The sequence below is a fragment of the Prochlorococcus marinus str. GP2 genome (assembly GCF_000759885.1).
Classification (GTDB): Bacteria; Cyanobacteriota; Cyanobacteriia; order PCC-6307; family Cyanobiaceae; genus Prochlorococcus_A; species Prochlorococcus_A marinus_J.
The window spans coordinates 170,710-286,052 of sequence record NZ_JNAH01000003.1 but is presented as its reverse complement, the minus strand read 5'-3'; the positions used below and the strand labels follow the sequence as shown (position 1 = coordinate 286,052).

Below are 115,343 nucleotides of genomic sequence, written 5' to 3'. Positions count from 1 at the left end.
CTACGACTACGTTGGAAACAGTCCTGCTAAAGGTGGATTATTTAGAGTTGGAGCTCTCGTTAATGGCGATGGATTACCAACTGGGTGGCAAGGTCACATTGCTTTTCAGGACAAAGAAGGTAATGAATTAGAAGTTAGAAGAATACCTAATTTCTTTGAAAACTTCCCAGTCATACTTGAAGATAAAGATGGCAACGTTAGGGCAGACATACCCTTTAGAAGAGCCGAAGCTAAGTATTCATTTGAACAAACAGGCATAACTGCAACTATCTATGGAGGAGATTTAAATGGACAAACATTTACAGACCCTGCTGTAGTTAAAAGATTAGCTAGAAAAGCGCAGCTTGGAGAAGCATTTAAGTTTGACAGAGAAACTTATAAATCTGACGGAGTATTCCGAAGTTCTCCAAGAGCATGGTTTACGTATGCTCATCTATGCTTCGGTCTGTTATTCTTGTTTGGCCACTGGTGGCATGCTTCAAGAACTCTTTACAGAAATTCCTTTGCTGGTATTGACGCTGAGATTGGTGACCAAGTTGAATTTGGTCTATTTAAGAAACTTGGTGACGAAACCACAAGAAGAATCCCAGGAAGGGTTTAAATTAAACTTTATTACTTAATCTTATGGAAGCCTTTGCTTACGTTCTTATTTTAACTCTCGCAGTTGTTACATTATTCTTTGCTGTCGCCTTTAGAGATCCCCCTAAATTTGATAGAAAATGAACTTTTCAAAAACCTCTTTAATTTAAGAGGTTTTTTTTTACTTTCCATTATTTACATATTAATCTACTATTAGAGTTAAAGTTCACTTTATTTCACCACATGCAGTGTCCAACCTGTCAAAATACAGATAGCAGAGTTTTGGAATCAAGATCTGCTGATAGTGGTAAAAGTGTTCGAAGAAGAAGAGAGTGCTTAAATTGCAGCTTTAGATTTACAACTTATGAGAGAGTCGAATCTATGCCAGTTTCAGTTATTAAAAAAGATGGTAGCAGAGAATTATTTGATAAACAAAAATTATTTACTGGTATATCAAGAGCTTGCGAAAAGACTAACTTCAGTAGTGAAGCAATTATTAATTTCGTAGATGGAATTGAATCACAAATTGTTCAAGATTCTAATAAAGATATAAAATCTTCACAAATCGGGGAATTAATACTTAAAAATCTTAGAAAAGAAAACGAAGTCGCTTATATAAGATATGCTTCAGTTTATAGAAAATTCAATGGGGTAAAAGATTTTATTTCTACTCTTGAATCTCTAAAAGGAAGTTCAAAAAACCAATTAGCTTCAATTTTTTAAAATTCAGCATCTTAAAGTGTAGAATACATAACACCAATCTTTTTGCTATTGGTTTGCAGGTCAATAGCATTCCTTTCTAACTACCTTAGGTAGTCTGCGATACAACAAATGAACGAAAATTCTTCCCCAACCATTAAAGAACTTTCTGAGGATCAAGAAATAAAAAATTCTTCTGAGTTAGATAATGATTCAGCATCCCAAAATGAGGAAGATTTATCATTCGAGAAGAGCGATATCCCTTCAGCAGATTCTTCCTCAAGCAGAACAAATACGGATTTTGACAACGCAGGATTCACACAAGAAGAATTTGCATCGCTTTTGGGTAAGTATGACTATAACTTTAAGCCTGGCGATCTAGTTAAAGGTACTGTTTTTGCTTTAGAGCCCAAAGGGGCAATGATAGATATAGGGGCAAAAACAGCTGCTTTTATGCCTGTTCAGGAGGTTTCAATAAATCGAGTTGAAGGACTTAATGATGTTTTACAACCTTCAGAAAGTAGAGAATTTTTCATAATGAGTGAAGAAAATGAAGATGGCCAGTTAGCCCTCTCCATTAGAAGAATTGAATATCAAAGAGCATGGGAAAGAGTTAGACAACTCCAAAAAGAAGATGCCACTATATACTCTGAAGTTTTTGCGACAAACAGAGGCGGAGCTCTTGTGAGGGTAGAAGGCTTGAGAGGGTTTATTCCAGGCTCTCATATAAGCGCTCGAAAAATTAAAGATGACTTAGAAGGTGAATATTTACCTTTAAAATTTCTTGAAGTTGATGAAGAGAGAAATAGATTAGTACTAAGTCATAGAAGAGCTTTGGTTGAGAAAAAAATGAATAGACTTGAGGTAGGTGAGGTTGTTGTTGGTTCTGTAAAAGGTATTAAGCCTTATGGCGCCTTTATTGATATTGGTGGAGTTAGTGGTTTATTACATATATCCGAGATCAGTCACGAACATATTGAGACGCCCCATAATATTTTAAATGTAAATGACCAAATGAAAGTAATGATAATTGACCTTGATTCGGAAAGAGGACGAATTTCACTTTCCACTAAAGCACTTGAACCTGAACCAGGCGATATGCTCACTGATCCTCAAAAAGTTTTTAGTAAAGCTGAAGAAATGGCTGCGAAATACAAGCAAATGTTATTTGAGCAAACTGACGACAATGAAGAAATTCCTTTAGCTTCCTCTTAAACAGTCTAAATTTACTTTTTTGATAAACAGACTTTATGGCAACCAATAAGTCTATTAATTCTTAAACAATTTTTTGTAAATTTACAATCAATTGATTAGTAACTATAGTCTAATTTAGGATAATTCTTATAATTCAAAATTCCATTTAAATGAGTGATTTCATCTTCACTTCTGAATCCGTAACTGAAGGTCATCCTGACAAAATATGTGATCAAATAAGTGACGCTGTTTTAGATGCTTTACTAACAGAAGATCCAGAAAGCAGAGTTGCATGTGAAACTGTTGTAAATACTGGTCTTTGCTTACTTACTGGAGAAATAACTTCAAAAGCAAAAGTCGATTATATAAAACTTGTAAGAAATATAATTAAAGAAATTGGATATGTAGGCCATAAAGCAGGTGGTTTTGACGCAAATAGTTGTGCTGTTTTAGTAGCACTTGACGAGCAATCACCAGATATTTCACAAGGAGTAAACGAAGCCGATGATATAAACGATGATTTAGACAACAATACTGGAGCTGGCGACCAAGGCATCATGTTTGGCTATTCATGCGATGAAACTCCTGAATTGATGCCCTTACCTATCAGCTTGGCTCATAGATTAGCCATTCAACTTGCCAAAGTTAGACATGAAAAGGTTCTGAGTTATCTCCTCCCCGATGGTAAAACTCAAGTAAGTATTGATTACGAAAATGGAGTACCAGTTTCAATTAACACAATTTTAATTTCAACTCAACATAATCCCGAGATTGATGGAATTAAAAATGAAGAAGAAATTCGTCAAAGAATAAAAGAAGATTTATGGAAGAATGTTGTAGTTCCTGCTACTAAAGATCTAGCAATCAAACCAAATATTCACAAAACAAGATTTCTAGTAAACCCCACGGGAAAATTTGTTGTTGGGGGCCCTCAGGGAGATGCCGGTCTTACTGGTAGAAAAATTATTGTAGATACTTATGGTGGATATGCAAGACACGGAGGTGGTGCATTTTCAGGCAAAGATCCTACAAAAGTGGACAGATCAGCTGCTTATGCAGCACGCTATGTAGCTAAAAGTATAGTTAAGGCAAAATTAGCAAAAAAAGCTGAAGTGCAGCTTAGTTATGCGATTGGCGTTGCAAAACCAATTTCCATACTCGTTGAAACTTTTGGCACTGGTGTTATTTCGCAAGCTAATTTGACTAACCTTATTCAAAAACACTTTGATTTAAGACCTGCAGCAATAATAAAAGAATTTGACTTAAAAAATCTACCCAAAAAAATGGGCGGTAAGTTTTTTAGAAAGACTGCATCTTACGGACATTTTGGTAGAAGAGATCTTGAGCTCCCTTGGGAAAATGTTGAAGAAAAAGCAGCCCAATTAGTTGAGGCATCCAAAATATTTTTATAAAACATTTAATCTATGCCTAATAATTTTTGTGGAGGTTTAGACTTTGGAACAAGTGGTGCAAGAATATCTATAATCAACTCTCATAAAGAATTAATATATTCAAATTCAGTTCCTTATCCATACAGCTTTAAGAATCCAAATTCTTGGATAATTTCCTGTGAAAAACTTTTAGATAATTTACCTATTAAGCTGAAAAGTAATCTCAATAAATTGGCTATATCTGGTACCTCAGGAACTTTGACAGCATTTAATTTTAACGGAGAACCGATAGGAGAAGCAATTCCTTATGACCAAGCATGTAATGAACAAAAGATCCTGCTTGAATCGTTAACCTCTGGAGAAAATCATTTACGAACTCCATACAGTAGTCTTGCAAAAGCATTAAGCCTAATAGATAAATATGGGACAAATATTCTTTTAAGACATCAATCAGACTGGATCACTGGTTGGTTTTTAAAAGATTGGACTCATGGAGAAGAAGGTAATAATATCAAGCTTGGTTGGGATCTTATAAAAGAATCATGGCCAAAAAGCTATTTCAATACTTCATTGCAAAAATGCTTGCCTCAAATAATAAAAAGTGGAAAAATTATTGGCCAAGTAAATTCTAATTTAGCCAAGAGATTTAACTTGAATAAGAATTTAATATTAATCTCAGGCACTACTGACTCTAATGCAAGTTTAATAGCTGCGGGTTTAGGTAAAGAGGATGGCGTCACAGTTTTAGGAACAACCATTGTGATTAAACAAATTATTGATAAGCCTGTAAAAGAAGAAGGAATTACAACCCATAGAGTCAATGGCAATTGGATCTGCGGAGGAGCATCAAATGCAGGATGCGGCATTTTATCTAAATTTTTTTCTGATTTAGAAATTAAGGAACTAAGTAGACAAATAAATACATCGAAAAACACTTCTTTGAATCTTTTACCTCTTAATAGTAGAGGTGAAAGATTTCCTATTAATGATTCTAATTTAGAGCCGATTCTTGGTCCTAGACCAGTAAGCGACTCACTTTATTTACATGCATTATTCGAGGGTCTAGCTAAAATTGAGTTAAAAGGATGGGAAAAGCTCTCTGAACTAACAGGCTCACTTCCCAAAAAAATTATTACTATTGGTGGAGGTTCAAAAAACCCTCAGTGGAGAAAAATAAGAGAAAAAATTATAAATATACCAATAGTTTCATGTAATAAAACCACTTCATTTGGTGCTGCATTATTAGCCATTAATTCAAACAAATAATTTTTAGATATTTAATGAAGATATAAATTATTAATGAAAAGGTTTCACAAACTACACATCGTAATTTAAAGTATATAGGTTAGAGCCGGGATAGCTCAGTTGGTAGAGCAGGCGACTGAAAATCGCCGTGTCCCCAGTTCAAATCTGGGTCCTGGCACCTTTAAGACCCTGTCCTAGGCAGGGTTTTATAATTTCAAATCATGGAAAACTCGTTATTTTTTCGCATTTTTTTACAACTTAAAATTTTTAGTTTTCGACTCTACAGACTTGACCAATAACACCCAAAATCAGTTTATCTCCATTTGGATCCTGCCAATTAGCTAAATCATTGAAATTACTATTTGCTTCATCTATTGAGACATCAACATCTCTAAATGATTTTTCAAAACAATTTATATCCATTGTGTAGAGAATATCCTTAGTAATTTCACTTTTTGTTTTGGGAATAAATTTACTCAATACTCTTACAGAACCATCCTCATTCCTTTTGATACTTTGCCTATCCCATAACTGCTCTCCGTATTCACTTTTAGGGACTCCAACCCATTCATGAGGCAAAGCTTCTGATTTTTTTATTGAAATGCAAAAGAAAACGATAATCGAAAGGACTAAATTAATGAAATTTCTAAAAAATATTGAATTAACTTTATTCTTAGAATGAATCATGACAACTTATGGAATACAAATATTTTTTATTTGGTAGGAAATATAAGATTAAAAATTTGTAAAAATTTTTATTGATTAGTATTTCTATTATAGATAGAATCAATTATTAAATTAAGAATTTACTTCCAATAAATTTATTAGAAAAATAATGAATAAAATACAGAAATTTCTCTCAGTAGTTTTTTTCATTGCAATATTTGTAATATTGATTTATTTGATCCAAAATTATGGGATTGAACCTTTAAGGAACAAAATAGAAAGTATGGGGATTTGGGCTCCTTTTGGAATATTTATCCTTAGAGGAGTAAGTATTATTTTACCTGCCCTTCCAAGTTCTGCTTATTCTCTGCTAGCTGGTTCATTACTAGGTTTTCAAAAAGGTTACATGACAATAATCTTTTCTGATATCGTTTTTTGCCAAGCTGCTTTCTTTATTGCGAGAAATTATGGTCGGGTTCCTGTACGTAAATTAGTAGGCCCAAAAGCAATGCAAAAGATTGAAAGTTTTAATCAAAACCAGCTAGAAGAAAATTTCTTTCTTATGACAGGTCTACTAATGACTGGCCTTTTTGATTTTCTAAGCTACGCAATTGGCATTGGAGGAACTCGCTGGAAAATATTTACTCCTGCATTATTAATAAGTCTTCTAATCAGTGACTCTATACTAGTAGCAGTAGGAGCTGGAGTTAGCCAGGGAGCAGGATTATTTCTAGGGATTGCTCTGTTGGGAATGTTTGCTTTAGCAACTATTTCAGGATTGGCAAAAAATAAAATGCCTAAATAACAAAACAGTTGATAATTCTGTAATCAAAGAAGAAAGATATGACATTTTCGCAAACAATAACTATATAAATAATGATTCATGCAAGAATAGAAAGCGATTAATTTTTAAAGTTATTAGATGACTCCATTTAGACCAACTTCATATGATCGCCCTGGAGAACAAATATCAACTACTCCTTCTGGATTAAAAGTAACTTCTGCAAAGAGATTAATGGTGGATTCAATGGTAAGAATGATACAAAAAGCACAAAATCATTCCGTAGAAGATCAACTTGACGAAGAATCTAACAATAATTAATCAATTCATTGATAAAAGTATAGGAGAGTGGAAATCTATTAGAAGTACTCACACTTTAGCTTTTCAGGAATTTGAAAACTCAACTAGTAAAATATATATAAAACATATCAACAAAAAAAATAAAAAAGTCGTTGATATTTTTAAAAATTATAAATTTAGTTTAAACCTAGAGAGCATAGCCATTTCTATAAACTGGCAAGCTATTAGTGATTGGGATAATGATGTTATCAGTGAGGGAGATGAAACTATTCTGATTTTTTTACCCAAAGATGAAAATTCAGGAATTGTTTTAAGAAATAAAGGTTATACAGAATCCTTTATTTCATCATCAAATTATTTTATTGATGAACAAAATAATTTACAAATTAAAAATATATATAAATCAACAGTTTCCGAAGAAAGAATTTCCTTTTTATCCACACATGTAAGATCCAGATTTTCTACTATTAGAAATCTGGTAAATAACTCAGTCATACAGACTTCCCATACTTCAGAGATAAGGAATTTAGCTAGTTTAAAAGATTAATTATCTTTTCAAATTGAAACTCTGTTTCAGATATTAATTTAGGAAGAAAGTCTTTGTTTCCACTCATATTATTAACTGTTGAATTCAAATCAGAGATAGTTGCATCTCGCATTAATAGAAAAACCCTTCTTGCATTTCTTAAAGGTACCCCAAGAGCAAGATAAGTATTTTTAAGATCCTTCAAACAACTTTTTTCTAAAACTGATTCGTCATTAGAAATTAAAAGATAAGCAACAATCCTTAGGATTATTTCTCCATCTCTTAAACAAACTGACATCTTGTTAGTTGTATTTAAAGATATTTTTGAATTAAGTGAATCATGATTTTCGCAAATCATTGCTGTTACAGCGTCTGCTGCGATTGCATGTGAATTATTGGTTATTGAGTTTATTGCATCTAATCTTGAGTTTGCAGTATTAATAAATTCTTTTATATTGCTTAAATCATTTAATTTCTTATCGGCTGAAAATAGTTGATTATTCTTTGAAGCTGACATTCCTGAATTAAAAAGTTAAAGACCGAACTTAAGAATAATACAAAGCTAGTTAAAACAATACAATTTCAAACTTAACGCAACGCTTCTTAATTAATTACTTCATTCCAAAGTGATAGTTGAAATAATTCAAATAAAAAATTTTTTTCCGCTAATATAAAGCTACATTTTTAATAAAGTTTTGGATCAACAGGATTTAAAATTATCAAAGAAACTTATTTCCTCATATAAAAAAAGATTGGAAAAAGAAATTCTAGACAGAAGTATGAAATTAAAGATGCCTCAAAATAAATTTGAAGAAATAATTAATAACAATAATGAACTTATAAATCTAAAAAAAGCGTTAGAAGATCTAGAAACGGAATCTGAATCTCATAGTAAAGTCTGATTTTTGAAAAATCCTTCCAAAAGTGTCTCAAACCAACAATTTCCTTTTTAAGTCCCTAAACAAACAACAACTTAAAGCAGTAAAACATGTTTATGGACCACTATTAGTTGTAGCAGGTGCAGGTAGCGGTAAAACAAAGGCTCTTACTCACAGAATTGCAAACCTTATTGAGGGTAACTCTATAGATCCCTATAACATTCTCGCAGTCACTTTCACTAACAAAGCTGCTAAAGAAATGAAAGCAAGATTAGAGGTTCTTTTAGCCCAAGAATTAGCTTTTAATCAATTTGGTCAGCCTTGGACAACTCTCAAAGAAATTGATCAAAATCAATTAAGAACAAACGTTCACCAAGAGAGGCTTGAGAACCTTTGGATCGGTACTTTCCATTCCTTATTTTCAAGACTTCTGAGATACGATATTGAAAAATATACTGATCCAGAAGGCCTAAAATGGACAAGGCAATTTTCAATTTATGATGAAACAGATTCTCAAACATTAGTAAAAGAAATTATCAGTCAAGATATGAATCTTGACCCAAAAAGATATGATCCCAAAAAGATTAAAAGATTAATAAGTAATGCTAAAAATCAATGCCTAACTTCTAATGATCTTTTAGAAAAAGCAGATAATAATTTTGATAAAACAGTTGCAGAAGCATACAAGAGATATAGAATTTCTCTTTCAAAAAATAATTCTTTAGACTTTGATGATCTCTTACTTTTGCCTGTTTTCTTATTGAGGCAAAATGATATGGTCAGAGATTACTGGCACAAAAGATTTAAACATATTTTAGTTGACGAATATCAAGATACAAATAAAACACAATATGAACTTATAAAATTAATTGCGGCTGGAAATACTGAACCAAAAAAATTCTTCAATTGGGAAGATCGGTCAATTTTTGTAGTTGGGGATGCTGATCAAAGTATTTATAGTTTCAGAGCAGCTGACTTCAGAATTTTAATTGGTTTTCAAGAAGATTTTAAAACTTCAATCAACGACGATACAAAATCATCTTTAATTAAATTAGAAGAAAATTATAGGTCATCTTCCAATATCCTTGATGCTGCAAACTCATTAATTGAAAACAACTCTGAAAGAATTGACAAAGTTTTAAAGGCTACTAAAGAAAAAGGGGAACTTTTAACGTTACTCAGTTGTGATGATGAAATTTCCGAGGCAGAAGCAATTACCAATAAAATAAAATCACTCAATAACTTTAATCAAACCCCAATTTGGAAAAATTTTGCAATTTTATATCGAACCAGAGCTCAGTCGAGAGTATTAGAAGAATCTCTTGTAAGGTGGCGCATTCCTTATACAATTTTTGGAGGATTGCGTTTTTATGATAGAAGAGAAATTAAAGATGCATTAGCATATTTGAAAGTTCTAGTTAATTCTTCAGATAACGTTAGTCTTTTACGAATCATAAATGTTCCTAGAAGAGGGATTGGTAAGACTACTATTCAAAAACTTAATGAACTATCTAATAGGTTAAATATCCCATTATGGGAGGTTCTTAATGATAAGCAAAGTCTTGAAGAAACAATAGGCCGATCATCAAAAGGAATTAATAAATTTACTGAAATTATGAATGATCTACTGTGTTACCTAGAAAACTCAGGTCCCGCTCAACTACTACAACTTATATTAGAAAAAAGTGGTTATTTAGGTGACTTGCTGTCTAGCGGGACTGAAGAATCTGAAGATAGAAGAAATAACTTACAAGAACTAATCAATGCAGCTACTCAATATGAAGAAGAAACAGAAAGTGGAGATGTAGAGGGATTTCTTTCTACAGCAGCCTTAACAACTGATAATGATACGAAGAAAAATAATCCTAACTCTGTAACTCTCATGACTCTGCATAATAGTAAAGGTTTAGAATTTCAAAATGTTTTTATCACTGGGCTAGAACAAGGTCTCTTCCCTAGCCATAGATCAATAGATACTCCCTCACTTCTTGAAGAGGAGAGAAGATTATGCTATGTAGGTATTACTAGAGCTAAAGAAAGAGTTTTCTTAAGTCATGCTAGAGAAAGAAGATTATGGGGTGGAATGCGTGAAGCAACAATTCCTTCAATATTTCTTTCAGAAATACCTGAAGATTTAATGGATGGCGAATTACCACAAACTGGTGGTGCTTCAATTAGAAGAGATTGGCATCTTGATCGTTTAACTAGAGTTGATCGAAACAATTCAAATGAATTTGTTAACAAACCAATAAATGCAGTAAGAAAATTATATTCAGGTCCCAGTAAAGGGAAAAGCTGGATAGTTGGAGATATGCTAATTCACTCAAAGTTTGGGAAAGGTGAAATCATACATATTTTTGGGAGTGGGGAAAAAATATCTTTAGCAGTAAAATTTGGTGATAAAGGAAGTAAAATTCTAGATCCCAGATTAGCTCCAATTCGTTATGTAAATTAAAACTTATGAATGATATCTCTGATTACATCGAAGGGGAATTAATCAAAACTCCATTTAATCTATATAACCTAATTGCTAAATACATAGAATCTAATAACAATACTAAAGTAGCTTTTGTTGGCGGTTATTTAAGAGATTTATTAATTAGTAAATTCCACAAAAAATCGTTTTCTAAACCTGTAGATATTGATCTTGTTATTGAAGGATCCTCTATTTCTCTAGCAAAATTTATAAAAAAAAATATTGTAAATGTAGATTTATGTTTAATCAAGGAATTTAATTTATATAACACTGTAGAAATAAATATTAATGACTATAAAATTGATATTGCTTCTGCAAGAAAAGAAATTTATTCTGCTCCAGGCTTAAATCCCACAGTAAATAAAAGTACTATTGAGGAGGATCTTAAGAGGAGAGATTTCACTATAAATTCAATAGCCTTCGAGGTCTCGACAAGGAAAATCTATGATCTTTATGGAGGAATTTCTGATATAAAAAGTAAAAGATTGAACTTACTTCACAGTAATAGCATTGCAGATGATCCAAGTAGATTAATTAGATGTGCAAAATATGCTTCAAGATTAGATTTCAATATTTCAAATAATTCCCTTAAACAATCTCAAGAAACAGTTAGACAATGGCCATGGAAAAGTTCAGAAACTCATCAGAAAATGATTTACCCTCCTGCACTAGGCATACGAATAAGGATGGAACTAGCTGAAATATGCAAACACGATAATTTGACTAATGTGATTTCGATAATTCATAAATGGGAAATTATCTCAATCTTAAATGAAAATATTAAAGTAGATAAAAGATTTTTAAGAGGACTAAATTGGATTAAGAAGTTAAAGGGAAATCATATGCTTTACTTATTAAAAGATTCAGAAGATTTAGAAAAAGCATGTCAGAGATTTTTAGTCAATAATAGGGAGATAAAAATATTAGAAGATTATATAAATATCAAAAAGATATTTAATACAAACCAAAAAAATTTCAATCATTTTTCTCCATCAAGTTGGACAGAATTTATTGAGGACAGAAACCTTAATGATGAGACAGTAAAACTATTAATTTGTGATGGAGGACGATACTGGCGTAAATTGTTTAAGTGGTTATTTATTTACAAATTCATAAAATCAAAAAAAGATGGAGAAACATTAAAAAAAGAAGGATGGAATCCAGGGAAGGAGATGGGAAAGGAAATCAAAAGATTAAGATATTTGGAAATTGACAAATTAAATAGAAATTAATTACATTTTTACAACCTCTCCAACCTTGTACCATTTATCCTTTAGAACATTTTCATATTTACGATTGCAACTAATCAACAAGGGGCCACATGTTTGAGGATCTAATAGTAATGATATTCTCTCGTTAAAAGTCTCTTGATCTAATGAATTTGCGTTTAAAAAATTAATTATTCTTTTTTGCTTGTTTACTTTATAAATTTTGTCAAAAATTTCTTTATTAGATTCAAAGAAAGTACTTTTAACATCTTTTCTTATTAAATCAAATACTCCAGGATAAGCTTTAAATGCAAATAAATCTAATAAAACTTTTAGTGGCTCAAGATTATTGCTTTGCCTATATAAATTAGATGATTCAACCATTTCTTTAAGGTGTCCAATAAATCCATATCCAGTAATATCAGTAGCAGCATTGACTAATGATTCTTTAAATTGATTTTGAAAAAGATAAATTTCATCAAGCAAATATTGCTGACTCTCTACTAAATTATTAATTACTTCAGAAGAACTACTTAGCATATTAATATTTTGCGTTTGACCAGCAAAGTAAATCCCAACGCCAAGAGGTCTAGACATCATGAGAATATCTCCAATATTCATTCCAGATTTAAGCCATGGTTTTGCTCCATTTTTTAAAATACCTTGAACTGTTAAAGAAATATCTATTCCTAATGAATAAGGTTTATTAACTAAACTTCTTGCCTCGAAAGTATGGCCTCCAAGTAATTCACTTCCATGATCCTCAACTGTTGATTTAATACCTTGAAGTGATTGAGAAAAGAGGTAAATCTGAAATTCCCTTTCAACTTTTGGTAATGAAATTAAAGCCTGCGCGGATGAAAGTTTTGCTCCGCTTGCCCACAAATCTGAGCAAGCATGCAAAGTAGTAATTTTTGCATTTAGCCAAGGATCACTTACCAAAGCAGGAAATCCATCTACACTTTGCAAGATAATATCTTGACCATTTTGATATATCTCAACTGAATCTTCAGGTGATGAGGCAAAAGAATTTAAATTAGAATTTATTAATGATTTATTCAAAACAAACTGAGGAATTTTAGCTGCACATCCTCTGCAATCATTCAATGAAATATTTTTTTCACTACTTTTCATAATTAGCCTTTTTGATCTGAACTTTTTCATAAAGTTGAGATCAATTTTATGCTTTAAAATCCAAAAAATAAAAGAAGGGCCAAAAACAAAATTGCGATAAATAGCAAAAGCCTTTGGTTGATGGCTTGGAAATATATTTACTATTTGCAATCCGATCTTTTGAGGAAACCACTTTTTTAATGATCTCCCTTCTATATCTTTTTTTAGATTTTGTACTAATGTGTTTACAACTTTTACGGCAAAAACTCCCGATGCTGGTCTTTTTGCTGAACCTACAACTGCGCAATCCCCGACAGCAAAGATTCCAGAGAAGCTTTTTATCTGTAAATTCTGATTTGTAATTATTCTGCCATAAGAATCCGAATCTAATAATTTTTTTTGTGCCCATAACGGAGATGTATTTCCAGTACATAAAAGAATCTTGCCATAATCAAAGTTAAGTTTTTCAACTAAATCAATATTGGAATTCCGTAAACTTTTTAGAATTTTTTTATTTATTTTTCTTGAATCACATAATAGTTTTAAAGGTCTATCTCCCCATCTTTTTCTCAAGGCATATGATACTTCAATTGCAGCAAGGCCACTCCCAACAACTACAAATGGAAGTTCATTAACTGAATCAAAAATGTCCTCTTTTAGTATTGATTCATAAGCGCTTAAAAAAGGTTTAATTAAAAAAGCATTTCGATTTTTCACTAGTGATTCAAATTCTTTTGGAATTATTGTTTGACTTCCATAATTAAGCACCAACTTCGAATAATTAACTGAAGGTCTATTACTTAAAACAATTTTCTTTAAATTGAAATCAATATCCTTTACTTCTTCTTCTATAAAAGATACTTTTGCATTTTTTGCTAAAGATTTTATATCAATTAAACTCTCTTCTAAAGTGATTGATTTTGAAATCACCGATGGGAACATAGCCGAATAAACCAAATGAGAATCTCTAGATATAATTGAAACAGGAATTTCTGGCATTAATTTCGGAAACATTAACCATTTCTTCAATAAAGAAACATTTGAGTGTCCTCCTCCAATTAGTACCAGATGATTAAAAGCCATTTACATCACTATGAATAAAGAACATTTATTGCCAATTGAAAAATCAAAATTAGGAGTGATTGGTGGAAGTGGATTTTATTCAATGGATCAACTAGAGTACTTAAGAGAATTAGAAATCAATACTCCCTATGGTAAACCTTCTGATTCAATAAAAGTATATAATCTTGGAAACCTAGAGATAGCATTTATTCCTAGACATGGCAGGTCACATAGTTTAAATCCTTCTGAAATCCCTTACAAAGCTAATATTTGGGCTCTAAGATCAATAGGAGTCAGATGGATTATTGCCCCATCAGCAGTTGGTTCATTACAAGAACAGATAAGGCCACTTGATATAGTGGTTCCAGATCAATTTATAGACCGAACAAAAAATAGACCCGCAACCTTCTTTAACGAGGGGGCTGTTGCTCACGTAACTATGGGAGATCCCTTCTGCACAAATTTATCACGTATATTAAGTGAAATCGGAGAAAAAAATATTCCTGGCGGTAGACAATTGCATAGAGGGGGTACCTATCTAGCAATGGAAGGTCCAGCTTTCTCAACTAGAGCAGAATCTAATTTATATAGGAGTTGGGGATGTTCAATAATTGGAATGACGAACCACACAGAAGCAAGATTAGCTAAAGAAGCTGAAATAGCTTACTCCTCCTTATCTATGGTTACTGATTATGATTGCTGGCATCAAACTCATCAAGAAGTTTCTGTAGAGATGGTTTTGGACAATCTTAGATCAAATACTGAAGTGGCTAATAAAATAATATTTGAAATAGCTAAATTAATTGAAAAAGAAAGACCAAAAAGTAAGTCTCATTTTTCATTAAAAGATGGATTGATAACCCAAAAAGAAAATATCCCAAGCTCCACAAAAGAGAAACTAAGAATATTTACTGATGCTTATTAGGCTTATTTGATATAAGTGATTATCAGGTCAAGGCAAGGATTTGTTAGCCTCCAGCTCCAACCCCTTGGTATGAACCATAGAAAAATATACCTAAAACGAAGATAACTGCAATTCCCCCTGCTGTAGCAACAAGCCATAAAGGAAGGGTTCCTTCTGTCCATCTTCTTTCCCATGCAACTGCTGGTCTACCGTCGGGAAGTCTATCTGGAATTCTTCCATCAGGTCCTTTTAATTTACTCATAGTTTTAATTTAATTGAAAAAGTAACTGGAAAATAAAATTCCCAATACAAAGACTGATAGTAAGCCTAAATAAAGGCTTGTACGATTAAGTTCAACTGGAACTTTGTTAGGATTTTCGTTTACTTGCATGATAGTTAAATTTATCGGGCTACGAATTGCATAGCAGCAATAGAACCTAGAAAGAAGACTGATGGGATAGCTAGAGCGTGAACTGCTAGCCAACGAACAGTAAAAATAGGATAAACGCGGACTTCCGCAGCCTGCATTGGAGCTTGAGAATTAGTCATTGTTATTTTGTTCTTAAATCTAGTTGAGATTTAGCTTCATATCTTTGTGTTACGACAGGTGCTTTAGATTCAGATGATTGGAAATAACTATCTGGACGAGGAGTTCCGAAAGCATCGTAGGCTAAGCCTGTATATACAAATAAGAAGCCTGCTATAAAGATAGCTGGTAATGTTACTGCGTGAATAATCCAGTATCTAATACTGGTGATTATTTCAAAGAATGGGCGTTCACCCGTTGAACCTGCGGCCATAATCACAAATGTTTACCCTATGATCTTACAGTGTAAAATCATAAGTTCGCGAAGAAATTAACAGGTTGGTTACAGACAGTTGCTAAATCTTTCAAAAATTAATTTTTTTTTTACTATTAACTCGAGTTATTTGAAATTAGCTACTCCATTTAAGGATATAACCTCGCTCGCCAAGAACAAATCCTTTTTGATTGTCCAAAGCCTCCTTATCAATAAAAACTATTTTAATAAAGTTTGTTGGTAATTCAGAAGCAATAGGATCTTTATTCCAAGTTTTACCTTGATCTTTACTTACTATTAAAGTCCCATTACCCCCGCCAGCCCATATATCACCATTTGGATCCCATCCCATGTCTAGATAATTGTATCCATTAAGAATTGGTATAATTGGCTTTGACCAATTTTCTAGATCATTTGTATCTTCATTAAATCTAATTTCTGCTCCTCTAGAAAGCATCCATAAACTTCCTTCTGGATTAAAACCTATACTTTGAACTCTTTTACTACTGGCTCTTTGATGAGCTATCCATGCATCGCTATCATTTTCCAAAGTAGAAAAGAAATTACCTAGACTACTTACACTGACATAATCTCCTTTATTAGTTCTTCTTAAATCTCTTACACCTCCAGAACCAGATGCATCTACAACTTTTGCATTCCATGATTCACCACTATCTGATGTTTCATAAATAGCACCTGCAGTGGTAGCCAATTCTGCAACACCAGCATCAACAGTTGTTATTAGGAATGGTTGGCCTGGTAATTTGTTACCTAAAGATAAACGTGTCCAATTCTTTCCTGCGTCAAGTGTATGCATAACTAATGAGGGTTGACCTATTAACCATCCCTCTTCCCCTTTAAAATCTATATCTAGAAGACGAAAGTTCTCTTCACTTGGTAAATCTAAATTTCTTTTTTCCCAAGTTTCTCCTCCATCATTAGATTCCTTAATAAGTCTATTAGAACCAACTAAAAAACCATGATTATCATCTATAAAATCAACATCTAAAGCATTAGCCTGATCCTCAAACTGAATTGTTTTCCAAGGGCTGCTTTCACTCATCTTGACACCTGTAGATGAACAACTGCTTAAAACAAAACAGAGAACTACAGATAAAAGAAGATTAGGAATACTGGTTAAAAAATTTTTCATTTAATTATATTAATGCAAAGAGTACAAAGAAAGGAACATAGCAGCAGCAAACGCCAACCCTCCAAAAATCAATATATTTTTTTGTCCTGGAGGTAAACTATTAAATCCAAATCCATAAACTAAATTCTCTTCAAAACCACTAGGTTTAGATTTAGGACCTATATCCTTATAAAAATTTTTACCGGCTCGACAAACAGGGCAGGCAAAAGTATTCCCATCCAACTCTGAAAAAGGCGTATTTTTAGCTATGTTTAGTTTCTTATTTCCTTCAGACGGATCATAAATGTATCCACAGCTTCTACATTCAAATCTATTATGTTCTAGATTAGGAAAAGATTGTTCAACATTTATTCTTGAGGAGTTTTCAGAAAGTTTTTCTTTCTCAAAGTCCTCAACTATTTTGTTTTCCTCAGAGGCTGGTTGAATGTTTTCACTCACGGTTTATTATTGTTCTTTAAGAACTTTAAAAGATTTTGCTTAATTAAGCGACTTTTATTCAAAATTAATTTTTAAGATGTTTTTACTAACTGGTTATGAATATTTTTTAGGTTTCCTCCTGATTGCCGCAGCTGTACCAGTCTTGGCTCTAGTTACTAATCTTATCGTTGCCCCAAAAGGCAGAAGTGGGGAAAGAAAACTCACATATGAATCTGGAATGGAGCCTATAGGAGGAGCATGGATTCAATTTAATATTCGCTATTACATGTTTGCCTTGGTTTTCGTTATATTTGATGTTGAGACAGTATTCCTTTATCCTTGGGCTGTTGCCTTCAATAGATTAGGCTTATTAGCTTTTATTGAGGCTTTAATTTTCATTGCAATTCTTGTTATTGCTCTGGCATACGCATGGAGAAAAGGTGCTTTAGAATGGAGTTAAAAAATTGAATCCACAATTATCGCCAAAAGCAATAAGAGAAATCCGAGAAGGAACTTGCAATCCTCTTGGTGCACCCCAAGTTACTACAGATTTAAGCGAAAATATTATATTGACAAGCTTAGACGATCTTCATAATTGGGCTAGATTAAGCAGCCTATGGCCCCTCTTATATGGAACAGCTTGTTGTTTTATAGAATTTGCTGCCTTAATCGGATCTAGATTTGATTTTGATAGATTCGGATTAGTACCAAGGAGCTCGCCAAGGCAAGCCGATTTACTAATAGTTGCAGGAACAGTAACAATGAAAATGGCTCCAGCCCTAGTAAGACTTTATGAACAAATGCCTGAACCAAAATATGTGATTGCCATGGGTGCCTGTACAATCACAGGGGGAATGTTCAGTGCAGATTCTACTACTGCTGTAAGAGGAGTTGATAAATTGATTCCAGTTGATTTATACCTTCCAGGATGTCCACCAAGACCAGAAGCAATTTTTGATGCTGTAATTAAATTGAGAAAAAAAGTTGGGAATGAATCAATTTTAGAGCGCACAAAAACAGAGCAAACTCATAGATACATAACATATGATCATGAAATGAATCTTGTTTTCTCAGAAAATACAGGTGAATATCTAAACAAAACTTCAGCTAACGTAATATCCCCCTCCAAGAAAGAAAAAATAACTGAATTACCTCAAAATACCAAAAAAAATGAAGTTATTTATTCTGAAGAAGATTAATGGAAAAAGACGGTATAGCCACACCCTCAGATAGTGCAATAGAAAAAGAAGGGTTTATAAGCCAGTCTTTGTCTAAAGATGGAATTCCAAATCAATCTTTACCTGATGATCACATAGGAATTGAAAACATTTCTGTTGAACCTAAAAAATTATATGAAGCAGTATCAGCCTTGAGAAATTACGGTTTCAACTATCTCCAATGTCAAGGAGGATATGACGAGGGACCAGGCAAAAATCTTGTAAGTTTTTACCATTTTATAACTGTCGATGATTTACAAAAAATCGAAAAAATTAAAGAAGTCAGATTAAAAGTTTTCTTAAAAAGAGATTCTGATTTATCAATACCTAGTTTGTATAAAATTTTCAAAGGAAGTGATTGGCAAGAAAGAGAAACTTTTGATATGTATGGAATAAATTTTATTGATCATCCCAATCCCAAAAGACTATTAATGCCTGAAGATTGGAGAGGATGGCCATTAAGAAAAGATTATATTCAGCCAGATTTCTATGAACTTCAAGATGCTTATTAGTTTAATTTTTTTAATTTGCGGTAAATAAACATAACTGCTCTTGCTAGTCTCCTTGGGTCATGTCTAAGAGTTGGAGTTATTCTTTTTGAATACAATGGTGCTTGCAAAACATAGTAACCTTCCGATAATAATTTTTCTTTATTACATTGGACAGGCTCTGCCCCTCTACTCTCGTAATAGTCTACTAATGGAGACTTTTCAAATGCAATCTGAGATAAGATTGAGTTAAAAATTCGAGTATTAACTCCAAAATTTGATAATTGTTTTTCTATCGCTTTGATATGTTGATAGACATCAAGTCCATCTGTTTCTCCAGGTTGAGTCATCAAATTACTTATGTAAATTTTAGGAGCATTACTCTGCAACAAGGCATCTACTATCTCTGGTACTAAAAGATTAGGCAATAAAGAAGTGTATAGACTACCTGGGCCAAGAACAATTAAATCAGCTTCTTTTATAGATTCAATAGCACTTGGAAGAGCTGAAGGATTTTCTGGTAGGTAACCAATCCTCGAAATAATTTTTTTAGATTTACTGATCTTGGTTTCACCAAAAATTTTTTCACCATCTTCTAATTCGGCCCATAACATCACATCAATATTTGTTGCAGGTAAAACTTGACCTTGGACCGCCAAAACCTTACTAGAGGCTTGAACTGCTTTTTCTAAACTGCCTGTAATTGTTGTTAAAGCAGACAAGAAGAGATTTCCAAAACTATGACCTTCCAGCCCACTTCCCCCTGAAAATCTGTACTGAAATAATCTAGTTAAAGTAGGTTCTTCGTTTGATAAGGCTGCCAAACAATTTCTAATATCTCCTGGAGGTTGTACACCTAATTGTTTTCTGAGAATTCCACTACTTCCACCATCATCGGATACAGTTACGATTGCTGTAATATTACTACTGTAATTTTTTAAGCCTTTCAATAAAGTAGATAAGCCTGTACCGCCCCCAATTGCAACAATATTTGGGCCTCTGTTTAATTTACTTTTAACTCTTAATGCATCAACTAAAAATGTATCTTTTTCTGGAACAAGCGCTTTTTGAATAGAATTAATACTTCTATTTTGTCCAATCCCTATTAATAATATTCCAATAACAAAAATTAATGGTCCTATGAATGAAACAGGAAAAATATTAGTTAAACCGGTGATTACAGAAAAAAAGATTTCAATAAGCCAATAGAGCGGTCTTAAATTTGTCCAAATTGCCAAGCCTAATAATGTTGTCAAAAAACCTAAAGCAGATGTAAACATCCATCTTTTTATTACCAATCCTGGCAAAAGCCAACTCAAAATTCTTAAGATTTTGTTTAACAAGGCAAAATTAGTCTTTTTAAAATTTTTATAGTACCTTCTTACCCTTTTTTTACGATTATTCATCAAAAAACCTCTTAAATTATTTTTCTCTAATTTAAAGATTATATAAAATCATTATAAATCAAATTCATACATGCTTTTTTTATTTCTAAAAATAGGCAAAATAAAATATATAGATGTTTTAATATAAGTTTTGAAAAAATCAAAGCATGCAGTTGAAACGAAAAACCTCTCAATAAGCTGGGGGGAAGTTAATGTGCTTAATCAAATAAATTTTGAACTTAATGATGGAGAGAAATTGGCGATTGTTGGGCCCTCAGGTTCTGGTAAATCAACCATATTAAAAATTTTAGCAGGACTAATTTTACCTACCAAAGGAGAATTAAGAATATTTGGTGAGAAGCAAAAATATTTGAGATTAGATCAAAATAATCCTCCTGATGTAAGACTAGTTTTTCAAAACCCTGCATTATTGGGATCTTTAACTATTGAGGAAAATGTAGGTTTCCTTCTTAAAAAAAATAAAAACTTATCTAAAGAGTTAATTCATGAAATCGTATCTGAATGTTTAGCTGAAGTAGGATTATTTGATGTTGAAAATAAGCTCCCAAATGAATTAAGCGGAGGAATGCAAAAAAGAGTAAGTTTTGCTAGAGCTTTAATTACAGATCAAACTCTTAATACGAAGACAAATCCTTTATTACTTTTTGATGAACCAACTGCAGGTCTTGACCCAATAGCCTCATCAAGAATTGAAGACTTAATTAATAAGACAAACGATAAAGCAAATGGATCATCTATTGTGGTTAGTCATGTTCTTAGTACTATAGAGAGGACATCAGATAAAGTATTAATGCTTTACGGAGGCAAATTTAGATGGTCAGGTACTATTGAAGAATTTAAAAAGAGTAAAGATCCCTATGTATATCAATTTAGACATGGGAAACTTGATGGCCCAATGCAACCCCAAGACATTTAAAAATTATGCGTAGAAGCTTACGAGATTCAATAGTTGGATTTTCCTTATTAGGAGGGATTTTAATATTCACATTTTTTTCTTTTTGGCTAAGAGGATTAAAATTATCTTCAAAAAATTGGCATCTATTTGCTGAATTTAATAACGCAAGCGGTTTATCAAAAAAATCTCCAGTTACTTACAGAGGAATTTTAGTTGGATCCATAGAAGATATTTTATTCACTAATGAATCAATTCAAGCAAAAATAGTTTTAAATAATAATATTATTCTCCCTAAGCCAGCATTTGCAAGAGTAGTAACGAATTCTTTCCTTGGAGGAGATGTACAAGTCTCTCTAGAAACTAGCGAAAAAACAATTCCTAAAAACATTGAGAAACCTACATCCGAAAAATGCGATGCCAAACTAATTGTTTGTCAAGGAGATGTTATCACAGGTAAACAACTATCAAGTCTTTCGAATATAACCAATAAAATAAGTCAACTTTTAAAAGTATCAAATCAAGAAAATTTAATTGAGAATATTGTGAAATCAATTGACCAATTTGATAAAACTCAAGAAAACCTTGATGAACTCATTTTTTTATCAAAACAAGAGATTCTAAGAGTTAAACCTTTAATAGAAGAAATTACAACTGCTGCTAACCATTTAAATAATATTTTGTCTACTATCGATGACCAAGAAACTCTTAATGACGTTAAATTGACGATTAATGCCGCAAAATCAATTTCCGGCAAATTAGTTGATATGAGCGACGATTTTGAAAAAATAACTAATGATAAAGAACTGACTAAATCTTTAAGAGATTTAACTATTGGACTTTCAAAATTCTTTAACGAAATTTATCCATAATTAATTTTAGATTTCATTTATGGCATCCAAAGCCATAGCTGCAATCGCTTTATCTGTAGCTTTTGGTAGTTGGACGTATTTACCTTTAGCTGCCTCTGCTAATTCTTTACCAAAGCCGCTTGCAATAAATTTTCTTTCTGTATCAATTATCAAGAGTTTTATTCCAAGCATGGGGTATTTTGCAGCGATATCAAGAACCTCTTGCTTTAAATTAGCATTTTCTTTATCTTTTTCTTCAACCTCACTTTGTCCAAGAGATAAGCCTAATGGTACATTTCCTCTTCCATCAGTAATTCCCACAACAATAACTTGACCTATATCTCCAGTTGAAAGAGCATTTTTTGCTACTTTTGCTGATTGTGTTAACCCATGAGCCAATGGGGATCCACCACCGCAAGGCATTGTTTCTAGTCTTCTTTTTGCTGCAGTTATAGATCTAGTTGGAGGTAGAAGAACTTCTGCCTGATTACCTCTAAATGGAATAAGAGCTACTTCATCTCTATTCTCATAAGCCTCTGTTAAGAGTCTTATTACTGCACCTTTGGCACTTTGCATTCTATTTAAAGCCATAGAACCACTTGCATCAACAAGAAAAATAACTAAAGCTCCCGCTTTCTTTTGAAGAAGCTTTGCCCTAAAGTCATTTTCTTCAATAACTATTTTTTTATTAGGGTTTCTTAATCTCCTTGATTTTTGATAAGGGGCCGCAGCTCGAAGAGTTGCATCTACCGCAATTCTTTTTACTTTGCCTCTTGGAATAATAGGTTTTACATATCTTCCTCTACTGTCACTAAATATTACTGATCTACTTCCACTATTTCCTGCTTTTGCTTTGGCTGATGAAAAGAGCAACAAATCTGGATCAACCATACATGCTTCAGGATCCAATATAAATTCTTCAGGTATTTCAGGAGTAGATTCTTCTTCTCCATCAGAATTATCTTCTTCTTGTTCTTGCTCTTGATTATCTTCATTTTCATTAGCCTCAGGTTCAGATTCATCATTATTTGATTGAGGTGGGGGTGGTGGGCTCTGATCTTCTGGAGGTGGTGGTTGAATATCATCATCTTCCTCAGGTGGTATTTGATTCGCCCTTGGAAGAATAACTAATCTTACTGCGACTTTTAGGTCTTCAGAATTTACATTCTCATCACCTCGAAGAGCTGCATTCGCCTTAGCTACTTTTACTGCAAACAATTCTGACCTATGCCCTTCTACTCCTCCTCTAAGAGCTTCATTCACTAAATAGGTTATTTGCTCTTTTGTTATCTTGACATCCTTTAACCATTGCCTTGCCAAAATTAATTGAGTAGATAAATTATCGGATTCTTCCGACCATTTTTCTGAAAATTTAATATTATTTTCTGCGTGTAATAATACAGATTTCGTAATCTCAACTCTTTGAGCATTATCAATAGATTGATCTGCGGAAAGCACAATAGCAAAACGATCTAAGACATGATCTCTTAAAGCACCTTCTTCAGGATTATAAGTTGCTATTAAAAGTGACTTACATGGATGAGAAAGGCTTAAACCATCTCTTTCAATATTATTTTTCTCTCTTCCTGTAGCTTCAAGAATTAAATTTACAATGCCATCATCCAATAAATTTATATCATCTACATAAAGAACACCTCTATGAGCCTCTGCCAAAATTCCAGGTTGAAAAACTTGTCCACCCGTACTTAATGAGGCAGCAACGTCAATTGATCCAACAAGTCTGTCTTCAGTTATGCCAATGGGAACTTGAATAAATGGAGCCTCTCTTACTTTTTTCGGGATTTCTTCAATTTGATTTAAATAATCACTTCCAATTACCTCCTCCAACAATTTATTAGTACTAAGATCCCATTCCTCTGGTTTATCTGGATCTAGGTTTCTACCAATAGGTCTTAATGAAGTTCCACTATTTTTCTCAATTAGCTTTTCAAGTATTAATTCATTATCTAATACCTCTATGGGAGGAAGTAAAGTATGTAAACCCCTTGCAAGTACTGACTTACCAGTACCTCTTCCGCCAGCAATAATCACTCCCCCTAAACTGGGATCAACTGCCGCCAAAAGTAAAGATAATTTCAATAAGCTATGACCTGTAATTGCGGCTAAAGGGAAAGCTCTAAAAGAATCCTTTGACTTCATTAAATTTTTTATTTCTTCTTTTTCTTTTAACTCGGGGTTCAAAATCACTTTAAAAATGCCTGATATAGAATTTATCCAATAACTTTGTTTTTTGTAGTGGAATTATCAAATCTTAATATCAAAAATGGACTATGTATATCCCTAGGAGCAAATATTGATAGTAAATTCGGAAGCCCTCTTGAGTCACTATTGATTTGCAAACCAAAAATAGAGGAAATAATAAATGAGTGGGGAGATAGTTCCAACGAAAAAAAAGAAGAGAAAAGCAAATTTCATGCAAACTTTTTTTGGTCTTCAATTTATGAGACATTACCTCATGGTGTTGATAATGAGCAGCCAAATTATTTAAATACTCTATTACTTATTAAAAGTAATTCTTTCCCAAAACCATCAAATAAAAACGCGAAATTACTTTTAAAAGAGCTAAAAAAGTTAGAGAGATTTTTCGGACGAGAAGAGACGCCAAAGGGTAAGAAATGGCTATCAAGATGTCTCGATTTAGATATTCTTTGGTGGGAAGATTTTCATACCTTTGACGAGGAATTAACACTACCTCACCCTAGATTCATGAATCGGAATTTCGTTATTACACCACTTTCTGAAATCTTAAGTAGAAGCCAAAAAATCACAAAGTTTGATGAACCAAAATGGTCTATATAATTGATTTACAAAACCAAAAAATAACTGTTAGGCTGTTTTTATTTAAGATTCATGGTCAACATAAACTTTTTAAAAAGATCCATTTTTAAAGAAAAAATATCTGAGTTAAAGTCAAAAAAATTTAGTTTCGAAATAAATAGAATTGAGCTTCCAAATGGACACGAAGGTGAATATGGATACATTAAGCATCCTGGGGCAGCATTAGCCGTACCTATTACAAAAGACAATAAAGTTATAATCCTTCGGCAATATAGATTTGCTGTTTCAAGGTATTTATTAGAATTTCCAGCAGGCACATTAGAAATAGGTGAAACACCTATTAATTCAATAAAAAGAGAAATACAAGAAGAAACTGGATTTAGTGCAAAAAAATGGGATGAACTAGGAACTCTTGTCCCTGCTCCTGGTTATGCAGATGAAGAAATTTATTTATTTTTAGCGCGTGATTTGAGCAAACTTAATTCCGAGGTTAAAGGAGATTTAGATGAAGATATAGAAGTATTAATTTTAGATCCGAACGAACTAGATAATCTTATTTCTAGTGGGGATGAGATTCTTGACGCAAAAACTGTAACAGCCTGGTTCAGAGCTAAACAATTTTTAGATAAATTATGAATAAACCTAGAATACTTTTTTGGCATAGAAAGGATTTAAGAATATTGGACAATCAAGCTTTAATCAAAGCATTTTCATTATCAAATGCTATTACTTCAACTTACATATTTGATAAAAATTACCCACACGATTTCAATGCAAGTTCAAGAGCTTGGTTTCTAGGAAATTCGCTTCAAGAATTAGGAAATAATTGGAAAAAAATGGGTAGTAGATTAATCATGAAAGAAGGAGATCCGGTATTAATAATTCCTCAATTAGCAAAAAAAATAGATGCTAAATTTGTTTTTTGGAATAGATCAATTGAACCATATGAGATTAATCGCGATTTAAAAATAAAAAAAATTTTAAAAGAACTAAATATTCAAGTTATTGAAACTTGGGATCACTTATTAGTAGAACCTTTAAAAATATTTTCCGGAAATAATAAACCTTATTCAGTTTATGGGCCTTTTTATAAAAACCTTAAATCAAAAATGAATTTATTAGGTCCATATGAAGAAGATAACGTTGTTTTCCAGTTTAAAGATATAGATAATAAACTCAAAGAAAATATGACAATAAATTCATCTGATTCGGTTCTAGAGAAATTTATCAAAAATACCAAATTTCCTGGTTCGAATATTTGTCCATGTAGACCTGGAGAAAATGCTGCAGAAACATTATTAGAAAACTTCATTAACGAAAAAAAAATATATTCTTATAATTCTTCACGAGATTTTCCTTCCCATAATGGGACATCTTTTCTAAGTGCATCTCTCAGATTCGGCACTATTAGCATTAGAAAAATTTGGAACACAACATTAAATTTAAATTCAGATTTTGCAAATCAAGGAAATTATCTATCAATTGAAACTTGGCAAAAAGAACTTGTTTGGCGTGAATTTTATCAACATTGCTTGTTCCATTTCCCTGAGCTAGAGAAAGGTCCATATAGAAAAAAATGGGATCACTTTCCATGGCAAAACAATAATGAACGATTTCAGCATTGGAGCAACGGAGAGACCGGAGTACCTATAGTTGATGCTGCAATGCGTCAACTAAATAGTACTGGCTGGATGCATAACAGATGTAGGATGATAGTCGCTTCATTTCTGGTAAAAGATCTTATATGCAATTGGCAAATGGGCGAGAAAAAATTTATGGAGACTTTGGTTGATGGAGACTTAGCTGCAAATAATGGGGGATGGCAGTGGAGCGCTAGTAGCGGCATGGATCCAAAACCACTTAGAATTTTTAATCCATATACCCAAGCAAAAAAATTTGATCCTATTTGCGAATATATAAAATATTGGATTCCTGAATTATCTAAAGTGTCAAATTCAGAATTATTAAATGGGGAGATATCTAATTTAGAAAAAAATAATTATTCAATCCCTATTGTCAATCACAACATACAACAAAAATTATTTAAATCACTTTATGCTGAAATTTGAATTTCCTCTATACAATTCTTTAAAACTTGAAAAAACTAACTATTAATTTCACAGTCAATTTCTTGGTACTTCCTATTTAAAGTAAATGAAGGTATCCGCATAGTGAATAATATTAAATCTAATCCATATCCATATAAGTAGAAAAACATTTTAATTCAATTAAACCAACTCGGTTCTTTACCAGGAGTCCATTTAATATTGCAACCTAAAGACGGCATCTGATTTGAAGGATAAGAATTATCTTGATTCAAATCTCTTACAGCAGAGCGCAAATCTTCACCAGAAAGAAGAATATCATTACCTGGTCTACTATCATCTAATTGGCCATGATAATACAATGAAAAATTATTATCTCCTTCATTTGAAAAAAGATAAAAATCTGGGGTGCAAGCCGCTTTCAACTCCTTAGCAAAATTTTGATTTTCATCATATAGATAAGGAAAACTCCATCCCTGTGTTTGTGCTTGTAATCTCAAATTTTTAGGGGAATCTGAAGGATGAGTGACAATATCATTACTAGAAATTGCAACTGTTTGAACTGTATTTTCAATTTCTTTACTTAAGGTGAAAATTTGATTCTCAATATATTTAACAAATGGGCAATGGGCACAAATAAACATTAAAAGTAAATGCCGACTATCTAGATTATGAGAATTAAAATATTCATTTTTTGAAGAATTAGCATTTAACATTTCGAAATTCGGTAATTGGAAACCTAATTCCAAAACCATAGAGTTTGTTCTTACCATGTTCAAGTTAAAAATTCTTTGATATTTGAAAATTATTGTATATTTTGCAGTAATCCGTAAAGATAGGTACTTTTATATAGGAGAATAATAGAAATAATAAACAAAATGCTTCTAAATCTAACTGGCAAAAAAATTCTTGTTACGGGAATTGCCAACAATCGTTCAATAGCATGGGGTATCGCTCAACAACTTTCAAAAGCTGGCGCAGAACTTGGAATCACATATTTGCCTGATGATAAGGGAAGATTCGAGTCTAAAGTTAGAGAACTAACTGAACCTTTAAACCCATCGTTATTTTTGCCTCTTGATGTTCAAAATCCAGCTCAAATTGAAGAAATCTTTAAAAATATAAAAGACAATTGGGGGCAAATTGACGGATTAGTTCACTGCCTAGCATTTGCAGGACGCGATGAATTGATTGGAGATTATAGTGCTACCACTTCAGACGGTTTTGATAGGGCTCTTAATATAAGTGCGTATTCGTTAGCACCTTTATGTAAAGCAGCAAAACCACTTTTTAGTGATGGTGCTGGAGTTGTCTCATTAACTTATTTAGGTTCAGAAAGGGCGATTCCTAACTATAACGTGATGGGAGTTGCTAAAGCAGCTTTAGAAGCTTCAGTAAGATATCTTTCTGCAGAACTGGGTCCCGAAAAACAAGTCAGAGTTAACGCAATAAGTGCTGGGCCTATAAGAACACTTGCGAGTTCTGCTATAGGTGGCATTTTAGATATGATTCACAATGTTGAAGAAAAGGCTCCTTTACGCAGAACAGTCACTCAAACAGAAGTAGGTAATACAGCTGCTTTTTTATTAAGTGATCTCTCTAGCGGCATTTCAGGCCAAACAATTTACGTTGATGCGGGTTACTGCATTAATGGAATGTAAACTAAGTTTTTTGAATAAAAATGTCATCTCTAAGGCAATCTGAAATAAAAAGAAAAACGAATGAAACAGATATTTCTGTATTTATAAACTTAGATGGAAATGGAATTTCTGAGATTGATACCGGGATACCATTCTTAGATCATATGCTTAATCAAATATCCAGTCATGGTTTGTTCGATCTAAAAATAAAAGCAATTGGAGATACCCATATTGATGATCATCATACAAATGAAGATGTAGGAATTGCATTAGGCAAAGCATTTTCAAAAGCCTTGGGAGAAAGAAAAGGAATAAGCAGATTTGGACATTTCTTTGCACCATTAGATGAAGCATTAGTTCAAGTCACTTTAGACTGCTCTGGTAGACCGCATCTATCTTATGATCTTCAATTAAAAGCCCCTAGAATAGGAAATTATGATACTGAACTAGTAAGAGAGTTTTTTATTGCCTTTGTAAATAACAGCGGAATTACTCTGCATATTAATCAAATACGAGGGAGTAATTCACATCACATTGTTGAGGCGTGCTTTAAGGCTTTTTCAAGAGCAATGAGAATGGCTACCGAGATAGATCCAAGAAGATCTGATTCAATTCCAAGCAGTAAAGGAATGTTAGAAAAACAATAACATAGGAATTTTTTCGAATCAGCCACAATTCAATTGATTTTTGGCGAAGATAGATAAAGCGATTATTTTGTTGTGACTAATTTACAAGATAAAAAAATTGATAAATTTAATATTTTTAAAAAAGAAGATTGGTCAAGTGCTTATCAAAATGTAAAAAAGGAGCTAACTAAAGAGCCTCTAAAAATTAGCAAAGGTAATAATATTAAAAACTTGAATGGTACATTATTAAGAAATGGGCCAGGAATATTAGAGAGAGGTGGACAATGGGTTCACCATCCATTTGATGGCGATGGGATGATAACATCCATAAAATTCGAAAATGGCCAGCCATTCTTAACAAATAGATTTGTTAAAACTAAAGGCTATTTGGAAGAAGAAAAAATAGATAAATTTATTTATAGAGGTGTTTTTGGAACACAAAAAAATGGAGGAATTTTAAATAATGCATTAGATTTAAAATTCAAGAATATCGCTAATACACATGTCATTAAATTAGGAGATGAAATTCTCGCATTATGGGAAGCAGCAGGTCCACATGCAATGGATCCTGATAGTCTTGAAACTATTGGTTTAACGACATTAAAAGGAGTACTCAAGCCGAACGAAGCATTCAGTGCTCATCCCAAAACAGACCTAAACTCAAATGCATCTTCAGAACTTTTAGTCACTTTTGGAGTACAAACCGGGCCAAAAAGTACCATTAGATTAATGGAATTTGATAATGCTGGTACAAATTCTGGAGAGCTCATTTTTGACAGAAAAGATACCTTTAATGGCTTTGCATTCCTTCATGATTTCGCAATTACAACTAATTGGGCAATATTTTTACAGAATGCTATTGATTTCAATCCTCTTCCATTTGTAATGGGTCAAAGAGGAGCAGCACAATGTCTAAAGTCAAACCCAAATAAAAAGGCAAAGTTTTTTATCATCCCCAGAGAAAGTGGATTATTTAGAGGACAGCATCCTTTAACAATAGATGCTCCAGAAGGATTCGTTTTTCATCATGTAAACGCATTTGAAAAAGATTCCAAAATCGTATTAGATAGTATTTTTTATGATGATTTCCCATCAGTTGGTCCAGACGAGAATTTTAGGGATATTGACTTTGATAAATATCCAGAAGGAAAACTGAAAAGATCAATTATCGATCTAAAGACAAAAACTTGTGAACTTGAAACTTTCAGTGAACAATGTTGTGAATTTGCTGTTGTTAATCCTAAAAACTTAGGATTAAAATCAACTTTTAGTTGGATGGCAAGCACAGCTCAAAAGCTGGGGAACGCACCACTTCAAGCAATAAAAAAAATAAATTTAACTTCTAAGGAAGAGATTTTTTGGTCAGCAGGTCCAAGTGGATTTGTTAGTGAACCAATTATGGTTCCATCAGAAAACTCTTCAAAAGAAGATGAGGGATTTTTATTTATACTTTTATGGAACGGAGAAAGAAGAGGAAGCGATTTAGTGATATTAGATGCAAAAGACTTAAAAGAATTAGCTGTTTATGAATTACCCATTTCAATTCCTCATGGCCTTCATGGATCTTGGATTAATTGAATTTAAGAAAAAATTTCAATTAAATCTGGAATAATTTTTTTTAATGCTTTACCTCTATGGCTACAAGAGTCTTTAATATCATTATTCATTTCTGCGAAAGTTAATCTGGTAGAACTCTCCTCAAAAATTGGGTCATACCCAAAACCACTTTTGCCTCTGGGGTTAAAAATAATATTGCCATGACATTTGGCCTCAGATTCAATAATCACTTCACCATTTGGGGAACAAACACAAATATTAGCAATAAAGAAAGCACTTCTATTTTGAACTCCATCAAGTTCTCTTAAAACTCGTTCAATTCTCTTCTGATCATTTTCTGCATATCTAGATGAGTAAATGCCAGGCTTACCACCTAGTGCTTCAATACAAATTCCTGAATCATCTGCTATTGCAAAATTATTCGTTTCGCTTGAAACTTTACTCGCTTTTTTAATTGCATTATCTCTAAATGTCAGTCCATCCTCTTCAACTTCTAATGATTCTGGCTGGAGTAATAATTTACAATTAACTCCAGCAAGCAATTTCTTATATTCTTCAATTTTACCTTTATTCTTACTCGCTAATAATAAATTTTTCATCCTTATTTTCCTACCAAATTTATAAATACTTGACCCCATTCTAATAACTCATATAAATAAGATTCTTTTGGTGCTTCACAATATAACCTTAAAAGAGGTTCCGTTCCTGAAAACCTAAAAAGAAGCCAAAAATTTTTATCAATTCTCAACTTTATTCCATCGATCTTTGAGATACTTTTTAACTTGTGATTATTAATATTCTCAGGAATATTATCTATGATAAATTCTTTTACATTATTTTTTTCTGACTGATTTGGAAATTTAATATCAATTCTTTTATAAAAACTTGGCCCAAAATCTTCTTGAATTTCATCTAAGGTTTCATATAAATATTGAGATTTTTCAGCAATTCCATTTAATAAAACCATCGCTGCATATAGAGCATCTCTTTCAGGCATAAAGTCACCAAAACCAACTCCCCCAGATTCCTCTCCTCCAATAAATATTTTTTCTTTAATCATTTTTTCAGCAATATATTTAAAGCCAACTGGAAGTTCAAAAACATCTCTATTTTGACTCTCTGATATATTTTTAATAATATCTGAACCACTAACAGTCTTTATAACTGGATAAGAATTATTTTTAATTTCGCCCAAATAGCTTATAAAGTATGGGAGTAAATCTTGCGTACTAGAGTATCTTCCTTTTTCATCAATTGCCGCAATTCTATCCCCATCACCATCAAATATAATTCCTAAAGTTTTCACTTCATTTATTGAATTTTTCATTAGTGTTTGTTTTAGATCATCTGCATAATTAAAAAGAGGCTCAGGAGGTTTTCCTCCAAAAAAAGGATCAGCATCTTTCCTAATTTCTGAAATAACTTCTAAATCATTAGAAGCAAAAATCTCAGCCATACAATTTGCAGCTGAACCATGCATAGAATCTACAAAAATTCTCAATTTCATTTTTTTCAATCTTTTAGAAATAAAGTCAATATCGAAAAGGGATTTAATTCTATCTAAGTGAAATTTCTTAATATCTACCAATTGATTAAGACCATCTATTTTTTCAATTGAATTTCCAAGCATTAATCTTTTTTCAACTTCACTTGTAAAAGATTCGTCAACAGAACATCCATTAAAGCTCTTTATTTTTAGACCTAGCCAATTATATGGATTATGACTTGCTGTAATTACTAACGCTCCAAGACAACCAACTTCTTTTGCATAGAAACTACAAGAAGGTGTTGTAACAAAACCATCAGATAAGATCGGTTCGAAACCACATCCTCTTACAAAAGGTACTATTTGCTTCGCGAATTCACAAGCCATAAATCTACGATCATATCCAATAATAATTTTCTTTGAATTAACTTCTTTGTAGTATTGATAATGCAACTCCTGGCATGCAGCGACTACAACTCTTGAAAGATTGGATAAATTAAAATCAAATCCAATAATTCCTCTCCACCCGTCAGTTCCAAATTTTATCTTATCTAATTTATCAGCTGTCAAATTTAAAATTTCCTTGATTCATTTTAATTACCTATAATAATTTATATGAGTAAATTTTAAAACCGCCCTTAAAAAATAATTTGAATTCTCTTCATTTAAAAAGTTTTACAAGATGCAAAAGAAAAGCATGGCTAGATTTTAAGGGTGAAAAATCTTATCAAGTTTGGTCTGCTCATAAAGCCATAGATAAAGTTCGCCAATATCAAATTTTCTCTAAATTATGTAATGGTGAAATATACACAGGATTAAAAGCCTGTGAAAATGGTTATCAAGGGGTAATTGGTTTGAAAATCAAAGGGAATCTTTTCCCAAATATTAACGCAGAGATAAGTCCACAATTACTTATAAAGACTAAAGGTAAAAGTAAATGGGGACAATATAAATATTTACCTGCTGTTTATAAGTTAGGCCACAAAACCACTAAAGAACATTTATTCGACTTAGCTTTTAGTTCTATGCTATTGGAATCTTTTCAAGAATCACAAATTGAGAAAGGATTAGTAATTTCAAATTTTTATAAAAAAGTAAATGTTGAAGAAATTCGTTTAAATAAAAAATTAAGAAAAAAGGTTTTGAATGTTTTATTAAGTTTGAATGAATGCTTGGAGGGATTTATGCCAGAAATAACTCAAGATAGAAAAAAATGTACTATTTGTTCATGGCAAAAATTTTGCGACAAAGAAGCAAGAGAAAACGGATATCTAACAGATATAGATGGAATAGGATCCAAAACGGCATCATTACTCATAACAAATGGAATATCTGATACCCAAACATTAGCTTCGTATAGCGAAAAAAAACTTGGAGAGAAATTATCTATATTCAACGATCAAAAGTATCAAAAAGCGTCCTTATTTGTAAAGCAAACACAAGCTTATATTTCTGGGGAACCTTATCTTATTTCCAATAAAAATGATACTAATATTATACTAGAAAAAACACGCTCGGGATTTTATATATTTGATATTGAGTCAAGTCCAGATGAAAAGCATGACTTTTTATATGGTTTTTTAAAAGTAAATAATTTGTTTACAAAAAAAGAAGATCTTATTTATAAACCAATTTTTAATCTAAAAAAAAATAAAATTGAATCTTACACGAAAATTATTGAAATACTTTTTTCACATAAGGAATGGCCAGTATTACATTACGGAGAAACTGAAAAGATAGCAATAATTAATATTGCTAAAACCCTAAATTTTAGTTTTGAAGAAATTGATTCACTTACTTCAAGATTTATAGACTTACATACCTTAATACGAAAGTCTTGGATATTACCACTAAAAAACTACAGCTTAAAAACTGTTTCTAATTGGCTTGGATTTGAATGGATGCAGAAAAATGTTAGTGGCTCAAAAGCCCTTTATTGGTGGATTCAATATCAAATTACAGAAAACGAAATATTTTTAAAAAAAATTGTCCAATATAATAAAGATGATTGTTTAGCTACTCTTCAAATTGCAGAATATTTAATCAAAAATCAATTAAAGAAAAATTGAACCTACAGATTTATTAATAATAATTTTTCCAAAAATTTCTGAAAAAAAATAACTTCCTTCTTCTAAATATTTTCTTTTTATCATTGCTAAACCTTTTATCTGATTATCTGATTTGAAAAAACTAGTGATTTTGCCTACAGAAATATCCTTGGCAGAATTTATATATAAATTTTTATCTTCAAAATCTAAATTTAAATTAGGTTCAAATGATTTCCAAATTCTTATTTCCTGTTTTAAAGAAGAAACATTTTTTATTTTTGACATTGTTTCTTGCCCTAAATAACAACCTTTATTAAAATCTATAAGATCTTGTAATCCAAGCTCAAGAGGATTATTTTTTCCGTTTATTTCCATTTCTAAGGATGGTATCGCCTGATTAATCTTCCAAAGTTTTAAATCATTGGGATTTAGTAAATTTAGTTTATTTTTATATATTTCAAAGTCTTTATCTTCTGTTTTGAAGAAAATAGGCAGGTAAGATCTCCATGAAGTAGATTCATCAATTTCCTGAATTCTATTTATCAAGAAAGGTTCACTTAAAAGGACATCATCCGCTGGGAAAATAATTTGATTAAAGTAATTAATTATTTCATGAGTGTTACCCGCCAAGATAATTACTTCTAAGTTTCTTTCTAATAAATTAATTTCAATTAATGCCCTTAGAACTCCATTTGGAGTTAGCCAACAAGTTTTGATAACTTTATTTTCTGAATTAAGAATATTACTAGTTGTTATGCCATTCAAAAATTTCCTGGCATCTAATCCAGTAACAGAAAAACAATCAAATTTTTCAAGCCAAAACTTTTTTTTTATTTCTTGCATTTTAAAATAATCATAAAAAGTCTTTTATTGTAAAAAGACTTTTTAATTTGACATTTTCATCTTCAAGGGCTTCTAATCCCCCTTCTTGCCTATCAACTATAGACAAAACTTCCTCAACAACATAATTATTTTCGCGTAACTTTTTTATAGCTTTTATCACTGAACCAGCAGTAGTAACAACATCCTCTAAAACAGTTACCAAAGTTCCTTCTTCTAATGAGGGGCCCTCTATTCCAGCTTTGGTACCATATTTTTTGACTTCTTTACGAATTATTAACCCATCAAGGTCTAGCCCATGCAAAGCGGCTTTTAGAATTAATCCACTTACTATAGGGTCTGCACCTAATGTCAATCCTGCTACAGCTTTTGATCTTGAGTCCTTTAACTCTAAAAATAAATCACTTATTAAGTTTAAGCCTTCGCCATTTAATGAAACTGGTTTACAGTTCAAGTAATGAATGCTTTTTTTTCCTGAAGATAAAGTGAAGTTTCCTTTCTTATAAGATTTTTCAATTAACTGTTTTAACAATTTTGCTTTTTTTAAATCATACTTATCTGAAAATTTGCCCATTAGTAAAAGTTAAATTTATATCTAAAGATTAGAAGAAAAAAAGAAATCTCACAAAAACTTCCTAATGAGGTTTTTTTTGAAATATTATTTTTATATTGTATATTGAAATTCAATGTAATTTAAAATTACATAAATCCCATTGGGGGTGTAGCAATCTGGTGAATGCACCAAACTCATAATTTGGCTAAGGCGAGTTCGATCCTCGCCACCCCCATTATTCATTTGTCATTGAATGAAAATAACTCTTCTTTTAATAATATTATTTTTCCCAGCTTTTTTCGCAGCTAGTGAACTATCTTTTTTACTAATAAGGCCAAGCCAAGTTTTAAGGCTAATAGAAGAAAAAAAGAAAGGAGCATTTTCTATTCTAAAAATTCAAAAAAGATTTAGATCCTCCTTAATTGCATCTCAATTTGGAGTAACAATTTCATTGATTGCTATTGGGTGGCTCAGTAATAGCATGGCAAATGATTATTGGAAAAGAAATATTTTACAAAATAGATTTTATGATCTTATGCTTTTTTTATTTGTGGTTTTAGTAGTTACTCTGGTCTCTGGACTAATTCCTAAGGCCTTAGTAATTAATAATCCAGAATCTGCTGCACTAAGGTTAACCACCATATTCGATGCAGTAAGAAAAGGCATGCAACCAATAATTACAATAATCGAATTCTTTGTAAGCGCTTGTTTAGGCTTATTCAATTTAAATAACAAATGGGATTCTTTAAATTCGGCTTTATCCGCAAGCGAATTAGAAACTCTTATAGAGACAGATAACGTTACTGGTTTAAAACCAGATGAAAAGAATATTCTTGAAGGAGTTTTTGCTCTAAAAGATACGCAGGTAAAAGAAGTAATGATTCCAAGATCTGAAATGGTAACTTTGCCAAAAAACATAACCTTTTCAGAACTTATGAAACAAGTAGATAAAACTCGCCATGCACGCTTCTTTGTGATTGGTGAGTCTTTAGATGATGTATTAGGTGTATTAGATTTACGTTATTTAGCTAAGCCAATATCAAAGAGTGAAATGGAAGCTGATACATTGTTGGAGCCCTTCCTTTTACCAGTGACAAAAATAATAGAAACATGTTCATTAGCAGAAATATTTCCGATAGTAAGAGACTACAATCCTTTCTTACTTGTAGTTGATGAACACGGTGGAACAGAGGGGCTCATAACTGCAGCTGATTTAAATGGAGAAATAGTTGGAGAGGAAATGCTTAACAATAGAGTTTATTCAGATATGAGAATGTTAGATAATTTTTCTAAAAAATGGTCAATAGCTGGAAAATCAGAAATTATAGATATCAATAAAAAGTTAGGATGTTCTATTCCAGAGGGTGCAGACTATCATACCCTTGCTGGATTTCTTTTAGAAAAATTTCAAATGGTTCCAAAAATTGGCGACGTTTTAGAGTTTAATAAAACTAAATTTGAAGTTATTTCTATGTCAGGTCCGAAAATTGATCGTGTTAAAATAATTCTTCCCAAAAGCTAAATGTGGCGCCCCATAGAGGATAATAATAAATAATATTTAAATTTGGAATTATGCAACCAACCTCATCACCCGTAAAGGTTGGAGTCATAGGGATAGGGAATATGGGCTGGCATCATGCTCGTGTACTCAGTTTACTGAAAGATGCAAATCTCATTGGAGTCGCAGATCCAAATGAAGAGAGAGGAAAATTAGCTATTGAGCAGTTTAATTGCGAATGGTTCGAGGATTATAAGGACCTAATTCCAAAAGTTGATGCTATCTGTATCGCTGTACCTACACTACTTCATCAAAAAGTAGGACTAGATTGTCTAAAGGGAGGTACTAACGTTCTCATTGAAAAACCAATTGCAGCAAACGAGTTGGAAGCAAAATCTTTAATAGAGGCCGCTAATGCAAGTAATTGTCTATTACAAGTTGGGCATATTGAAAGATTTAATCCTGCTTTTAGAGAATTAAATAAAATAGTAAATAATGAAGAAATTGTTGTTTTGGAAGCAAGGAGGCACAGTCCTCATGCAGATAGAGCAAATGATGTTTCTGTAGTAATGGATTTAATGATTCATGACATTGATCTTATTTTAGAGCTTGCAAACTCAAAAATACAAAAATTAGCTGCTGTTGGAGGAAGAAATAGCGAAGGATTGATAGATTATGTCAATGCTACTTTAGTTTTTAAAAATAATGTAATTGCAAGCTTAACTGCCAGCAAAATGAGTCACAAAAAAATTAGAACTTTAAGTGCTCACTGCCAAAATGGTCTAGTAGAGACTGATTTCTTAAATCACTCTTTACAAATCCATCGAAAGTCTCATGAATCATACACAGCAGAGCATGGAGAATTAGTTTATAGAAATGATGGATATGTCGAAGAAGTTAGCACAACTTCCATTGAACCTCTTTATGCAGAACTGGAGCATTTTCTTAAATGCGTTCAGGGCAAAGAAAAGCCTGAGGTAGATGGGGAGCAAGCCTCAAGAGCATTAAAAATTGCTGATTTTATAGAGAGTGCTGTAGATAATTCTGGAGATGCGATTTTACTTGAAAATCCCTTCTAATAAAAACAATTTAAACTAAAAGAATTTTTATTTAAATCCAACTGCAGCTTGCCAAACAAATACCAATAAAAAGAAGAATAAAGGAATAAGTGGAAGAACATCAACAGTTGGGGCAAAGGCCTTGTAAGCCTCGGGCAATTCAGCGAATGTATTAAATAGAATGAGCACCTTTTTTGATAATTTAATTAATTATGATAAGACGTTACCACGTATAGTGAGCAATAGAGGATGTTTTCCAAGGAGCGAAATCATTTGTAAAACAATTATCTTTAATTGCAGTAGAAATTGCATTGGTAAATCTTATTAAGTGAGCAATATTATGCAAACTTATGAGGGTTAGGCCTAATATTTCGTCATTTCTAATTAGATGGTGCAAATATGCTCGAGAATACGACTTACATGTCTCGCATTTACAAGTTTTGTCAATTGGAGAAAAGTCATTTTTAAATCGCGCATTTCGCAAGTTCAATCTTTCATCATTAAAAATTGCAGTCCCATGTCTTCCTAGTCTTGTAGGCAAAACACAGTCAAATATATCGAATCCATTTGCAACAGCCAAAGAAATTTCTCTTAAAGAGCCAATTCCCATTAAATATCTTGGTTTATTTATTGGTAAGAATTTCGGGACGTAATTAATTACACTATGTATTTCTTCGACTGCCTCGCCAACACTTACACCTCCCACTGCTATTCCAGGCAGATCAAAAGAACTTGTATATTTTGCGCTATATTCTCTCAATCTTGGATACTTACCACCTTGAACTATACCGAATAATGCTTGATTAGATTTCTTATGAGTCTCGACACATTTTTGCAACCATGAATGAGTTCTTTGTAAAGAGTCCTCAATATCATTTTCGTTAGCTGTATGTGGAGGACAATGATCAAAAGCCATCGCAACATCCGATCCAAGATCCATTTGAATCTGCATTACTTTTTCAGGTGATAGAAAAACATGACTACCATCTCTTGGATTTTTAAATTCCACTCCTTTATTAGAAATATTGTTTAACTTAGCCAAACTAAAAACTTGATATCCCCCTGAATCAGTAAGAATAGGCTTAGGCCAATTCATGAACTTATGAATTCCGCCAGATTCTTTAATTAATTTTTCTCCAGGTTGTAAATGAAGATGAAAGGTATTCGAGAGAATCATTTCTGATCCTGTAGAGGTTAACTGCTTAGATGAAATTCCTTTAACCGTTGCCAAAGTACCCACAGGCATAAATTTTGGTGTATTTACCTCACCATTTGGTGTATGAAATATACCTGTTCTTGCTCCTGTATTACTGCAATTCGATGTTATTTCAAATTCAAACACGATAATTTATAAAATTTTTTGATCCTTTTTCATTAATCTAACCTATTATTTAATATTGAATCTATTTTTATCTCATCAAAAAATATTTAATAAACAATTTGGCAGGCTCTTGGATTTTCTATACGACATTTCCAAAGATACCTTTAATTAAACCGGAATTTAAAAATATTGCACAATTTGCCCCGCCTTTAGGATTTTTTATTGGAACAATACAGAGTTATATTTTTATTTTTCTAAGATCAAACTCTTGGTCAATTTATGCATCTGCATTAATTTGTTTGGCTTGTGGATATTTAATTACTGGTGGCCTACACCTTGATGGTTTAATGGATACTTTCGATGGTATTTTTGCAGGTAAAAAGAGACGTTTAAAAGCCATGAAAGACAGTAAAGTTGGTTCCTTTGGCGTTCAAGCTTTAGTTTTTATAACTTTAATTCAAATTGCTTGCATACTGAAAATTCAAAACCTAATAATTTTTGTTTTACCTATATGCTTATTTTGGGGTAGATTTTCAAATTTATTTTTTATAGAAAAGTTTAAATATATTAGTTATAAGAAAAAATCTATTAGTCACAAAAAGTTTTGGAATGGATTTAAAAAAGAATCTTTGATCTCCATTATTTTTCTTTTAATTTTCATTGCATACCAATTTGTTTCAATTACATCCCAAGCAATATTAATTAAATTTTTAATTCTTATTTTGATTGGCATTTTTCTAAGCTATTCTATCCCAAACATACTTGGTAAAAAAATTGGGGGCTTTAATGGAGATGCCTGCGGTGCAAGTGTTGTACTAGTTGAAACTGCAATGTTGTTCATGCATGCAATTCTTTTATAGGTAGTTCTAAATAAAAATTATTTTTCTTCTTAAGATTTTTTGATTTCTCAGTATTACCAATCGAGTTATTTTCCAGCAATCTCAAATCTCCTCCAATTTGTTTTGCTAATTTCCTCGCTAAGAAAAGTCCCACACCAGTGCCGTCCTTCTTTTTAGCGGCAGATCCTCTAAAACCTTTTTCAAAAATCTTCTCATTTTCATTTTTGCTTATTTTTTTACCATCATCAAATATACAAAGTCCATCGCTCGTAATTGCGAGTCCAATTTCAGCATCTTTTTGAGCATATTTAAACGCATTTTCTAATAAATTAGCCACAATTTCAGCAATAACAGCATATTTTGGCTTTAATGGCGAAATAGTCCAATCTGGCCAAAGAGAAGGTTCAGTCCAATCTCTATTCTCTAAGTCCGCATTAGCTTTACCCCTTTCTAATATTGGCCTCAATAAACTCTGAACAGTTATTACTTTTTTATTGTCTAAATTTGGTGGTAATAATAATCTTTCCTCTCCAATTTCCAGAGGAAGTTGAATAGGTGAATTTAATTGCGCAAAAGAATCCATATATTGATTAATTTGTTTTTGCTCTATTATCATGCGTTCGACTATTTCAATAGAATCATCATCTGAACCAAGTCTTTTTATAAGTAATTTTGCATATGTCCTTATAGCGGCCAATGGATTCCTTAATTGATGAATTATTACATTGACCTGATTTTTTAAATAATTGATTTCTTCATTTTTATTTTGACGTTCTAATTCGATAGAGACGCATTTAGCTAAAGATATTGAAAGCGCTTTTAATCTAGAGTCAAGAGATACTGGCCAATTCCCCCCTTTCAAATCAGTTTCTACCCTAAGGACGCCAAGTAAAATATCGTTTTCTTGAAGCGGGTACCATCTTCTATTAGGCGATGAAACTTTTAGTGAAGGATCATCTTCTATGGATGTAAGTAGCCTATCAATTTGTGGCCATTGACCAATCATTTCAAAAGATGCTTTAGTTCCTTGCTTAGCTGAAGCAAGATACATAACTAAATTAGTCACGCCCATTGAGCAACCAAAACTCTCTAGCTGTTTTATAATTAATTCTTCAAATTTTTTTGAAAGATTCATAATTAATGAAATTTAGAGAAATTTTTTTAAAAAAAACTTGAAAAAGGGCTTGTAAAATATGAAAAAAGTATTAAGATATATAAAGAGGTCTGACTTTAGCCAGCCTTAAATATGATTATTTAATCATATTTTAAGCTACATCAGGGGTTGATGGGTCCTCTATGTAATTTGAAGTGAATTTAAAATCACATATATAAGATTAGTAAATATAAATAAGACTAATCTCATTAATAATTTCAGGAGTACCAATCAATGTCAAAAAAAAGAAAAAGAATCAGCAGAAGAAGATTGGCTGGCCAAAGAGTAATGGCACATGTACCTATTTATCATATCGAAACTGGCAAACATAAACCAGTTACTGCTGCAAGAAGATTCATAGCTGAAAATGAATTATCTGCTCCTTCAGTTTTTAACGTTCGAAGAAATGAACATACTACTGATAGGTTTTTCTGGGGTGAAAAAGGCTTATTTAGTGCCCAATATGCTGAAGAAAATCATTTTTTATTTCCATCATTAAAAGTTGTAGTTGAAGGAATTGGAGAAGAAAAAATATTTGAAGGTCTTGAACTTACCGCAGATGATTGGGAAGAGATTGAAGAATACGAATATGCTTTTGTTTAAAAAATATTACTTATATTTGAACTAATAAGATTAATTAAATTGGAATCGATTTGATGAAATCCATGGAATTCTAATAATTCACATAATTCAGAAGACTTACTTTTTACCTTTTCATAAATAATCCTAGAAGCATCTATGGGCACGACGTCATCGAATAAACCATGACTAATGATTAATGGTGAGCATTTTTCTCCTGGGAACCAGTTGGGGTGAGGATAACCACTACAAGCAACAATTAATCCAAAATTTAATTTCAATCCTGCATCAATCGCCATTGCCGCCCCCTGAGAGAAACCCAACAAAATTGTTTTTTTTAATGGAATCTGATCAGTATCAAATTTTTTTAATGTAACTAAAAGTCTATTTACTTCCACCTCAGCTCCGTTCCAATCATGTGGGTATAATCCATACCACTGTCTTCCCTGACCACTTGGATGTAATCCAGGAGCCCTCAAAGAAATTACCTCAAAATCAAGATTTATTTTTTCTCTCAACTCCTTACCAAATATTAAAAGGTCATCTGAATCAGCTCCCCAACCATGCATCAAAATAATTCTATGAGTTGCAGTTTGAGAGCTAATCGAGACAAATTCATGATCGATGTCATATTTCATGTTTATATTCTTAAGTAAGTTAACTTTCCCATAATGTCACCATTAGCTTTAGTAAGTGTCTCTGATAAAAAAAATATAATCCAATTTTGTATGGAGTTGGTTGAAAAATTTGATTATAAAATTCTATCAAGTGGAGGAACTGCTAAACATCTAATAGAGGCAAAAGTTCCAGTTATTAAAGTTACAGAGTTCACTAATTCTCCTGAAATTCTTGGAGGAAGAGTAAAAACTTTGCACCCAAAAATACACGGAGGAATATTAGCCAAAAGAACTGATGAGGAACATAAAAGAGATATAGAAGCTAATGATCTTGAATTAATTGATTTAGTAGTTGTAAATTTATATCCTTTTAAAAAAACTGTAGAAAGCGGATCTAAATGGGAGGAAGCTATTGAAAACATCGATATCGGAGGACCATCAATGATTCGTTCAGCAGCTAAAAATCATAAAGACGTTTCAGTTTTAGTCGATCCAAGTCAGTATCAAAATTTTCTTGAAGAAAGTAAAAAAGGTAATTTAAAGGAGTCATACAAAGCAAAATTAGCCCTTGAAGCTTTCCAACATACAGCAGACTATGACACTGCAATATCTAATTGGATAAGAAAAGAAAAAGGTTTTGAATCCTCCAAATATATTGAATCTTATCCACTTATCAAAACCTTAAGATACGGGGAAAATCCTCATCAAAAGGCTTTTTGGTATGGTCTCAGTAATATTGGATGGAACTCAGCAGAACAATTACAAGGTAAAGAGTTAAGTTATAACAATTTATTGGATCTTGAATCTGCCGTCTCAACAGTTCTAGAATTCGGCTATGAAGAAAAAGTTAATCCCAAAGAAAACACTATTGCATCTGTTATTTTAAAGCACAACAATCCTTGTGGAGCATCTATAAGCGATTCTACCTCTAAAGCATTTTTGAACGCTTTAGAGTGTGATTCAGTTAGTGCATTTGGAGGAATAGTTGCTTTTAATTCAAATGTCGATACTGAAACCGCAATTAAACTTAAAGATATTTTCTTAGAGTGTGTAGTAGCTCCATCTTTTGATAAAGAAGCTCTAGAAATTTTAAAAATCAAAAAGAATTTAAGAATTCTAAAGTTATCAAAAAATATGCTTCCTAAAAAGAATCAAACTTCTAATAAATCCATTATGGGAGGATTACTTGTTCAGGATACTGATGATAGTGAAGACAAAAATGAAAATTGGATTTCAGTAACTAGAAATATTCCGAGTAATCAAATAAACTTTGATCTAAATTTTGCATGGAAAATTTGTAAACACGTGAAATCAAATGCAATTGTTATTGCAAAAGGCCAAAAAACCATTGGTATTGGAGCTGGACAAATGAATAGAGTTGGAGCCGCAAGAATTGCATTAAAAGCGGCGGGAAGTTTATGTTCTGATGCAGTCTTGGCGAGCGATGGATTTTTACCTTTTGCTGATACTGTCGAACTTGCACATGAGTATGGTATCAAAGCTATTATCCAACCTGGAGGTAGTCTCAGAGACCAAGAAAGTATTGATATGTGCGATTCGAAAGGAATTTCAATGGTATTTACGCAAAAAAGGCATTTTTTGCATTAAGTTAAGTTGATTTTGGATAATATGTAATTTTATTAGTCTTTCTAAATAAAGAAAGCCTACCAGGACCTGCACATAGAAAGTATAAAGAAATAGCCCCATATATGAAAGACAATTCGAAGGCATAATTATGTCCTTCAACTACTGCAAGGGGAAAACCTTCTAGACCAGTATCTAGGAGATGAAAATAAACAGCAAATGCCATAGTGGAGAAAAGACCTAGAGAAGAGAGCCTTGCAAATATCCCTAAAGCCAACCCTACTGGGCATACTAATTGAGTAATCGCCGCTCCAAAAGTCCAAATGACAGGATCTCCCGGTAAAAATGGGAAATACTTACCAACTACAAACTCAGCAAAACCCTGAGGATCTTGAAGTTTCTCTAAGCCATGATGAATCATCAAAGCACAAAAACCAATTCGTAAAACAAAAATTGAAAGCTCTCCAAGTATATTAACTTCTGAACCTGAAGATGAATTAGCAACTACAACTTCAACTTTTTGGGGAGCTTTAGTTCTATTCATACTTGCAGTTTGAACCTGATTAGTTTGTGAATTGTCTTCCATACTTTATAATTTTTTTATTATTCTAAATAATAATGTAGATATTTTGAATTATCTGACTAATAAATTAAAAAAAATAATTAAAGTTATAAATCAAATAAAAAATTTAAGAAGCAATATCAACTAACTTCTCAATAACATCTGCGACAACTTTATCAGGAGTTGATGCACCTGAGGTAATTCCAACATTAATTTTTCCACTGGGTAAAAAATTCTTTTTAAGTTCTAAATCTGATCCTAGGGGCTTATGTAATATTGAGTTTTCTTCAACTGATATCCTCTCTGGCGTATCTATATGAAAAGAGGAAATATTTTTAGTAATTGCTATTTCTTGTAAGTGAGTAGTATTAGAAGAATTGAAGCCTCCAATAACGACAAGAATATCAAGGTCTTCATCAACCAAAGAGAACATTGCATCTTGTCTTTCTTCAGTTGCATCACAAATAGTATTAAAAGCTAAGAAGTGGCTATTTAAGTTTTCTGGTCCGAATTTTTTTAACATCGTTCTTTCAAAAACTTTTCCAATTTCTTCAGTCTCACTTTTAAGCATAGTTGTCTGGTTAGCAACTCCCACTCTATCTAAATCTTGATCAGGATCGAATCCATTAGAACAAGCTTTAGCAAATTTGTTCATAAATTCTTTTCTATTACCTCTACCCATAATGTATTCAGATACATAATTTGCTTCTTCTAGATCAAGTACAACTAAATATTTATCTGCAAATGAACTAGTAGCAAGAGTCTCCTCATGCTTAAATTTTCCATGGATTATGGATGTGAAAACATGTTTTTTATGTTTCTCCACAGTATGCCAAACCTTAGAAACCCATGGACAAGTTGTATCTATGATATGACAACCTTTCTCATGAAGGAGTTTCATCTCTTGAACAGTAGCTCCGAAAGCAGGCAGAATAACTACATCACCATTAGAAACTAACGAAAAATCTTTAATTCCATTTTTAGCTGAAATGAATTTTACATTCATTTTCCTTAAATGATCGTTAACTGAGGGATTATGAATTATTTCGTTTGTTATCCAAATATTCTCATTAGGGTAATGTCTTCTAGTCTCATAAGCCATTGCTACAGCTCTTTCAACACCCCAACAAAACCCGAAGGCTTGAGCCAACTTAATGTTTAACCTGCCTTTAGTATAAGTAAAACCATTATCTCTTATAGAACTTATCAGATCACTTTGATAAGCTTCTTCTAAAGCTTGAGCTCTTTTTGTTGGAGAATCAAAGCCTCTTCTATTATATCTATCAGAATGATGAAGGGACCTTCTAAAAGCTTGTGTATCCATCTTTTGATATTACAACATTTCAAATAATTTTCGTAAAAAAAAAGAAACCTGACATAAGTCAGGTTTCTAAAGTAAATTTTAAATTTGATTATTTAGCAGATGCAAAGTCTGGATATGCTTCCATTCCGTGCTCTCCTATATCTAGGCCTTGAGTCTCTTCCTCTTCAGATACTCGGATTCCACCGAATAATCCTCCAATTACAGACCAAGCAATCCAACAAGTAACTAGTGTCCAAATAGCATATGCTGCTGCACCAAGAGCTTGAACAAGAAGAAGGTTAATACCTCCACCATTGAACAATCCCATACCAGCACCATCTCCTTGAACAGCTGTACCCCATAGACCGATAACTACAGTACCCCATACACCACAAACTCCGTGAACAGAGAATGCACCAACAGGGTCGTCTATCTCAGCAGCATCAAGAGCTGCAACAGAGAATACAACGATAATTCCACCAACTAGTCCTGCAAACCAGGCTCCAGCAAGTGTCATATCGCCACAACCAGCAGTGATACTAACTAAACCAGCAAGGATTCCGTTAATAATCATTGTAAGGTCAGGCTTACCAGAAGTTAATGTTGAAACAATAGTTGCTCCAATAGCTCCAGCTGCTGCTGCCAAAGTAGTTGTTACAGCAACATATGGAACCCATTGGTCCATAGCAAGTTGAGAACCGGGGTTAAATCCATACCAACCTATCCATAGAACTAATGCACCCAAAGTAGCTATGGCCATGTTGTGACCTGGCATAGCCTGTGGTTTTCCATCAGAGTATTTGCCAATTCTTGGTCCAAGAAGCATAGCTCCTACAAGACCTGCCCATGCTCCAACTGAGTGAACAATTGAAGAACCAGCAAAATCAACAAAACCTAAAGAATCAAGCCAACCACCATTCCATTTCCAGCTACCAGCAATTGGATATATAAATGCAGTTAATACAATAGCAAAAACAACAAATTCTCCAAATTTAACTCTTTCAGCAACAAGACCGGAAACGATAGTTGCCGCAGTTCCTGCAAATGCAGACTGGAACAAGAAATCAACAGTTGGAACTAACCCAGCATCAGTTACCATATCTGCAGTAACTGTTGGATCAAAAAATAGGCCTCCAAAATAAAGCCATCCGTCAGCAACACTTCCTCCGTACATTAATGAATAGCCGATAAACCAATAAGAAGTTACAGCTAGAGCGAATACAAAGAGGTTTTTAGCAAGGATGTTAACAGCGTTCTTAGAACGGCACATACCTGCCTCAACCATAGCGAAACCGGCGTTCATAAAGATCACTAGAATAGTAGCGATCAAAAGCCATAAATTGTTAGCAAGAAAAGCTGCATTCAACTCAGGTAAATCAGCTGCGTGAGCTGAAAGATTAAAAATACCTAAACCAAACAAAGCTAGGGGAACAGTTGCAAGCCACAACATAGAGCGGTTTGAACTAAATCCTCGAATACTCCTCAAAAGGAGCATAGGTCCATTAACAAGACTTGCATCTTGAAGTTTGGACCTAGAGCGCCTTTGAGGCGTTTGCAAAGCAGTGGTCATAAAAAAAAATTAGATCTGCAAAAAAACAGTTTGTGCTGTTTCCTTTCAAATTTAAATTTATTCAAAAAACTTATCCGTGTCTAGTAGTTGTTTATACCATTTTTATAGTTGCACCCTAAAAAATTATTTGTTAAATTGAAAAATTATTTTTTTTGGATTTCAAAATATCAAGTTTTTTATTTATTTCAAAGGTTTAATTCCATTCCATGATACGTGGTCTTTATGAAATTCAAAAGAACATGGGATTGTTATCATTCCTACACTTAAAGATTCTCTAAAAAGATTGCCATATAAGGGATCTGCTTCATCTCCAGGGGCAAAGAAACAAGCGTCTTTTCTCGTCATACATAGTATTAAAACACTTTTACTTTCAGGTATTAATTCCTTTAATTCCATAAGGTGTTTTTGCCCTCTTTTCGTTACTGTATCTGGGAAAAGAGCTATATTTTCTTTAATCCAAGTCGTATTTTTAACCTCGATGTAAATGTTACGTTTATCAGGATTTGAAGATTTTGGAGTTAAAAAAAAGTCAATTCTGCTTTTTTTATCTTTTCCATAGGGAACTTCAGATTTAATTGTCTCTATTTCTCCAATGAATTCTTTTAGAAAATTTTTCTCAATAACCTTTTTGATTAATTTATTTGCGAATAAAGTATTAATTCCCACCCAAACCTCATCATTTTTAGAATTGGAAACACATATCTGTTCCCAAGTAAAAGGTAATTTTCTTTTTGGAGAAGGGGAATAACTTATTCTTACTTTAGCTCCCTCACTCAAAAGTCCCTTCATTGGGCCTGTATTAGCACAATGAGCAGTTACTATATCTCCACTCTCTAATTTTATATCTGCAAGAAACCTTTTATACCTCTTAATTAAAACCCCTTCGATTAATGGATCAAATTCAATTATCCGATCATTCATAAATATGTCGTTAGTTAAAAATCAAATATAATTGAAACTTAAACTTCTTGAAAAATTTAGACAAATCCAAATGCATTCGTTTTTAAAAAATAATGTTTTTTCTATTTCGTTTGGTACTAGTCTTAGTAAATTAGCTGGATGCATAAGACAAATATCTATAGCCGCTGCTTTTGGAGTTGGGGTAACATACGACGCATTTAATTATGCCTATATAATTCCTGGTTTTTTGCTAATAATCGTTGGAGGGATTAATGGTCCCCTACATAACGCAGTCGTTGCAGTTCTAACTCCTCTTAACAAAAAAAATGGAGGGATTGTTTTAACTCAAGTAAGTATAAAACTTTCAATATTATTATTTGGTTTAGCTATATTGATTTATTTTAATTCCAGATTATTAATTGAATTACTAGCCCCCAATTTAAGTTATGAAGCTAAATCTATTGCAACTTATCAATTAAAAATACTTACGCCTTGTATTCCATTATCTGGCTTCATAGGTTTAAGCTTTGGCGCCTTAAATTCCCAAAAAAAATTCTTTTTATCAAGTATAAGTCCAGCAATAACTAGTCTAACCACTATTTTTTTTATTTTATTAAGTTGGATTTTCAACCAAGAAAATGAATATTCTCATTTCTTTACTTATACGGGATTACTTGCTTTTGCAACTTTGACAGGAACTTTAATTCAGTTTGTTATTCAAATTGCGGAAATAAATAAAATCGGTCTTTTGATACTAGAGTCAAACTTCCAATTATTTAATGATGAAGAAAAGAGGATTTTTAAACTAATTATTCCAGCATCTATCTCATCAGGTCTCAGTCAAATTAATGTTTTTATCGATATGTTTTTCGCTTCAAGTTTTCAAGGAGCAGCATCGGGACTAGCATACGGAAACTTTCTGATACAAGCCCCATTAGGCATATTATCTAACTCTTTGATTTTGCCATTACTTCCAAAATTCTCAAAATTTAGAAGTGAACAAGATAATAGAGGCCTCCAAAAACAATTGATATCTGGGGTAGAGTACTGTTTCTTGACAACTATTTTTTTAACCGGATTTTTCATAACATTTAATAATCAAATAGTAGAATTAATTTTTCAAAGAGGGGCTTTTGATTATTCAGCGAGTCTAAAAGTGAAGAATATATTAATTGCTTATGCCGTTGGCATACCTTTTTATCTTTGTAGGGATTTATTAGTAAGGACTTACTACTCAATAGAAAAAACAAAATTCCCTTTTAAAATCTCATTTGCTGGAATAATATTTAATATTTTTTTTGATTGGCTTTTAATTGGTGCACCGATTAAGAATTTTGAAAATCTTTCACCATACAATTTTGGAGTTGTAGGAATAATTTTATCTACTGTAATAGTAAACTTTTTAGTTTGTATTTTTCTTTCTTTCAATCTGCGAAATGAAAATATAAATTTGCCTAACTTAGATTTAGTAAGAAAAGTTATACTCATGTCACTAGCATCATTAATAGATAGCATGCTTTGTTTTAATATTTTTAAAACAACAAATAACTTTAATTCAAATTTCGGAGAAATTTTATTTTTAATATTTGGATCTCTAACTTTTTTTGCTATTTATTTTTTACTTACAAAATGCTTGAAAGTTAATAAATTTCAAGTTCATAAAAAAAAGATTTAGTTCTTAAAAAAAACTTTCCAAAATCTCTTCTAATTCTAGTATTTGGGAGGTGGTGATTAAATTAATAAGTGGAATACTGTTAACACCATCACCTACTTTTACATTTATTGCTTTCAAACTTATTTTTGCAGCCTCCAATGGGCCTTGATCATTATTGCTAATACATTCAATAGCAAGTAGTCTAGCCAGGCCAGCATCTCCAAGATATAGATTCCACTTTTCTATTTTTATAAAAATCTTTTCTGCAATAATATTTTCTAGATCACTTATTCGTATCTGAGAGTCCATAAAGAAAAAGATTGATTTAAGTTGTTTGTTTTGAAGTATCTTTAGGTTTTTTTATAATTACAAAAAGCAAATGGGAGATCAACAGAACTGACCAGAAAATTGCAAAATTATTAAAAAAAGCGATTTCATATTTAATTTCTTTTAAAAGCCAAGTGCCACTTAAAATCGCAGTAAATATCATGCAGTGAATAACAAAATTTACTATTCGAGAAAAATGTTTGTAGATTGGATCCTCTAAATCACCATTTCCGTACCACTTTATAGGCATAATAAAAATAAGATTGTTAATAATAGATATTTTACCCGACATCTAGTTGACTAAGAGACCCTGAAACAGAGATATTACATAATTATGCGCCTGTAGCTCAGTGGATTAGAGCACCTGACTACGGATCAGGGTGTCGGGAGTTCGAATCTCTCCAGGCGCGTTTAAAATTATGAAATATTCTTTTTATATTTTTACAAAAAATATCGTCTATATTATGGTTATTACTTAATCAAATTCAATGAATATTCTTCAAAATCTTAAAGAAAGTGATCCAGTAATATCTAATTTCATCAACTCTGAAAAAAACAGACAGGAAACCCATCTTGAGTTAATAGCAAGTGAAAATTTCACATCAATTGCTGTAATGCAGGCTCAAGGATCCGTCCTTACAAATAAATACGCTGAGGGATTACCTCAAAAAAGATATTATGGAGGATGCGAATTTGTTGATGAGATCGAAGAATTAGCTATCCAGAGAGCGAAAAAATTATTTAATGCAAATTGGGCTAATGTTCAACCCCATAGCGGAGCCCAGGCAAATGCTGCTGTTTTCCTAAGTTTACTCAAACCTGGAGACACAATTATGGGGATGGATTTATCTCATGGTGGGCATCTAACTCATGGATCTCCAGTAAATATGAGTGGCAAGTGGTTCAATGCAGTCCACTATGGTGTAAATAAAGAAACTAGTGAATTAAATTTTAATGAAATAAGAGAGATAGCAATAGAAACAAAACCAAAACTAATCATATGCGGATATTCTGCTTATCCAAGAACAATCGATTTTGAATCATTCAGGAATATTGCGGATGAAGTTGGTTCATTCTTAATGGCTGATATTGCACATATCGCTGGGCTCGTAGCAAGTAAACTTCACCCAAATCCAATACCTTATTGCGATGTAGTAACTACAACTACTCATAAAACATTAAGAGGGCCTAGAGGGGGACTTATCTTGTGTAAAGATGCAGAATTTGGAAAGAAATTTGATAAATCTGTTTTCCCTGGAACTCAGGGTGGCCCCCTAGAACATATTATTGCCGCTAAAGCAGTTGCATTTGGAGAAGCCTTGCAGCCAGATTTCGTTAATTACTCCCAACAAGTAATAAAAAATGCAAAAGTTCTAGCTTCAACTTTAATTAATAGAGGTATTGATATCGTTAGTGGAGGCACTGATAATCATATTGTTTTACTCGATTTAAGAAGTATCAATATGACTGGTAAAATTGCTGACTTGCTTGTAAGTGAGGTGAATATCACAGCAAATAAGAATACTGTTCCATTTGATCCTGAATCACCTTTTGTGACCAGCGGTCTAAGGTTAGGCACTGCTGCTTTAACTACCAGAGGCTTTAATGAGAATGCTTTTGCTGAAGTTGGCGAAATTATTGCTGATAGATTACTTAATCCAGACGATTCACTGATTGAAAGTCAATGTAAAGAGAGAGTATTAACCTTATGTAATCGTTTTCCTCTTTATGAAGGCAAACTCGAAGCATCAATAAAATGAGTCCTAATTCCAAGGGAGTTGAAATTCTTTCCATTGGAACAGAGCTACTTTTAGGAAATATTATAAATACAAATGCTCAATGGATTTCTGAACAGTTGTCCCAATTAGGTTTAGATCACTATAGGCAATCAACAGTGGGTGATAATAGCAATAGAATTATAAAAATAATTCAAGAAATATCCAAAAGAAGTAACCTTCTAATTACAACCGGTGGCTTGGGACCCACCCCAGATGACTTAACAACTGATGCAATAGCCAAATCATTTGATGTATCTCTTGTTGAAAGACCTGACTTATGGGATGAAATTAAAAAAAAACTTTCACACTCAAATCTCCAGGATGATTACTCTAGCTTAAGAAAACAATGTTTCTTCCCAAAAAATGCTCAAATAATTAATAACCCTAGGGGCACCGCCCCAGGAATGATATGGGAACCAATAAAAGGATTTACTATTCTTACTTTCCCTGGAGTACCAAGTGAAATGAAAACTATGTGGGAAGAGACGGCGTTTGAATTCATTAAAACCAATTTCTCAGATAGTTATTCTTTTTTTTCAAATACTCTTAAATTTGCGGGTATCGGAGAATCTAGCGTTGCAGAAAAAATTAATGATTTGTTAAATCTTAAAAACCCCACAGTTGCTCCATATGCAAACTTAGGAGAGGTTAAACTAAGAATCACAGCCAAAGCAAAGAATGGAGCGGAAGCAAAAAATATTATTAAACCTGTAAAAGAGAAGTTAAAAAAAGAGTTTTCAAACTTCATTTTTGGAGAGGATAATGAAACTCTCCCTATCGTTTTAATAAAAGAACTAATCAAGAGGAACCAAACTATTGTTTTTGCTGAATCATGTACTGGAGGTCTTCTATCTTCATCACTTACATCAATTTCAGGATCCTCTCAAGTTTTTCAGGGCAGTATTATTTCCTATAGTAATGAGCTAAAAAGTTCACTATTAAATATTTCGGAAGAAAAGCTTAATAAATATGGAGCTGTTTCTGAAGAAGTTTGTGAGACTATGGCAATTAATGTCAAAAATAAATTAGGAGCAGACTGGGCAATTGCTACCAGTGGAATTGCTGGTCCCAGTGGAGGCACTCAAGAAAAACCTGTTGGACTAGTTTATATTTCGATTGCAGGACCAAATAATCATATCACCAATATTAAAAAAATATTTAACACAACCCGAAATAGAATTGAAATTCAAACACTAAGTGTAAATGTGTGTTTGAACAGTCTCAGATTAATCTTATTATCAAATAGTAAGTAGTTATTTTTACAAATTGAGCCAAGATACCTTATTTGATAAAGTTTGGGATTTACACAAAGTTTCCAGTCTTCCTGGCGGCTCAGATCAAATTTTTATTGGTCTTCACCTTATCCATGAAGTAACAAGTCCTCAGGCATTTGGCGCGTTAAAAGACAAAAATTTAAAAGTAAAATTTCCTAATAGGACTATTGCTACAGTAGATCATATTGTGCCAACCGATAATCAAAGCAGACCTTTCAAAGATAATCTTGCAGAGCAAATGATTGAAACACTTGAAAAAAACTGCTTAGAACATAAAATAAGATTCTTTAATATTGGTAGTGGGAATCAAGGAATCGTACATGTAGTTGCCCCAGAATTGGGGTTAACACAGCCTGGTATGACAATCGCTTGTGGAGATTCTCATACTTCAACTCATGGGGCTTTTGGCTCAATTGCTTTTGGTATAGGTACAAGCCAAGTAAGAGATGTTCTTGCTACCCAAACCATAGCTATGAACAAATTGAAGGTAAGGCAAATTTGGTGTGAAAATAAATTACCTCATGGGGTTTATGCTAAGGATCTAGTGCTTCATATTATTAACGAACTTGGTGTAAAGGCTGGTGTAGGTTTCGCGTATGAATTCGCAGGGCCCGCGATCAATGAATTATCAATGGAAGAAAGAATGACAATATGCAATATGTCTATTGAAGGAGGAGCGAGATGTGGCTACATAAACCCTGATGAAAAGACTTTTAATTACATTAAAAATAAATTATGTGCGCCCAGAAACAAGAATTGGGATGAAGCGCTGTTATGGTGGAAATCATTAAAAAGCAATGCAAATTCTATTTATGATGATGTTATTAAATTTGATGCTTCAAAAGTAGAACCAACCGTAACCTGGGGAATTACACCAGGTCAAAGTGTGGGCATCGATCAAAAGATCCCTCTTTTAGAAGAATTATCTCCAAATGACCAATTAATTGCTGAAGAAGCTTATGAATATATGGGTTTCAAACCAGGTCAGTCAATTAAGAATACTCCAGTTGATGTCTGTTTCATAGGCAGTTGCACTAATGGAAGAATAAGTGACTTAAGAATTGCGGCTAAAGTATTAAAAGGCAAAAAAATATCAAGTAACATAAAAGCATTTGTAGTGCCAGGTTCAGAAAAAGTGGCCACTGAAGCACAACAAGAAGGGCTTGATAAGATTTTTAAGGATTCAGGATTTCAATGGAGAGAGCCAGGCTGCTCAATGTGTTTGGCAATGAATTCAGATAAGCTTATAGGTAATCAAGTAAGTGCAAGTTCTAGCAATAGAAATTTCAAAGGTAGGCAAGGATCTCCAAGCGGAAGAACACTTCTAATGAGTCCAGCAATGGTTGCTGCTGCTGCAATTAATGGCAAAGTCAGTGATGTTCGCGAATTAATCAACTAATGGAATCAGATTTTAGCCAACCAATTGGAAAAATCTTGCATATAAACGGGAAATGTATTTCCTTAAAAGGTAACGACATTGATACAGATCGAATAATTCCAGCACGTTTTTTAAAGTGCGTTAACTTTGATTCATTGGGCGAATCTGTTTTTGAAGACGATAGAAAGACTTTAAAGGGAAGGCATCCTTTTGATTTAGAGGAAAACCAAAATGCCTCTATATTAGTAGTTAACAGCAATTTTGGATGTGGATCCAGCAGAGAACATGCACCTCAGGCGCTTATGAGATGGGGTATAAAAGCGATAATAGGTGAGAGTTTTGCTGAAATTTTTTATAGCAATTGTATTGCAATTGGAATTCCATGTTTTACGCTCACGAAAAAATCAATACATGAGATTCAAGAATATAACGAAAATAAGAGTTTATTCTTAAAAATTGATCTAAAAAAATCGTTAGCTAAATCTGAACATTTAAATTTCGAACTCCAGATAAAAGAGAGTTCAAGAAATATGTTTTTATCTGGAGAGTGGGATGCTACAGCTACATTACTTAAAAACAATTCTTTAGTTGAAAAAAAGCTTGAAGAACTGCCTTATATTAAATTTAACTCTAGTAAGTAAACTTCTAGAAAAAAAAATTAAAAATAAAAAGGAATATATAATTCTTATAAATTAATTTTAATAAATTTAGCAATTTTTAAAAAATTAATCTTGAGGACTTTCTAAATCTTTTCTATTAGGTGTTCTAGTAGGGTCACTAGCCAAAAATCCGAAGAGAAAGATTCCAATAAAGAAAAAGACAATGGTGTATACAGAAATTTTAAGGGCAAGCATGGAATTACTAGTGCTGACAGATTTATATCCTATTAAATTTATATTTAAATTATGGTAAAAGGTTTACTTTTTGTATTTTTGGAAAATTTTGAAATACTTTAAAGACATTAATCATCATGATCATCCCAAGGATCAGTAAGCTTTTTCGCCTTAGGTCCAAAAGCAGTCCAAAGACCAAAACCAGTTAAAGCTAGAAGAATTACCAGAATTGTGACTGCTACGGAAACTGCAGGATCTGGAGCCGATGATAAAGTTTGCATCAATTTTGATAAGTTTGTAAACAATTTATGTATAAGTTCTTATACAATAGCGAAATAATATTCGATTTAGTGAATTCAACATGGGTCAAAAAACAGCTTTAGGAAGTCTTTTAAAGGCAATTGGTAATTCAGGTCAAGGAAAAGTTGTACCTGGTTGGGGTGCAGTTCCTATAATGACAGTTATAGGTTTACTACTACTTGTCTTTTTAGTTATCCTTCTTCAGATCTATAACCAATCCTTACTACTTCAAGGGTTCTCAGTTGATTGGAATGGAAACTAAAATCCTGAAACCGGTATCACGTTATTTATAAACTTGAATATTCTTTAAAAACTTTTTTGGAATATTGTTCACTTGGTTATAGTTTGCTTGTCTATTTATAATTTTTAAAGTAATAGATTTAGAAATACAACATGAAAGATATATATTTAATTGGATTGGGAAATCCAGGAAAAAAGTATTCAAAAAACAGACATAACATAGGTTTCATGCTGCTTCAAAATCTCTCGAAAAAATATAATTCAAATTTTTTATTAAAGGAAAAACTTAAAAGTTCCTGCTCTGAATTCAAGATCAAAGAATCCACTTACAGACTATTTTTACCTAATACATTTATGAATAATAGTGGTGATTCTGTCCGAGCAATAGTTGATTGGTACAAAATTAATTTAGATCAGATTTTCATCATTGTCGATGATAAAGATCTGCCCCTTGGAAAAATAAGATTTAGAAAAAAAGGGAGCTCAGGTGGACATAATGGTCTTAAAAGCATCATTGAACAATTGCAAACATCAAACTTTAATAGAATAAGAATTGGTATTGGGTCATCTCCACTAATTCAGGAAACAAACCAATTCAATACTATTTCTCATGTGTTAGGTAATATTTCGTCAGAAGAAAAATCAATATTAGATAAAGTCTTTAAGAAAGTCACAGAATCTCTTGAACAATTAAATACAAAAAAAGAGGAGCTTATAATAAATGAATTAAATTCCTTTGATAAAAACCAAAATTAACACATGCTGCAAAAACCTGAAACAATAGCCAATCTAAGTGTGAAAGAATATTGCTTCTCCAAAAAACAAATTAAGGGAGTTGTGGAAGCCAGTCAATTTAGATGGACTTTTACATGGTCTTTTAACAAAGGTTTATTAATAGTGCATCCTCCTTTGGGAAGAGCCTTAATTGAGGATGCCTTATTAAGATTTTTATTGAGAAAAGATTATGAACTAGAAGCGGGGAATCAATATAAATTTTCTATTTCAGCCAAGTTTTAAAATCTATATTTTGACTAAAAGTAAACTTAATTTTGCAATAATCTTCTAAAATTATTAGTGCTGAGATTGCATCAAGATTTTTATTAAGAATAAAAACCTCCCTTGGAATGAAAAACCTGAAAACGCTAATAGGGAAAAGCTCGAAGTATCTTGACTTGGCTCTATAAGTAGTATTTTTTTCTTCAAAAGTTATTATTTCTTTTTTTAAAAAATTTAGTTTTTTCTTAATTTCTTTACTGGTTGTGCCATTACCAATAATAATTTTTGATATGTCTTCAACGGTATTTAAATTTCTTACATAATCCTCTAGTAATTCACTTTTAATAATTACAGCTTTATAAACTTTTTTTTTACTTATTTCAGCTAGAACCAAACCACATTTACTTTTACCAGGATCAATTGATAAAAATTTACTCATAAATAGATTATTCTTCGGTAATAGTCAAATCAACTAATATAGGATCTGAAGTTTTACTATCCCTTAAAGATACCACCTCTAATTTGTATTTTATATTTCTATTAGTATCCAATGAATCTATAATTTTTTTAATAAAATCTCCCCTTGTAGTAATTTCATTAGTAATAGATCCCTTTGACTTAATTTGATCTCTTGTTTTTCTTAACAAAGTTCTAATTTTAAAATTTATATTTTTATAGTCGAGATCATTATTAATAAGAATTTCACTCGTAATAACCTCACCTTTTCTTACGATAATCTTATTTTGCAGCAACTCTGGGTATACAAAAACAAAATTATCTCCCTTCAGGACATTAGTAGCTGCTTTAATTAATATGATCCAATTACCTCCTTTTGTAGCAACTCTTTCAATTTCAGAAATATCAGTAGGTTTCCACAAAAGAATATTTTTTATTTCTTTTTTACTGGGAATTACAATTTTTTGAACATATTTATCTGCACTATTATAAATTTTCGCTAAATCAAATTTTACTTTTGGATTAGAATTAACTTGGGCGATAAATAAAGTTTGACCTTTTTTGATTACTACATTTCCACTCCTGAAATCTTTAACATCACTTTTTAGTTTATTTAATTCCTTTTCTTTAATATTAATCTTCTCTTCGAGAATCCTCCTTTCTTCCTGCAAAGGAATAAGCGCCTTTTTGCTTTCATCCAGAGTTTTTTGTAAAAAAGGGATGTCAACAAAAAGCCTTTGCCTAAATTCTTCACTAATTAAAAGCAATAATCCTATAGATATTGAACTAATAAAGCCTCCAGTTATTATCGTTATAATTGTCGCTGTTTTCTTTGGTCTTAATTTTAAGATACTGAATCTTGCTTTACCAATTTTGGTGCCAAGTAGATCCCCAAATGGTGCAATTAATCCTCCTAGTAAAATTAAAAAAACAATTAAAATCCAGGCCACAATATTTTATTTAGTCGATACATCATAATTAATGATGAATCAATTAAATCTTTTTGCAAGAGCTATTGGATCAAATACTGTAATCTTTTTTCTTTCAATAGTTAAAAGCCCGGAATCCTTTAAATCTCCCAATAATCTCGTAATCGTTACTCTTGTTGAACCAATAGCTTCAGCTATAGCTTGATGTGAAAGCCTCAGATCTACTGTAATACCTTTCTCACTTGCAACTCCAAAGTCTCTACAAAGGACCATTAAAAAGCTTACTAATCGAGAAGACATATCTCTATGAGTAAGAGTTTCAATCATAGTTTCTGTTTGTAAGATTCTACTAGAAAGACCCTGCAACAATAATAGTCCTACTGATGCATCTTCCTCTATTGCTCTTAAAACAGAATTTGCAGGTGCCGTTATCATCTCAACTCTTGTGAAAGCTATGGCGTGATAAAAACGATCAGATCTATGGCCTGTCAGTAGAGATAAAACACCAAAGAGGCTATTCTCTCTTAATAAAGCAACAGTAATTTCTTCACCTGACTCATAAACTCTAGACAACCTAACTGCTCCTCTTCTTATCAAATAAACTCTCTCAGCAGGATCTCCAGGGAAAAATATTGTTTTAGATCTCTCAACCATTTCTGTACTTGCGCCATCTAGACCTTTAATTACTTCCATTAAAGTTCTATTAATTGGAAAACGTTCTCCAACAGTATTAATTTTATTATTTCCGGACTGTTGCGAGCTAAAGTGGTTTAATCCTCGAGAAGAAGGTATCATAAATATCTTTATTATTAAAAAATTTAAGGAGACGCCTTAAAAGTTCTTGTATCAACAGTAACATTTTTCAATTTTTATTTATTCCTTTATAAATTTCTCTTATTTACTTTCAACTTTATCAAAGCTTTTTTAAGTAAAATTACACTATATGCAGTGCAATAAATTTCAAATTATACTGCATGTAGAAAAGATACCCTAACATAATGGTCATTAGTTCATCTAATAATTATTCCAAAAGTAATCTTGAAGTTGTAAAAATAAGAACTGCCGACGAAAAAAACTCACAAAGATTCACACAAAACGGGCAAATCCAAATCTATCAATCTTCTTATAGAGGAAGTTATACCTCAATAATTAGAGACTCATTAAGAAATGCTGCACTTGGGAGGAAAGTACTTTTAGTACAATTTATGAAAGGAGGGGTTCAACAAGGAATTGCTAATGCAGTAAAGCTTTGTGGTAATTTAACGTGGATAAGATCATCACATTCCTTTGATCAATATAATCAGGAAGAAATTGAAAATAATAAAAATTTAAAACAATCTATTCATGAATCTATTTTTAAATTATGGAACTTTTGCAAAAAAGAATTACTTTCTGGTGAAAATGATCAAATCATACTTGATGAAATTTCTCTTGCTATTGAGATGAAAATTATTGATAAGCATGATTTGATTTCAACACTTGAAAACCGATTTATATCAGGAGATGTAATCCTAACTGGAACAGGTATTCCTAAAGATTTACTATTAATGGCTAACCAAATCACAGAACTTCGCTCATAAAAATGCTTAAAAATGATCTCTGGATAAATCAAAAAGCGGCTGAAGGAATGATAAGCCCCTTCCAATCAAATTTGGTTCGTCATCTTGAGCCAAATAATCAACAAAAACCAGTTTTGAGTTACGGATGTTCCTCGTATGGTTATGATTTGAGACTTTCATCTAAAGAATTCCTAATTTTTAGACATATCCCCGGTACTGTGATGAATCCTAAGAAATTTAACCCTAATAATTTAGAAAAAACTGTTCTTCACCATGATGATGATGGAGACTTCTTTATTCTGCCTGCTCACTCCTATGGTTTAGGTGTAGCTCTAGAAAAGATGAAAGTGCCAGAAAATATAACCGTAATTTGCATAGGTAAAAGTACATACGCAAGACTAGGAATCATTGTTAATACAACCCCAGCAGAAGCAGGATGGGAAGGCCATCTAACCCTAGAGTTTAGTAATAGTTCAGGTGCAGATTGCAGAATTTATGCTAACGAGGGGATATGCCAACTACTATTTTTTGAAGGAGATCCTTGTTCTACAACATATGAAGACAGAAGAGGTAAATACCAAAATCAACCAGAAAAAGTAACTCTAGCCAAAATATAAAAATGAGTAAAGTTGAACTGATTTCGCTAACTCCCGATGCTGAAAAAACAATGGCTTACATTGCAAGAGTAAGTAATCCAAACAATCAGAAAAATGAAGACTATTCAAAATTATTGAGTTATTGTATAAAAAATGAACATTGGAGCGTCTTTGAACAGTCATTTATGACTTTACAAATAGAAACCAACAGAGGAATTGCAGCTCAAATTCTAAGACATAGATCATTTACGTTTCAGGAATTCTCACAGAGATATGCAGACAGTTCGCAATTAGGGAATATTCCGTTGCCTGATTTAAGAAGACAAGATTTCAAAAATAGACAAAATTCTATTCCTGATCTCCCTGATGAGTTAAAAAAAAGATTCAATACAAAAATTGCATCTCATTTTAAAGCTGCTTCAGAACTATATGAAGATTTACTTGCTGAAGGAATAGCTAAAGAGTGTGCGAGATTTGTTCTACCATTAGCAACTCCAACGAGAATCTACATGTCTGGATCATGCAGATCATGGATACATTACATTCATTTAAGATCAGCTAATGGTACGCAAGAAGAACATAAGTCTATTGCCCAAAATTGCAAATCTATTTTTAAAAAAAGCTTCCCAACTGTAGCCAAATCTCTAGATTGGTAAAAGTTATCCATGACTTCTAGGATTAATTTCATTATTTTTATTTACTTTGATTGTTGAAAATTCAGGATTAAAAATTTCTTCTTTAGATTCCACTTCTTTTTCCAAATCAGCAAGTGCTTTTCTTATTGTTGAATCATCTTGTTTGCCTATAAAGGTAGATTTTAAATTACTTTCTCTATCAAAAAGATTAACTTGAGGAATTCCATTGACACCAAATTTTAGGATATAATTTCCCCATTTTTGATTATCAACATTTAGAAAAACAAAATTGACATCTTTTTCGTATTTCTCTTTTAGAGCAGATACTTCTGGAGCCATTTCTTTGCATACTTCACACCACTCTGCATAAAATTCAAGGAAAGTAGGTTTATTATTTTTAAAAGCTAATTCAGGCTCCATAGATAATTCTCCAAAACTCTTAATAAGATAAGTCGATTTAAAAAAGAGATTTCGAAACAGAACCAAAGAAATAATTAAAACAGTAATAAGCAAAACAATTATTACTTTTAAATTTGTGTTTAAAAGTTGTTCTCTACCTTCAGATTGCACTAAAAAAACTACTAACTAAAAACATCTTAATTAAGTTAGACAAATAAAGAGAATTTGAATCGTTTACCTTTTAATCAACTGATAAGATAAACAATGAATAATGATCAAGATATCTTTGATTTCTGACACCTAATTATGCAATCAATCTTTGGAACTGATGGAATAAGAGGAATATTTAATAAAGAGATAACTTATTCTCTAGCATTCAAAGTTGGATATGCTCTAGGTTCGAATTTAAAAAGCAATAATCCAATATTAATTGGAAGAGATACAAGGATTAGCGGAAATATTCTGCTTCAGGCAATAACAAAGGGAATCAATGCGAGTGGCAAAAAATTTATAAATCTTGGAATCTGTCCTACACCAGCCATCCCATTTTTAATCCAACAAGAAATGTTTAGTAGTGGAATAATGATTTCTGCAAGTCATAATCCGCCCGAATATAACGGAATAAAAATCTTTGATCATAATGGTCAAAAAATTACCGAAAATTTTGAAAATAAAATTCAAAAATTTATTGAAGATGCAAATCAAAATATATCAGTTCCTACAAAAGAGACCACTTTAAAAGCTAATAAAGATCTTATGGATATTTATATGAAAAACCTAATCCAATCAATGGGCGGAGAAAATTTAAGCGGTATGAAAATAATATTAGACACATGCTATGGATCAGCGACAACCTGTGCAAAAACAATTTTTCAAAATCTTGGCGCTGATGTAAGAGTTATCAATAACACTAAAAATGGTGAAAAAATTAATATGAATTGTGGTTCGACTAACCTTGAACCATTAAAAAGAGCGCTAGAAGAGAGTCCCGCAGATATGGGCTTTAGCTTCGATGGAGATGCTGATAGAGTAATAGGAGTTGATTCTAAAGGAAATGTATTAGATGGAGATCATATTCTTTTTCTTTGGGGTAGAGAACTTATGGAACAAAATCTCCTTACAAAAAATTTACTAATTTCAACTCAAATGGCAAATCTAGGTTTTGAAAAAGCTTGGAACAAAATTGGCGGAATTTTGCATAGAACTGATGTAGGAGATAAATACGTTCATAAGGCAATTAAGGAAAAAAGAGCTGTATTAGGAGGTGAGCAATCAGGTCATATTCTCTCAAAAATTAATAACTTTTCGGGAGATGGAATTTTAACTGCGCTTCAAATTTCTAAATACTGTAAAAAGAAAAATATTACTTTAAATGATTGGCTTAATAGTAGTTTTAACCCTTTCCCTCAAAAATTAACCAATATTAATTTAGCTTTTAAAATTAATGAAATAAATCCAAAAACGAGGATCTTAATTGATCAAATTATAGAAAATTATCATTTAAACTACTCCGAAAATTGTAGAATCTACATTAGGCCTAGCGGCACAGAGCCGCTAATAAGAGTTCTCATAGAAGCCAAAAATAAAAATACAGCTGAATCTTTATCAAGTGAAATAACAAACAAGTTAAGGAATGAAATTAAAAAAATATTATTTTAATTATTGATCAAATTTTTTTATAAATACTTTCAAAAATTTCAAGTTCATTATCTATCACATATTTTTCCCTATTAGTTTGAACTTTATTTGGATTGAAACTATCGGAATAATTAAATTTCTTCTTATCTATTTTTTTAAAACTTATATTACTTGATATCGTGCACTCCATATAATCAAATAAATCTTCTACATCAGTCTTTATGAATATTAGAGATCCTTCTTGCATTGAATTTGAGAGAATATCAATAAACTCTGGTTGAATTATACGCCTCTTGAAATGTCTTTTTTTAAACCATGGATCTGGGAAATTAAAGGAGATACTTTTTACATTTTTTATAATAAATTGATTATTGGAAGCATTTAGTATTTTATAAGCATTGCCAAATGCAAAATATAAATTTTTGATTCCTATTCCTTTCGCTTTTGATTTAGCATTTCTAGCTAATCTCTCACGGATTTCAATTCCCAAATAGTTCCAATTTGCATTCACAAAAGCTAAATCAAATAAAAAATCACCTGAAGCACAACCTATATCCAAATGAATTGGCAATTTAGAATCCTCAAACAATTCAATCAAGGAAGGAATTCTCTCGATTTCATCAAAATTATTGCTCAAGGGATTTACATGCTGTCTCATGAAATTATCAATTTATTTTTTAGCACTAATATAAAAAATAAATAATATTCATAACTATGACAATAGTAAGTTAAAGAGTATCAGTTTGATGTTTAATTTATAATGTGAGTAAAAATTAAAAAGTTTTGAACTTTCCTAATCAAATTTCTATTTGGATAACTTTTCAAATCTCAATAATTTTCCTAATTGGTATTCCTTTTACGTTATTCTTGTGGTCAATTAAAAAAAGAAATAAAGTTGTTAATAAGCTTTTATCTATCTATTGGAAGATATCCATCTTGTTTTTTATAAGTCTTTTGCTTTTAGTAGGAGAATATAATTATGGGCTGTTAGTAACAAATATTTCAACATTGTTAATGACAATTTCAGTTTGGTTTTGGCATGATATCAATGATGAATTAAAAGAATATGATTTTTCATGCTCTATTATTACTACGACAAAAGTTTGGAGATGGTCACTAACTTTTATATCTCTTAATTTCTTAATTCAAAGTCTAAAAAATATAAGCTGTTTTTCTTTAATTAATTCACCCGCTTGTGAAATTTGGCTTCAACCCTCTTCAAATTTATACAGAGTTATTAAAAGCTTATTTAATTTTTTATTTGGTGCTAACTTTAGTCAGCCAATAGCAAAGTTTTTAGGACTATTTTCATTGTTAGTTTATGTTTTAGGGTTAATTCAATGGTCAATAATTAAATTTCCTAAAAATGGAAGAAACTCATGCTTCTCAGAAAGTGGCAGAAATTGATTAATTAAATTTCCTAAAAATGGAAGAAACTCATGCTTCTCAGAAAGTGGCAGAAATTGATTTATTAAATAATCTAGAAAAAATAAGTTCACTGATACTAAATAGGATTTTTAAATTAGAAGGTTAAATTTTCAAATAAAATCAAACATAACTGTTAGAAAAATTATTTTCAAAGGTTTCAGCAACTATACTAGCCATAGAATTTAAATAGATTTTTTTAAAAAGTTATAGAATTTTGATACGTACTTACGAACTTTAAGCTTTACAATGCCCCATTCAAAGAAACTAAAGATAAATTAATAAGAGAAAACAAAAACTCAGTTTTATTTTTGAATCAAAAAAACTGGATCTAAGTATCTTTCAGATTAATTATATTAAAACATCTCTTGCATAATTTTGTATTTTGGATTCCGCTAAAAGTTTCTTTTTGATAATGCCAACATCTATCGCATTTCTTACCATGAGCTTTTAATATTTGAATTTTTCCCAATTTATTATTATCTATAGTTAGTGAATTCTCTACCAAATCAGATACTACTTGAAAATTTGAAACTATAAGCCAATCTCTAAATAAATCTACTTCTTCATTGCCAAATTGTTTAAGCCAAGTTAGAGAATCTTTTATAACTTTATCTTCAGGTAAATAATTAACTTCAGTTTCTAAAGCTGCTCCAATTATTTGTTTGTTCCTACATCCTTCTATAGCTTTGTTAATCTCAACTCTCAAATTTCTTAAGTTTGCAATTTGGTCATTAAGAGTTTGATTTTTCCAAGACTGCGAAAATATTGGCCATCCTCTTTGAAATACTGATTTTTCTTTGGTTGAATATGGAATATTTTGCCAAATATCTTCCGCCATATGACAAAGCACTGGAGAAATGAGTACGGCTAAATTTTCAACAACTTTTGACATTACAAACTGACATGATCTTCTCCTGAATTGTGATTTAGAACTTACATATAACCTATCCTTTGCAATATCCAAATAAAAATTTGATAGATCTACAACGCAAAAACTTTGTAAGATTTGGAAAAATTTTGAAAATTCATAATTTTCATAAGCATTTGATATTTGATCTGTAACCTCAACTAATCTGCCTAACATCCATTGATCTAGAAGTGGCAATTGATCAAATTCAAAACTATCAATTTTAGGATCATAATCATGAATATTACCTAGAAGATATCTCGCAGTATTACGAACTTTTCTATAAACGTCTGAAAGTTGCTTTAGTATATTTGAACCAATTGGAACATCCACCGAATAATCTACAGAGCTTACCCATAGCCTTAAAACATCAGCACCATAAGCAGGTTCAGTCTTTTTATTATTACCTCCATTAATAATTATATTTGGATCAACAACGTTACCTAAAGATTTGCTCATTTTTCTTCCGTTTTCATCAAGTGCGAAGCCATGCGTTAAAACTTTCTTATAGGGAGGTTTATTATTAACTGCAACAGATGTAAGTAAAGAAGACTGGAACCATCCTCGATGTTGATCTGAGCCCTCTAAATAAAGATCAGCTGGATACTTTAATTCACTTCTTTGTTCACAAACTGCGGCCCAGCTAGAACCTGAATCAAACCAAACATCCATTGTATCTGTTCCTTTTTTCCATAAATCAGATTCTTTGACATAATTTTCTGGCAATAAATTTTTTACATCCCAATCCCACCAAATATCTGCTCCATGTTTACTAAAAAGTTCTTGAATATGATTAATGATCTCGCTATTAAGTAAAATTTCATTATCATTTTTTTTATAAAAAACTGGAATTGGCACCCCCCAAGACCTTTGTCTTGAAATACACCAATCACTTCTACCAACAACCATAGAATAAATTCTTTTCTTTCCAGTTTCTGGCATCCATTTAACATCTTCTATTGCCTTTAATGCAGATGTTCTAAAGCCATTAACCGATGCAAACCATTGTTCTGTTGCCCTAAAAATAGTTGGTTTTTTGGTTCTCCAATCGTAAGGATATTTATGCTTGTAGTTTTCTTTTAATAAAAGCAAATTGTTTCCCTTTAAATATTCAATAATTAAATCATTTGCGTCCTTAAGAACATTTGATCCTTTAAATTGACCTGAATATTCATTTAGATTCCCTTTTTCGTCAACAACACACGTTATGGGTAGATTATATTTTTTCCCCACATTAAAATCATCTATTCCATGTCCTGGCGCAGTATGAACGATTCCAGTACCTGATTCAGTAGTAATGTAATCTCCCCCAATCACAATTCTGCAATTTTTATTTTTAGTAGGGTGTTGATATTCAATATCTTCTAAAGTAGCTCCTTTAACTTCCAGAAGAGTCTTCAAATTTTTATTAAATTTCTTACTGATTTCATAAAATAATTCTTTTGCGAAAAGGTATATTCGTTTCTCTTCGTCAAGAGCAAAAACGTAGGTAATTTTAGGATTTACAGCAACTGCTTCATTTGCCGGTATGGTCCAGGGGGTAGTAGTCCAAATGGTTATGAAAGAATTATCTAGAAAAAAATCCTTTTTGATATGGGGATTTTCCTTACAGAGGTTCAGTAGGATTTCTTCAGATACTTTATTAATTTTTAAGGAAACATAAATACTTTTTGAATAATGTTCTTCAGGATATTCTAACTCTGCTTCTGCTAGTGCAGTCCTAGAACTTGGACTCCAATGAACAGGTTTAAGACCTCTATAAATATATCCATTTAGAAACATTTTCCCAAATACACCAATCTGAGCAGATTCATAACTTTTCTTCAGGGTTAAGTAAGGGTTGTCCCAATCTCCCCAGATCCCCCATCTTTTAAAGCCCTCCATTTGAGTATTTATTTGTTTATATGCATAATCTGTTGCTTTTTTTCTTAGATTTAAAGGATCAAGATTCTTTCTTTCATCAGATTTCAAATTCTGAAGTACTTTTAATTCAATAGGTAAGCCATGACAGTCCCAGCCTGGAACATAATGCACCTTATATCCTCTCAAGGTTTTGTATTTGTTAATTATATCTTTTAAAACTTTGTTAAGAGCATGGCCCATATGCAGCGCACCATTTGCATAAGGGGGGCCATCGTGTAACGTAAATGTGTTGCCTGAGTTGTTTGAACCTAATTCGAAATCAATATTATTTTTAGCCCAAAAAGTCTGAATCTCAGGTTCTCTTACAACTGAGTTTGCACGCATTGAAAAGTCAGTTGTAAGTAAATTTAAAGTTTCTTTGTAAGAAAAGTCTGATTTGTTTTCTTTTTTATTTTGAGATTTCATACAAAAATATAAAAATATTAGTGATCAATAGAATTGTTTAAATAAATCTAATTTATTATATTCTTTCTTAATTGACCTTTAGTTTTTTTGGGGATGTTGCAAATAACCAATTTATTTTAATTTGTTTTTAAACATTCATATTATCATTTTTATCGTTTCTTACCCACTTTTTTTTAGTTGTAATTTTATTTTTGCTGACAAAATTAAAAAAATTCAAAGGTTTCTTTAAATTACTTAATCCTAGGTTAATAGCTTCAAATATTTTAGAAAAATTATTTTTTAATTCTAAAAAGGTAGTTAATTTGCTCTTCTCTTGATCTGTTAGTTGATTCCATCTTGATAAAAAAAGTTCTACTACATAAAAAACAACTAATAATGTTAATAAAAGGAAAATAATTGAAAATGATTCATCGATAGTTTTATTTTTTACTATTAAAATAAAGCCAATTAATAAATTTAAAAAAGCTTTTATTAAGTCTTTTGGTCTCCCGAGCTCAAGATAAATTATAGGCACAAATAAAAAAATGGTCCCAATTAATATATAAAAAGTTCCTAAATAAAAGATAAAACTATTCATTAAATCATCTACTAAACAAATTATAAGAAGTTGATATAGATAAACAAACTATCTATTAGAATTCCCTTAAGTGCGGTCGGGGAGACTTGAACTCCCACACCCGAAGATACGAGTACCTAAAACTCGCGCGTCTACCAATTCCGCCACGACCGCTCAAATAAAATAATAATTGAAAGAGGTTTATTTTAAAAATTTTTTTTTCTTAAGATGATTAATTTGACACATTAAATTAAATTCAATATCTCTTAAAAGAAATTTTTTTCGGTAGGAACATACAATCATATAAAAATATCAGTTATATTATTTGAAGAATGTAAGGAACGATTTCAAACTTAACCAATAAAAAAACATCAAAAATTACTAATTCTTCGGGAACGTTTAATTGGCAAAAGGAGATTAAAAACTACGTAGATCCGCCAAGTTTTTGGAATCCAACATTAGGTCTTTTTTTTGGTGGTTATTTTCTCGCTTTTCTTAGTATCTGGCAATGGTATAGGGGTGTTTGGCCTTTACCTTTATTAGTAGCAACAGCCTTCTTAGCTTTACATATTGAAGGTACTGTTATTCATGATGCATGTCATAAAGCTGCTCATCCTATTCCTTGGATAAATCAGGCAATGGGTCACGGCTCAGCAATTCTTTTAGGATTTAGTTTCCCTGTTTTCACAAGAGTACATCTACAACATCATATTCATGTAAATCACCCCAAAAATGATCCAGATCATATAGTAAGTACTTTTGGTCCAATTTGGCTAATTGCTCCAAGATTTTTCTATCATGAAGTATTTTTCTTTCAAAGAAAGCTTTGGAGAAAATATGAATTACTACAATGGGGTGTCGAAAGATCTATCTTTATAACGATTATTTTAGCAGGAATAAAATTTGACTTTATGAATTTAATCTATAATCTATGGTTTGGACCAGCATTAATGGTGGGAGTTACTCTAGGAATATTTTTTGATTATCTTCCTCATAGACCCTTTCGATCAAGAAATAAATGGATTAATTCTAGAGTTTACCCAAGTAAGTTCATGAATTTATTAATAATGGGTCAAAATTACCATCTTATTCACCATCTTTGGCCTTCAATTCCTTGGTTTGAATACAAAGTAGCTTATGAAAAAACTAAGCCATTATTAGATAAAAAAGGTTCACCTCAAAGAGTTGGGATATTTGAAAGTAAAGAAGACATTTTTAACTTTATTTATGATTTATTAATAGGAGTAAGGAGTCATAGCAAAAAGAGGGGGAAAATAAGAAAAATCATAAATTTATATCCAAGCTTTAAGATAAAAAAATTTTTATTAAAGATAGTCAACAAAACATTTATTGGAAGCAACTAACTTACTCATTCATTAATAATTTTTGGTACTTTAAAATATTTATCTTCTCTCGATGGACCCAATTCTAAAAGTTCTTCATTGCAATCAGAATTTTTCTTTTCGTCTTTTCTAAATACATTTACAACCTCTATAGCTCTCGTTGTACAGGGGACATCATCTGTATCAATTTTTTCAAGTTGTCTTATATAATCCAATATCTTCTCTAATTGTTTTACATGATTATTAATTTCATTCTCGTTAAGTTCTAATCTTGCTAAATGAGCAACTTTTTTTACTTCCTCTTTAGTTATTTTTGTCATACATTTAATATTTTTCTTATTAAATAATAGTTTATTAAGAACAACTTATTTACATATCCTTTGAATTTCAAATAATTTAAAAAAATAATCACATCTTTTTGAAAATAAATATAATTTAATAGCCTTAATTATTTTTCTCAGCTAAATATGTTATTAGATAGATATTGAAAAATAGAAGAAAAATTCTTTCCAAAAAATTTTTTTTATCGGCACTCTAAACTTGTTGCTCCTGATTTAATAGGCTGTTACCTCATAAAAAAAAATAATGAGATAGATCAAATTAAAGGGGTAATTGTTGAAACTGAAGCTTATTCACAGGAAGAAGAGGCCTGTCATGGCTACCGCAAAATGACTGAATCAAACAAATCATTATTTGGCAAACCTGGCACATTTTATATTTACAAATCTTATGGCATTCATCATTGTTTAAACATAGTTACTGATAAAGAAAATTTTGCGAGTGGTGTTTTGATAAGATCAGTTTCTATCTCTAATAAAGATGAAAGATTAGCTTCTGGACCTGGTCTAGTAACAAAAACATTCAGTGTAGACATTTCATTTAACTCACTTGAAGTTCTTAATAACAAATCTTTATGGATTTCTCCACGAGACTCCACTCTAGAAGAAAAAGATCTTATTCAAACTACGAGAATTGGCATATCAAAGGCAAAAAATATAAAATGGCGTTGGTATCTCAAAAATAGTAGGAGTGTAAGTAAAAGATTAAAAGGTGACAGAACACCTAAATTTCAATAATCATTTATCTTTTTAAGCGTAATGCAAATTTGGCCTCATAAACATATCCACACACTAGCTAATTTTTCAATTAAAGATTATGAGTCAGTATTTGAATTAGCTAATAGATTTGATGCACTAAAAAATGCAGGTACAAAAAAGATACCGGCCTTACAAGGGACTTTGGTAACTTCTTTATTTTTTGAAGCTAGTACAAGAACAAAAAATAGTTTTGAGCTTGCAGCAAAAAGACTTTCTGCCGATGTCCAAACGTTTGCGCCATCCTCCAGCTCTTTAACAAAAGGCGAAACAATAATTGATACAGCCATAACTTATTCTGCTATGGGGGCAGATACATTAGTTATCAGACATTCATCAAGTTATATAACCTTTGAGATCGCAAAAAAACTTGATGCAATAAATGCCAAGACTTCGGTTCTCAATGCGGGAGATGGATTACATAGCCATCCCAGCCAAGGATTGCTTGACATCTATACATTGATAAAATTCTTTTCCCAAAAAACACTGAATCCAGAGGTTTTAAATTCCAAAAAAATTTTAATAATTGGCGACGTTAATCATTCAAGGGTTGCCAGGTCAAATCTTTGGGCTTTGAGTGCATTCGGCGCCGATATAATCTTATGTGGTCCAAAGACATTAATACCTGATGAATTTATCAATTTTTTAAAAACCCCCGCGCCAAATCAAACAGAAGATCCAGTTAAATCAAGAGGTTCCATAACAATTTCCAGATCATTGGAAGAATCAATAAAAATTGCAGATGCCATTATTGTTTTAAGACTCCAGAAAGAGAGAATGATGGAAAATTTACTAAATAGCATTGATTCATATAGTTTGGATTATGGCTTAACCCCAGAGAAATTATCCTTAAATAATAAAGAAATTCCCATTCTGCATCCCGGTCCAATTAACAGAGATATTGAAATCAGCAGCAAAGTGGTAGATCGATATCCTAATTGCTTAATTAATAATCAAGTTGCAAATGGTATCCCTATAAGAATGGCTTTGCTTTATCTATTACAGAAACACAACAAGTAAATTTATAGCAACTTAAGACTTTCAGTAAAGAAACCATAAAATAATCCCAATCTTAAAGAATCTAATAAAAGTACTAAAAATTTCCTTTTCCTTTCAAATCTAAAATTTCTTCTCAAAACTATTAAAAACTCAATAAAAACTACTGATAAAAAAGCGGCTACAGGATCCATGAGTTCCACAACGGCACTTACCATACCAAGAGAACTTCCAAAAAAGTATCCTATTAAAAGTATAATCAACGATATTGAATATCTTCTCCATGGATTATTAGCCCAAATACTTAATGTCTGAATATTTTCCACAATATTTAGCTGAAATTTTGTCTTTTGAGGTTTAAAAACCATTTTGCATTAAACTAAGCAGCTTCGGAGTTTGATTGAATTTTAGTATTTCCATCTATTAATTCAAGTAATGCTTCCAACTGAGCCATTAACCCTCTTAATTCGCCTGGCTCAGGGAAAAGGTCATCTTCTTTTATTCCTAAATGCATTTCTCTGAGCTCTTGCCTTAAATAGCGTATGTGACTGATGACTTGCTCTCTTTTGGTTTGCGACATGATATAAATTTTTTCATTTATCTTAAGAAAGAATATTTTTGAAAAGGAGAGTTTGCATATTTATGACTGAGAATGAAGATAAATGACCTAACAACAATTTGAAAAGATTTTGAAAATTGAAAAATATCATATCCTTGAAAATATGTACTTAATTCTTATATCAACTTTAAATAATTACTTGAGGCTTTATTATTAGAGTATATTGACTTTACTCAATATGGAATTCATTTCTGAAAATAAAATAAGTGAGGAACTAGTAAATTCTTTTGATGAAGAAATGACCTTTGATCTCGCTAAAAGGCTAGAAGAGGATAATTATAATACTCCATTTGATGGTTTAAAAGACTGGCACTTACTGAGGGCTCTTGCAATCAATAGGCCTGAATTAACGACTAATTATACCCATCTCCTCGATCAGGAACCTTTCGATGAAAACTAAAAATAAGGACTCCAAAATAAAGGTTCTTTTATTAATAACTGGAAGTATTGCAGCTGTAAGAATTCCATTATTAGTTAGCCAATTAGCGAAAGAAAATTATGAAATAAGATGCGTTTTATCAAAAAATGCAGAAAAATTAATAAAGCCGCTTTCTCTTTCTATTTTAAGTAGAAACCCGTGCATTTTAGAACATGATCAATGGTCTGATGGTCAATCAACACCTCTTCACATAGAACTAGGTAATTGGGCTGATATTTTAATCATCGCCCCTTTAACAGCGACAACATTAGCAAAATGGGTGACTGGAAATGCAGAGGGATTAATCCCAAGCATCTTAATAGCAAATATAAAGCCAATTATTGTTGCACCAGCAATGAATACACAAATGTGGCTAAACAAAGCTGTCCAAAAAAATTATGAGAATTTACAGAATTACGAAAATGTTTTGTCTTTGCAACCAAGTGAAGGCCTCTTAGCATGTGATGCTATTGGCATAGGTAAGATACCTCCTAATGATCTAATACAATTAGCTCTTGAATTTATAGCTTCACATAAACAAAATGAATATCGCAAAGATTTACTTAATAAAGAAATTTTAATAACTGGAGGTTGTACCTCAGAGAAAATTGATGCAGCAAGACACATTACAAACAAAAGTTCTGGAGCTATGGGCCTACTTCTTTCTCAAGTGGCGAGATTCAGGGGAGCACAAGTAAAATATGTTCATGGTCCTCTGAAAATCGATAAGAATCTTACTGATGGAATAAAAAGATATGAAATTGAAACTAGTGTTGATTTAATTAGGGCACTTAATAATGAAATATCAAATTGCGATTATTTTTTCATGAATGCTGCAGTATCTGATTTTAAAATAACCTCTAATACATCAGCTAAAATTCCAAAAAATCAAATTAATGCTCATTTGAATCAAAACTTTGAGCTAGTCCCAGATATTTTAAAAACAATTAGTAAATCAAAAAAAGATAACCAAGTTTTTGTAGGCTTTTGTGCTTTTACAGGATCTATCGAAGAAGCACGAATGACAATTAAAGAAAAAATTATCCAAAAGGGTTGTGATTATCTATTCGCAAATCCAATTGATCTTGAAGGCCAAGGATTTGGCTTTTTGGCACAAAATGAGGGTTGGTTATTCGATACTAATAATATGGAACACTACATTAACAAAACATCAAAAATTGATTTAGCAAATCAATTAATAACCCAAATTATTTCATTAAAAAAATAAAAAAAAAATTTTTAATTTGTATTTTTTTGTAATCTTAATCATTAAAAATAATGTGATAGCTTAAAATAATTCCAGTTTTTTAAAATCTAAAAAGCTACGGGTTGTTTCGAGGATTTAATAGTCCTATCTTTTATGGTCCTTTCCCTTGTAATATCCCTACTGAACTTATTAGATGACCTTTAATCTATCGTCACAGAACTTTACTGCAACTTTAATTATGAGAATTCGTTCTTTCTTAGCTTTTGTTATTTCAATTTGTATAACTTTTGCTTTCGTACCTGTTAAAACATTTGCTTTTTCTGAAAGAGGAAATGCACAATTCACAGATGTTGTTAACACAGGAAAAGCTAATGATTGCCCTACATTAGACTCATCTCTTGTCGGATCAATATCTCTAGGTAATGGAGATAGCCTTAAAGGAATATGCATGCATCCAACAGAAGTTTATGTAAAAGTGCCAGGGACAAAACGAAAAGCTGCAGAATTTGTTTCCACAAAAATTATTAGTCCTAGAAATAACACCACAGTTACAGAAGTTTATGGAGATATAGATTCAGGAACTTTCACTGAAAAGGGTGGTATTGATTTTCAACTTATTACTGTATTAACCCCTGGTGGTTTAGAGGTGCCATTTGCATTCTCAGCAAAAGATCTTACAGCTGATTTACCTTCATCAATTGAGCCAGGCACTGAGGTTAGTGGTTCAACATTTACACCTAATTACAGAACTGGTGACTTTTTAGATCCTAAGGCAAGGGCTAAAAATACTGGTGTTGAATATGCTCAAGGTTTAGTTGCGTTAGGAGGCGATGACGAAGAACTTGCAAAAGAAAATATTAAAGTTGATGTAAACGGTACTGGCGTTATTACTCTTTCAATCAACAATGTAGATTCTGACACAGACGAATTTGCTGGTACTTTTGAAGCAATCCAACCTTCAGATACAGATATGGGTTCAAAGGATCCACTTGATGTAAAAATAATTGGGGAGCTTTACGGAAGAAAGGCATAAACCCTACTTCAGAGAAAAAGGGGGTTAAACCCCTTTTTTTTTTTCAAAATTTTTCTTTATCAATTTAAAAAATGGAATTACAACAAAAAACTAAAACAGATACTAATGGACTAATACCGCCTTATGGAGGGGAACTAATAAATTTAATTATCAAAGATAAAAACCTTAAAAATGATCTTATCTCTAAAGCTACTTATGAGTTTGAATGTAGCGAGAGAAATGCGTGCGATGTAGAACTTTTGATGGTTGGAGCTTTTTCTCCATTGGAAGGATTTATGGATGAAAATAACTACAATTCGGTAATTAAAAATAATAGAAATACAAATGGTTTGCTTTTTGGCTTGCCTATAGTATTTGATTCAAATAATGAAAAAGTAAAAGCTGGAGAGACAATATTGCTTACTTATAAAAAACAAAAAATAGCAGTTTTAGAAGTTAGCTCTAAATGGGAGCCTGACAAATCCTTAGAGGCTGAACTTTGTTATGGTACTAATTCTTTAGATCATCCTGCTGTTAAGATGATTTTTAACGAGAGAGGGAGATTTTATATAGGAGGAAGAGTTTATGGTTTCGAACTACCAATTAGAGAATTCCCCTGCAAAACCCCAGAAGAAGTTAGATCTACACTGCCATCAAATCATGATGTAGTTGCATTTCAATGCAGAAATCCAATTCATAGAGCACATTATGAATTATTTACTAATGCCTTACTTTCAGATAATGTCTCCTCTAACTCAGTTGTTTTAGTTCATCCAACTTGTGGGCCAACTCAACAAGATGATATCCCTGGGAAAGTTAGATATTTGACCTATAAAGAATTAGAAGAGGAAATATCTGATAAAAGAATAAAATGGGCTTTTTTACCTTATTCAATGCATATGGCAGGGCCAAGAGAAGCTCTTCAACATATGATAATCAGAAGAAATTATGGCTGTACCCACTTTATTATTGGTAGAGATATGGCTGGTTGTAAGTCTTCATCAACTGGTGAAGATTTTTATGGTCCATATGACGCCCAGAATTTTGCGAATAAGTGTGCAGATGAATTGATGATGCAAACTGTTCCTTCAAAAAATTTAGTTTATACGAAAGAAAAAGGATATATAACAGCTGAAGAAGCTAAAGAATTTGATTATGAAATCATGAAACTTAGTGGCACTGAATTTAGAAAGAAATTGAGGAATGGTGAACCAATTCCTGAATGGTTTGCATTCAAAAGTGTAGTAGATGTTCTAAGACGCTCTTAATATTGTTTTATTATTAGTATTATAGATTTATTAAGGATTTTTTATCGTGAACAAACGTTGGAGAAACGTAGGACTTTATGTCCTAGCCGTTATAACTGTAATTTTCATTGGTACTTCAGTTTTTGATAAACCTAGTACTGAAAGTTCTACAAAGACCTTGAGATATAGTGATTTTATAGAGGCAGTACAAGATAAAGAAATCAGTAGAGTCCTAATATCTCCAGATAACGCCACAGCTCAAGTTGTTGAAAATGATGGGAGCAGGTCCGAGGTCAATTTAGCCCCTGACAAAGATTTATTAAAAATACTGACTGAGAATAATGTAGATATAGCTGTAACCCCTACAAAATTAGCCAACCCATGGCAGCAGGCTGTAAGTAGCTTAATTTTTCCAGTACTTTTGATTGGAGGCCTATTTTTTCTTTTCAGAAGATCCCAAAGTGGTAATGCTGGAGGTGGTAACCCTGCCATGAGTTTTGGCAAAAGCAAAGCTAGACTACAAATGGAACCATCTACACAAGTAACTTTTTCAGATGTTGCTGGTGTAGAAGGTGCAAAATTAGAACTCACAGAGGTTGTAGATTTTCTTAAGAGCCCAGATAGATTTACTGCAGTCGGAGCAAAAATTCCAAAAGGAGTTCTTCTTGTTGGTCCTCCTGGTACTGGAAAAACATTGTTAGCTAAAGCAGTAGCTGGAGAAGCAGGTGTACCTTTTTTCTCAATATCTGGTTCAGAATTTGTAGAGATGTTTGTTGGGGTTGGAGCTAGTAGAGTTAGAGATCTTTTTGAACAAGCTAAAAAGAATGCTCCTTGTATCGTGTTTATAGACGAAATAGATGCAGTTGGAAGACAAAGGGGAGCTGGTATGGGCGGAGGAAATGATGAAAGAGAACAAACATTAAATCAACTCTTAACCGAAATGGATGGTTTTGAAGGTAATTCAGGAATAATAATAGTTGCTGCAACCAATAGACCTGATGTCTTAGATTCAGCTTTAATGCGTCCTGGTAGATTTGATAGACAAGTAACAGTAGACCGCCCAGATTATGCTGGAAGATTGCAGATATTAAATGTTCATGCGAAAGATAAAACTCTTTCAAAAGACGTTGACTTAGATAAAGTTGCCAGAAGAACACCAGGATTTACTGGTGCAGATTTAGCTAATCTTTTAAATGAAGCAGCAATACTAGCAGCTAGAAAAGATTTAGATAAAGTAAGTAATGATGAAGTCGGTGATGCCATTGAAAGAGTTATGGCTGGGCCAGAAAAGAAAGATAGAGTCATCAGTGATAAGAAGAAAGAATTAGTTGCTTATCACGAAGCTGGTCATGCACTCGTTGGAGCATTAATGCCTGATTATGATCCAGTTGCAAAAGTTTCAATCATTCCAAGAGGTCAAGCCGGGGGCCTAACCTTCTTTACACCAAGTGAAGAAAGAATGGAATCTGGTCTTTACTCTCGTTCTTACCTACAAAATCAAATGGCTGTTGCTCTTGGTGGAAGAGTTGCTGAAGAAATAGTCTATGGCGAAGAAGAGGTAACAACCGGAGCTTCGAATGATTTACAACAAGTTGCCAATGTAGCAAGACAAATGATCACTAAATTCGGTATGAGTGACAAAATAGGTCCAGTCGCTCTAGGTCAATCTCAAGGTGGAATGTTTCTAGGAAGAGATATGAGTTCTACAAGAGATTTCTCTGAAGACACAGCCGCAACTATTGATGTAGAGGTTTCAGACCTTGTTGATGTTGCCTACAAGAGAGCTACAAAAGTCTTAACAGACAACAGAACTGTTCTTGACGAAATGGCTCAAATGCTAATCGAAAGAGAAACTATAGATACTGAAGATATCCAAGACTTGCTCAACCGCTCAGAAGTAAAATCCGCAAACTATATTTAACGCGGAATTTTAAATTTTTAATGAATAATAAAGAAGATTCTCTTTCGGATTTCCTGAAAATTGAGTCTTTTTTTTTACTTATAAAACCTGAAGATAATATTTACTCAAATACCTCTATAAGAAATTTATTTTTTGAAGAATTAGAAAACTTAGTAAAATTAGGGTTAAAGAATATTGAAATAAGTTGGTCTAACAACGAAAATTGGTTCGATTTTGTATCCGATATCAAAATTAAATATCCAAGAATTAATTTAGGCTCTGCCTCCATAGTTAATAAGCAATCAATAGAAGATTCTTTAAAAATTGGATTAAATTTTTCAATGATGAAATTTTGGGATAAAGATCTTTTCAATTATGCGCAGTCAAAAAATTATTTATTAATTCCAGGAATTAATAATTTAAAAGATCTTAAGGAAGCAATAGATTTAAATTGCAACATTATCAAAATTTACCCAATAAAAAGTAAAGATAGTTCGATAAATATACTCAACTATAAAAATGTTGATTTCATTGCTGCTGGAGGACTGTCAATCAATGATTTAAAAACTTATAAATCTTTAGGGTATAAAGCAGTTGTAATTGGAGATAAAGCTATCAAAAATAAAAAATTTGATCCAAAAATATATGAATGGCTCACAAATAATTAAGTTTAGGATAAATATAATTTATTCAACAAAACTACTACTTATTTATTAAGTCACATTGAGCATGATTTAGAAGTAAATGATCAGCAAGTACTAAAGCTACCATTGCATCAACCATGGGAACTGCTCTTGGTAAAACGCATGGATCGTGTCTCCCTTTTGCTTTCATAAGTACTTCTTTACCTTCAGCATTTACTGTTTTCTGTTCTTTCCCAATGGTTGCTGTAGGTTTAAAAGCTATCTTCATCTCGATATTTTCACCATTACTTATTCCGCCCTGAATACCTCCTGAATTGTTTGATGTTGTTCTTAACTTACTAATATCATCAGACTTGATGAAGGCATCATTATGTTCGCTTCCTTTTAAATAAGTTCCAGAGAAACCTGAACCTATTTCAAAGCCTTTCGTGGCAGGCAAAGACATCAAAGCCTTTGCTAAATCAGCTTCTAATTTATCAAAAACAGGCATTCCAAGACCAGAGGGAACATTTCTTACTAGACATTCAATAACACCGCCGCAAGAGTCTCCTTGACTCTTTAATTCCTTAATTCTCTCGATCATTTCTGTTGATACCTTTTCATCAGGACATCTAACAATATTAGAATCTATTTTTTTGAGAGAAATCTTCTCTTTATTTATATCAGAATCAATATCATGTATACGCTTTACCCAAGATAGTATTTCAGTGTTACAGAAGGTTTTTAATAATTGTTTTGCTACAGCACCAGCAGCTACTCTTCCAATTGTTTCTCTTGCAGAGGCTCTTCCACCGCCAGAACTTGCCTGAATTCCATATTTCAGATGATACGTACCATCTGCATGAGAAGGTCTAAATACCTGCTCCAAATTATTATAATCTCTTGGTCTTTGATCCTTATTTCTTACCAACATTGCTATTGGAGTTCCAAGTGTTAACCCTTCCTTTATCCCACTTAATATTTCGATTTTATCTTCTTCATTTCTGGGTGTTGTAATGTCACTTTGGCCAGGTCTGCGTCTATCTAATTCATTTTGTATCAGGTTTATATCTATTTTTAACTTAGGTGGACATCCATCAAGGATAACTCCTACTGCACCACCATGTGATTCTCCAAAAGTACTAACACGAAAAATTTTTCCAAAACTACTACTCATAGAAATATCAAATGTTTTATCTATATATAAACATTATATGAAACCAATTGAAAATTAAACAAAAAAAAGCCCCCAAAAAGGGGGCTTTTAAGTTTAAGAACTTTAAGCTTAACCGATAGCTGGAGCTGAAAGAGCTACTGTTGTAGACTCAGCTGCTGCTAGATCAAGTGGGAAGTTGTGAGCGTTACGCTCGTGCATTACTTCCATACCTAGGTTTGCTCTGTTAAGAACGTCACCCCATGTAGGAACAATCTTACCGTTTGCATCAACAACTGACTGGTTGAAGTTGAAACCGTTAAGGTTGAATGCCATTGTGCAGATACCCATTGAAGTTAACCATACACAAACAACTGGGAATACAGCTAGGAAGAAGTGAAGACTTCTGCTGTTGTTGAAACTTGCATATTGGAAGATCAAACGACCGAAGTAGCCATGAGCTGCAACGATGTTATATGTTTCTTCTTCTTGTCCGAACTTGTAACCATAGTTCTGAGATTCAGTCTCAGTTGTTTCTCTGATTAGAGATGAAGTAACAAGTGAACCGTGCATAGCTGAGAATAAAGATCCTCCAAACATACCAGCAACACCAGCCATGTGGAATGGGTGCATAAGAATGTTGTGCTCTGCCTGGAAAACAAACATGAAGTTGAATGTTCCAGAGATACCTAGAGGCATTCCGTCAGAGAATGAACCTTGACCGAATGGGTATACAAGGAATACTGCGAAAGCTGCTGAAACTGGTGCAGAGTATGCAACACAGATCCAAGGACGCATACCTAAACGGTATGAAAGCTCCCACTGTCTTCCCATGTATGCTGAGATACCAATTAGGAAGTGGAAAATTACAAGTTGGTAAGGACCACCGTTGTATAACCACTCATCTACAGTAGCTGCTTCCCAAATTGGGTAGAAGTGTAGACCAATAGCGTTAGATGAAGGAACAACTGCACCTGAAATGATGTTGTTTCCGTATAGGAATGAACCAGCAACTGGTTCTCTAATTCCGTCAATGTCTACTGGTGGTGCTGCGATGAATGCAACGATGAAGCAAGCCGCTGCTGTAAGAAGGCATGGAATCATTAAGACGCCGAACCAACCAACATAAATTCTGTTGTTAGTTGATGTTACCCACTCACAAAACTGTGGCCAACCTTTTAACAGCGAAGAACGCTGCTGCTGAATAGTTGTCATGAGTTCGTAAAGTATGTCTCTAAAGTGAGACGTGTAAATAAAAACGGAAAATTAATTTCCGCTTCGAAGATTTTAGACCAAAATCGCAAAAAATGTGTAAATATTTTTTCTTTAAGTAAACTTATTTTTTGGAAAACAGGAGAAAAGAACTTCCATGTCTTAATATTTTCTTTGTTATTGAGGATTTAACTTGGTAATAATCGAATGGCTTCTTAACGGAAAAAGATCTAGAGAGGTAGTTTCCTTAAGAGAGGCTAAGCATAGAAGACTGCAATTAGAGGCTTTTGGAGCTGTTATTTATTGGAGTGAAAGAATTTAGGTTTGTAAGGTTTAAAAAATAGAAAAAAAATAAAATTATCAAATATTAAATAAACTTATCTATAAAATAAAAAATCCTTATTAGTTTTCAACGATTTATTGTTCCGGTTTCTTAATTTTAAAGACTTTCGAACTCATAGACCCATTGATTGTTAGAACAAATAACTTCTTTCTTTGTGTAGCTCATTGCAATTTTCTTTTCTTTATAAGCAACTTCGCCAATAAAAACCGGCCAAACAAACTGATCTCCTTCATATTTAATAGTAATCCCTCGGCTATCAAGAAATAATGGATCTCCTTTCTTAATCAATTTCCAATCTTGGTTTATTCTTTCAGGATGAATTAAGCCATCAATATTTCCTATTTCATCTCTTGGATAATCTATACTCCCTTTATGAACATGAACAATCAATTCCTTTGGTAGTTCTATAAGATTGTTTTTCAATTTATCTATCTCTTCCCTTAAGGATCCAAGTATGATTAGGAATCTATTTATGATGTTTTGATCATAAAAATTTTGTGCGACAGCTCCTATTTCAATAACCAAACCACATGGCCAAGCTTCCACAAGAAAGCCTGTTTGGGCTTTGTCTTTTTCGTGCAAATAAATAGGTAATCCAAATTTGTTCTGCAGTAATGCAGCTAAACAAAAATCTTTGAATCTCCTTCCATACAAAACAATGCTTGTTCCCATATGTGCAGTAGTAGTATGCAAATCAATTGCAATTTGACAGGATTTAGATCCGCCAATTCCAAATTCATCTACTAAAAAATTGGCTCTATTAGTTTCATAAAAGCTATTCTTGTTTTGATCTAAATTCTCACTTTCTTTGAAAGATCTATTTAAATCAACATCTATGTATCTGCAACCTTTTTCATAGGCAACAGGATTACCTATGATGTACTCATACTCAATACCATGATTAAAACTATTTTCCTTTCTGTTAAATTGCTTAACCGCCCAAACAGGATTAATTTCATTCCCATGAGTTCCTGAAACGATAAGTATTCTTCGAACAGTCATTTTTTCTTTAAAAATAAAATTTTATGCAAAATAAATACCTTATAAAGGCCACCAGAAAATTCTGGTTTTGGTTTTGGACCCAATTAATGAATGGCTTCGCACCATCAGATTTCCATGGTAATTATAAAAGGCCTAAAGGTATAACAATTAATAGTGAATACGATATTAATAATGAGAATGGACAAATTTATTTATTGGTAGGGAATTCTTGTCCGTGGTGTCAAAGAACTTTACTCGTACACGAATTAAAAAATTTATCTCACAAAGTTAAAGTTATTTTTTTAGAAGCAGATGTTGAACATGGCGAATGGATTTTCAATAGAAAATTTCAGGGATGTATAAGACTTTCAGACCTTTATAAGAAAGCTAATAAAAATATTATTTTTAGAGCTACATTACCCCTTTTAACTAGTTCTATAAAAGATGAAGTAAATATTTTGTCTAATGAAAGTTCACAGATTATAAGACTACTAAATTCAATAAAATTGCAATCAAAATATCAGATATTAACTATTAAAGATTGTAATCAAAAATTTTTAGATTTAATCAATAACAGCATTAATGATGGCGTATATAAATGTGGTTTCGCCAGAAACCAGTCAGCTTACAAAAAAGCGAGTCAAAATCTTTTCGCAGCTTTAAATGAAGTTGAAAATTTACTACAAAAAAACAAAGGGGACTGGATATTTGGAGAAGAGTTAACCTACGCAGATATTTACCTTTTTCCAACGCTTATAAGATGGGAATTGATATATAGCAAACTTTTCAAATGTACTGAAAAAGAACTATCAACTTTCGAAAAAATCATTCAATGGAGATTAAAATTCTTTAAATTATCTAACGTAAATAGGACATGTCTCGACAATGAATGGAAAAAAGATTACTACAAAGCTTTATTTCCTTTAAACCCAAATCAATTAATCCCGATTTTACCATCGTTAAAGGAAATAATGAGATTAGAGTCCTAAAAATGCATAAATGAATTAAAAAAAAACAAAAATGATGTTGTAATGAACACTTATTTAGTTCATAGATAATGCAATTTCATTAGAAATTAACTATGTTAAGTATGTCTACTAAAGTACGAAAAGCTTAAAATGAAATCCATTGACGAACACATCAAAAAAGATCAATCGGAAATCGAATCTGCAAAAGCAGAGGGCAATCTTCCAAAGGTCAGACATTTAACTGAAGAGCTAAAAGAACTTGAAGAATATAAAGATCATCATCCAGAGGATAAACATGACCCTAATGCTTTGGAACTATTCTGCGATGCCAACCCGGATGAACCAGAATGTCTTGTTTATGATGATTAAGTTTTTTGATAGATATTGCACAATATAAAAGGGCTCTAATAGCCCTTTTTTTATTTTTTAATTCTATTAGTAATCTCTATTAAAGTCGGATGGACTTCCAGTAAGGGAACATACAACTGACTCCTCATTTTTCATTTCCTTGACTTCTACAATTGGTCTTCCCATTTTCTTCAAAACCTCTATATCTTGAATGGTTTGACATCGAGCTATTATTTTCCCTTGTTGATCAAAGCAAGTATAGAAATTCATATTGTGTTTAAAGAAGTATCTTATTTATGACTAATTTTCATTATTAAATCAAGTAAATTTAAAAAAAAAAATTTTTTAATTTAAGTTAGATCCTTTTCCATACTTCAGAAAGCAGTGAAGATAAACCTTTTTTTAAAGATGAAGAAATAACTAAAACTTTCTTTTTAGATAAATCTTCTAACTTTTTTGAAATTATTTTCAAATAATCATCATCTACCAGCTCCATTTTATTCAATACTATTATCCTCTCTTTATTTAAAAGACCTTTCCCATATTTTTTTAATTCCTGCTCAATGACCTTAAAATCATGTAAAGGATTTTCTGCAATTGCATCAATTAAGTGAACAAGAATCTTTGTTCTTTGGATGTGTCTTAAAAAATCATGCCCTAAACCTACTCCATCAGCTGCCCCTGATATTAATCCAGGAATATCCGCAAAAAGGCAACCATTCCCATCAATTTTTCTTACTACACCTAAGTTAGGTATAAGAGTTGTGAAAGGATAATTTGCGATTTTTGGACGGGCAGATGACACAACGGAAATCAAAGTACTTTTCCCAGCATTTGGAAGGCCTATAATCCCAACCTCAGCAAGAAGTTTTAGTTCTAATCGAACCTCCCATATTTCACCATCTTTACCTTCAGTGAATGATTCTGGGGCTCTATTTTGATTACTTAAATAGTAAGCATTACCATGTCCACCTCTTCCTCCAATGGCAATAGTTAAACTCTGTTTATCTTTAGTTAAGTCTCCTAAAATAATGCCGGTTTTAATATCCCTTATTTCTGTACCGCAGGGAACTTTAAGGATTGTATCCTCACCTGAAGCACCTGATCTTTTATTAGGACCTCCTTTGCATCCATCTGCAGCAATTATTTCACGTTTGAATTTGAAATCTAATAATGTTTGAAGATTATTATCAGCCATCAAAATAACTGAACCGCCTCTGCCACCATTTCCGCCCGAAGGTCCTCCAGCAGGAACGAATTTTTCTCTTCTAAATGAAACTATTCCATTTCCACCTTTTCCCGCTTTAAGAATAATGTTTGCTTGATCAATAAATTGCACTTAATACGCTTATTAAATTGTTTTCTAATTATTTTAAATTTTATTTAATCCACGCAATACTGCAACCAGGTCCGCCCTCGTTATTAGCTGCATCTTCAATCTTATCAACATAATTTAAACCTGATAACCAATTTCTTAGTCCTTTTTTTAATTTACCTGTGCCAATTCCATGAACAATCCATAGCGGTCCATGAAATTTTCTAATTTTCTCCTCAATAATTATTTCGGCTTCATGAACTCTTAGCCCTCTTACGTCAATTGTATTTTTGCTCGTTCTAATTTTAGAAAAAGAAAAATCTTCTCTTGTGGACTTAATCTCAATTTTTGACCTTTCGAAATTAGGCTTTTCTCCATTAATACCTTCAAAGTCATTTACAGATAATGTGCTTCTGAATGAACCACATTTAACTTCGTAAAAACCTCCTTTTTTATCTAAATCTATAATTTGTCCCGTACTATTTAGACTTTTAATTTTTACAAAATCTCCTACCTGAGGGTTCCATGATATTGAATTTTCAAATTTTTTTTGGGTTAGATGTTCCTTCTCAATTTCCTTTAATCTTTTTCCAATAATTCTCGTATCCTCTCCATTAACATTTTTATCTCTTAATTTTTTAATCAACTCTATTACCTCTTTTTTAGCGGATACAATATGTTTTGATAATTTAGACCTTTCAATTTCCTGGATTTTTTCAGCATTTATTTTTTGATATTCATAATTTCTCTTCAGTTCATCATGTAATATTTCTGTCCTTGCAATCAGTTCTGCAGCGGCTTCTGCAGAGTTTTGTTGTTTAATCCTCTCTTCCTCAAGTCCTTTTATAATGCTGTTAATGTTCTCAACTTCTTTTGGCTTTAGATAATTTGCAGCTTCATTTATTATGCTTTCATCTAGACCAATTCTCTTTGAAATTGACAAAGCATTACTTCTCCCAGGAATACCCCAATTGAGTATATATTTTGGCTTCAAAGATTCCTCGTCAAAGGCAACTGATACGTTTTCAAATCTTGAGTCACTATATTTTAAAGCCTTAATATCACCATAATGAGTCGTTGCTAAAGTGATATCAGATTTATTTGCAAATTCTTTTAATAAAGCCATCGCAAGAGCACTTCCTTCAAGAGGATCTGTACCAGATCCAATCTCATCTAACAAAACAACAGATAATCCTTTCTTATTATCAAGTGAATCTAATATCTCTTTTATGCGGGATATATGCCCACTGAAGGTTGATAAATTTTCTTCTAATGATTGATTATCTCCTATATCCACATATATATTTGGGCAAAAAGGGATAATAGAATTATTAGTTGAGGGTATCAATAATCCTGCTCTAGCCATAAGTAAAGACAAACCCAAACCTTTTAAAGCTGCAGTTTTACCTCCAGTATTTGGACCAGTGATAGCTACAACCTTAATGTTTCTATTTATATGAAAATCGACAGCCACTGGGGGGGGGGCTCCTTTTTTCTTATGTTCCCAAATCAATAACGGATGAGAAAAACCAATTAAAGAAATAATAGGATTTTTCTCAAAAGTAGGAGATTTACCTCCAATCCATTTCGAATATCTTGAACGAGTTAAAGCATTTTCTAATCTCAATAGAATGGATGCCATTTCAATAAGATTTTCTGAATTATCAGCAACAACTTGGGACCATTTCTTAAGTAATTTGAATTCTTCAGCTGTGATCCTAGCCTCCAAAGAAGCAATCTTATTACCTTTATTTACTACACTTTCAGGCTCAAAATATACTGTATTTCCTGAAGATGAAGAGTCATGAATTATGCCTTTAAATTTATCTATATAATTAACTTTCAATGCTAAAACAGGCCTACCATAACGATCTCCAATAGTAGTATCTTGCAAATAAGCTAAATTCTTTTGAATAAATTTCTCAACTAATATTTTTCTTTCGAGTTTCTTAGAAAAAAATTCTTTTCTGAGAATAGATAGTTCATTACTAGCATTGTCTGAAATTCTTCCATTAGATTCAATGCTTTTTTTAAAAATCGTTTCGATATTATGATGGTCTATTATATTTTTTATAAATGATGAAATATAAGGCCTTTGTTCAAAATCTAATAAGATTTTTTTTAAATTTCTTGCTGCAGCAATTGTTTTCGCTATTTCTAACAATTCAGAAGATGAAATTACACCTCCCTTGGAACAAATTTGAATATTTCTACTTATATCAAAAACACCAGAAAAACTAATTGATTTATCTAAATTATTTTCTAGTTTATTTATTTCAAGAGTTTCATTCAAAAGTCTTTTAGATGATTCGTATTCTGAAGGAATAGCAAAACTTAAAATTGCTCGTTTACCCATTTCCGTTGAGGCGAATGAAGATAAATGCGTTTTTAATGTATCCCACTCTAAAAGGCTTAAAGATTCTTCTTCTAAGGAGTTATCTACATATGATTTTTTAGAATAACTTTTCTCTTGCATATAAAAAAAGAATCAAACATTCGATTGAATCCCTTCAGGAGGAACATAAAGCATCTCAAGCCAGTTTCCTTCAGTATCCTTCATATAAAAAGATGCTGTTCCATCTCTATGCTCATGTAAAGGACCAACTTTTACACCAGAATTTTTTAAATCATTTTGAATATTTTCCACTTCTTTTTTATTTTCAAAGTGAAAAGCAAAGTGAGGTCCCGCAGCTTTGTAGCTAGGGCCTAACAACGCAAGTCCATCTTTCCCTTTACCAGCTTCTAAATAAGACCAATCTTTGTCGTCCCAAACTAAATTCATACCCAGTTTAATATAAAAAGACTTTGCCCTTTCGAGATTCTCTACTCTAAGTGCAATGTGACCAATCCTATTTACTCCTTGTGAAAACTTCAAAACAAAGCAATTAATTTATTACTTATCCAAGAATAAACCAAATTTTTGTTAATAATGAGTTTTTAAGTATCCTGCAACCATCGAGATGCATCACAAGCATGATACGTAAGTATTAATTTTGCCCCTGCTCTTTTAAAACTAAGCAATGTTTCTAAAACAATATCTTTTTCGTTAATCCAGTTCTTCATAGCAGCAGACTTTACCATGGAATACTCTCCACTAACGTTGTATGCAGCTATGGGTTTATTTGAAAAAGTGCTTAATCTATAAACAATATCCAAGTATGAGATTCCTGGTTTTACCATCAAAATATCAGCTCCTTCATATTGATCCAATGCAGATTCAATTAACGCCTCCTTTGAATTGGCAGGGTCCATTTGATATGTAGACTTATTGTGTGGAATTATTTTCTTACTATTTTCTCTAGGAGCCGAATCTAAAGCAGTTCTAAATGGACCATAATAAGCAGATGAATATTTTGCTGTGTAACTTATAATACCTACATCACTAAATCCTTGACTATCAAGAGAAGCTCTAATTGCTCCAACCCTACCATCCATCATGTCACTTGGGCCAATAAAATCTGCTCCAGCTCTTGCTTGCGTTAAAGCTTGTTTTTTTAAAATCTCGATTGTTTCGTCGTTCAATATTTTTCCATTTTCATCAACTAATCCATCATGACCATCACAAGAGTACGGGTCCAAGGCAACATCTGTCATTATTGCCATTTCTGGAATCTCTTTTTTTAATATTCGAATAGCTTTAGGTATTAAACCGTCTTCATTAAAACATTCTGCTCCATCTTCAGTCTTTAAGCTATCTTGAATTTTCGGAAAAAGAACTACACACCTCACTCCCAATTCCCATGCCCTAGTAACCTCCTTTATTAACCCATTAATATCCCATCTATAAGTTCCGGGCATTGCTGATATTTCCTCTTTAATATCTTTTTCATGAATAAATAATGGATATATAAAGTCCGATGCCGTTAGATGGTTTTCTCTAACCATTTCTCTAATTGCCTCAGTTCTTCTTAATCTTCTAGGACGAATAATCGAATTCATTTGAATATTATTTTAAATTAAAAAATATTTATCTAATACATTAATCGCTTGCCTCGCACATAAATCAATCAGAGACTACTTTTGTTCAGGAAAATTAACTAAAATATATTTAATGGCAGCAAAAAAAGTTACAAAAATATTTTGCACAATCTTCATTTTTCACAAATTTACGTCATTAAGAGATAATATTTTCTAGTTAAGTATTTATTTTAAGGAGAGCATCTTTGAAAATAATTAATGGTTTTCATCTGAAAAATGTAAGAGGCGATATTCTTGGAGGCATCACAGCCGCAGTAGTGGCTTTACCTCTCGCTCTTGCTTTTGGTAATGCTGCGTTAGGTCCTGGCGGAGCAATTTATGGCCTATATGGAGCAGTAGTAGTTGGTTTTTTAGCAGCATTATTCGGCGGAACTCCTGCTCAAGTTAGTGGGCCTACCGGTCCCATGAGTGTAACTGTTGCTGGTGTAGTAGCAGGCTTAGCAGCAGTAGGGGTTCCAAGAGATCTATCTGCAGGACAAATTTTACCTTTAGTTATGGCAGCTGTAGTCATTGGCGGCTTATTGCAAATATTATTCGGAATTCTAAAACTGGGTAAATACATTACTTTAGTTCCATATTCTGTTGTTTCAGGATTTATGTCTGGTATTGGAGTAATAATCATTGCGCTTCAGATTGGACCATTACTTGGAATTAGCACTCGAGGTGGAGTAGTCGAATCTTTAACTACTGTATTGTCCAATTTCCAGCCCAATGGTGCTGCTATTGGAGTAGCAGTAATGACACTAGGTATAGTATTTCTTACTCCTAGAAAAATAAGTCAGTGGGTTCCTTCTCCTCTTTTGGCCCTATTGATAGTTACCCCTATATCAATATTAATTTTTGGAGATGGAGCTATTGATAGAATTGGAGAAATCCCAAAGGGAGTTCCATCTTTGAATTTCCCAAGTTTTAATCAATATTTCCCAATTATTTTCAAAGCAGGATTAGTCTTAGCAGTACTTGGCGCAATTGACTCCTTACTGACTTCCTTAGTAGCAGACAATATCTCTCAAACAAAACATAATTCTGATAGAGAACTTATTGGTCAAGGAATAGGAAATGCTGTTGCAGGTCTGTTTTCAGGTTTACCAGGAGCAGGAGCAACCATGAGAACAGTTATAAATGTTAAATCTGGAGGATCAACTCCCATTTCCGGTATGGTTCACTCGGTTGTGTTGTTCATAGTTTTAGTTGGCGCAGGACCTTTAGCTGAGCAAATACCAACTGCTTTGCTTGCAGGAATTCTTATAAAAGTTGGTCTAGATATTATTGATTGGGGATTCTTGAGGAGGGCTCACAAATTATCTTTAAAAACTTCAGTTGTAATGTACGGTGTACTCCTAATGACTGTTTTTTGGGATTTAATTTGGGCAGTTTTAGTCGGTGTATTCATTGCTAATATGCTCACTATTGATTCAATAACCGAAACTCAATTAGAAGGTATGGATGAAGATAATCCTTTATCAAATGATGATCAAGCTAAAAATGCATTACCTACTGATGAAAAAGCACTACTAGATAGATGTTCAGGAGAAGTAATGTTATTTAGACTAAAAGGACCACTTAGTTTTGGAGCAGCTAAAGGCATATCCGAAAGAATGATGCTAGTCAGAAACTACAAGGTTTTGATACTAGACATAACTGATGTACCAAGACTTGGAGTGACGGCGACTCTCGCAATAGAGGACATGATGCAGGAAGCAAAAAATAATTCCAGAAAAGCATTTGTTGCTGGGGCAAATGAAAAAGTAAAAGATAGATTAGCTAAGTTTGGAGTTGAAGGCATTATTGAAACAAGAAAAGAAGCTTTAGAAACCGCTCTAAAAGAAATAGCCTAATAATTTATGGAAATAAATCCAATTCTGCAAAATGTACTAGCCCCGCCAGTTCTTTTCTTTTTGATTGGAGCAATATCAGTAATCTTTAAATCTGATTTAGAAATACCAGCCCCATTACCTAAACTCTTCTCCTTATATTTACTACTAGCTATTGGGTTTAAAGGAGGTATAGAGATACAGAAAAGTGGTTTTACAGATCAAGTATTGCCTACTTTAAGTGCTGCAATACTGATGTCATTAGTAATCCCGCTGATTGGATTTTTAATTTTAAGATTTAAGTTTGATGTCTTTAATTCAGCCGCAATAGCAGCCGCATACGGTTCAATTAGTGCTGTTACATTTATTTCCGCAGAAAGTTTTTTGGAAAGCCAAAAAATAGCTTTTGATGGGTTTATGGTTGGCGCCTTAGCTTTAATGGAGTCTCCTGCAATAATTGTTGGATTATTACTTGTGAAATTTGCAGCTCCCAAAAATAGACCAAAATCAAGAAAGATGCATCTAAGCGCAATATTACACGAATCACTTTTGAATGGATCAGTTTATTTATTGCTCTCAAGCTTAATTGTAGGATTTCTTACTGCTTCCAGTAATCCCTCAGGAATTGAAAAAATGGAGCCTTTTACTGGACAATTGTTCTATGGAGCAGAATGCTTCTTCTTATTAGATATGGGAATAGTCGCTGCTCAAAGATTGCCGAGACTGAAAAATGCGGGTTCGTTCTTAATTGGATTTGCCATTTTTATGCCTTTGTTTAACGCATTTATTGGTGTTTTCGTTGCAAGATTTTTATCTTTAGGACCTGGCAATGCACTTTTGTTTGTGGTTTTATGTGCAAGCGCCTCTTATTTAGCAGTTCCTGCAGCGATGAGAATGACAGTTCCAGAAGCTAAATCTAGTTATTATATTTCAACTACACTAGGTCTAACTTTCCCATTCAATATAGTTCTCGGCATTCCCATATATATGGGTTTAGTAAATACTATTATCCCACTTTCCCCTTTATAAAAATGAAAAGATTAGACTTAATATTTAGTGAAAGAGAACTAGATGCAATTATTAAAACATTAGAAAAAGCTAATGTTCCTGGATATACAGTTATGAAACATGCCACAGGTAGAGGGCCTGAAAGAGTTGTTACTGAAGATATGGAATTTACAGGATTAGGAGCAAATGCTCATGTAATTGTTTTTTGTGAGCAAGAATTAATAGATAAAATGAGAGATAACATTAGGGACGATTTAAGCTACTACGGAGGAGTGGCATATATTTCTGAAGCAACACCCCTTTAATGCTAATAATAAATATTTATTTTAAGAATGAATCCAATCTACTCTTATATTTTTTCTACTATTTAAATATCTGTCAATTGACATTGCGGCAATACATCCATCAGAAGCCGCGACGACTGCTTGCTTAAATGGTGTATTTCTTATATCTCCAATAGCCCATACTCCATCGGAGTTTGTAGACATAAAGTCATCAACAATAACTCCTCCGTCTTCTTTTAAAGCAATTTGATCACCTAAAAAATCAGTAATCGGCTTTGAACCACTCATATAGACAAAGACTCCATCTAAATTTAAATTGATAGGATTTTCTTCTTGCTTATTCTTTACAACAACCCCATTAACACCCATATCATCACCCAATATTTCCAATAATCTTGTTCTACTCCAATGTTTTATATTTGAATAATCCATCAATTCCATAGCTTCTTCATTATCTGATTTAGGATCACTTGATGTAATCCAATGCACAGTTGATGCAAATTTAGTTAGAACAGTTGCCTCTTCAATTGCCTCCTTGTTCACGCCAACAACGGCAACTTCTTTATTTTTATAAAAAGCCCCATCACATGTAGCACAATAACTTACTCCTTTACCAAGAAAATCGGCTTCGCCCTTAAATGATGCAGGCCTACCCATAGCTCCACTTGCAAGTACAAGTGCTTTCGCTTTGAAAGTACCTTCGGGTGTATAAACCATTTTCCATTCACCACTAGCGTCTATTCCAAATACTTGTGCTCTTCTATAGTCTGTGCCGTATTGCACAGCCTGTTCTCTCATTAGAGTAAGTAAATTCTCCCCACTTATATCGACCGGAACACCTGGATAATTAGCTATTTGATGAGTTATTGCTAAGGCACCAACAGATGGATTTTTATCTAAAATTACTGTTTTTAAGTTTGAACGAGATGTATAAAGTGCGCAAGTACATCCTGCCGGTCCTCCTCCGATAATAACTACATCTGACTCAATGATTTCCAATTTAATAAAACTCCTTTTTAGTAGTTAATTAGATGAGCTCTTGGTTAGAAGATATCTTTAATGTAAATACCTAACCTTGTTTATAGATATAAGTTAAAAGAAAAAAGAGAAAAAAGCATAATATAGAAACAAACTTACATAGGAAAAACATAAAAAATTAATCATCAAAATGATCAGTTACGTGAAATGTTCTGTATTGATCTATTATTAGGACATATCGAAAAATCATTTTCCGTAGAAACATTATATTTTTCATGACCAACTCTGACTACCTTTTAAAAGCTGCCATCAAGAAAGTTACAGAAAAAATAAACGAAATATTGGTTGAAAAAATTGAAGAAGCAACAAATATTGCTCAGGATGCTCCAGAAATTCTCAAAAAAGAATTTGATAGTTTGAAAGAATCAATAATCGAGGAAGCCTCCAGAATGGAGAAAGCCGAAAATATTCAAGAAAATGATAATACAAATACTCATCAAGATTCCAAAATAAAAAAAGCTTTAAATGAAATTGAAGGTATCAATAAGCAAATTGATCTCTTTAATAAAACTATAAATAATCAAATTAAATGAGTTATCACATTCTTTATTATCGTTTAAAAAAATTGAAAAGGGCCTTTATTATTTGGATAACTCTGATTTCGCTTTTAATTAATTTGTGGATAGATAATATTAGATTTACAATTTTTAAAATTAATAGCAATGAAAAAAGTAGGGTCCAAAGTAAAAGAGCAAGATGGTTTACTAATCAATTAATAAAGCTTGGTTCAGCATTTATAAAAATTGGACAATTATTATCAGCGAGACCTGACTTAATTCCTAATACCTGGATTCAGGAATTGTCTAAATTGCAAGATCAAGTTCCTAATTTTTCATTTGAGCAAGTTGAAGAAACTATAAGAGAAGAACTTGGGTCCAAGTTTAATGAAATAGATCAAATAATAGGTGATCCGGTTGGATCAGCATCACTAGCTCAGGTTCATAGGGCGACTTTAAAAGATGGTAAGAAAGTAGTATTTAAAGTTCAAAGACCCAATTTAAAAGAATTATTTATTATTGATTTGGGCATAATGCAACAAATAGCAGGATTGTTGCAGAAAAATGAGAATTGGAGTCGAGGTAGAAACTGGGTTGATATTGCCAAAGAGTGTAGAAAAGTACTCATGAAGGAACTTGATTTTAATTGTGAAGCACAATATGCAGCGAGATTTAGGCAGCAATTTCTTGATGATGAAAATGTTGAAGTTCCTGAAGTAATTTGGGATATGAGCAGTGAAAAAGTGCTTTGTTTGAGTTATCTGGAAGGAACAAAAATAAGCGATTTAGAAAAGTTACAATCACAAGAAATTGATTTACCTAAAATTGCAGAAATTGGCGCTATCAGCTATTTAAAGCAATTAGTAAATTACGGTTTCTTTCATGCAGACCCTCATCCAGGAAATCTAGCAGTTTCAAATAAAGGTAAATTGATTTTTTATGATTTCGGAATGATGGGTAATATCTCAAATAATCTTCAAACAAGATTAGGGGGGATGGTTAAGTCTGCTGCTTTAAGAGACGCCTCATCGCTTGTTAGTCAATTACAACAAGCTGGGCTAATTTCAAAAGATATTGATGTAGGACCAGTCAGAAGATTAGTCAGATTAATGCTTAAAGAAGCTTTAACCCCACCATTTAGTCCAAATATTATTGAAAAATTATCTGGAGATTTATACGAACTTGTTTATGAAACACCATTTCAACTTCCAGTAGATTTAATCTTCGTGATGAGAGCCTTATCAACTTTTGAAGGAGTTGGTAGAATGCTTGACCCAGGGTTTAACCTTGTATCAGTTACCAAGCCTTATTTAATAGAACTTATGACTTCAAATAATCAAACTCCCAACGATTTAATTAACCAATTTGGAAGGCAAGTAGGTGAACTAGGATCGAAAGCTGTTGGTATTCCAAAAAGAATAGATGAAAGTTTAGAAAGATTAGAGCAGGGAGATTTACAACTGCAAATAAGAATGGGAGAGTCTGATAGGCAATTCAAAAAAATGTTCACTGCTCAAAAAACTTTAGGCCATTCAATTCTTATAGGTAGCTTATCAATTGCATCTGCTTTACTTGTAACCAATAAACAAAATAATTTTGCATTATTGCCACTTTTTTTTGCACTACCAATCAGTATTGATTGGATAAAATGTCAATTAAGTATGAGAAAAGGCTCCCGGTTAGAAAAACTTAAGCGCTAAAAAACTACATATTTTTTGGACCTAAACCTAAAACTCCAGCGAATCTTGCTTGATTTCCCAATTCCTCCTCAATTTTTAAAAGCCTATTATATTTTGCAATCCTTTCACTTCTACTCAAAGAGCCGGTCTTGATCTGACCCGATCTTGTAGCGACAGATAAATCAGCAATAGTTGTATCTTCAGTCTCACCACTTCTATGACTAATAACACTTGTAAAACCTGACATTTTAGCTAATTCAATAGCCTCCAAAGTTTCAGTTAATGTTCCAATTTGATTTACCTTTATGAGGATTGAATTGGCAGATTTTTCGATAATGCCTTTCCTTAACCTTTCTGTATTAGTAACGAATAAATCATCACCTACAAGCTGAACTTTATTTCCTAGTTCTTTATGTAATTCTGCCCAACCCTCCCAATCATCCTCTGCTAAACCGTCCTCTATTGAAACTATTGGATAATTAGAAACTAATTTTGAAAGATATGAAATCATTTCAGAACTATTTAAACTTTTTCCTTCATATCTATAAATACCATCACTATAAAATTCAGTACTAGCTACATCTAATGCTAAAGATACCTGTTCCCCTGGCGTAAATCCTGCTTTTTGAATTGCTTCTAATAATAAGTCCCCTGCTTCTTCGCTCGATGACAAATTAGGTGCAAATCCACCCTCATCGCCTACAGCAGTAGATAAGCCTTTTTGATCAAGAAGTGCTTTTAATGAGTGAAAAATTTCAGTGCCCATTCTTAATGATTCACTGAAATTATCAACTCCATGAGGTACGAGCATAAATTCCTGGAAATCAAGACTATTTGGTGCATGAGCTCCACCATTTATTACATTCATCAATGGAACTGGAAGAAGATTGGATAATGGATCTCCAAGATATCTATATAGGGGAATGTCTAAAGCATTTGCTGATGCTCTTGCAGTTGCAAGACTCACTGCAAGGATTGAATTTGCTCCAAGGTTAGACTTATTAGGAGTTCCATCAATTTCAATCATTAATTTATCTACTGCAGTTTGATCTAAAGCTGACAAACCACATAAAGCAGGGGAGATTGTTTCATGAATTTTATTAACAGCATTCAAAACACCTTTTCCCATATATTTTGAACCACCATCTCTTAATTCATGTGCCTCATGAGCACCAGTGCTAGCTCCGCTGGGAACAATTGCTCTACCAATTGCACCACATTCCAAAAATACTTCCGCCTCTACAGTGGGATTACCTCTTGAATCAAGGACTTGCCTCGCTTCAATGGTATCTATAAGAAAATCAATAGTTTCTTTCACAATTTAATTATTACTATTTAAATCCTATTAATAGCTGAACTATTTGGCTAATATCTGAAATATATATTTTAACCAAATATAATTTTTAAAATTTCAGAACAACTAGATATAAGAAAAGCTTTTTTTAATTCCAAAGTCTTCGCAACCCCTGCCAAACACTTATTTTTTAAATTCATCTTACAATTTGAAAATTATTGGATGATTATTAATGCAGATTCTATTTAGAATATTAATTAATAATCAACTATATTTTTTATAGTTATATGAGAGAAACACTTACATCCAGTCCTGAACTTTTTAGCGATATCAGTTGGAATCTCCTTTTATTGGGAGAAGAAACCGCAAAAAAATGGGATCATAGCGAATTTAATATTGAACACATAATTCATACATTGTTCTCATCAAGTGAATTTTTTGCTTTTATTGAAAAATTATCAATCGACCAAGATATAGTTTTAGATATAACAGAAGATTTTTTAGAAGAAACACCAACAAATGAATCAGATATTTTTACTATCGGAGAAGATTTAGAAATTTTATTAGATAATGCAAATCAGATTAAAATTCAATGGGGATCAAGATTAATAGAAATACCTCATTTACTAATTGCTCTTGGAAGGGATTTAAGAATTGGAAATTATGTTTTTGAGGAAGGCAATCTTTCAATGGAAAAATTAGAGGAAGAATTAAAGTTTTTCCCAAATATTAATCCACCAAAAGATTCTATTAATTACAAAAATGTAATTGAGATAAATAATCAATCTAATTTTGAATCAAACATAGAGACTTTAGTTGAAGAAGAAAAATCAAAAAAAGCTAATGTTCCATTACCTAAAAGTGAACTTCAAATTGAAACAAAAACACAAGTTGGAAAAGATGAAAATGCTCTTTCAATTTATGGAAATGATTTAACAGAATCAGCAAAAAAAGGCTTACTAGATCCCGTTATAGGAAGAGAAAATGAGATCAATAATGTAATGAGGGTACTATGCAGAAGAAACAAAAATAATCCAATACTTATAGGCAATCCTGGAGTTGGTAAAACCTCAATTGCAAAATTACTTGCCCAGCTAATTGTAGACAAAAAAGTTCCTGGTTCTTTAAGAGACCTTAAAATTATTTCACTTGACATAGGCGCTTTAGTTTCTGGGACAAAATTTAGAGGCCAACTAGAGGAACGACTAAGCTTAATACTTCAGGAACTAAAAGATCCAAGCCAAGGAATGATTCTATTTATTGATGAAATTCACTCAATATTAAGTTCTGATAGATCTTCTACCGACATTAGCAACATCTTAAAACCCTTACTAGCTGAGGGAGAACTTAGATGTATTGGTACAACAACACCTGAGAAATTTCGCGAAACTATTGAAAAAGATCAGGCATTAAATAATTGCTTTCAAAAGATAGCTGTTACTGAACCTACAGTTGAATTGAGCGCAAAAATTCTGCAAGGTATCAAAAAAAAATATGAATCACATCATGGTATAAGAATTTCTGAAGAGGCTGTAAATTATTCTGCAAAATTGGCCGACAGATATATCAGCGATAAATGTCTACCTGATAAAGCAATAGATTTAATTGATGAAGCAGCTGCACAGTTAAAAATTGAGGCTAATAATAAGCCTCAAATAATTCTCCAACAAGAAAACAAACTTCATACTATTGATGAAAAACTTAATAATTTGCAAGGAGAAAATATCGAAGCTCAAGAAAAGCTATTGAATATGAGGCAACAATCAGAGGCAAAATTGAATGTTCTCTGCGACAATTGGAATAATTTGCTCGAAGAAATGGAGCAATTATCAATTTTGATGAAAGAAGAAGAGAAGCTAACAAAACAAATTAAAGATAAGTCTAATTTGGAGATTGCAAATGATATGAATTTTTTAGAAAAGCTTGAAGAAGAGTTAAGTGCAATAGAGGATGAAATACAAAAAGTTGAAGAGAACTTTGATAAAGTAAAGAAAAATAGAAATTTTCCCTTTAAATATCAAGTTGAGCCTGATGATATTGCTGATGTTATCTCAAAAATAACAGGCATTCCAATATCTAAAGTAGTCTCAAATGAACGTAAGAAATTAGTAAATCTAGAAACAGAACTAAGTGGTAAAGTTATTGGACAAAAAAAAGCTATAGAAGCTGTTTCTGCTGCAATAAGAAGAGCTCGTGTTGGCATGAAAAGTCCCAAAAGGCCTATTGGATCTTTTTTATTTATGGGTCCAACAGGTGTTGGCAAAACAGAATTAGCAAAATCTCTTGCAACAGCTTTATTTGATGAAGAAGACGCTCTTTTAAGATTAGATATGAGTGAATATATGGAGAAAAATGCTGTAGCAAGACTATTGGGGGCGCCTCCAGGTTATGTTGGCTATGAAGAGGGAGGGCAATTAACTGAAGCCGTAAGACGCAAACCCTATTCAGTAATACTTCTTGATGAGATAGAAAAAGCACATACAGAAGTTTTTAATATACTTTTGCAAGTCTTAGATGAAGGAAGATTAACGGACTCTCAAGGAAGAACTGTAGACTTCAAAAATACAGTAATCATTATGACTAGTAACCTAGCGGGTAAATCTATACTCGAATATTCCCAAAAGATTTCTAAAAGTGAAGGAAAGTCAAAAAAAGACCAACAAACTCTAAATGATTCTATTAGCAATACATTGTCTTCTATTTTTAGACCGGAATTTTTAAATAGAATTGACGAAGTAGTCAAGTTTGATCCATTATCTCTTGATGAACTTCAAAAAATAATTATTTTACAAACAGAAGATTTAAAAAATCTGCTACTTGAACAGAAAATAAATATCACTATAGACAAAACAGTTATCAATAAAATTGCAAACGATTCTTACGAACCTGAATATGGTGCTAGGCCACTTAGCAGGGAACTTAGAAGACAAATAGAAAATCCTCTAGCTACAAAACTTTTAGAGGCTAACTTTAGAAACAAAAAAAATATTACAATTCAACTTAATCCCGTTAAAAAAGATGAGATTGTTTTCAAACCTAGCTGAGGAGTAAATCAATAAGCTAAAATAAAAGTCAAAGCATAAAGCTTAATTCCAATAAATTTCGTGACAAGTCCTACTACTAATAAAGAACCTCTAAAAAAGGATTCTACTGAAATTGAAGAGCCTAAAAAAAATAATAATTTTTTTAGATCTACCTACGATGAACTTAAACTTGTCGTTTGGCCAAATAAACAACAACTTTTTAGTGAATCTGTAGCGGTTATAATTATGGTATCCTTTTCTGCGGCAGCCATAGCATCTGTCAGCAGATTCTATGGATGGGCAGCCTCACAAATTTTTCGTTGAATTATCCCTCATATCCATTTATAAAAATCTTAATTAAGCTCCCAGAAAAAAATGAGTAATGAATTAAATACCAGCCCTGCCTCTTCAAGAGCAAATACTAGCATCGCAAGATGGTATGCAGTTCAAGTAGCTTCAAGCTGTGAAAAAAAAGTAAAAGCTACACTTGAGCAGAGATCAGTAACTTTGGGAGTTAATAATAGGATCATTGAAATTGAAATTCCCCAAACTCCTGGAATTAAATTAAAAAAAGATGGAAGTAGACAAACTACTGAAGAAAAAGTTTTCCCGGGTTATGTGCTTGTCAGAATGATTTTGGATGAAGATACAATGATGGCTGTAAAAAGTACTCCAAATGTAATTAACTTTGTTGGTGCTGAAGACGGTAGAGGCAATGGAAGATCGCGAGGTCATATCAAACCTAGACCATTATCCAGACAAGAAGTTAATAGAATCTTTAAGCGCGCATCAGAGAAAAAAGCTGTAATTAAATTAGATATTGAAGAAAAAGATAGAATCATAGTAACTAGTGGTCCATTCAAAGATTTCCAGGGAGAAGTCATAGAAGTTTCCGGGGAAAGAAATAAATTAAAAGCACTACTTTCAATATTTGGGCGCGAGACTCCTGTAGAATTAGAATTCTCCCAAATCAATAAACAAAATTAATTTCAAATAGTTCTTGTTTATCGAGTAAAATTATGATTTTCTACTTCAGCTTAAATTCTCTAATCTAATGGCAAAAAAAATTGTTGCAGTTATCAAGCTTGCTCTACAAGCAGGCAAAGCAAATCCTGCTCCTCCTGTAGGTCCAGCTTTAGGACAACATGGTGTCAATATCATGGCATTTTGTAAAGAATACAATGCAAGGACACAAGATAAAGCAGGTTTTGTAATTCCAGTTGAGATTTCTGTTTTTGAAGATAGAAGCTTTACTTTTATCACAAAAACACCTCCTGCTTCTGTCTTAATAACAAAAGCGGCTGGTATTGAGAAAGGATCAGGTGAATCCGCAAAAGGCTCTGTTGGGAATATAAGTAAAGCTCAATTAGAAGAAATAGCCAAAACTAAGCTTCCTGATCTAAACTGTTCTAGTGTTGAATCAGCAATGAAAGTAATTGAAGGTACTGCTCGTAATATGGGCGTTTCTATTACTGATTGAATTCAAGACAAAATTGCTCACTATTTAGGGGAGGTTAGTTAATAACCGATTGCACCCAAAATTACTATGAAAAAACTTTCAAAAAGAATGGCGGCTCTATCAACAAAGATAGAAGATCGCATTTACCCCCCACTTGAAGCTCTTAGTATTATCAAGGAGAATGCTAATGCAAAATTTGATGAAACTATTGAAGCGCACATTCGTTTAGGTATTGATCCAAAATATACTGATCAACAATTAAGGACCACGGTTGCATTACCACATGGTACTGGCCAAAGCATCAAAATCGCAGTAATCACAAGCGGTGAGAATGTATCTAAAGCTAAGGTTGCTGGTGCAGATCTATTTGGCGAAGAGGATCTTGTGGAAAGCATCAACAAAGGTAATATGGATTTCGATCTACTTATTGCAACTCCAGATATGATGCCAAAGGTTGCAAAATTAGGAAGAGTTTTAGGACCTAGAGGTTTAATGCCTAATCCTAAAGCTGGGACCGTAACTAATGATATTGCTAATGCAATAAAAGAATTCAAGGCTGGTAAGCTCGAATTTAGAGCAGATAAGGCGGGTATAGTTCACGTACGCTTTGGAAAAGCAAGTTTCTCAAAAGAGGCTCTATTTGACAATTTAAAAACCTTACAAGATTCAATTGATAAAAATAAACCAAGTGGAGCTAAGGGAAAATATTGGAAAACTTTTTATGTTACTTCAACAATGGGGCCTTCAGTTCAAGTAGACATAAATGCTGTACAAGATTACCAACCTGAAGGTTAACTCTGTGTAGTATAATTTAAAATGCAATAATACGGCCAAAGAAAGTAGGTTTATTTAGTTATTCTAAATTTTAAATTCCTACCGAGGAATCGTCTTAATTATTTCTTTTTTGGATCTAATAAAAGCGGCCTCTTTTAAAAAGGACTTTGCCGCATTTCCTGCTCTCCCTAAATTACGATCCAAAAAACAACAATGGGCCGAACACTAGAGAATAAGCAACAAATCGTTACTGAGATTAAATCTCTATTAAACGACTCGGAAATGGCTGTAGTTCTTGACTATAAAGGTTTAACTATCAAAGAGATGTCAGATTTGCGATCTAGATTGCAAACAACTAATGGCATCTGCAAAGTTACTAAAAATTCATTAATGCGTAAAGCTATTGATGGAAATAGTAATTGGAACGATCTTGAATCTTTACTGACCGGAACAAATGCTTTTGTCTTAATTAAAGAAGATGTGGGTGGTGCTGTAAAAGCGATCCAATCTTTTCAAAAAGACACCAAAAAATCCGAAACCAAAGGAGCTTTATTTGAAGGCAGACTTCTTAGCGATTCTGAAATAAAAGAAATTGCGAGTCTTCCATCTAAAGAAGTATTGATGGCAAAAATTGCTGGCGCTCTAAATGGCATAGCAACAAAAATTGCGATCTCTATCAATGAAGTGCCTTCTGGACTTGCTAGATCACTTAAACAACATTCTGAAAAATCAGAATCTTAAATTCAAACCCTAATTAACTTTTAAGAAAATGTCCGCAAAAACTGAAGAAATTCTTGAATCATTAAAATCTCTATCACTTTTAGAAGCATCTGAGCTTGTAAAGCAAATTGAAGAGGCTTTTGGTGTATCTGCTGCAGCTTCTGCAGGTGTAGTAATGGCGGCTCCAGGAGCAGCTGGCGGTGACGCAGATGGTGGCGCTGCTGAAGAAAAAACTGAATTTGATGTAGTTCTCGAAAGCTTTGATGCAGCTGCAAAAATCAAAGTCCTTAAAGTTGTGAGAAATGCAACTGGTCTAGGTCTTGGCGATGCAAAAGCTCTTGTTGAGTCTGCACCAAAAACAGTAAAAGAGGGAATTGCTAAAGCAGATGCTGAATCTTTAAAGAAAGAGATTGAAGAAGCTGGCGGTAAAGTTACACTTAAGTAAGATAAGATTTTTTTAAGCCGATACACTTAATATCGGCTTCAAAATTTATGAATAGCGATAGTATTGCAATTGAAGCTGCAACAGATGGAGCCTGCAGTGGTAATCCAGGTCCAGGAGGTTGGGGGGGATTAATAATTTTTGAAGATGGCAGCGAATTAGAAATAGGTGGTTCCGAGCAAAATACTACAAATAATAGGATGGAACTAACTGCGGCCATAAAAACACTTGAAAAATTAAAAACCTATAAATTAAAAAAGAACTTTAAATTAAGAACTGATAGTAAATATGTCATAGAAGGCTATACAAAATGGATTATTAATTGGAAGAGAAATGGATGGAAAACAAGCTCAGGCAAATCAGTTCAAAATCTTGATTTATGGCAAAAAATTGACCAATTAAGAATTAATGACCTTGTCATGGAATATGTTAAAGGCCATAGCGGTGACAAACAAAATGATAGGGTTGATAAAATCGCAACCAACTATAGCAAAGGTATATCTTTAAAAAGTAACTTAAAAGAGTCTGAATCTTCAGTAGACTTTTTTGAAAAAAATGCACCTTCAGAAATTCAGGAATTATTTTCAAGAAATGAATTAATTCAAAAATTTGCAGAAAAAAAGTACTTATTAAGTTCACTAGAACTTAGTAATTTATTAGGTGAAGAAAACCACGTAGATATAAAACAATATTTACTTTTTGAATGGCGTAATTGGAGATTAATTCCTAAAGATAAAAAATATTGGATAATAGAAAAAAAAGTATCCTAATTTTTTATGAATGAACATAAGGGTGTATTTAAAAATCTCTATAAAAACTTGATTACCCCTATACTAAAAAAAGACTCTGGAATAGATGCAGAATATTTAACTAATTTATCTCTTAGCCTTTTATCGTTTAGTTCAAGAAAACAAAATTGGCCTGTAGTTTCATCAATCCTAAAAAGTCTAAATGAAGAATTTTCTGTAATTGATAAAAGGTTAAGTCAGAACATATGTGGAATAAATTTTTGTAATCCAATTGGTTTAGCTGCGGGTTTTGACAAAAATGGAAATGCTGCAAATATATGGAAAGATTTTGGTTTTGGATTTGCTGAATTGGGAACTGTAACTAAATTTGCTCAAAATGGTAATCCAAAACCAAGGTTATTTAGATTGGCAGAAGAAGAGGCAGCATTAAATAGGATGGGATTCAATAATAATGGTGCTGAAAATCTTGTTAAAAATTTTCTTGAGCAAGGTATTGAGTTCAAAAAAAACAGGGAAAATATTTGTCTAGGGATAAATTTCGGCAAATCTAAAATCACAAGTTTATCTCAAGCAAAAGATGATTATTTAACTTCTCTAAAATTATTAATTCCATATTGTGATTACGCAGCAATAAATGTAAGTTCTCCAAATACTGAAGGACTCAGAAAATTGCAAGATCCAATTCTACTAAAAGAACTTCTTAAAGAAATTAAAAACTTACCTAATTGTCCGCCTTTATTTGTAAAAATTGCGCCAGATTTAAGCCTTAGAGATATCGAAGATATTTGTCAATTAATAATAGAGGAAAACATAGATGGAATAATTGCTACTAACACTAGCATTGATAGATTAGGTCTTGAAAATAGAAAGATACAGCAAACTGGATTATTACTTTCTGATGAGAATGGAGGATTAAGTGGGAGGCCTCTACAAAAAAAAGCCAATCAAATAATAAAATATATTCATAATATTGATAAAAAGATTATTTTAATTGGCGTTGGTGGGATTGATAGTCCCGAGTCAGCTTGGGAAAGAATTTGTTCTGGAGCCTCATTAATTCAACTCTATACAGGTTGGATATACAAAGGTCCAAAACTAGTACCAGATATACTTCAAGGATTCTTAAAACAACTTAATTACCATCAATTATCCAATATTAAAGAGGCCATTGGATCAGATTTAAAATGGGTTGAATAACATTAGAAAATGAATAAAGAATAATTAATAATGAATAATTCAGAAAATAATGATTACTCAAAAGAAGACATGCAGAAATCAAACTTAAAACATGGAGGGAATGTATATGCAAGTGCAAAAAAATTAAATTTATTACCCTCCGAAATCATTGACTCAAGTGCATCATTAGTACCCTTTGAGCCTCCTAAAATACTAATAGATTCATTAAATGAGGTAATTAAGAATCGTCGTTTTAGATATTACCCTGAGAGAAACTTAAGTGATTTAAAAGAAATAATCGCAAAATTTCATGGGATAAATGCAGACAATATATTACCTGGAAATGGAGCTTCTGAGCTAATAACCTGGGCAGGTTATGAAGCATCCAAATTTGGAATAAGTTGCATCCCTTCTCCATGCTTTGTTGATTATGAAAGAGCTTTAAACTGTTGGGACAGCAATTTCATACATTGCGAATTGCCAAAAAACTGGAATAATATTTTTCCTCAATCATTTCCAATTCATCCTAAAGGTGATGTTATTTGGATAACAAATCCACATAACCCTACAGGGCAATTATGGGGTAAAAATTCATTGGAGGAAATTTTAAAAAAATATAAGTTAGTTATTTGTGATGAAGCTTTCTTATCTATAACACCTTATGGAGATAAAGAATCTTTAATACCTTTAACTAAAAAATATGATAATCTATTAGTCTTAAGAAGCCTAACAAAAATCTTCAACATTCCTGGTCTTAGATTAGGTTACATAATTGGTTCATCGAAAAAACTCAAGCAATGGGAAATAAATAGAGATCCTTGGCCATTAAATTCCTTCGCTATTAAAGCAGGAATTGATTTACTAAGTAATCAGAAATTCTATCTACAATGGATAAGTAAGATTCATAGCTGGATAAATATTGAAAGAGAAAGAGTATGCGCACAACTATCAAAAATAGAAAACCTTAAAGTTCATAATTCTTCAACCAATTTTTTTTTAATAGAAAGTAAAACATCTTTGTTGCCGAATATAAAATACTTGGAAAGAAAAGGAATATTACTTAGAGAATGCACTTCATTTAGATTTCTTAACGAGAAGTGGGCAAGAATAAGTTTACAGAGCCCGGAAAAAAATATTCTTTTATGTGAAGAAATTCAAAATTCCTTTAAAAAATAATTAATTAATTTTTTAATCTCAACTTTAGATTTAATTTTATTTTTATTTTTCATGTTCTTTTTCATAAGATCTAATATTTCATATTGATTCTTTCCATTTTTTAATTTTCTCTTAAAAATCCTATCTAAAGTTTCTTCAAAAAGTTCTTTAGAAATTTTATTTTGATTCATTAAAACTGATCCTCCATTTTCAGCAAGAATTATTGCATTTTTCTCCTGGTGATTATTTTTTGAATAAGGGTATGGAATTAAAATTGAAGGTTTTTCAGTTTCTATAAGTTCATTTATTGTGCCCGAACCAGATCTTGATATTACAAGATCACAGTTTTGTATTAAAGCTGGAATTTGATTAGTAAATTTCTTTTGAACATAATTTTTTGTATTTTTTACATAAAAGTTTTTTTGATTATTCTCTCCAACAATATGAACTATTCGAAACTTTTTTTTTATTAAAAATTCTTGAGATTCATAAAGAATTTGATTTATAGCTTTTGATCCTTGACTACCTCCCATAACAATCAAGAGAGGACCCTTTCCTTTTGGAACCCACTCTGGTAAAAGATTAGATTTATAGAATTGCTCCCTTAAAGGGGTACCAGTGAAAATAGTTTTACAATTTTTTAAATAACAATTTGTTTTCTTGAATCCTAAAAGAACATAGTTACATAAAAAACCAAAATATTTGGTGACCATTCCTGGTATTAAATTTGATTCATGAATAATGACAGGTATCCTAAGAAGTTTTGAAGCTACAATAGTAGGCGCTGATATATATCCTCCGGTCGTAAAAACTAAATTAATTTTTTTTTCTTTTAAAATGCGAATTATTTGGAAAGTTGAAATTAAAATTTTTATATATTGATAAAACAAAAAAATATTTTTTCTTGGAGTCTTTATATTTAATGTCATCAAATTATATCTTTGGGGAATAAGATTTTGATCAAGTCTTTTATGAACACCCAACCAATTAATATTCCATTCATCTTCTAATTCTTTAGTAACTGCTAGTGCTGGGAAAATATGCCCTCCTGTTCCACTAGATGCGACTAATATATTATTTTTTTTAGACATAAAAACTTAAATTAGTAAAATGAAAATAACAAATAACAAAAATGTTGAATTTAAACTTATTCAAATATATAAGTGTTCCTCTCTACTTATTTATTTATCTCATTATTCCCGATTCAGCAATAACGCAAACTTTAAAAGTTAACTTTATTAGAAATCTAGAAAACGCTTTAAATAATAGAGATTTAGAATTTATCAGAAAAAATTTTAGCGATTATGAAAATCAAAATATACAAAAACAATTTTCAAAGATTATTAATGATTTCCCTAGTAGCGAATGGAACATTAAAAGATTAAAATCTAATATTCCAAATAAGGATATTTTACAAATTAAAGTTTCAGGAAAAAAAATAGTTGATGAAGATATACATATATTAGAATCCAATTTTGATTTTTTATTCTCAATTGTAAATGGGAAAATAGATGAAGGAATAATCAAAAATTTATTCACAACAATAAGAAATGATGATAAGAAAATAGATATTATTTTTAAAATTCCTGATAAAGTTCTTACTGGTTCAAAATATGATATCGATATAATTCTAAATAAACCTCTCGAAGAAGTTATTATTGCAGGAGCTATAAAACCTCATCAAGTAAATTCAATTTTTGAACAAGAAATTTTATTAGAGCCATTAGTAGCTGGGGGAATTTTTAAAATGACAAGAGCTCCTTCTAAGCCAGGGATACAAATATGGTCAGGAATTATAGCTCACCCTAAGGGAATGATTACTTTCACAAAGAGTATTGATGTTGTTGATGAGATATAGTTTAAGCGTCGTTTAAAGCAGCTACACCAGGTAATGTTTTGCCTTCTAAAAGTTCCAAACTAGCTCCACCTCCAGTAGATATGTGAGACATTTTCTCGGCTAATCCTGCTTTCTCAACTGCTGCAACTGAATCTCCTCCACCGATTATTGTACAAACTTCAGAAAAAGAACTTAAGTCTGCAAGGGTAGTAGCTATTGCATTAGTACCTTCTGCAAATTTATCAAATTCGAAAACACCCATTGGACCATTCCAAATTATTGTCTTACATTCTGCAAGAGCATTCTGAAAAACTTTTATGGAATCAGGACCTATATCTAGACCCATCCAATTTCCACTAATTGAATCAATTTGAGATATTTTACTTTCCGCATCAGGAGAAAATTCATTAGCTAAAACAACATCAGTGGGCAATAATAATTCGACACCTTTTGCTTTTGCCTTTGCTTCTAGATCTTTTGCAAGCTCAAGTTTATCTTCTTCTACTAAACTCTTTCCAACATCAAGACCTCTAGCTTTGTAAAAAGTAAAGATCATACCTCCACCAATCATTATTTTGTCACACTTATCTAATAAAGAATCAAGCACACCTATTTTGCTACTAACCTTGGATCCTCCAACTATTGCTGCCAATGGACGATTTGGGGCATCTACCGCTCCTTGTAAGTATTGCAATTCTTTTTCTAATAGGAATCCAGCTACTGATGGACTCAAATAATTAGTAACTCCCTGAGTTGAAGCATGAGCTCTATGAGCAGCACCGAAAGCATCATTCACATACATATCTGCATGTGAAGCTAATTTTTTAGCAAACTCCAGGTCGTTCTTTTCCTCTTCACCAAAAAAACGAACATTTTCAAGTAAAAGAACATCTCCATTAGATAAGCTATTTGATTGTGCAACTGCTTCATCACCAATACAACTGTTAGTAAGAGCAACATTTTGCCCCAACAATTCACTTAATCTAGCTGCTACTGGAGTTAATCTCATTTTTTCATTTACCTGACCCTTTGGTCTACCAAAATGAGCAGCTAAAATAACTTTTGCAGAATTATTAATAAGATATTCAATAGTTGGGATCGCTGCACGAATACGCGTATCGTCAGTTATTTGACCATCTTCATTTAATGGAACATTAAAATCTACTCTAACAAGAACTTTTTTTCCTTCTAAATGTGTCTTATCAAGACTGGAAAGAGATAATTTTGACATTAAAAAAGCTATATTTATAATCTCAAGACCCTAACGTTTATTTGGGCTTATTGGGTTAAAAAGTAGTTACTGTTACCTATGCCTTAATAAATTTTAAGAATTAACGATTATAAAATTTTTTTTAGTCATTAAATTTATACTAAACTTTAGAAGTAAATACTTTTGAAACCTATAAAAACTAAAAGGAATACAAAATTTTATTTGATTTATTGAAGTGGACATACCCAAAATCCAATGGTACCCAGGCCATATCGCAAAAGCAGAAAAGAAATTATCTGAAGTTATCAATAAAGTAGATTTAGTTATAGAAGTTAGAGATGCACGAATTCCTTTGTCAACAGGACATCCACACTTAAATAAATGGATAAATAATAAAAAACATATTCTTGTTATTAACAGATCAGATATGATCTCCCCTAATACAATCAAAAGTTGGAATAAGTGGTTTAATGCTAATAATCAATATCCTCTTTGGTGTGATGCTAAAAGAGGAATAGGGATTAAAGAAATTTGTAAGTCAGCCAAAGATTCAAGGTCTTCAATTGATGATAGAAGGATTTCTAGAGGTATGAGAATAAGGCCAATTAGAGCCCTTACGCTTGGTTTTCCAAACGTAGGAAAGTCAGCATTAATTAATAGAATTGCAAAAAAAAGAGTTGTAGATAGCGCTAGGAAAGCAGGCGTAACTCGTAATATAAGATGGATAAAATTAGAAAGTGGTATAGATCTGCTAGATGCTCCTGGTGTTATACCTCCAAATTTAGAAGATCAAAAATCAGCACTTAATCTTGCACTGTGTGACGATATTGGTGAAGCTGCTTATGAAATAGAGAGTGTCGCAATTGGATTTATCAAAATTATATCCACTTTAAACAAAGATAAAAATGCGAATATCTCAGTTAAACAAATATCTAATAGATATGGAGTCGATATTACCAAAGGCTTTAAGAGTCCTTCTGCTTGGATTGACGAAGCAGCTTCAAAACATACCTCAGGCGATAAAAGGAGAATGTCTCATAAGTTATTGGAAGATTATAGAAATCAAATGCTGGGTAAAATTGCTTTAGAAGTCCCACTATGGAATTAAATAATCAAAATTCTTTCGGCATTGGAGAAGGTGAGCTTATAGAAATTATTTATGAGCTACCTCTTCCTATGAGGCTAGACAGATGGTTGGTAAGTAAAAGGCCAGAACAAAGTAGAGCAAGAATTCAACATTTTATAAATTCAGGTTTAGTACTTGTAAACTATAAAACCGCGAAAGCAAAGACCCCATTAAAAAATGGCGACAATATTCAAATATGGATGCCTCCTCCAGAACCTCTTATTTATTTGAAACCTGAAAAAATGGATTTAAATATCCTTTTTGAAGACGAGCACATCATAGTAATTAATAAACAATCAGGACTAATTGTTCATCCAGCACCTGGACACAAATCTGGAACTTTAGTGAATGGATTACTTTTTCACTGTAAAAATCTACCTGGAATTAATGGGAAACTAAGACCTGGGATTGTTCACAGATTAGATAAAGATACTTCCGGATGTATGGTGGTTGCAAAAAGCCAAGAGGCATTAGTAAATCTTCAGAAACAAATTAAAGAAAAAATTGCATCACGCGAATATATTGCAGTAATTCATGGAGCACCTAATTCTGAAAAAGGCCAAATAGTGGGGAATATTGGTAGAGATAAATTAAATAGATTGAAATATAAAGTAGTTGAAGAAACTTCAGGAAGGTATGCGTGTACCTATTGGAAATTAGAAGAGAGATTTGGCAATTACTCATTAATGAGTTTCAAACTAGATACGGGGCGAACGCATCAAATAAGAGTACATTGCGCTCACATTAATCATCCAATTGTGGGTGATCCTTTATATGGAAGATGTAAAAAACTACCATGTAAATTAGATGGCCAAGCTTTACATGCCATCAAGCTTGGACTTATACATCCAATTAATGGTAAAGAAATGATATTTGAATCAGAATTACCATTAGATTTTCAAAAATTACTAAGTGTTCTTAAAGTTAAATAAGATTTAAAGAGGAATTTAGAAGCGATTTTGTATACGTGTTTTGAGTTTTAGTGAATATTGTAGAACTTTCTCCTTCATCAACTATCTTTCCCTGATTCATGACTAACAACCTATCACAAAATCTTTTAGCAATGCCTAAATCATGAGTAATAAATATAATCGTTAAATTCATTTTTTCTTGCAAGACTCTAAGTAATTCAAGAATTTCTATTTTTACTGAAGCATCCAACATATTAACGCTCTCATCACAAATCAAAATTTTTGGTTTCAACAATAGCGCTCTGGCTAATGAAATTCTTTGCAATTGACCACCAGATAATTGGCTAGGATAAGAATTAAAAAAATCATTATTTAAAGGAAGATTTAAATTTCTTAACATTAATTTTATTTCTTTTTCAATTTTTCTTTTATCAGAAATTTTTTGAATAAAAAGTATATCCTCCAAAATATTTTTAATTGTCATTTTCGGATTCAAACTTGAAAAAGGATCTTGAAAAATTATTTGCAAATTATTATTCTTTTTAAAATATTTATTTTTTTTCGATGCATGATTCTTATCATAAATTTTTATTTCACCACCTCTTACTTTAATTAGTCCAATTAAAGCCCTACATAATGTACTTTTACCGCTCCCTGAAGAACCCACAATTCCAAGAGTCTCATTCTCATATAACTTGAAACTAACTTCATTTAAAGCCTTATTCCACTTATTAATGAAAATTGAAGAATTTAATTTATACCAATGTCTTAGGTTATTTACCTCTAGAACGACCTGATCTCGAGCATTATTTTTAGTATTTGGTTCTAATACTATTTTTGTAGCATTTACTAACTTTTTCCCAATATTTGATTTTGGTGATTGAAAAATATCTAATATATTCCCTTTTTCAACAATCGATCCATTTTCAATTATTGCAACTTTTTTACACCACTTTGCTGCAAGATTAATATCATGACTAATTAAAATTAAAGTAGTATCAAATTGATTACATAGATTAATTATTTCTTGCATAATTTCAAAACTTGTTTTGGTATCTAAGCTTGTTGTAGGTTCATCAGCTATTAATAATTTAGGTTTCAAAGCAAGTGCCATTGCTATAGAAACTCTCTGTCTCATTCCACCACTAAATTGATGCGGGAAAGAATCAAGTCTACTTTCTTCAATTCCAACTTTTTGAAAAACTTCTCTTACTAATTTTTTAATAGCCGTAGATGATTTAGTTTGATCATTTGTTTTAAATAATTCATATAAATGATCCCCAACTCTCATTAACGGATTAAGTTTTTTAATAGAGTCTTGATAAATAAATCCAAAATTCTTTCTTCTATATAATTGTGCATCTTTATTATTTATTTTCCTAGGGTCTACTCTAGAAATCGATAGATACCCTTCAGAAGTAGCCTTTTCGGGCAATATATTTACTAATGTTTTTGCAAAAGTGGTCTTTCCACATCCAGAAGGTCCTATTATGGCCAAATGATCTCCACTATCTATTTCCAAATTAAAATTTTTGATAATAGGTTGCTGTTTTAAACCATATTTAACAGTAAGATTTTTAACTACAATAATTTTTTCTTTATTTTTTTCCATGATTTATAGCAAATTTTTCTAGACCTAAATAAAATACATCTAAAGCAATATAAAATGTCAGAGGCAGCTGCAAATTCAAAAGAAAAAAACGAAATTGAAGTTTCCAAAACTATTTTGCCTGAAAATAAAAAATATGAAAGTGAATCTTTGAATTATCAAATAAAAATTCCCGATTGGCTTCTTAAAGATATTAATAGTTTTGAAAAATCAAATAAAGAAAATGATGAGAATCAAAACCTTATAGTAAAGGCTTTTAAACTTGCTTACAAAGCTCATGATGGACAATTCCGCGCGAGCGGCGAGCCATACATTATCCACCCGGTTGCTGTTGCAAATCTCCTCAAAGAAATAGGTGCTAGTTCATCTGTTATTGCTGCAGGCCTTTTACATGATGTTGTTGAAGATACTGGAATTGATTTATCCGAAATAGAAACAAATTTTGGATTAGAAGTAAAAATACTTGTGGAGGGTGTAACAAAATTAGGTGGAATCCACTTTAACAACAGGACTGAAGCACAAGCTGAAAATCTTAGGAAAATGTTTTTGGCTATGGCCAGCGATATCAGAGTTGTGTTAGTAAAACTTGCAGATCGACTTCATAACATGAGAACAATTGAATGGCTAAATGATGAGAAAAAACTAAGAATAGCGAGAGAGACAAGAGAGATTTATGCACCATTAGCTAATCGACTAGGAATAAACAGATTTAAATGGGAATTAGAAGATTTAGCTTTTAAATTCCTAGAGCCTAAAGAATATCTAGATCTTAAAGATCAAATCGCTGTTAAAAGAAGTGATAGAGAAAAAAGATTAAAAGTAACTTTAAATCTTATGAAGGAAAACTTGGTTTCAGCAGGTTTGAAAAATTTTGAAAAAACAGGAAGGCCAAAACATCTTTATGGCATCTGGAGCAAAATGAAAAGACAACAAAAGCATTTTCACGAGATTTATGATGTTGCTGCCCTTAGAATTATCGTGGACAATTCAGATAGTTGTTACAGAGCTTTAGCAGTTGTTCATGATACTTTCAAACCAATTCCAGGAAGATTTAAAGACTATATAGGATTACCAAAACCCAATGGGTACCAGTCCTTACACACTTCTGTGATTGGGAGACATCGACCTATTGAAGTTCAAATTAGAACTGCTTCGATGCATCAAATTGCTGAATATGGTATTGCTGCTCATTGGCAATACAAAGAAGGTGGTTCTCCTGCTAAAAGTAATGCCGAGAGATTTAATTGGCTAAGACAATTAGTAGAATGGCAACAAGAAGGTAATGAAAGGGATCATAATGATTATTTAGCTTCAATTAAAGAAGATTTATTTGATGAAGAAGTATTTGTAATCACTCCAAAAGGAGATGTTGTTGGTTTAAGGAAAGGATCTACCGCGATAGATTTTGCCTACAGAATTCATTCTGAAGTTGGAAATCACTGTAGTGGAATAAGAATTAATGAAAAGCTTTCTCCATTATCTACAGCACTTCAAAATGGTGACTTCATAGAAATTTTGACAAGTAATAATGCTACTCCAAGCTTGGATTGGCTGAACTTTGTAGTTACGCCAACTGCTAAAAATAGAATCCGCCAATGGTATAAGAAAAGCCATCGTGATGAAACGATTAAAAGAGGTAGAGATTTACTTGAAAAAGAAGTAGGTCGAAACGGTTTTGAAGCATTACTTTCTAGTGAAGCCATGAAAAAAGTTGCAAATCGATGCAATTTAAAAACTTCTGAAGAC

General features: G+C 32.2%; 125 protein-coding genes and 4 tRNA genes (2 of these 129 only partly in view). 77 read left to right on the top strand and 52 right to left on the bottom strand.

Annotated elements, in window-relative coordinates; genetic code table 11:
• The 7 genes from psbB to EU91_RS06130 form a co-directional block, all read left to right on the top strand.
• Positions 1–601 carry the end of a photosystem II chlorophyll-binding protein CP47 gene (gene psbB, locus EU91_RS06105; protein ID WP_032524064.1) on the top strand. Its footprint begins 923 nt before the window's first position, so 601 of the gene's 1,524 nt are visible here — the last part of the coding sequence; the start codon falls outside the window, past its left edge; it ends in the stop codon at positions 599–601.
• A gap of 23 nt (positions 602–624) precedes the next feature.
• The gene (locus tag EU91_RS0108450) at positions 625–723 is read left to right on the top strand and encodes a photosystem II reaction center protein T (protein WP_011131951.1); all 99 of its coding nucleotides are present in this window, start codon (positions 625–627) and stop codon (positions 721–723) included.
• A 99-nt stretch (positions 724–822) separates the two neighbouring features.
• Positions 823–1,302, top strand: coding sequence for a transcriptional regulator NrdR (gene nrdR, locus EU91_RS06110; protein ID WP_032524063.1), 480 nt, complete (start codon positions 823–825; stop codon positions 1,300–1,302).
• 108 nt (positions 1,303–1,410) lie between these two features.
• Positions 1,411–2,493: a 30S ribosomal protein S1 gene (locus tag EU91_RS06115; protein WP_032524062.1), complete on the top strand. Its 1,083-nt coding sequence runs from the start codon at positions 1,411–1,413 to the stop codon at positions 2,491–2,493.
• A gap of 149 nt (positions 2,494–2,642) precedes the next feature.
• Complete coding sequence (gene metK, locus EU91_RS06120) at positions 2,643–3,884, top strand: methionine adenosyltransferase (RefSeq protein WP_032524061.1); 1,242 nt, start codon at positions 2,643–2,645, stop codon at positions 3,882–3,884.
• 12 nt (positions 3,885–3,896) lie between these two features.
• The gene (locus EU91_RS06125) at positions 3,897–5,129 is read left to right on the top strand and encodes an FGGY-family carbohydrate kinase (protein ID WP_032524060.1); all 1,233 of its coding nucleotides are present in this window, start codon (positions 3,897–3,899) and stop codon (positions 5,127–5,129) included.
• A gap of 84 nt (positions 5,130–5,213) precedes the next feature.
• A tRNA-Phe gene (locus EU91_RS06130) sits at positions 5,214–5,286 on the top strand.
• 89 nt (positions 5,287–5,375) lie between these two features.
• On the opposite strand, the gene EU91_RS06135 is transcribed toward EU91_RS06130, so the two are convergent.
• Positions 5,376–5,795 carry a hypothetical protein gene (locus EU91_RS06135; protein WP_032524059.1) on the bottom strand — a complete coding sequence of 140 codons (420 nt, stop codon included), beginning with the start codon at positions 5,793–5,795 and terminating at the stop codon, positions 5,376–5,378.
• A gap of 148 nt (positions 5,796–5,943) precedes the next feature.
• Here EU91_RS06135 and EU91_RS06140 point away from each other — a divergent pair, with 148 nt between their 5' ends.
• From EU91_RS06140 to EU91_RS06150, 3 genes are all read left to right on the top strand, one after another.
• Positions 5,944–6,579, top strand: coding sequence for a TVP38/TMEM64 family protein (locus EU91_RS06140; RefSeq protein ID WP_032524058.1), 636 nt, complete (start codon positions 5,944–5,946; stop codon positions 6,577–6,579).
• Positions 6,580–6,696: 117 nt separating this feature from the next.
• Positions 6,697–6,876 (top strand): hypothetical protein, encoded by a 180-nt coding sequence (locus EU91_RS06145; protein ID WP_032524057.1) that lies wholly within the window; start codon positions 6,697–6,699, stop codon positions 6,874–6,876.
• Positions 6,851–7,402: a phycobiliprotein lyase gene (locus EU91_RS06150; RefSeq protein WP_032524056.1), complete on the top strand. Its 552-nt coding sequence runs from the start codon at positions 6,851–6,853 to the stop codon at positions 7,400–7,402. Before EU91_RS06145 ends, EU91_RS06150 begins: the two co-directional genes overlap by 26 nt.
• Here the strand turns inward: EU91_RS06150 and EU91_RS06155 are convergent.
• Positions 7,386–7,898 carry an R-phycoerythrin subunit beta gene (locus EU91_RS06155; RefSeq protein ID WP_032524055.1) on the bottom strand — a complete coding sequence of 171 codons (513 nt, stop codon included), beginning with the start codon at positions 7,896–7,898 and terminating at the stop codon, positions 7,386–7,388. The genes EU91_RS06150 and EU91_RS06155 overlap by 17 nt on opposite strands.
• Positions 7,899–8,076: 178 nt before the next feature.
• On the opposite strand from EU91_RS06155, the gene EU91_RS06160 reads away from it, so the two are divergent.
• Genes EU91_RS06160 through EU91_RS06170 form a run of 3 tightly spaced genes read left to right on the top strand, consistent with a single transcriptional unit; the run spans position 8,077 to position 11,967 of the window.
• Positions 8,077–8,283: a hypothetical protein gene (locus EU91_RS06160; protein WP_025955192.1), complete on the top strand. Its 207-nt coding sequence runs from the start codon at positions 8,077–8,079 to the stop codon at positions 8,281–8,283.
• A 22-nt stretch (positions 8,284–8,305) separates the two neighbouring features.
• Positions 8,306–10,714 (top strand): UvrD-helicase domain-containing protein, encoded by a 2,409-nt coding sequence (locus EU91_RS06165; protein WP_032524054.1) that lies wholly within the window; start codon positions 8,306–8,308, stop codon positions 10,712–10,714.
• 5 nt (positions 10,715–10,719) lie between these two features.
• On the top strand, positions 10,720–11,967 hold the full coding sequence (locus tag EU91_RS06170; RefSeq protein ID WP_032524053.1) for a CCA tRNA nucleotidyltransferase: 1,248 nt from the start codon (positions 10,720–10,722) through the stop codon (positions 11,965–11,967).
• Here EU91_RS06170 and selD read toward each other — a convergent pair whose 3' ends face one another.
• The gene (gene selD, locus EU91_RS06175) at positions 11,968–14,139 is read right to left on the bottom strand and encodes a selenide, water dikinase SelD (protein ID WP_032524052.1); all 2,172 of its coding nucleotides are present in this window, start codon (positions 14,137–14,139) and stop codon (positions 11,968–11,970) included.
• Between the two features lie 10 nt (positions 14,140–14,149).
• Here selD and mtnP point away from each other — a divergent pair, with 10 nt between their 5' ends.
• Positions 14,150–15,043, top strand: a complete 894-nt coding sequence (mtnP, locus tag EU91_RS06180) for an S-methyl-5'-thioadenosine phosphorylase (RefSeq protein WP_032524051.1) — start codon at positions 14,150–14,152, stop codon at positions 15,041–15,043.
• A gap of 43 nt (positions 15,044–15,086) precedes the next feature.
• Here the strand turns inward: mtnP and EU91_RS06185 are convergent, their stop codons facing one another.
• The 6 genes from EU91_RS06185 to EU91_RS06205 form a co-directional block, all read right to left on the bottom strand.
• Complete coding sequence (locus EU91_RS06185; RefSeq protein WP_011375864.1) at positions 15,087–15,284, bottom strand: photosystem II reaction center protein J; 198 nt, start codon at positions 15,282–15,284, stop codon at positions 15,087–15,089.
• Between the two features lie 9 nt (positions 15,285–15,293).
• Positions 15,294–15,413 (bottom strand): photosystem II reaction center protein L, encoded by a 120-nt coding sequence (locus EU91_RS08990; RefSeq protein WP_002806119.1) that lies wholly within the window; start codon positions 15,411–15,413, stop codon positions 15,294–15,296.
• 11 nt (positions 15,414–15,424) lie between these two features.
• Positions 15,425–15,571, bottom strand: coding sequence for a cytochrome b559 subunit beta (psbF, locus tag EU91_RS06190; RefSeq protein ID WP_011375863.1), 147 nt, complete (start codon positions 15,569–15,571; stop codon positions 15,425–15,427).
• A 2-nt stretch (positions 15,572–15,573) separates the two neighbouring features.
• A complete protein-coding gene (gene psbE / locus EU91_RS06195) occupies positions 15,574–15,822 on the bottom strand; it encodes a cytochrome b559 subunit alpha (protein WP_002806020.1) in 249 nt (82 codons plus the stop codon).
• 136 nt (positions 15,823–15,958) lie between these two features.
• The gene (locus tag EU91_RS06200; protein ID WP_032524050.1) at positions 15,959–16,975 is read right to left on the bottom strand and encodes a photosynthesis system II assembly factor Ycf48; all 1,017 of its coding nucleotides are present in this window, start codon (positions 16,973–16,975) and stop codon (positions 15,959–15,961) included.
• Positions 16,976–16,984: 9 nt separating this feature from the next.
• Complete coding sequence (locus EU91_RS06205) at positions 16,985–17,413, bottom strand: rubredoxin (protein WP_032524049.1); 429 nt, start codon at positions 17,411–17,413, stop codon at positions 16,985–16,987.
• A gap of 76 nt (positions 17,414–17,489) precedes the next feature.
• Here EU91_RS06205 and EU91_RS06210 point away from each other — a divergent pair, with 76 nt between their 5' ends.
• The 3 genes from EU91_RS06210 to EU91_RS06220 are packed head-to-tail and all read left to right on the top strand — an operon-like array spanning position 17,490 to position 19,121.
• On the top strand, positions 17,490–17,852 hold the full coding sequence (locus tag EU91_RS06210) for an NAD(P)H-quinone oxidoreductase subunit 3 (protein WP_032524048.1): 363 nt from the start codon (positions 17,490–17,492) through the stop codon (positions 17,850–17,852).
• Between the two features lie 4 nt (positions 17,853–17,856).
• On the top strand, positions 17,857–18,591 hold the full coding sequence (locus EU91_RS06215) for an NADH dehydrogenase subunit K (protein ID WP_032524047.1): 735 nt from the start codon (positions 17,857–17,859) through the stop codon (positions 18,589–18,591).
• Positions 18,591–19,121 carry an NAD(P)H-quinone oxidoreductase subunit J gene (locus tag EU91_RS06220; RefSeq protein WP_032524046.1) on the top strand — a complete coding sequence of 177 codons (531 nt, stop codon included), beginning with the start codon at positions 18,591–18,593 and terminating at the stop codon, positions 19,119–19,121. The genes EU91_RS06215 and EU91_RS06220 overlap by 1 nt, the downstream gene beginning before the upstream one ends.
• Here EU91_RS06220 and EU91_RS06225 read toward each other — a convergent pair.
• Entirely contained in the window at positions 19,118–20,503 is a 1,386-nt protein-coding gene (locus tag EU91_RS06225) for a gluconeogenesis factor YvcK family protein (RefSeq protein ID WP_032524045.1), read from the bottom strand. The two genes, EU91_RS06220 and EU91_RS06225, sit on opposite strands and share 4 nt — an antisense overlap.
• 130 nt (positions 20,504–20,633) lie before the next feature.
• Between EU91_RS06225 and EU91_RS06230 the strand changes: the two genes are divergently transcribed.
• On the top strand, positions 20,634–21,419 hold the full coding sequence (locus EU91_RS06230; protein ID WP_072012888.1) for an ABC transporter ATP-binding protein: 786 nt from the start codon (positions 20,634–20,636) through the stop codon (positions 21,417–21,419).
• Between the two features lie 5 nt (positions 21,420–21,424).
• Complete coding sequence (locus EU91_RS06235; protein ID WP_032524044.1) at positions 21,425–22,267, top strand: MlaD family protein; 843 nt, start codon at positions 21,425–21,427, stop codon at positions 22,265–22,267.
• Positions 22,268–22,273: 6 nt separating this feature from the next.
• Here EU91_RS06235 and bchD read toward each other — a convergent pair whose 3' ends face one another.
• Positions 22,274–24,406 (bottom strand): magnesium chelatase ATPase subunit D, encoded by a 2,133-nt coding sequence (gene bchD, locus EU91_RS06240; protein ID WP_052041267.1) that lies wholly within the window; start codon positions 24,404–24,406, stop codon positions 22,274–22,276.
• 96 nt (positions 24,407–24,502) lie between these two features.
• On the opposite strand from bchD, the gene folK reads away from it, so the two are divergent.
• Genes folK through EU91_RS06255 form a run of 3 tightly spaced genes read left to right on the top strand, consistent with a single transcriptional unit; the run spans position 24,503 to position 27,114 of the window.
• Positions 24,503–25,066, top strand: coding sequence for a 2-amino-4-hydroxy-6-hydroxymethyldihydropteridine diphosphokinase (gene folK / locus EU91_RS06245; protein ID WP_032524195.1), 564 nt, complete (start codon positions 24,503–24,505; stop codon positions 25,064–25,066).
• 51 nt (positions 25,067–25,117) lie between these two features.
• Positions 25,118–25,681 carry an NUDIX hydrolase gene (locus EU91_RS06250; RefSeq protein ID WP_032524042.1) on the top strand — a complete coding sequence of 188 codons (564 nt, stop codon included), beginning with the start codon at positions 25,118–25,120 and terminating at the stop codon, positions 25,679–25,681.
• A complete protein-coding gene (locus EU91_RS06255) occupies positions 25,678–27,114 on the top strand; it encodes a cryptochrome/photolyase family protein (protein ID WP_032524041.1) in 1,437 nt (478 codons plus the stop codon). The genes EU91_RS06250 and EU91_RS06255 overlap by 4 nt, the downstream gene beginning before the upstream one ends.
• A gap of 155 nt (positions 27,115–27,269) precedes the next feature.
• On the opposite strand, the gene EU91_RS06260 is transcribed toward EU91_RS06255, so the two are convergent.
• The gene (locus tag EU91_RS06260) at positions 27,270–27,863 is read right to left on the bottom strand and encodes a thioredoxin family protein (RefSeq protein WP_032524040.1); all 594 of its coding nucleotides are present in this window, start codon (positions 27,861–27,863) and stop codon (positions 27,270–27,272) included.
• A 105-nt stretch (positions 27,864–27,968) separates the two neighbouring features.
• On the opposite strand from EU91_RS06260, the gene fabI reads away from it, so the two are divergent.
• The 3 genes from fabI (at position 27,969) to EU91_RS06275 (ending at position 30,934) form a co-directional block, all read left to right on the top strand.
• Positions 27,969–28,751, top strand: coding sequence for an enoyl-ACP reductase FabI (gene fabI / locus EU91_RS06265; RefSeq protein ID WP_032524039.1), 783 nt, complete (start codon positions 27,969–27,971; stop codon positions 28,749–28,751).
• Positions 28,752–28,771: 20 nt separating this feature from the next.
• Entirely contained in the window at positions 28,772–29,377 is a 606-nt protein-coding gene (gene hisB, locus EU91_RS06270; RefSeq protein WP_032524038.1) for an imidazoleglycerol-phosphate dehydratase HisB, read from the top strand.
• A gap of 72 nt (positions 29,378–29,449) precedes the next feature.
• Positions 29,450–30,934 carry a carotenoid oxygenase family protein gene (locus EU91_RS06275; RefSeq protein ID WP_032524037.1) on the top strand — a complete coding sequence of 495 codons (1,485 nt, stop codon included), beginning with the start codon at positions 29,450–29,452 and terminating at the stop codon, positions 30,932–30,934.
• Between the two features lie 2 nt (positions 30,935–30,936).
• Here EU91_RS06275 and rdgB read toward each other — a convergent pair whose 3' ends face one another.
• Together rdgB and EU91_RS06285 are read right to left on the bottom strand one after the other, a co-directional pair.
• Positions 30,937–31,512 (bottom strand): RdgB/HAM1 family non-canonical purine NTP pyrophosphatase, encoded by a 576-nt coding sequence (gene rdgB / locus EU91_RS06280; protein WP_032524194.1) that lies wholly within the window; start codon positions 31,510–31,512, stop codon positions 30,937–30,939.
• A gap of 2 nt (positions 31,513–31,514) precedes the next feature.
• Positions 31,515–32,969 carry a phosphoglucomutase/phosphomannomutase family protein gene (locus EU91_RS06285; protein WP_032524036.1) on the bottom strand — a complete coding sequence of 485 codons (1,455 nt, stop codon included), beginning with the start codon at positions 32,967–32,969 and terminating at the stop codon, positions 31,515–31,517.
• An 80-nt stretch (positions 32,970–33,049) separates the two neighbouring features.
• On the opposite strand from EU91_RS06285, the gene EU91_RS06290 reads away from it, so the two are divergent.
• The gene (locus EU91_RS06290; protein WP_032524035.1) at positions 33,050–34,468 is read left to right on the top strand and encodes a TM0106 family RecB-like putative nuclease; all 1,419 of its coding nucleotides are present in this window, start codon (positions 33,050–33,052) and stop codon (positions 34,466–34,468) included.
• Here EU91_RS06290 and EU91_RS06295 read toward each other — a convergent pair.
• A complete protein-coding gene (locus tag EU91_RS06295) occupies positions 34,454–35,290 on the bottom strand; it encodes a folate-binding protein YgfZ (RefSeq protein ID WP_032524034.1) in 837 nt (278 codons plus the stop codon). The genes EU91_RS06290 and EU91_RS06295 overlap by 15 nt on opposite strands.
• 10 nt (positions 35,291–35,300) lie before the next feature.
• A complete protein-coding gene (pyrE, locus tag EU91_RS06300; protein ID WP_032524033.1) occupies positions 35,301–35,861 on the bottom strand; it encodes an orotate phosphoribosyltransferase in 561 nt (186 codons plus the stop codon).
• A gap of 141 nt (positions 35,862–36,002) precedes the next feature.
• On the opposite strand from pyrE, the gene EU91_RS0108445 reads away from it, so the two are divergent.
• The 3 genes from EU91_RS0108445 (at position 36,003) to EU91_RS06310 (ending at position 38,417) form a co-directional block, all read left to right on the top strand.
• Positions 36,003–36,075, top strand: a tRNA-Ile gene (locus EU91_RS0108445).
• Positions 36,076–36,093: 18 nt separating this feature from the next.
• Positions 36,094–37,362, top strand: coding sequence for a hemolysin family protein (locus EU91_RS06305; protein WP_032524032.1), 1,269 nt, complete (start codon positions 36,094–36,096; stop codon positions 37,360–37,362).
• A gap of 50 nt (positions 37,363–37,412) precedes the next feature.
• Complete coding sequence (locus EU91_RS06310; protein ID WP_032524031.1) at positions 37,413–38,417, top strand: Gfo/Idh/MocA family protein; 1,005 nt, start codon at positions 37,413–37,415, stop codon at positions 38,415–38,417.
• A gap of 27 nt (positions 38,418–38,444) precedes the next feature.
• On the opposite strand, the gene EU91_RS06315 is transcribed toward EU91_RS06310, so the two are convergent.
• Together EU91_RS06315 and tgt are read right to left on the bottom strand one after the other, a co-directional pair.
• The gene (locus EU91_RS06315) at positions 38,445–38,585 is read right to left on the bottom strand and encodes a photosystem II reaction center protein K (RefSeq protein ID WP_011375837.1); all 141 of its coding nucleotides are present in this window, start codon (positions 38,583–38,585) and stop codon (positions 38,445–38,447) included.
• Between the two features lie 34 nt (positions 38,586–38,619).
• The gene (gene tgt, locus EU91_RS06320; protein ID WP_032524030.1) at positions 38,620–39,738 is read right to left on the bottom strand and encodes a tRNA guanosine(34) transglycosylase Tgt; all 1,119 of its coding nucleotides are present in this window, start codon (positions 39,736–39,738) and stop codon (positions 38,620–38,622) included.
• Between the two features lie 98 nt (positions 39,739–39,836).
• On the opposite strand from tgt, the gene EU91_RS06325 reads away from it, so the two are divergent.
• A complete protein-coding gene (locus EU91_RS06325; RefSeq protein WP_032524029.1) occupies positions 39,837–40,577 on the top strand; it encodes an adenosylcobinamide-GDP ribazoletransferase in 741 nt (246 codons plus the stop codon).
• On the opposite strand, the gene EU91_RS06330 is transcribed toward EU91_RS06325, so the two are convergent.
• Positions 40,555–41,691 carry a sensor histidine kinase gene (locus EU91_RS06330; RefSeq protein WP_032524028.1) on the bottom strand — a complete coding sequence of 379 codons (1,137 nt, stop codon included), beginning with the start codon at positions 41,689–41,691 and terminating at the stop codon, positions 40,555–40,557. The two genes, EU91_RS06325 and EU91_RS06330, sit on opposite strands and share 23 nt — an antisense overlap.
• 252 nt (positions 41,692–41,943) lie before the next feature.
• Between EU91_RS06330 and EU91_RS06335 the strand changes: the two genes are divergently transcribed.
• On the top strand, positions 41,944–42,312 hold the full coding sequence (locus EU91_RS06335) for a DUF3155 domain-containing protein (RefSeq protein WP_032524027.1): 369 nt from the start codon (positions 41,944–41,946) through the stop codon (positions 42,310–42,312).
• Here the strand turns inward: EU91_RS06335 and EU91_RS06340 are convergent.
• Positions 42,309–42,926 (bottom strand): alpha/beta hydrolase, encoded by a 618-nt coding sequence (locus tag EU91_RS06340; protein WP_032524026.1) that lies wholly within the window; start codon positions 42,924–42,926, stop codon positions 42,309–42,311. The genes EU91_RS06335 and EU91_RS06340 overlap by 4 nt on opposite strands.
• Positions 42,927–42,959: 33 nt before the next feature.
• On the opposite strand from EU91_RS06340, the gene purH reads away from it, so the two are divergent.
• A complete protein-coding gene (gene purH, locus EU91_RS06345) occupies positions 42,960–44,513 on the top strand; it encodes a bifunctional phosphoribosylaminoimidazolecarboxamide formyltransferase/IMP cyclohydrolase (protein ID WP_032524025.1) in 1,554 nt (517 codons plus the stop codon).
• Between the two features lies 1 nt (position 44,514).
• Here the strand turns inward: purH and EU91_RS06350 are convergent, their stop codons facing one another.
• The 4 genes from EU91_RS06350 to sfsA form a co-directional block, all read right to left on the bottom strand.
• Positions 44,515–45,075 (bottom strand): DoxX family protein, encoded by a 561-nt coding sequence (locus EU91_RS06350; RefSeq protein WP_032524024.1) that lies wholly within the window; start codon positions 45,073–45,075, stop codon positions 44,515–44,517.
• Between the two features lie 103 nt (positions 45,076–45,178).
• Positions 45,179–46,375, bottom strand: a complete 1,197-nt coding sequence (locus tag EU91_RS06355) for a 4-hydroxy-3-methylbut-2-enyl diphosphate reductase (protein WP_032524023.1) — start codon at positions 46,373–46,375, stop codon at positions 45,179–45,181.
• An 88-nt stretch (positions 46,376–46,463) separates the two neighbouring features.
• Positions 46,464–47,924, bottom strand: a complete 1,461-nt coding sequence (locus tag EU91_RS06360) for an ammonium transporter (protein ID WP_032522822.1) — start codon at positions 47,922–47,924, stop codon at positions 46,464–46,466.
• A 180-nt stretch (positions 47,925–48,104) separates the two neighbouring features.
• On the bottom strand, positions 48,105–48,845 hold the full coding sequence (gene sfsA, locus EU91_RS06365; RefSeq protein WP_032524022.1) for a DNA/RNA nuclease SfsA: 741 nt from the start codon (positions 48,843–48,845) through the stop codon (positions 48,105–48,107).
• Between the two features lie 70 nt (positions 48,846–48,915).
• On the opposite strand from sfsA, the gene murJ reads away from it, so the two are divergent.
• Positions 48,916–50,499, top strand: a complete 1,584-nt coding sequence (gene murJ, locus EU91_RS06370; RefSeq protein WP_032524193.1) for a murein biosynthesis integral membrane protein MurJ — start codon at positions 48,916–48,918, stop codon at positions 50,497–50,499.
• Between the two features lie 3 nt (positions 50,500–50,502).
• Here the strand turns inward: murJ and EU91_RS06375 are convergent, their stop codons facing one another.
• Both EU91_RS06375 and EU91_RS0108440 read right to left on the bottom strand, forming a co-directional pair.
• On the bottom strand, positions 50,503–50,787 hold the full coding sequence (locus tag EU91_RS06375) for a DUF3181 family protein (RefSeq protein ID WP_032524021.1): 285 nt from the start codon (positions 50,785–50,787) through the stop codon (positions 50,503–50,505).
• Positions 50,788–50,803: 16 nt separating this feature from the next.
• Positions 50,804–51,055, bottom strand: a complete 252-nt coding sequence (locus tag EU91_RS0108440) for a hypothetical protein (protein ID WP_032524192.1) — start codon at positions 51,053–51,055, stop codon at positions 50,804–50,806.
• Positions 51,056–51,141: 86 nt separating this feature from the next.
• Here EU91_RS0108440 and EU91_RS06380 point away from each other — a divergent pair.
• From EU91_RS06380 to leuD, 5 genes are all read left to right on the top strand, one after another.
• Positions 51,142–51,215 (top strand) — tRNA-Arg (locus EU91_RS06380).
• A 78-nt stretch (positions 51,216–51,293) separates the two neighbouring features.
• A complete protein-coding gene (glyA, locus tag EU91_RS06385; protein ID WP_032524020.1) occupies positions 51,294–52,565 on the top strand; it encodes a serine hydroxymethyltransferase in 1,272 nt (423 codons plus the stop codon).
• The gene (locus tag EU91_RS06390; RefSeq protein WP_032524019.1) at positions 52,562–53,836 is read left to right on the top strand and encodes a competence/damage-inducible protein A; all 1,275 of its coding nucleotides are present in this window, start codon (positions 52,562–52,564) and stop codon (positions 53,834–53,836) included. The genes glyA and EU91_RS06390 overlap by 4 nt, the downstream gene beginning before the upstream one ends.
• Positions 53,837–53,849: 13 nt before the next feature.
• Positions 53,850–55,256, top strand: a complete 1,407-nt coding sequence (gene leuC, locus EU91_RS06395) for a 3-isopropylmalate dehydratase large subunit (protein WP_032524018.1) — start codon at positions 53,850–53,852, stop codon at positions 55,254–55,256.
• Positions 55,256–55,876, top strand: a complete 621-nt coding sequence (leuD, locus tag EU91_RS06400) for a 3-isopropylmalate dehydratase small subunit (RefSeq protein WP_032524017.1) — start codon at positions 55,256–55,258, stop codon at positions 55,874–55,876. Before leuC ends, leuD begins: the two co-directional genes overlap by 1 nt.
• Positions 55,877–55,960: 84 nt before the next feature.
• Here the strand turns inward: leuD and EU91_RS06405 are convergent, their stop codons facing one another.
• Positions 55,961–56,089, bottom strand: coding sequence for a photosystem II reaction center protein I (locus EU91_RS06405; protein ID WP_019474154.1), 129 nt, complete (start codon positions 56,087–56,089; stop codon positions 55,961–55,963).
• A gap of 107 nt (positions 56,090–56,196) precedes the next feature.
• Positions 56,197–56,349, bottom strand: coding sequence for a photosystem II reaction center protein PsbN (gene psbN / locus EU91_RS06410; RefSeq protein WP_032524016.1), 153 nt, complete (start codon positions 56,347–56,349; stop codon positions 56,197–56,199).
• An 80-nt stretch (positions 56,350–56,429) separates the two neighbouring features.
• On the opposite strand from psbN, the gene psbH reads away from it, so the two are divergent.
• The 3 genes from psbH to EU91_RS06425 all read left to right on the top strand — a co-directional run bounded on the left by psbH (position 56,430) and on the right by EU91_RS06425 (position 57,625).
• Entirely contained in the window at positions 56,430–56,630 is a 201-nt protein-coding gene (psbH, locus tag EU91_RS06415; RefSeq protein WP_032519647.1) for a photosystem II reaction center phosphoprotein PsbH, read from the top strand.
• A gap of 131 nt (positions 56,631–56,761) precedes the next feature.
• The gene (pth, locus tag EU91_RS06420; protein WP_032524015.1) at positions 56,762–57,364 is read left to right on the top strand and encodes an aminoacyl-tRNA hydrolase; all 603 of its coding nucleotides are present in this window, start codon (positions 56,762–56,764) and stop codon (positions 57,362–57,364) included.
• Between the two features lie 3 nt (positions 57,365–57,367).
• Positions 57,368–57,625 carry a DUF3146 family protein gene (locus tag EU91_RS06425; RefSeq protein ID WP_032524014.1) on the top strand — a complete coding sequence of 86 codons (258 nt, stop codon included), beginning with the start codon at positions 57,368–57,370 and terminating at the stop codon, positions 57,623–57,625.
• Here the strand turns inward: EU91_RS06425 and EU91_RS06430 are convergent.
• From EU91_RS06430 to ntcA, 3 genes are read right to left on the bottom strand one after another with little or no spacing between them, the layout of a single operon-like run.
• Complete coding sequence (locus EU91_RS06430) at positions 57,606–58,043, bottom strand: hypothetical protein (protein WP_032524013.1); 438 nt, start codon at positions 58,041–58,043, stop codon at positions 57,606–57,608. The genes EU91_RS06425 and EU91_RS06430 overlap by 20 nt on opposite strands.
• A gap of 7 nt (positions 58,044–58,050) precedes the next feature.
• Complete coding sequence (locus tag EU91_RS06435) at positions 58,051–59,010, bottom strand: DUF3084 domain-containing protein (protein WP_032524012.1); 960 nt, start codon at positions 59,008–59,010, stop codon at positions 58,051–58,053.
• A gap of 39 nt (positions 59,011–59,049) precedes the next feature.
• Positions 59,050–59,784, bottom strand: a complete 735-nt coding sequence (gene ntcA / locus EU91_RS06440) for a global nitrogen regulator NtcA (protein ID WP_032524011.1) — start codon at positions 59,782–59,784, stop codon at positions 59,050–59,052.
• 203 nt (positions 59,785–59,987) lie between these two features.
• Between ntcA and EU91_RS06445 the strand changes: the two genes are divergently transcribed.
• Genes EU91_RS06445 through thyX form a run of 3 tightly spaced genes read left to right on the top strand, consistent with a single transcriptional unit; the run spans position 59,988 to position 61,800 of the window.
• Positions 59,988–60,569, top strand: coding sequence for a cob(I)yrinic acid a,c-diamide adenosyltransferase (locus EU91_RS06445; protein WP_032524010.1), 582 nt, complete (start codon positions 59,988–59,990; stop codon positions 60,567–60,569).
• A gap of 2 nt (positions 60,570–60,571) precedes the next feature.
• Positions 60,572–61,165 (top strand): dCTP deaminase, encoded by a 594-nt coding sequence (dcd, locus tag EU91_RS06450; protein WP_032524009.1) that lies wholly within the window; start codon positions 60,572–60,574, stop codon positions 61,163–61,165.
• Positions 61,166–61,167: 2 nt separating this feature from the next.
• Complete coding sequence (gene thyX / locus EU91_RS06455; protein WP_032524008.1) at positions 61,168–61,800, top strand: FAD-dependent thymidylate synthase; 633 nt, start codon at positions 61,168–61,170, stop codon at positions 61,798–61,800.
• 3 nt (positions 61,801–61,803) lie between these two features.
• Here thyX and EU91_RS0108435 read toward each other — a convergent pair whose 3' ends face one another.
• Entirely contained in the window at positions 61,804–62,199 is a 396-nt protein-coding gene (locus tag EU91_RS0108435; protein ID WP_342503430.1) for a thioredoxin domain-containing protein, read from the bottom strand.
• Between the two features lie 285 nt (positions 62,200–62,484).
• On the opposite strand from EU91_RS0108435, the gene glmM reads away from it, so the two are divergent.
• Entirely contained in the window at positions 62,485–63,837 is a 1,353-nt protein-coding gene (gene glmM, locus EU91_RS06460) for a phosphoglucosamine mutase (RefSeq protein WP_032524006.1), read from the top strand.
• 7 nt (positions 63,838–63,844) lie between these two features.
• Here the strand turns inward: glmM and trmB are convergent, their stop codons facing one another.
• Positions 63,845–64,474 (bottom strand): tRNA (guanosine(46)-N7)-methyltransferase TrmB, encoded by a 630-nt coding sequence (trmB, locus tag EU91_RS06465; protein ID WP_032524005.1) that lies wholly within the window; start codon positions 64,472–64,474, stop codon positions 63,845–63,847.
• Positions 64,475–64,599: 125 nt separating this feature from the next.
• Between trmB and EU91_RS06470 the strand changes: the two genes are divergently transcribed.
• Entirely contained in the window at positions 64,600–65,223 is a 624-nt protein-coding gene (locus EU91_RS06470; RefSeq protein ID WP_032524004.1) for a DUF3177 family protein, read from the top strand.
• 349 nt (positions 65,224–65,572) lie between these two features.
• Here the strand turns inward: EU91_RS06470 and ileS are convergent, their stop codons facing one another.
• The 3 genes from ileS to EU91_RS06485 form a co-directional block, all read right to left on the bottom strand.
• The gene (gene ileS / locus EU91_RS06475; RefSeq protein WP_032524003.1) at positions 65,573–68,479 is read right to left on the bottom strand and encodes an isoleucine--tRNA ligase; all 2,907 of its coding nucleotides are present in this window, start codon (positions 68,477–68,479) and stop codon (positions 65,573–65,575) included.
• A gap of 127 nt (positions 68,480–68,606) precedes the next feature.
• Positions 68,607–68,993: a hypothetical protein gene (locus EU91_RS06480; RefSeq protein WP_241433919.1), complete on the bottom strand. Its 387-nt coding sequence runs from the start codon at positions 68,991–68,993 to the stop codon at positions 68,607–68,609.
• Positions 68,994–69,127: 134 nt separating this feature from the next.
• A tRNA-Leu gene (locus EU91_RS06485) sits at positions 69,128–69,209 on the bottom strand.
• 242 nt (positions 69,210–69,451) lie between these two features.
• Between EU91_RS06485 and EU91_RS06490 the strand changes: the two genes are divergently transcribed.
• The gene (locus tag EU91_RS06490) at positions 69,452–70,399 is read left to right on the top strand and encodes a fatty acid desaturase (RefSeq protein ID WP_241433926.1); all 948 of its coding nucleotides are present in this window, start codon (positions 69,452–69,454) and stop codon (positions 70,397–70,399) included.
• Between the two features lie 5 nt (positions 70,400–70,404).
• Here the strand turns inward: EU91_RS06490 and gatC are convergent, their stop codons facing one another.
• Positions 70,405–70,698 (bottom strand): Asp-tRNA(Asn)/Glu-tRNA(Gln) amidotransferase subunit GatC, encoded by a 294-nt coding sequence (gatC, locus tag EU91_RS06495; RefSeq protein ID WP_032524000.1) that lies wholly within the window; start codon positions 70,696–70,698, stop codon positions 70,405–70,407.
• Between the two features lie 171 nt (positions 70,699–70,869).
• On the opposite strand from gatC, the gene EU91_RS06500 reads away from it, so the two are divergent.
• Positions 70,870–71,454 carry a DNA-3-methyladenine glycosylase gene (locus EU91_RS06500; protein WP_072012886.1) on the top strand — a complete coding sequence of 195 codons (585 nt, stop codon included), beginning with the start codon at positions 70,870–70,872 and terminating at the stop codon, positions 71,452–71,454.
• A 21-nt stretch (positions 71,455–71,475) separates the two neighbouring features.
• Positions 71,476–72,492, top strand: a complete 1,017-nt coding sequence (locus EU91_RS06505; protein WP_032523998.1) for an aspartate carbamoyltransferase catalytic subunit — start codon at positions 71,476–71,478, stop codon at positions 72,490–72,492.
• Positions 72,493–72,494: 2 nt separating this feature from the next.
• Here the strand turns inward: EU91_RS06505 and EU91_RS06510 are convergent, their stop codons facing one another.
• The gene (locus tag EU91_RS06510) at positions 72,495–72,836 is read right to left on the bottom strand and encodes a DUF565 domain-containing protein (protein ID WP_032523997.1); all 342 of its coding nucleotides are present in this window, start codon (positions 72,834–72,836) and stop codon (positions 72,495–72,497) included.
• A gap of 11 nt (positions 72,837–72,847) precedes the next feature.
• A complete protein-coding gene (locus tag EU91_RS0108425; RefSeq protein ID WP_032523996.1) occupies positions 72,848–73,048 on the bottom strand; it encodes a hypothetical protein in 201 nt (66 codons plus the stop codon).
• Positions 73,049–73,265: 217 nt separating this feature from the next.
• Here EU91_RS0108425 and isiD point away from each other — a divergent pair, with 217 nt between their 5' ends.
• The 6 genes from isiD to EU91_RS06540 all read left to right on the top strand — a co-directional run bounded on the left by isiD (position 73,266) and on the right by EU91_RS06540 (position 79,539).
• Entirely contained in the window at positions 73,266–73,487 is a 222-nt protein-coding gene (gene isiD / locus EU91_RS06515) for a protein IsiD (RefSeq protein WP_032523995.1), read from the top strand.
• Positions 73,477–74,733 carry a bifunctional phosphopantothenoylcysteine decarboxylase/phosphopantothenate--cysteine ligase CoaBC gene (gene coaBC, locus EU91_RS06520; protein ID WP_032523994.1) on the top strand — a complete coding sequence of 419 codons (1,257 nt, stop codon included), beginning with the start codon at positions 73,477–73,479 and terminating at the stop codon, positions 74,731–74,733. The genes isiD and coaBC overlap by 11 nt, the downstream gene beginning before the upstream one ends.
• A 217-nt stretch (positions 74,734–74,950) precedes the next feature.
• Positions 74,951–75,745: a photosystem II manganese-stabilizing polypeptide gene (locus EU91_RS06525; RefSeq protein ID WP_025890347.1), complete on the top strand. Its 795-nt coding sequence runs from the start codon at positions 74,951–74,953 to the stop codon at positions 75,743–75,745.
• A gap of 71 nt (positions 75,746–75,816) precedes the next feature.
• Positions 75,817–76,992 carry a sulfate adenylyltransferase gene (sat, locus tag EU91_RS06530; RefSeq protein ID WP_032523993.1) on the top strand — a complete coding sequence of 392 codons (1,176 nt, stop codon included), beginning with the start codon at positions 75,817–75,819 and terminating at the stop codon, positions 76,990–76,992.
• A 46-nt stretch (positions 76,993–77,038) separates the two neighbouring features.
• Positions 77,039–78,892, top strand: coding sequence for an ATP-dependent zinc metalloprotease FtsH (gene ftsH, locus EU91_RS06535; RefSeq protein ID WP_032523992.1), 1,854 nt, complete (start codon positions 77,039–77,041; stop codon positions 78,890–78,892).
• Positions 78,893–78,912: 20 nt separating this feature from the next.
• The gene (locus EU91_RS06540) at positions 78,913–79,539 is read left to right on the top strand and encodes a bifunctional 4-hydroxy-2-oxoglutarate aldolase/2-dehydro-3-deoxy-phosphogluconate aldolase (protein WP_032523991.1); all 627 of its coding nucleotides are present in this window, start codon (positions 78,913–78,915) and stop codon (positions 79,537–79,539) included.
• Positions 79,540–79,573: 34 nt separating this feature from the next.
• Here the strand turns inward: EU91_RS06540 and aroC are convergent, their stop codons facing one another.
• Both aroC and psbA read right to left on the bottom strand, forming a co-directional pair.
• Positions 79,574–80,671 carry a chorismate synthase gene (gene aroC / locus EU91_RS06545; RefSeq protein ID WP_032523990.1) on the bottom strand — a complete coding sequence of 366 codons (1,098 nt, stop codon included), beginning with the start codon at positions 80,669–80,671 and terminating at the stop codon, positions 79,574–79,576.
• A gap of 108 nt (positions 80,672–80,779) precedes the next feature.
• Positions 80,780–81,862, bottom strand: a complete 1,083-nt coding sequence (gene psbA / locus EU91_RS06550) for a photosystem II q(b) protein (RefSeq protein ID WP_002805533.1) — start codon at positions 81,860–81,862, stop codon at positions 80,780–80,782.
• A gap of 190 nt (positions 81,863–82,052) precedes the next feature.
• Between psbA and EU91_RS09620 the strand changes: the two genes are divergently transcribed.
• Positions 82,053–82,181 carry a hypothetical protein gene (locus tag EU91_RS09620; protein ID WP_257008958.1) on the top strand — a complete coding sequence of 43 codons (129 nt, stop codon included), beginning with the start codon at positions 82,053–82,055 and terminating at the stop codon, positions 82,179–82,181.
• Positions 82,182–82,298: 117 nt separating this feature from the next.
• Here EU91_RS09620 and EU91_RS06555 read toward each other — a convergent pair whose 3' ends face one another.
• Positions 82,299–83,204: an aspartoacylase gene (locus EU91_RS06555; protein WP_032523989.1), complete on the bottom strand. Its 906-nt coding sequence runs from the start codon at positions 83,202–83,204 to the stop codon at positions 82,299–82,301.
• Between the two features lie 23 nt (positions 83,205–83,227).
• Between EU91_RS06555 and EU91_RS06560 the strand changes: the two genes are divergently transcribed.
• Complete coding sequence (locus EU91_RS06560; RefSeq protein ID WP_032523988.1) at positions 83,228–84,172, top strand: glutathione S-transferase family protein; 945 nt, start codon at positions 83,228–83,230, stop codon at positions 84,170–84,172.
• 129 nt (positions 84,173–84,301) lie between these two features.
• On the top strand, positions 84,302–84,520 hold the full coding sequence (locus EU91_RS06565) for a CP12 domain-containing protein (protein ID WP_019478051.1): 219 nt from the start codon (positions 84,302–84,304) through the stop codon (positions 84,518–84,520).
• Between the two features lie 66 nt (positions 84,521–84,586).
• Here the strand turns inward: EU91_RS06565 and EU91_RS06570 are convergent, their stop codons facing one another.
• The 5 genes from EU91_RS06570 to hemB all read right to left on the bottom strand — a co-directional run bounded on the left by EU91_RS06570 (position 84,587) and on the right by hemB (position 89,753).
• Entirely contained in the window at positions 84,587–84,769 is a 183-nt protein-coding gene (locus tag EU91_RS06570) for a hypothetical protein (RefSeq protein ID WP_011817712.1), read from the bottom strand.
• Positions 84,770–84,854: 85 nt separating this feature from the next.
• Positions 84,855–85,838, bottom strand: coding sequence for a GTPase ObgE (gene obgE, locus EU91_RS06575; protein ID WP_032523987.1), 984 nt, complete (start codon positions 85,836–85,838; stop codon positions 84,855–84,857).
• Between the two features lie 40 nt (positions 85,839–85,878).
• Positions 85,879–88,290, bottom strand: a complete 2,412-nt coding sequence (locus tag EU91_RS06580; protein ID WP_032523986.1) for an endonuclease MutS2 — start codon at positions 88,288–88,290, stop codon at positions 85,879–85,881.
• A gap of 12 nt (positions 88,291–88,302) precedes the next feature.
• Positions 88,303–88,689, bottom strand: a complete 387-nt coding sequence (locus EU91_RS0108420) for a VOC family protein (RefSeq protein WP_032523985.1) — start codon at positions 88,687–88,689, stop codon at positions 88,303–88,305.
• Between the two features lie 62 nt (positions 88,690–88,751).
• Entirely contained in the window at positions 88,752–89,753 is a 1,002-nt protein-coding gene (hemB, locus tag EU91_RS06585; RefSeq protein ID WP_032523984.1) for a porphobilinogen synthase, read from the bottom strand.
• Between the two features lie 224 nt (positions 89,754–89,977).
• On the opposite strand from hemB, the gene EU91_RS06590 reads away from it, so the two are divergent.
• Genes EU91_RS06590 through EU91_RS06600 form a run of 3 tightly spaced genes read left to right on the top strand, consistent with a single transcriptional unit; the run spans position 89,978 to position 92,919 of the window.
• Positions 89,978–91,630 carry a SulP family inorganic anion transporter gene (locus EU91_RS06590; protein ID WP_032523983.1) on the top strand — a complete coding sequence of 551 codons (1,653 nt, stop codon included), beginning with the start codon at positions 89,978–89,980 and terminating at the stop codon, positions 91,628–91,630.
• Between the two features lie 6 nt (positions 91,631–91,636).
• On the top strand, positions 91,637–92,635 hold the full coding sequence (locus tag EU91_RS06595) for a sodium-dependent bicarbonate transport family permease (protein WP_032523982.1): 999 nt from the start codon (positions 91,637–91,639) through the stop codon (positions 92,633–92,635).
• A 2-nt stretch (positions 92,636–92,637) separates the two neighbouring features.
• On the top strand, positions 92,638–92,919 hold the full coding sequence (locus EU91_RS06600; RefSeq protein ID WP_002805886.1) for a P-II family nitrogen regulator: 282 nt from the start codon (positions 92,638–92,640) through the stop codon (positions 92,917–92,919).
• A 21-nt stretch (positions 92,920–92,940) separates the two neighbouring features.
• Here EU91_RS06600 and EU91_RS06605 read toward each other — a convergent pair whose 3' ends face one another.
• Positions 92,941–93,897 carry an NAD(P)/FAD-dependent oxidoreductase gene (locus EU91_RS06605; RefSeq protein WP_032523981.1) on the bottom strand — a complete coding sequence of 319 codons (957 nt, stop codon included), beginning with the start codon at positions 93,895–93,897 and terminating at the stop codon, positions 92,941–92,943.
• A 254-nt stretch (positions 93,898–94,151) separates the two neighbouring features.
• Between EU91_RS06605 and EU91_RS06610 the strand changes: the two genes are divergently transcribed.
• A complete protein-coding gene (locus EU91_RS06610; protein WP_032523980.1) occupies positions 94,152–94,469 on the top strand; it encodes a hypothetical protein in 318 nt (105 codons plus the stop codon).
• A complete protein-coding gene (locus EU91_RS06615) occupies positions 94,466–96,133 on the top strand; it encodes an ABC1 kinase family protein (RefSeq protein WP_032523979.1) in 1,668 nt (555 codons plus the stop codon). The genes EU91_RS06610 and EU91_RS06615 overlap by 4 nt, the downstream gene beginning before the upstream one ends.
• 4 nt (positions 96,134–96,137) lie before the next feature.
• Here the strand turns inward: EU91_RS06615 and eno are convergent, their stop codons facing one another.
• Positions 96,138–97,430 carry a phosphopyruvate hydratase gene (gene eno / locus EU91_RS06620; protein ID WP_032523978.1) on the bottom strand — a complete coding sequence of 431 codons (1,293 nt, stop codon included), beginning with the start codon at positions 97,428–97,430 and terminating at the stop codon, positions 96,138–96,140.
• A 263-nt stretch (positions 97,431–97,693) separates the two neighbouring features.
• Here eno and EU91_RS06625 point away from each other — a divergent pair, with 263 nt between their 5' ends.
• The 10 genes from EU91_RS06625 to EU91_RS06670 all read left to right on the top strand — a co-directional run bounded on the left by EU91_RS06625 (position 97,694) and on the right by EU91_RS06670 (position 106,925).
• Entirely contained in the window at positions 97,694–100,450 is a 2,757-nt protein-coding gene (locus tag EU91_RS06625; RefSeq protein ID WP_032523977.1) for an ATP-dependent Clp protease ATP-binding subunit, read from the top strand.
• 60 nt (positions 100,451–100,510) lie between these two features.
• On the top strand, positions 100,511–100,753 hold the full coding sequence (gene secE / locus EU91_RS06630; RefSeq protein ID WP_032523976.1) for a preprotein translocase subunit SecE: 243 nt from the start codon (positions 100,511–100,513) through the stop codon (positions 100,751–100,753).
• Between the two features lie 51 nt (positions 100,754–100,804).
• Entirely contained in the window at positions 100,805–101,416 is a 612-nt protein-coding gene (gene nusG / locus EU91_RS06635; protein WP_032523975.1) for a transcription termination/antitermination protein NusG, read from the top strand.
• A 67-nt stretch (positions 101,417–101,483) separates the two neighbouring features.
• Positions 101,484–101,909 carry a 50S ribosomal protein L11 gene (gene rplK / locus EU91_RS06640; protein WP_002805232.1) on the top strand — a complete coding sequence of 142 codons (426 nt, stop codon included), beginning with the start codon at positions 101,484–101,486 and terminating at the stop codon, positions 101,907–101,909.
• Positions 101,910–101,975: 66 nt separating this feature from the next.
• Positions 101,976–102,683, top strand: a complete 708-nt coding sequence (rplA, locus tag EU91_RS06645; protein ID WP_032523974.1) for a 50S ribosomal protein L1 — start codon at positions 101,976–101,978, stop codon at positions 102,681–102,683.
• A 192-nt stretch (positions 102,684–102,875) separates the two neighbouring features.
• Positions 102,876–103,403 (top strand): 50S ribosomal protein L10, encoded by a 528-nt coding sequence (gene rplJ, locus EU91_RS06650; protein WP_032523973.1) that lies wholly within the window; start codon positions 102,876–102,878, stop codon positions 103,401–103,403.
• 28 nt (positions 103,404–103,431) lie between these two features.
• The gene (gene rplL, locus EU91_RS06655; protein ID WP_011817694.1) at positions 103,432–103,827 is read left to right on the top strand and encodes a 50S ribosomal protein L7/L12; all 396 of its coding nucleotides are present in this window, start codon (positions 103,432–103,434) and stop codon (positions 103,825–103,827) included.
• A gap of 47 nt (positions 103,828–103,874) precedes the next feature.
• Positions 103,875–104,594 (top strand): ribonuclease HI, encoded by a 720-nt coding sequence (rnhA, locus tag EU91_RS06660; protein WP_032523972.1) that lies wholly within the window; start codon positions 103,875–103,877, stop codon positions 104,592–104,594.
• Between the two features lie 6 nt (positions 104,595–104,600).
• Positions 104,601–105,770 carry a quinone-dependent dihydroorotate dehydrogenase gene (locus EU91_RS06665; RefSeq protein ID WP_032523971.1) on the top strand — a complete coding sequence of 390 codons (1,170 nt, stop codon included), beginning with the start codon at positions 104,601–104,603 and terminating at the stop codon, positions 105,768–105,770.
• A gap of 30 nt (positions 105,771–105,800) precedes the next feature.
• Positions 105,801–106,925, top strand: coding sequence for a pyridoxal phosphate-dependent aminotransferase (locus EU91_RS06670; RefSeq protein ID WP_032523970.1), 1,125 nt, complete (start codon positions 105,801–105,803; stop codon positions 106,923–106,925).
• Here EU91_RS06670 and murG read toward each other — a convergent pair.
• Complete coding sequence (gene murG / locus EU91_RS06675) at positions 106,904–107,995, bottom strand: undecaprenyldiphospho-muramoylpentapeptide beta-N-acetylglucosaminyltransferase (protein WP_032523969.1); 1,092 nt, start codon at positions 107,993–107,995, stop codon at positions 106,904–106,906. The two genes, EU91_RS06670 and murG, sit on opposite strands and share 22 nt — an antisense overlap.
• Before the next feature lie 41 nt (positions 107,996–108,036).
• On the opposite strand from murG, the gene EU91_RS06680 reads away from it, so the two are divergent.
• Positions 108,037–108,762, top strand: coding sequence for a hypothetical protein (locus EU91_RS06680; protein ID WP_032523968.1), 726 nt, complete (start codon positions 108,037–108,039; stop codon positions 108,760–108,762).
• A gap of 1 nt (position 108,763) precedes the next feature.
• Here EU91_RS06680 and EU91_RS06685 read toward each other — a convergent pair whose 3' ends face one another.
• On the bottom strand, positions 108,764–109,972 hold the full coding sequence (locus EU91_RS06685; RefSeq protein ID WP_032523967.1) for a phosphoglycerate kinase: 1,209 nt from the start codon (positions 109,970–109,972) through the stop codon (positions 108,764–108,766).
• A 214-nt stretch (positions 109,973–110,186) separates the two neighbouring features.
• Between EU91_RS06685 and ylqF the strand changes: the two genes are divergently transcribed.
• A complete protein-coding gene (gene ylqF, locus EU91_RS06690; protein ID WP_032523966.1) occupies positions 110,187–111,059 on the top strand; it encodes a ribosome biogenesis GTPase YlqF in 873 nt (290 codons plus the stop codon).
• Positions 111,050–112,009 carry an RluA family pseudouridine synthase gene (locus EU91_RS06695; RefSeq protein ID WP_032523965.1) on the top strand — a complete coding sequence of 320 codons (960 nt, stop codon included), beginning with the start codon at positions 111,050–111,052 and terminating at the stop codon, positions 112,007–112,009. Before ylqF ends, EU91_RS06695 begins: the two co-directional genes overlap by 10 nt.
• On the opposite strand, the gene EU91_RS06700 is transcribed toward EU91_RS06695, so the two are convergent.
• On the bottom strand, positions 112,002–113,600 hold the full coding sequence (locus EU91_RS06700) for an ABC transporter ATP-binding protein (RefSeq protein ID WP_032523964.1): 1,599 nt from the start codon (positions 113,598–113,600) through the stop codon (positions 112,002–112,004). The genes EU91_RS06695 and EU91_RS06700 overlap by 8 nt on opposite strands.
• Positions 113,601–113,654: 54 nt before the next feature.
• Between EU91_RS06700 and EU91_RS06705 the strand changes: the two genes are divergently transcribed.
• Positions 113,655–115,343 carry the 5' portion of a RelA/SpoT family protein gene (locus tag EU91_RS06705; RefSeq protein WP_032523963.1) on the top strand. It continues 621 nt past the right edge of the window, so only the first 1,689 of its 2,310 coding nucleotides appear in the window; its start codon is at positions 113,655–113,657; its stop codon lies beyond the right edge, outside the window.

Bases quoted from the DNA above. Each gene is read 5' to 3' on its own strand.
- EU91_RS0108450 (WP_011131951.1), top strand. From the start codon at position 625: ATGGAAGCCTTTGCTTACGTTCTTATTTTAACTCTCGCAGTTGTTACA.
- nrdR (WP_032524063.1), top strand. From the start codon at position 823: ATGCAGTGTCCAACCTGTCAAAATACAGATAGCAGAGTTTTGGAATCA.
- EU91_RS06115 (WP_032524062.1), top strand. From the start codon at position 1,411: ATGAACGAAAATTCTTCCCCAACCATTAAAGAACTTTCTGAGGATCAA.
- metK (WP_032524061.1), top strand. From the start codon at position 2,643: ATGAGTGATTTCATCTTCACTTCTGAATCCGTAACTGAAGGTCATCCT.
- EU91_RS06125 (WP_032524060.1), top strand. From the start codon at position 3,897: ATGCCTAATAATTTTTGTGGAGGTTTAGACTTTGGAACAAGTGGTGCA.
- EU91_RS06135 (WP_032524059.1), bottom strand. From the start codon at position 5,795: ATGATTCATTCTAAGAATAAAGTTAATTCAATATTTTTTAGAAATTTC.
- EU91_RS06140 (WP_032524058.1), top strand. From the start codon at position 5,944: ATGAATAAAATACAGAAATTTCTCTCAGTAGTTTTTTTCATTGCAATA.
- EU91_RS06145 (WP_032524057.1), top strand. From the start codon at position 6,697: ATGACTCCATTTAGACCAACTTCATATGATCGCCCTGGAGAACAAATA.
- EU91_RS06155 (WP_032524055.1), bottom strand. From the start codon at position 7,898: ATGTCAGCTTCAAAGAATAATCAACTATTTTCAGCCGATAAGAAATTA.
- EU91_RS06170 (WP_032524053.1), top strand. From the start codon at position 10,720: ATGAATGATATCTCTGATTACATCGAAGGGGAATTAATCAAAACTCCA.
- selD (WP_032524052.1), bottom strand. From the start codon at position 14,139: ATGGCTTTTAATCATCTGGTACTAATTGGAGGAGGACACTCAAATGTT.
- mtnP (WP_032524051.1), top strand. From the start codon at position 14,150: ATGAATAAAGAACATTTATTGCCAATTGAAAAATCAAAATTAGGAGTG.
- EU91_RS06185 (WP_011375864.1), bottom strand. From the start codon at position 15,284: ATGAGTAAATTAAAAGGACCTGATGGAAGAATTCCAGATAGACTTCCC.
- EU91_RS08990 (WP_002806119.1), bottom strand. From the start codon at position 15,413: ATGCAAGTAAACGAAAATCCTAACAAAGTTCCAGTTGAACTTAATCGT.
- psbF (WP_011375863.1), bottom strand. From the start codon at position 15,571: ATGACTAATTCTCAAGCTCCAATGCAGGCTGCGGAAGTCCGCGTTTAT.
- psbE (WP_002806020.1), bottom strand. From the start codon at position 15,822: ATGGCCGCAGGTTCAACGGGTGAACGCCCATTCTTTGAAATAATCACC.
- EU91_RS06200 (WP_032524050.1), bottom strand. From the start codon at position 16,975: ATGAAAAATTTTTTAACCAGTATTCCTAATCTTCTTTTATCTGTAGTT.
- EU91_RS06210 (WP_032524048.1), top strand. From the start codon at position 17,490: ATGTTTTTACTAACTGGTTATGAATATTTTTTAGGTTTCCTCCTGATT.
- EU91_RS06220 (WP_032524046.1), top strand. From the start codon at position 18,591: ATGGAAAAAGACGGTATAGCCACACCCTCAGATAGTGCAATAGAAAAA.
- EU91_RS06225 (WP_032524045.1), bottom strand. From the start codon at position 20,503: ATGAATAATCGTAAAAAAAGGGTAAGAAGGTACTATAAAAATTTTAAA.
- EU91_RS06235 (WP_032524044.1), top strand. From the start codon at position 21,425: ATGCGTAGAAGCTTACGAGATTCAATAGTTGGATTTTCCTTATTAGGA.
- bchD (WP_052041267.1), bottom strand. From the start codon at position 24,406: ATGAAGTCAAAGGATTCTTTTAGAGCTTTCCCTTTAGCCGCAATTACA.
- EU91_RS06250 (WP_032524042.1), top strand. From the start codon at position 25,118: ATGGTCAACATAAACTTTTTAAAAAGATCCATTTTTAAAGAAAAAATA.
- EU91_RS06255 (WP_032524041.1), top strand. From the start codon at position 25,678: ATGAATAAACCTAGAATACTTTTTTGGCATAGAAAGGATTTAAGAATA.
- EU91_RS06260 (WP_032524040.1), bottom strand. From the start codon at position 27,863: ATGGTAAGAACAAACTCTATGGTTTTGGAATTAGGTTTCCAATTACCG.
- fabI (WP_032524039.1), top strand. From the start codon at position 27,969: ATGCTTCTAAATCTAACTGGCAAAAAAATTCTTGTTACGGGAATTGCC.
- hisB (WP_032524038.1), top strand. From the start codon at position 28,772: ATGTCATCTCTAAGGCAATCTGAAATAAAAAGAAAAACGAATGAAACA.
- rdgB (WP_032524194.1), bottom strand. From the start codon at position 31,512: ATGAAAAATTTATTATTAGCGAGTAAGAATAAAGGTAAAATTGAAGAA.
- EU91_RS06295 (WP_032524034.1), bottom strand. From the start codon at position 35,290: ATGCAAGAAATAAAAAAAAAGTTTTGGCTTGAAAAATTTGATTGTTTT.
- pyrE (WP_032524033.1), bottom strand. From the start codon at position 35,861: ATGGGCAAATTTTCAGATAAGTATGATTTAAAAAAAGCAAAATTGTTA.
- EU91_RS06305 (WP_032524032.1), top strand. From the start codon at position 36,094: ATGAAAATAACTCTTCTTTTAATAATATTATTTTTCCCAGCTTTTTTC.
- EU91_RS06310 (WP_032524031.1), top strand. From the start codon at position 37,413: ATGCAACCAACCTCATCACCCGTAAAGGTTGGAGTCATAGGGATAGGG.
- EU91_RS06330 (WP_032524028.1), bottom strand. From the start codon at position 41,691: ATGAATCTTTCAAAAAAATTTGAAGAATTAATTATAAAACAGCTAGAG.
- EU91_RS06335 (WP_032524027.1), top strand. From the start codon at position 41,944: ATGTCAAAAAAAAGAAAAAGAATCAGCAGAAGAAGATTGGCTGGCCAA.
- EU91_RS06340 (WP_032524026.1), bottom strand. From the start codon at position 42,926: ATGAAATATGACATCGATCATGAATTTGTCTCGATTAGCTCTCAAACT.
- purH (WP_032524025.1), top strand. From the start codon at position 42,960: ATGTCACCATTAGCTTTAGTAAGTGTCTCTGATAAAAAAAATATAATC.
- EU91_RS06350 (WP_032524024.1), bottom strand. From the start codon at position 45,075: ATGGAAGACAATTCACAAACTAATCAGGTTCAAACTGCAAGTATGAAT.
- EU91_RS06355 (WP_032524023.1), bottom strand. From the start codon at position 46,375: ATGGATACACAAGCTTTTAGAAGGTCCCTTCATCATTCTGATAGATAT.
- EU91_RS06360 (WP_032522822.1), bottom strand. From the start codon at position 47,924: ATGACCACTGCTTTGCAAACGCCTCAAAGGCGCTCTAGGTCCAAACTT.
- sfsA (WP_032524022.1), bottom strand. From the start codon at position 48,845: ATGAATGATCGGATAATTGAATTTGATCCATTAATCGAAGGGGTTTTA.
- murJ (WP_032524193.1), top strand. From the start codon at position 48,916: ATGCATTCGTTTTTAAAAAATAATGTTTTTTCTATTTCGTTTGGTACT.
- EU91_RS06375 (WP_032524021.1), bottom strand. From the start codon at position 50,787: ATGGACTCTCAGATACGAATAAGTGATCTAGAAAATATTATTGCAGAA.
- EU91_RS0108440 (WP_032524192.1), bottom strand. From the start codon at position 51,055: ATGCCTATAAAGTGGTACGGAAATGGTGATTTAGAGGATCCAATCTAC.
- glyA (WP_032524020.1), top strand. From the start codon at position 51,294: ATGAATATTCTTCAAAATCTTAAAGAAAGTGATCCAGTAATATCTAAT.
- EU91_RS06390 (WP_032524019.1), top strand. From the start codon at position 52,562: ATGAGTCCTAATTCCAAGGGAGTTGAAATTCTTTCCATTGGAACAGAG.
- leuD (WP_032524017.1), top strand. From the start codon at position 55,256: ATGGAATCAGATTTTAGCCAACCAATTGGAAAAATCTTGCATATAAAC.
- EU91_RS06405 (WP_019474154.1), bottom strand. From the start codon at position 56,089: ATGCTTGCCCTTAAAATTTCTGTATACACCATTGTCTTTTTCTTTATT.
- psbN (WP_032524016.1), bottom strand. From the start codon at position 56,349: ATGCAAACTTTATCATCGGCTCCAGATCCTGCAGTTTCCGTAGCAGTC.
- psbH (WP_032519647.1), top strand. From the start codon at position 56,430: ATGGGTCAAAAAACAGCTTTAGGAAGTCTTTTAAAGGCAATTGGTAAT.
- pth (WP_032524015.1), top strand. From the start codon at position 56,762: ATGAAAGATATATATTTAATTGGATTGGGAAATCCAGGAAAAAAGTAT.
- EU91_RS06425 (WP_032524014.1), top strand. From the start codon at position 57,368: ATGCTGCAAAAACCTGAAACAATAGCCAATCTAAGTGTGAAAGAATAT.
- EU91_RS06430 (WP_032524013.1), bottom strand. From the start codon at position 58,043: ATGAGTAAATTTTTATCAATTGATCCTGGTAAAAGTAAATGTGGTTTG.
- ntcA (WP_032524011.1), bottom strand. From the start codon at position 59,784: ATGATACCTTCTTCTCGAGGATTAAACCACTTTAGCTCGCAACAGTCC.
- EU91_RS06445 (WP_032524010.1), top strand. From the start codon at position 59,988: ATGGTCATTAGTTCATCTAATAATTATTCCAAAAGTAATCTTGAAGTT.
- dcd (WP_032524009.1), top strand. From the start codon at position 60,572: ATGCTTAAAAATGATCTCTGGATAAATCAAAAAGCGGCTGAAGGAATG.
- thyX (WP_032524008.1), top strand. From the start codon at position 61,168: ATGAGTAAAGTTGAACTGATTTCGCTAACTCCCGATGCTGAAAAAACA.
- EU91_RS0108435 (WP_342503430.1), bottom strand. From the start codon at position 62,199: ATGGAGCCTGAATTAGCTTTTAAAAATAATAAACCTACTTTCCTTGAA.
- glmM (WP_032524006.1), top strand. From the start codon at position 62,485: ATGCAATCAATCTTTGGAACTGATGGAATAAGAGGAATATTTAATAAA.
- trmB (WP_032524005.1), bottom strand. From the start codon at position 64,474: ATGAGACAGCATGTAAATCCCTTGAGCAATAATTTTGATGAAATCGAG.
- ileS (WP_032524003.1), bottom strand. From the start codon at position 68,479: ATGAAATCTCAAAATAAAAAAGAAAACAAATCAGACTTTTCTTACAAA.
- gatC (WP_032524000.1), bottom strand. From the start codon at position 70,698: ATGACAAAAATAACTAAAGAGGAAGTAAAAAAAGTTGCTCATTTAGCA.
- EU91_RS06505 (WP_032523998.1), top strand. From the start codon at position 71,476: ATGCAAATTTGGCCTCATAAACATATCCACACACTAGCTAATTTTTCA.
- EU91_RS06510 (WP_032523997.1), bottom strand. From the start codon at position 72,836: ATGGTTTTTAAACCTCAAAAGACAAAATTTCAGCTAAATATTGTGGAA.
- EU91_RS0108425 (WP_032523996.1), bottom strand. From the start codon at position 73,048: ATGTCGCAAACCAAAAGAGAGCAAGTCATCAGTCACATACGCTATTTA.
- isiD (WP_032523995.1), top strand. From the start codon at position 73,266: ATGGAATTCATTTCTGAAAATAAAATAAGTGAGGAACTAGTAAATTCT.
- coaBC (WP_032523994.1), top strand. From the start codon at position 73,477: ATGAAAACTAAAAATAAGGACTCCAAAATAAAGGTTCTTTTATTAATA.
- EU91_RS06525 (WP_025890347.1), top strand. From the start codon at position 74,951: ATGAGAATTCGTTCTTTCTTAGCTTTTGTTATTTCAATTTGTATAACT.
- sat (WP_032523993.1), top strand. From the start codon at position 75,817: ATGGAATTACAACAAAAAACTAAAACAGATACTAATGGACTAATACCG.
- EU91_RS06540 (WP_032523991.1), top strand. From the start codon at position 78,913: ATGAATAATAAAGAAGATTCTCTTTCGGATTTCCTGAAAATTGAGTCT.
- aroC (WP_032523990.1), bottom strand. From the start codon at position 80,671: ATGAGTAGTAGTTTTGGAAAAATTTTTCGTGTTAGTACTTTTGGAGAA.
- psbA (WP_002805533.1), bottom strand. From the start codon at position 81,862: ATGACAACTATTCAGCAGCAGCGTTCTTCGCTGTTAAAAGGTTGGCCA.
- EU91_RS06555 (WP_032523989.1), bottom strand. From the start codon at position 83,204: ATGACTGTTCGAAGAATACTTATCGTTTCAGGAACTCATGGGAATGAA.
- EU91_RS06560 (WP_032523988.1), top strand. From the start codon at position 83,228: ATGCAAAATAAATACCTTATAAAGGCCACCAGAAAATTCTGGTTTTGG.
- EU91_RS06565 (WP_019478051.1), top strand. From the start codon at position 84,302: ATGAAATCCATTGACGAACACATCAAAAAAGATCAATCGGAAATCGAA.
- EU91_RS06570 (WP_011817712.1), bottom strand. From the start codon at position 84,769: ATGAATTTCTATACTTGCTTTGATCAACAAGGGAAAATAATAGCTCGA.
- EU91_RS06580 (WP_032523986.1), bottom strand. From the start codon at position 88,290: ATGCAAGAGAAAAGTTATTCTAAAAAATCATATGTAGATAACTCCTTA.
- hemB (WP_032523984.1), bottom strand. From the start codon at position 89,753: ATGAATTCGATTATTCGTCCTAGAAGATTAAGAAGAACTGAGGCAATT.
- EU91_RS06595 (WP_032523982.1), top strand. From the start codon at position 91,637: ATGGAAATAAATCCAATTCTGCAAAATGTACTAGCCCCGCCAGTTCTT.
- EU91_RS06600 (WP_002805886.1), top strand. From the start codon at position 92,638: ATGAAAAGATTAGACTTAATATTTAGTGAAAGAGAACTAGATGCAATT.
- EU91_RS06610 (WP_032523980.1), top strand. From the start codon at position 94,152: ATGACCAACTCTGACTACCTTTTAAAAGCTGCCATCAAGAAAGTTACA.
- EU91_RS06615 (WP_032523979.1), top strand. From the start codon at position 94,466: ATGAGTTATCACATTCTTTATTATCGTTTAAAAAAATTGAAAAGGGCC.
- EU91_RS06625 (WP_032523977.1), top strand. From the start codon at position 97,694: ATGAGAGAAACACTTACATCCAGTCCTGAACTTTTTAGCGATATCAGT.
- nusG (WP_032523975.1), top strand. From the start codon at position 100,805: ATGAGTAATGAATTAAATACCAGCCCTGCCTCTTCAAGAGCAAATACT.
- rplK (WP_002805232.1), top strand. From the start codon at position 101,484: ATGGCAAAAAAAATTGTTGCAGTTATCAAGCTTGCTCTACAAGCAGGC.
- rplA (WP_032523974.1), top strand. From the start codon at position 101,976: ATGAAAAAACTTTCAAAAAGAATGGCGGCTCTATCAACAAAGATAGAA.
- rplJ (WP_032523973.1), top strand. From the start codon at position 102,876: ATGGGCCGAACACTAGAGAATAAGCAACAAATCGTTACTGAGATTAAA.
- rplL (WP_011817694.1), top strand. From the start codon at position 103,432: ATGTCCGCAAAAACTGAAGAAATTCTTGAATCATTAAAATCTCTATCA.
- rnhA (WP_032523972.1), top strand. From the start codon at position 103,875: ATGAATAGCGATAGTATTGCAATTGAAGCTGCAACAGATGGAGCCTGC.
- EU91_RS06665 (WP_032523971.1), top strand. From the start codon at position 104,601: ATGAATGAACATAAGGGTGTATTTAAAAATCTCTATAAAAACTTGATT.
- EU91_RS06670 (WP_032523970.1), top strand. From the start codon at position 105,801: ATGAATAATTCAGAAAATAATGATTACTCAAAAGAAGACATGCAGAAA.
- murG (WP_032523969.1), bottom strand. From the start codon at position 107,995: ATGTCTAAAAAAAATAATATATTAGTCGCATCTAGTGGAACAGGAGGG.
- EU91_RS06680 (WP_032523968.1), top strand. From the start codon at position 108,037: ATGTTGAATTTAAACTTATTCAAATATATAAGTGTTCCTCTCTACTTA.
- EU91_RS06685 (WP_032523967.1), bottom strand. From the start codon at position 109,972: ATGTCAAAATTATCTCTTTCCAGTCTTGATAAGACACATTTAGAAGGA.
- EU91_RS06695 (WP_032523965.1), top strand. From the start codon at position 111,050: ATGGAATTAAATAATCAAAATTCTTTCGGCATTGGAGAAGGTGAGCTT.
- EU91_RS06700 (WP_032523964.1), bottom strand. From the start codon at position 113,600: ATGGAAAAAAATAAAGAAAAAATTATTGTAGTTAAAAATCTTACTGTT.